Consider the following 113582-nt stretch of genomic DNA (forward strand, 5'->3'; position numbering starts at 1 on the left):
TGATCAACGACCGCTCTTTGCAACGCACCCGTCGATGGGGTGCCTTGCGCAGCGAAATAAAGGAGGAGGCCGCAGGCCGGGGGACATTCGCGGAGTAAGGTCCCCCGTCGGCGGGTGCGCGCCCCGAACAGCACCGCTCAACAAGAGGCAAAGAAAGACAACGCCTCATTCCTAGCCCTCCTTGTCCGACTTGGGCGAACGCTTGACCACGCCACGCGCAGCCTGCACTTCAGCCGCAAGCCGCTCCATGTCCTGCTTGATCGACCGGTCGAGCTCGAGCCGGCGTTCGGTGGCGGTTACCAGCGGCAGGATCAGTTCGCGGTAGGTCACGGCGATCTGCAGCATGGCGTCGGCCAGCCGCTGGCCTTCGTTCGGCCCTTCGGCTGGCGGCTTGGGCTTGAGTGCATCGACCGCGCGCGCCACGTCGAGCATGCTGCTGGCGATGCGCTGGCTGCCGTCGACATCGTCGCCGCCGAGCTTTTTCTTCCGAACGAACTCTTCGCAGATGGCGGCCCAGCGCGCGCTTTCTTCCAGGGTCGGGCTGCCCAGAAGTTGCGCGAGCCGGAGTAGGTTTTCTTCCGCGCCGGTGGTCAGGGTCTGTGCTTCGCCGCGGTAGTGGTCGCGCAGCAATGCATCAAGCTCGTCGTCGTGCATCAACGCCGTGATCTTGCCCGCGAGCTTGGTCATGTTGCGGTAGCTGCCCTGCAGCTTGAACGGCGGCGCGGTGCGGTAGGCCTCCTGTTGCGCGGCCGATTCGATGTACGCGAGGTTGACCTTGAGCAGCAGGTCGCGCGCACGGAACAAGCGCTGCAGCAGTGCCTTGATCTCTTCCAGCTCGACCGCGCTGTAGGCATGCGAGAGCGCGCTGCTCGGCACCTCGTGCCCCTGCGCCATCTTCACCAGCAGCTGCACGTCCTTGGGGTCCCGCGAGGCCAGCGGCATCAGCGTGGAGTTGGAAGTCAGGCTGTTCTCGATGTACGAAAGCGCAAATGCCGCCTCGCGTCCCGAGAGCACGTCGCCCAGGTTGTAGATGTCCGCCCGGTTGGCCAGCATGTCCGGAATCTTGAACACGTCGCCCGACTCGGTATACGGGTTGCCCGCCATCACGATTGCGAAGCGCTTGCCGCGCATGTCGTAGCTGCGCGGCTCGCCGTTCCACACACCCTCGATGCGGCGCGTGCCGTCGGCCAGTGCAATGAACTTCTGCAGAAACTCGGGGCTGGTGTGCTGGATGTCGTCCAGGTACAGCATCACGTTGCTGCCCATTGCGAGGCCGAGGTTGAGCTTTTCCAGCTCCTGCCGCGCCGCGCTGTTGGGCGCATTGGCCGGGTCGATGGCCGTCACGCCGTGGCCCAGCGCTGGGCAGTTGATGCGCACGAAGATCAGGCCGAGCCGGTCTGCCACGTACTCCATCAGCGTGGTCTTGCCGTAGCCGGGCGGGGAGATCAGCAGCAGCAAGCCCATGCGGTCGGTGCGGCTGCCCTCGCCCGCCGAGCCGATCTGCTTGGCCAGGTTGTCGCCGATGATGGGCAGGTAGAGCTCGTCGATCAGCTGGTTGCGCACGAAGGTCGAGAGCGGCTTGGCCTGGAACTGGCCCAGCTTGAGCCGCGCCTTCTCGCGTTCGAGCAGCTCGTGGCGCAGGCTGTGCAGCGCCTCGTAGCCCGGCACCGCGTGCGTGGCGTGGAACAGGAAGCGGCGCCAGAAGTCGTTCAGGTTCAGCGTCATGCGGCCGTCGGCCACGCGCGGATGTTCGCCGCGCAGCCCTTCGACCGTGCGGTCGAGCGCCACGTTGACACGCGTGCGCTGCATCGGCATGGCCAGCACGCTGGCCGCGTCGTCTACCCAATCGACCGATTGCGGCGCTTGATGGATGGCATAGGCACGCACCCAGTCGCGTGCGAGGCGCCAGCGCTCTGCCGGCGGTGCGGCGTCGAGATCGTGCTGCCACGCATCGCGCCGGCCGCCCCGTTCGAGTTCGCGCAGCAGCGCGGCCGCCAGGTCTTCGCCCGCGCCCGACACGGCCCAGGTTTCGCCGCCGTGCTCGCCGGCCAGTTCGCGCACCAGGTAGGCGGCCGCCTGGCCGCACAACGTAGCCACACGGCCCTGGTGGGCGTCGCGCTCTTCTTCGGTAGCGGCCTCGGCCAGCTGCAGCAGGTCGGGCAGCATGTCACGTGCAAAGTGGTTCAGCGCACGCGCCGTATCGGCTTCGAGCTGTTCCAGTGCATCACGCCGGCCGAACAGGGCCTGCATTTGCAGGGCGGCGCGCGCACGCCGCAGCAGCGATTCGCGGTGTGCAATGAGGTGGCCGTGCTGCCAGTAGAGCAAGGCCAATGCGCGTTCGGTCGGCCCCCACGCCAGCAAGCCAGCCTGGTCTTGCATGGCGACGAGCGCGCCAAGCAGGCGCAGCGCGTCGTCATCGTGAATGCCCTTCTGGTAGCCCTCCTGGTAGCGCGCGGCTGCGAAGCGGCGCACCATTTCGAGCAGCTGCGGGTGCAAAGGGTCTTCGGTGAGGAACGTGACCACCTCGGCCCAGGTGCGTTCGGCCTTGCCATCGCGCAACGACTCCAGCAGGCGCCCGGCCAGGTATTCGGCGCGCGACAACTCAGCCGTTTCAGACACCAACGCCTGATTCCAATAGCGTTGCAACGGGAGCAGCCGCGGCTCGTCCACAGGGCTCAGGTAGTCGGTGCCGGTGACCTGGTAGGCCATGCCGCTGTCGCGGGCCACCAACGTCAGGTCGACCGGCTGGCGGTGCACGGTGAAGGCATGGCGGCCCAGGCGCAGGGTGTCCCCGCCTTCGCTCACCAATTCGCGCTTGTCGCGGATCGAACGCAACGCCTGGTCGCGCGACGTCTTCAGCCGCGTGTCCAGCTCGTCGGCCGGCACCGCGGCGCCCAACGCGCGCAGGTCTGCGATGAGCGCATGCAGCTTGCCGATCATCGGATCGGCCGCGAAGTAGCTGTGAACCTGCTTCAGATCGCCGAACTGCGCAATGCGGCGCGGAATGCCGTCGAGGATGCGGCCCGCGGCATCGACCACGCCCTGCGCGCGGCGCTGGCGGGCTTCCACCAGGCTCTGGCGGCGCGCGGAAAGCGCTTCATACACGGTCTCGCGCTTCTCGGCGATGTCGGCCAGGAAGTCTTCCTGTTCGGCGAAGCGCCCTTCGACTTCTTCGAGCTGGGCCAAGAGCCGCGTCAATGCGTCGTCGCACTTCTCGGGCGTGTCGGCAAACTCCAGCGCGTTTTCCACCGCCTGGCTGAAGAGCTTGAACTGGGCGCCGAACTCGGCGCGCGCCTCGGTCGCGCCCAACGACTTGCGCCGCGCGCGCGCATCGGCGCGCATGCGGTTGATGTCGGCGTAGATCAGCGAGATGCGGTCGAGAATCGAGGTACGAACCACCGCGTCCCCGCCCGGCAGGCTGCCGAGCTGCTCGGTGAGCAGGTCGAGCCCGGCGGCCAGTTCGTCGAGCGTCGCGAGCATTTGCCCGAGGGCCGGAGAGGTCGACAGGTTGGGCAGCTCGAGGGCGAGCTTGTCGAGCGACTGGCGCTGGCCGTCGAAGGCGGTGTCGGCCGCCAGGAACTGCATCGCACGCTCACCGACGCGCTGTTGCTCGGTTTCGAGCGCGGCGTCCATGGCGGCAATGCGCGGCAGGTCGGCGTAGCGCAGCTCCTTGAGCATCTGCAAGGCGCCGCGCCGTTCGCGCAACCGCCCCAACGCCTTCACGAAATCGTCGGGCGCGCGCCAGAGGGTGCTGGCAATGTCGACCAGCAGCGCGTGCTGTTCGTCTTCGGCGCGGGCCAGCGCACGCGCGGTTTCGCGGCGGATGGTGTCGACCTTTTCGAACTCGGCCAGCGTGCTGCGCGCCACATCGGCAATGCTGCGCAGCTCGGCCATGAGGCCGGTCGCCTCGGACGCGTCGAGCCAGAAATAGGCGTCGCTCACGCGGTTGCACTGGCGGATCAGGTCTTCGTAGGCGGCACGCGTGGGCGCCTGCTCGCGCACCGCGCGGGCGATGCCCATCAGGTCGGACACCCCGCGCACCAGCTCAGCATTGCCGATCTTGCCGAAGAAGCCGGTGGCGGGCGGCTGGGCGCTCACATGCTCGTCGCTGGCAAACGGTGTCTGCCAGAGCTGCATCTGGTGCACGCGCGAGGGCTCGCCCTCTTCGCCCTGGAACACCAGCATGCGGCCGTCGGAAAAGCGCGCGTACCCGTTGGCGATGATCGGCGTGGCGAGCTTCTTGTCGATCAGGTTGTAGTTGAAGAACGCATAGCGACCCGGCTTCGGGTCGTAGAAGACATAGGCCACGTCTTCGCCGTTGGGCGAGCGCAGCATGCGCTTGAAGCGCAGGCTCTCCACCACCTCACCCGGCAAGTCGAAGCGCTTGTATTCGCCCGACTGCAGGTAGTAGCCGCCGGGAAAAATGATGCCGTGGTCTTCGGGCAGCTGAACGCAGGAGCCGCCGATGGCGTCGATGCGCTCGACCTGCTGCGTGCGGATATTGAACACCAGATAGCGCGTGACCTGCTCGCGGTAAGGCTTTACGCGCAGCAGGATCAGCATGCCGAGCTTGGCCCAGGCCACCTCGGCATCGGTGAGCGACTGGTTCCTGTCTTCCACGGGCTCGCTGTAGATGCCGAGCCCGGTTTCGGTGTTGTTCTCAATCTTGACGGTCAGGTCGCCGCCCACGGTTTCGACGAACACCGTGTCGAGCACGTTCACATGGGGATGCTTGCCGCCCACATGGTCTTCGCGCGTGGCCACTGTCCATTCGAAGTCATGGCTCGCGGGCAGTGCGATGTCGCGCTCGCCGCGGTTGTCGATGTAGTGAATGCCGCCGTTGCGCTCGATGGCCCAACGGAACACGCGCACGTCACCCAGCTGCTGGCCGATCTGGAAAGACGCCAGCAGCTTGTCCTGCGTGACACGCAGCTGCAGCATCGTGGCCTGCTTGTAATAGGCGTACAGCTCGCGAAAATCGGAGACGAAGCGCGTGTCTTCGAGAAAGGTGCCGGCCAAGGGCACTGGCTGCAGCTCGTCGTTCTCGGTGGCGGCCTCTCCGGGCACGGCCAGCCGATAGAGGCCGAACACGTCGCTCACCGCCGTTTCCTTGCGCAGGCCGATGAAGACGTTGTAGCCAAACAGAAGCAGATCGCCAATGCGCACGATGTCGCGCGCCACGGCATTGTTCTCAGTGCGCGCGCGCGTGCGCAGCACCAGGGCTTGCTCGGAGCGGCCGAACTCGGCGAGGCGCCGCTCGTTGAGCGCCTGCGTTTTCTTGAGCAGGCCTTCGCCCTGTGTTTCGAGCCGCTTCTTCAGCAGGTCGTAGCTGCCGCTGCCGGACACGAGAGCTTCGGTCTGATCAGACGGCGCCTGGGCGCCGGCTGGCGCCCCCGATTCTTCCGTGGGTTGCATAGATCGGCGCGGTCAGTCCGCGCGCAGCAATGCGAGCAATTCGTCGCGGTGGGGCTGGGTGTCGAGCCAGGCGCGAATGCGGTCCAGCTCGTCGATGCAGTCGTTGCCGTAGCGGCGGCGCAGCGCGGCAAGCCGCACCTCGCGCACCTCTTCGGTCTGAAGCCGGCGCTGCCATCCGTCCGACAGCAGTTCGTCGAGCCGGCCGGCCAGGCCGCGGCTCACCAGGGCGCGCCATTCGCCCTGGTCGAACCAGAGGTTCTGGCACGCAATGCAGCGGTCGATGCGGAAGTCGGGGCCGGCGCTCACGCGCAGCCGTTGCATGAGCCGGTCGCATTCGGGGCAATGCCGGACGGAGGCGGCGTCGAACACCTCGATGACCTCGTCATCGATGGCATGGGGCTCCCGCGCGGGGTCGGCGGCCTTCCAGGCGCGCCAGTCGTCCATGGCCATGACCATGCCGCCGCAGTCGGTGCAATTCACCGCCAGCAATGCCTCGGCCAAGGCAACGGGCTGCATCGACGCGTGCGCGGAGCAACTGCATTTCAGGTTCGGGTTCATCGCGCGCCCACTCTCAGTTGCGGAAGGTGGAGATCAGGTTGCTCAGCGCGGTCTTCTGGCTGTCGCTGCCGTCGCTGGTGATACGGCTCATCAGCGCCGCGACGCTGAGGTTCTGCATCTCGCCGGACGAATTACCGAGCGCACCGACGATGTCGCGCAGGTCTTTCACCACGTCGCGGTCGCCGGACAGCTGGTCCTTGAAGGCAACTTGCAGCGCGTTGCTCTTGGAGATGACGCCGTCGATGCCCTTGCCCACGGAAAGCGAGCGCACGAAGCTGTCGAAATAGTCGCCCTGCCCGCCCACGATGTCGATCTTGGCGTTGGCCAGCGCGGTACCCAGCACCTCGGCCTGTTCCTTGGCGATGGAGGTCTGCGCATCGATGCCCTTCATGGTTTCGATGTGCGACTTTTCCAGGCGCATGCGGAACTCCTCGTGGTCGCGGGTGTCCGGGCTCATCGCCTTCATGGCCTCGAACTTTTCAGCCAGGCCCTTGGCCTCGGCGCTGAAGCGGGCTTCGATCACCTGCGCATCGGCCTGGCCGGACTTCAGGGTGGCTTCGGCATCGGCGGTGCGCACATTCACTTCGGCCAAGCCGAGCTTTTCCTTGCCCGAGGCTTCGGCGTCGAACTTGGCGCGCATGCCGGCGGCTTCGGCCTGCGAGCGCGCTTCGATCACCTGTGCATCGGCCTGACCGGCCTTGAGGATGGCGTCCGCATCGGCCTGCCGCACATGCACGTCGGCCAGGCCCAGCTTTTCCTTGCCTGAGGCTTCGGCCTCGAAGGTAGCGAGCCGGGCTTGCGCGGTCGCGATCTCGACCTTGGCGGCGGCCAGCCCCGGTGCGGCGGAGAGGGCTTCCATGCCTTCGGCTTCGCGCTTCTTCGATTCGGCGTCGCGCTCTGCAACCCTGAGCTTGGCATCGGCCAGGGTGAGTTCTTCGGCGGCCTTGTGGCGCGCGCGCTTTTCCTGCGTTTCGGCGGCCCTGACGTCGAGCACCATCTTTTCGTCGGCCTGGCCTTCGGCCATGATCACGACGGACTTCTTGGTGCGCTCGGCCTCGGCCACAACGCGCAGCTCCTTGATGGCTTCTTCCTGCTCGGCCACGGTGCGCTCGACCACGATGCGCTCGCGGATCACGTCGGCAATCGCCTTCTTCTGCACTTCGACGGCCTTGTCCTTCTCGATGCGCTGCAGCGTTACTTCCTTCTCGCGGTCGACGATCTCGAGGTCGCGTGCGCGCGTGACCTTTTCTTCTTCGATGGCCACCGCGCGCTTGCGGTTGTTCTCGGCCACTTCCTTCTCGCGCTGCACGTTTTCCTGCTGCACCGAAATGGACTGTTCGGCGATGAGGCGCGCGGTTTCGGACTTGGTGCGCTCTTCGGCCTGGATCTTGGCGGTCTCGGCCTCCTCGCGGGCACGCACGCTGGCAATTTCGCGCTGCTGGCGCGCGGTGGCGTCGGCCTGCTGGCGTTCGAGCTCGAGCAGGGCTTCCTGCGTCTCGACGTTCTTCTTCTTGATCTGCATTTCCTCGTTGCGGCGCAGTTCGTTGGTGCGCACATGCTCGACCGCCGTCAACTCGGTGATCTTCTTGATGCCCTGCGCATCGAGGATGTTGTTGGTGTCGAGCTCCGACAGCGGCGTTTGCTCGAGGTAGTCGATGGCGGCGTCTTCGAGCACGTAGCCCGAAAGGTCGTTGCCGATCTGGCTGATGATCTGGTCGCGGAACCCGTCGCGCGCCTGGTACAGGTCGACAAAATCCATCGACTTGCCAACGGTCTTGAGCGCTTCGGAGAACTTGGCCGAGAACAATTCTTCGAGCGTCTCGTGGTTCGAAGCGCGCGCACAGCCGATGCCTTGCGCCACCTTGAGCACGTCGTCGGCGGTCTTGTTGACGCGCACGAAGAACTTCACCTTGATGTCCGCGCGGATGTTGTCACGGCAGATGAGGCCCTCGTTGCCGGAGCGGTCGATCTCGATCGTCTTGACCGAGATGTCCATCAACTCGGCCTTGTGAATGATCGGGTAGACCATTCGCCCGGTGAAGGTCACCTCGGGCTCGGCGCGCAGCGTGTTCACGATGAGCGCGTGGCCTTGTTCGATCTTTCGATAGAACTTGGCGAACATCGCGAACAGGCCGAGGATGACCACGGCCAGAATGGCCACGGCAAAGAGGATGGGCTCCATTTTTTCTCCAGATTTGCTTTAAGAGCGAACGAACAGTAAGTGGGTGCGCGCGGTCAGACGATGTCTTCGTGCGCCGCGATGAGGTAGCGCCCGGCCACCTCGTCGTATTCAAGAATGAGCGCTTGCGATCCGCGCTTGAGCGTGTTGGGCGCGGGCGCCCAGACGCGAATGTTCAGGCTGGCGCCGCGGCGGGCCACTTCGGCGCGGCCGTCTTTCTCGTTCACCACGCCGGTGACGACGCGGCAGGCTTGCCCGACCAGTGCCGCATTGCTCACGGCCGTATGGCTCACGAACAAGCCGCGCAGGGGGCGGATGGCCACGGCGGTGACGGGTATGGCGATGGCGGCGCTCGCCACCAGCAGCACCGTGCCAGCCAGGAGCTTGAGCGGCAACGTGGGCACCAGCGGCAGCAGCCACTCCCCGCCAAGGCAGGACAGCGTCCACGACACCAGCACCAGCAGGCTCACCGCCACCGAGAACGGCACGCCGTTCAGGCCGAACGCCACCACATAGCTCGCGAGTTGCCCCACGTCGCTGGTGTCACCGTCGGCGTGGGTCTGCAGGTCGACGTCGATGCCGCTGTGCTCGATGTCGACCATGCCGGCCACCGCAAGCACCCAATAGATCACCACGACGCCCAGCAGCACCGTGTAGATCGCGGTGGGGTACCCCGTCACCGCATCCATGAAATTTCCCATTGACCCTCCCGCGTGCGGGTTGTGTTTTTATCTTCGGCCCGGCTTCGCTGCGCCAGTGCCCTTTTTCTTTCCACCACTTGCAAAAGCAATCAGATCGCGCGTGGCCCTCTCCTTGATGGCCAGGCGGTCGTCCGGGGCGAGCCCATATCTCGCCGCTAGAAACTCGTAGTCTGCCGCATTCAGCGACACGGTCAGCCGCGGCCGCTTGGGTTTGGCCGTTGTCGCAAGCCCCAGCACCTGCCGGATCTGGTCGGAGGTGGACACGTGCTGCTCGAAAGCCGCGGTGCGCACCGCCTCCAGCACGGCCTCTTCCACGTCGAACGCCACCTGGACGGCGCGTATCGCCTCGTCCGAGCCTTGCCAGCGAACCGGCTTGACCCGCACGGTCATTGGGCGCCGGGCTCCGTCGGCTTGGCCTGGCGGGCGCGGATGCGCTCCATCACCTGGCCGGTGCGGTCGACGTCGCCGCCGATGCCCGCGGCCGCCAGCTTCTTCTCGAGCGCGCTGTGGCCGAGCTCGTTTTCGAGCGTCTGGCTCGCGGCCATCCGGTCGGCCAGGTCTTCGTGGCGCTGGCGGATGCGCTCGAGCGATTCACGCGCATTGGACAGGCGCGAACCGCCCGCGCCAATGTTTTCGGAAATCGATTGCGTGGCGCGGTAGACGCTCTCGGTGGTCTTGGCGATGCCGATTTCGCGCTCGTGCTCGCGAATGCGCGCTTCGGCCGTCTTGATCAGGTCCTTGAGCTTGGACACCTGCAGCGCGTAGGAGGCATGCGCCTTGGCCTGCTCCTCGAGTTCTTTTTCGAGCGTGCCGACCTTGGCCGCTACGTCGAGCGCCAGGCCTTCCTGCGTCTTGTTGAGCGCCTCGAGGGCAAGGCCCTCGTAGCGCGTGACCTCGTTCTTCAGGCGTTCGATTTCGCGGGCCGATTGCATCTCCTTGGCCATGACGCCGGTGAGATCGCCCTTGGCTTTTTCGATGCTGTGCTTGGCATCGACGATTTCCTGCTCGTAGATGCGCGTGGCATTGCTGTCGACCACGCTCTCGCCGATTTCGCGGGCACTGCCGCGCAGCAAGGTGACCAGCTTCTTGATGACTGTCATGATGATCTCCGCTTCTTAGTTCAGGAATTCGGACAGGGCGTCCAGCGCATCGAGCGCGTTGTCGCTGAGCACTGCCACTTCGCGCGCGACGTCTTCCACGCTCGCATTGCGCCCGAGCGCACCGGTAAGCACGTAGCGGCCGTCGACGCGCCCGAAGGACGACAGCGGCACCGAGGGGTTGAGGTCGAGCAGCGATTCGAGCAGCTCGGTACGGCGCTCGGCCTTCACTTCTTCTTCGGTCCAGAGATAGCAGATGCAAATGACCTGCATGTCCGAACTCGTGATGAAGATGGGCAACTCGTCGCGCCCTTCGATGCTCACCTGGATCACGGGCGTATGGCCCGGAATCGGCTGCAACTGCACCGTCAGGCCGCCCATCGCGGTGCCGGCCAGGACATCGAGTCCCTTCAGTTGATCGAGCAGTGATTGCATACCTCTCCTTGTGGCCTTGTGGTTGAGTACCGACGGAAGCGAACGGTGCTTCGATGAACTCACTATAGATGGCCCGACATAACATGTCAAAGAATCTTTTGGCCTATGCCCATGCCTTTCGGCACTGGCGCGCTCTCTAGAATCCCGCGATGGCCAGCCCCATCAACCCTGCCCGTGTCGATTTCGTGACGCTGCGCCTGTTCTGCGCCGTGGCCCAGTCGGGCAGCATCACCAAGGGTGCGGAGGCGTGCCACCTGGCACTCTCGGCCGCCAGCCGGCGGCTTTCGGATTTCGAGGCGGCCACGGGCTCGAAGCTGCTGGAGCGCAGCTCGCAAGGCATTGCGCTGACGCCCGCCGGCCACGTCGCCATGCAGCATGCGATGCGGCTCTTTCAGGGTTTCGAGCAGTTCAGCAACGAGCTCGCCGACTACTCGAGCGGGGTGCGCGGCCATGTGCGGCTGTGGGCCAACATGTCGGCGCTCACCGAGTTCCTGCCGGCCACGCTGGCCACCTTTCTCGGCCAGCATCCGGACATCCGCGTCGAAGTCGAGGAACAACTGAGCGGCGACATCGTGCGCGCGCTGGTCGACGGCCTGGCCGACGTCGGCGTGTTCGCGGAGAACACGCCGGCCTACGGGCTCGATGTCGCGCAGTTCCAGACCGACGAACTGGTGGTGCTCTGCGCCCGGCAGCATTCGCTTGCACGCACCCGGAGAACGGACTTCAAGACCTGCCTCGCCCACGAGTTCGTCGGGCTGAACCGCAGCAGCTCTCTGCTCGAGCTGACCTCTCGCGCCGCCGAGCAGGCGGGCATTCCGATGCGGCTGCGCGTGCAGGTGCGCAGCTTCGATGCCATGTGCCACATGATCGCGGCCAACCTCGGCATCGGCGTGGTGCCGCTCGCGGCCTGCAAGGCGCAGGTGAGCGCGCTCGGACTCAAGGTGGTGCGGCTCAAGGATGCCTGGGCCGTTCGCCGGCTGCTGATGGCCACGAAGACGGGCGAGACCTTGTCGCCGGCGGCGCAGTTGCTGGTTCGGCAATTGCTTGCCTCGTCCACCTGAGACGAGGCCCAACAACAACCGGCCGGAACGTCACGCCTGGGGCAGCTTGAATCCGACCTTGAGGGTTTCGCGCAGGTGGCTCACGAACAGGCTCACCGCGCGCGGTATGTGCAGCGAATACGGCCGTATGGCGTAGATCTGGTCCGCGAAAGCGCCGGTGGGCTGCCAGTCGGGCAGCACCTCGATCAGCTTGCCCGTTTGCAAGGCCGACTGCGCGCTGAAGTCGGGCAGCAGTGCGATGCCCAGGCCCGCCTGCGCGGCGTCGCGAAGCGCTTCGCTGTTGTTGGCTGCGAGCGGGCCGGCGATGGGCACGGTCACCCGCTCGGCCTGGCGCGCCCGGCCGCTGCGCCGCTCGAATGACCACACATTGGTTTCCTGCCCGCGCGGATAGTGCAGGCAATCGTGCTCGGCCAGCATGGGCGGCGCGAGCGGGGTTCCCTTGCGGCGCAGATAGGCTCGGCTCGCGACCAGTACCGACCTCGTGTCGCACAGGCGCCAGGCCACGTGCGTGTCGGGCGGCGAGGCTGCGTGCCGCACGGCCAGGTCGAAGCCCTCCGTCGCCAGCGAGCTGAGGCGGTCGGAAAGCTCCATCTCGATGCGGATCGACGGATGCGCCAGAAGAAAGTCGGTGAGCCTTGGCAGCAGCTGCTGCCGCCCGAGCGCCACCGGCGCGGTCACGCGGATCAGCCCGCGCGGCTCGTCCGCATGGTCGCGTGCCTTCAGAAAGCTGTGGGCGATCTGTTCGAAGGGTTCGCGGGTCTGGTCGACCAGCCGCTGCCCCGCCTCGGTCAGCCGCATGCTGCGGGTGGTCCGGCGCACGAGGGTCACGCCCACGGCCCGTTCCAGCTCGGCGATGCGCTGGCTCATGGCAGCCTTGCTCACGCCCAGGCGTGCCGCGGCGGCGGTGTAGCTGCCCTGTTGGCCAAGCACGATCAGCCAGTGCAGGTGCGCCCAAAGAGACTCGGCTTTTTGCAGATCCATATTCGCATTGTTCACCATAGTGAACAAACAGTTCAACGTTCGAGTATAGGCAGGCGCCCTTCCCGTTCCTAAACTCCGGCAATCACTTCACCCTTGGCGGTACCCCCATGACCCAACAGATTGCCCATTTCATCGGCGGCCAGCACACCGCCGGCGGTTCCACCCGTACGCAGGATGTCACCAACCCCGCTTCCGGCAAGGTCACGGGCAAGGTGGTGCTTGCGGCCCAGGCCGACGTCGATGCCGCGGTGGCCGCCGCGCAGGCTGCGTTTCCCAAGTGGTCCGACACGCCCCCTATCCGCCGCGCCCGCGTGATGTTCAAGTTTCTGGAGCTGCTCAACCTGCACAAGGACGAGCTGGCGCACATGATCACCGCCGAGCACGGCAAGGTGTTTACCGACGCGCAGGGCGAGGTGTCGCGCGGCATCGACATCGTCGAGTTCGCCTGCGGCATTCCGCAGCTGCTCAAGGGCGACTTCACCGACCAGGTTTCCACCGGCATCGACAACTGGACGCTGCGCCAACCGCTCGGCGTGGTGGCGGGCATCACGCCCTTCAACTTTCCGGTGATGGTGCCGATGTGGATGTTCCCGGTGGCCATTGCCGCAGGCAACACCTTCATTCTCAAGCCCAGCCCGACCGACCCGACCCCGTCGCTGCGCATGGCCGAACTGCTCAAGGAAGCCGGCCTGCCCGACGGCGTGTTCAACGTGGTGCAGGGCGACAAGGCCGCGGTCGATGCGCTGCTCGAGCACCCCGACGTCAAGGCCGTCAGCTTCGTGGGCTCCACGCCCATTGCCAACTACATCTACGAAACCGGCGCCCGCAACGGCAAGCGCGTGCAGGCGCTCGGCGGCGCGAAGAACCACATGGTGGTGATGCCCGACGCCGACATCGACCAGACGGTGGATGCACTGATCGGCGCGGGCTACGGCTCGGCCGGCGAACGCTGCATGGCGATCAGCGTGGCGGTGCTGGTGGGCGACGTGGCGGACAAGATCATTCCCAAGCTCGTCGAGCGCACGAAGACGCTCCAGGTGCTCGACGGCGAGAACCTCGCGGCCGAGATGGGCCCGATCGTCACGCGCGCGGCGCACGAGCGCATCACGGGCTACATCGCCCAGGGTGAAAAAGAAGGCGCGAAGCTACTGGTCGACGGCCGCCAGTTCGACGGCAACAAGGCCGGCGCCGGCTGCGGCGACGGCTTCTGGATGGGCGGCACGCTGTTCGACCACGTCACGCCCGAGATGCGCATCTACAAGGAAGAGATCTTCGGCCCCGTGCTCTCGTGCGTGCGCGTGGCCAACTTCAAGGACGCGGTCGACCTTGTCAACGACCACGAGTTCGGCAACGGCGTGAGCTGCTTCACGCGCGACGGCAACGTGGCGCGCGAGTTCAGCCGCCGCATCCAGGTGGGCATGGTCGGCATCAACGTGCCGATTCCGGTGCCGATGGCATGGCACGGCTTCGGCGGCTGGAAGCGTTCGCTCTTCGGCGACATGCATGCCTACGGCGAGGAAGGCGTGCGCTTCTACACCAAGCAGAAGTCGGTCATGCAGCGCTGGCCGGAGAGCATCGGCAAGGGCGCCGAGTTCGTGATGCCGACCGCGAAGTGATTGAAGAAGCAATCGAGCAATAACGTAATAGCCGCCGGCGCAGCGGCGACCGGCCGGGCTAACCAAAGGCTGACTTGCCCCGCTGTGCGGTAGGCGCCAGACTTCGGGCATGACCCCTGGTCCAGCGCCCATGACAACAAGCCAAGCCGCACGGGGCCTGTCGGCCGTGCCTTCCACCTTGCGTATTTCGCTCGCCGCGCGCGCTTCCGGCGATGCAATGTTTCCGCAACTCGCCGTGCGGGACGCCTACGCCGCATCGGTGCTGGAGCAGATACGCGACGACGGGCACGCCCTGCCGGAAGACAGGGCGACCATCTACGGCATCCTGAACCGCACGCGCAGGTTTCGCAGCCTCGCGCAGGAATTCCTCAAGCAGCATCCGGGCGGCCGCGTGGTGAACATGGGCTGCGGCCTGAGCCATTACTTCCAGTGGCTGGACGACGGGCAGTGTCGCCTGACTGATGCCGACCTGCCCGAGGTGCTCGAACTGCGCCGCGAGTTGATTCCCGAAACCGATCCGCGGCATGACGTGTGCCCGCTCGACCTCACGTCCGACAGATGGTGGGAACAGCTGGCACTGCCGCGCAATCGCAAGGGGAGACCCGTGTTTCTCTTCACGGAGGGCGTGCTGATGTACCTCGAGCCGCAACAGGTACGGGCCGTGTTCGCGACCTTCGGCGAGCGTGCACCGGCGGGCTCGGTGCTGGCGTTCGACGCCATGTGCTGGCTTGCCGTCGGGCGAGCCGCGCAGCACCCTTCGGTGCGCGCCACCGGAGCGGAGTTTCGGTGGGGGCTGCGCCGGACCTCTGAGCTGACCGAAGCCCATCCGCGCTTGCGGCTCGATTCCGCCTATCGCGTGCTGGAAGGCTTCGGCCTGCCATATACCTTGTTTGCGCCGCTGGTGCTGATGATGCTCGGCGTGTCGCTCTATGCCGTCTATGCGTTGAGCGCCACAGACCCCGCCGATACATAAACGCACAATTTTTCCAATCTCCGGCCTTGTCCGGCCTGGATTGCGCGAGTTGGCTGACGCGGGGAGCCTCTTCGCCAAGGCATGCTCGCCGCTCCTCCTGTCGCGGAAAATCCAGATGCGTGCTGCATTAGGATGGTTCTTCCGAAGCCCGACCGATACAGCCGATGGCGGCGTCGTTTCCGTGCATCGTTCCTTCCGTACCTCCAAGACTCGCAACCCTCAAGAAACACATGCTTGATCGCCGATCCTTCCTTGCCGCTGGTGGTGCCGCCGCCGCACTCGCCGCCCTTGGACTGCCCGAAGAGGCACTGGCCGCCAACGGCCTGAAACTGAGCCAGCCCGCGCCTTTCTCGTTCGACCGCCTTGTCGCGCAAGCCAAGCGCCTGGCCGCGCAACCGTACGCCGCCGCCGCGCCGCTCGCACCCGACGTGCTCGAGAAGATCGACTACGACGCCCACGGCAAGATCAAGTTCGACCCCGCCAACGCCCTCTTCCGCGACGGGCCTGGCGCCTTTCCCGTCACCTTCTTTCACCTCGGCCGCTTCTTCCAGACGCCGGTGCGCATGCACGTGCTCGAGAACTCGGACGGCGATGCGTTCGCACGCGAGGTGCTCTACAGCCCCACGTATTTTTCGATGCCGCCCGACAGCCCGGCCCGCGCACTGCCGGCCGGTGCGGGCTTTGCGGGCTTCCGCCTGCAGGAAAGCCGCCTGGGCGACCAGAGCAAGCTCGACTGGCAGAAGAACGACTGGGTGGCGTTCCTTGGCGCTTCCTACTTCCGCGCCATCGGCGAGCTGTACCAGTACGGCCTGTCGGCACGTGGCATCGCACTCGACGTGGCCGTGCCCGACAAGCCGGAAGAGTTTCCGACCTTCACGCGCTACTACTTCGAAACGCCGGCCGCGAACAACACCACCTCGATGACGGTCTACGCGCTGCTCGAGGGGCCGAGCGTCACGGGCGTGTTCAAGTTCGTGATGCAGCGGGGCAAGGCCGTCATCATGGACATCGATTCGCGCCTCTTCCTGCGCCGCGACGTGTCGCGCCTCGGGCTGGTGCCGCTCACCTCGATGTACTGGTACTCGGAAACCATCAAGCCCACCGCCATCGACTGGCGGCCCGAGGTGCACGACTCCGACGGCCTGGCCATCTGGAACGGCGCGGGCGAACGCATCTGGCGCCCGCTCAACAACCCGACGCAAACGCGTGCCTCGGCCTTCGCCGACACGAAGCCGCGCGGCTTCGGCCTGCTGCAGCGCGACCGATCGTTCGACCACTACCAGGACGGCGTCAACTACGAAAAACGCCCGAGCCTCTGGATCGAGCCTTTGAGCGACTGGGGCGAAGGCTCGGTGCAGCTGATCGAGATTCCCACCGACGACGAGATCCACGACAACATCGTCGCCTTCTGGGTGCCCAAGGCCGACGCCAAGGCCGGTGCGAGCTACAGCCTGCAATACCGCCTGCACTGGACCGACCAGGAGCCCTTTCCCTCGCCGCTCGCGCGCTGCGTGGCCACGCGCATCGGGCGCGGCGGTCAGCCGGGCCAGCCGCGCCCGCCGGGCGTGCGCAAGTTCATGGTCGAGTTCGTCGGGCAGCCGCTCACTACCGTGCCTTTCGGCGTGAAGCCCGAGCTGGTGCTGACCGCACCGCGCGGCAAGTTCTCCTACGTGTTCGCCGAGGCCGTGCCCAACGGCGTGCCCGGCCACTGGCGCGCCCAGTTCGACTTCACACCCGAAGGCAACGAGCCCGTCGACATGCGGCTCTACCTGAAGACCGGCGACAAGACGCTCACGGAAACCTGGCTGTACCAGTACCAGCCGGGTTGAGCTTCTTCTTCACGAAGAAGCCCCGGCGCGATCAGCGCTTCTTGACCGACACCAGCTCGACTTCGAAGTTGAGCGTGGCGTTCGGCGGAATCACGCCGCCCGCGCCGCGCGAGCCGTAGGCAATGGCCGGTGGGCAGGTGAGCTTGGCCTTGCCGCCCGGCTTCATCTTCTGCACGCCTTCGGTCCAGCAAGGGATCACGCCGTTGAGCGGAAACTCCGTGGGCTCGCCGCGGCTGTAGGAGCTGTCGAATTCCTTGCCGCTGTCGGGAAAGGTGCCGCGGTAGTGCACCTTGACCACATCCGTTGCGGCCGGCGATGCGCCGGTGCCTTCCTTCAGCGATTGGTAGACCAGGCCGCTCGGCGTGGTAACGGGAGCGGATTGCGCCCAGGCGGTGGACACCGCACACAGGGACAAGAAAGCAGCACAGAAGAGCGACGAAGAAGAAGACTTCACTGAATACCTCGCAAGGATGGGGAAAAGCATGATTATGGCCAGCGGTGGAACAGCCCTTGCTTTGCTGCATGTGCACTGTCAACATCCGCCAAAAGAGAGGAAGCCCCATGCAGTCCATCGAAGCGACACCGGCCGCCATCGCTGCTCCGACCGGCACCGGCCACCTGAAGAAGGTGCTCGGCCCCGTCCAGCTCTGGGGCATTGCGGTGGGCCTGGTCATATCGGGTGAGTACTTTGGTTGGAGCTACGGCTGGAACACGGCCGGCACGCTCGGCTTCTTGGTCGCCACGGTGCTGGTGGCCACGATGTACACCACCTTCATCTTCAGCTTCACCGAACTCTCGACCGCCATTCCGCATGCGGGCGGCCCCTTTGCCTATGCACGGCGCGCCTTCGGGCCGACCGGCGGCTTCGTGGCGGGCTTTGCCACGCTGGTCGAATTCGTGTTCGCCCCGCCCGCCATCGCGCTGGCCATCGGCGCTTACCTCAACGTGCAGTTCCCGGGCATCAACCCGAAGTGGTTCGCGCTGGGTGCGTATGTGATCTTCATCGGGCTCAACTGGATCGGCATCGGCATTGCGGCGGCCTTCGAGCTGTTCGTGACGGTGCTGGCGATCTTCGAGTTGTTCGTGTTCATGGGCGTGGTCACTCCGGGCTGGTCGATGGCCAACTTCGTTGCCAACGGCTGGGCTGGCGGCAACGTGCTCAACGGCGCGGCCGTCTCGGGCATCTTTGCATCGATACCCTTCGCGATCTGGTTCTTCCTGGCCATCGAGGGCGCGGCCATGGCGGCCGAGGAAGCGCGCGACCCGCACCGCACCATTCCCATCGCCTACACCACCGGCATCGTCACGCTGGTGGTGCTGGCCTTCGGCGTGATGATCTTCGCGGGCGGCGTGGGCGACTGGCGCAAGCTCGCCAACATCAACGACCCGTTGCCGCAAGCCATGAAGGCGGTGGTGGGCGACAACAGCGGCTGGCTGCACATGCTGGTGTGGATCGGCCTCTTCGGGCTGATTGCCTCGTTCCACGGCATCATCATGGGCTACTCGCGCCAGATCTTCGCACTGGCGCGCGCAGGCTATCTGCCGCGCTACTTCGCCGGCCTGAGCCCGCGCTTCGACACACCGCACCGCGCCTTGCTGGCCGGCGGCGTGATCGGCGTGGTGGCCATCTTCAGCGACGAGTGGGTGCAGTTCGGCGGCCAGACGCTCACCGCCAACATCGTGACCATGGCCGTGCTCGGCGCCATCGTGATGTATCTGATCTCGATGGCGGCGCTCTTCAAGCTGCGCAGGAGCGAGCCGAACCTGCTGCGCACCTACCGCGCCCCCTTCTATCCGGTGTTTCCGGCCATTGCGCTCGGGCTCGGCGTGGTCTGCCTCGGCGCCATGGTGTGGTTCAACGCCATGCTCACGCTGCTGTTCCTGGTGCTGATGGCGGCCGCCTACGGCTACTTCCTGCTGACTTCGGCACAACGCAAGGCGGCGGCGCCCGACGAGATGCTTTCTTCGAGCACCAGCGCGTGACAGAAAGATGCGCTATCGCACCACCATCGCCGGCCAGGTCTTCGCCTTCGACGACCTGAAGCAGGTCATGGCCGTGGCCAGCCCGGCACGCTCGGGCGACTATCTCGCGGAGATCGGTGCGGCCACGGCGCAGCAGCGCATGGCGGCGCGCCACGTGCTGGCCGAGACGCCGCTCAAGCAGTTCCTGACGGAAGCGCTGATTCCCTACGAGAGCGACAACATCACGCGCCTCATCATCGACAGCCACGACGCACAGGCTTTTGCGCCGGTGTCGCACCTCACGGTGGGCGACTTCCGCAACTGGCTGCTGTCAGAGCAGGCCACCACTGAAGTGCTGACGGCGTTGGCACCGGGACTCACGCCCGAAATGGTGGCGGCCGTGTCCAAGCTCATGCGTAACCAGGACCTTGTCTCGGTCGCCAAAAAATGCAGCGTGGTCACGCGGTTCCGCGACACCATCGGCCTGCCCGGCCACCTGGCCGTGCGGCTGCAACCCAACCATCCGACCGATGACCTGCGCGGCGTGGCCGCCTCCACGCTCGACGGGCTGCTCTACGGCGCGGGCGACGCGGTGATCGGGCTCAACCCGGTCTCCGACAGCATGCAGGTGCTCGGCCGGCTGCTGCACATGCTCGACGAAGTGATCCAGCGCTTCGAGATTCCCACGCAAAGCTGCGTGCTCACGCATGTGACCAACACGCTCAAGCTTGCGGAAGCGGGCGCGCCGGTGGACCTGGTATTCCAGTCGATTGCGGGCACCGAGAAGGCGAACCTGTCTTTCGGCATCACGCCCGAGCTGCTCGACGAGGCTTATGCAGCGGCTCTGGCACTGAACCGGGGCACGGTCGGCAACAACGTGATGTACTTCGAGACCGGCCAGGGCAGCGCGCTCTCGGCCAATGCCAACTTCGGTGTCGACCAACAGACCTGCGAAGTGCGCGCCTATGCCTTGGCGCGCCGCTACAAGCCGCTGCTCATCAACACCGTGGTCGGCTTCATCGGCCCCGAATATCTTTTCGACGGCAAGCAGATCATCCGCGCCGGGCTCGAAGACCACTGCTGCGGCAAGCTGCTGGGCCTGCCCATCGGCTGCGACATCTGCTACACCAACCATGCCGAGGCCGACCAGGACGACATGGACAACCTGCTCGTGCTGCTGGGCACTGCGGGCATCAACTTCATCATGGGCATTCCGGGCGCCGACGACGTGATGCTCAACTACCAGAGCACCTCGTTCCACGACGCGCTGTTTCTGCGCCAGACGCTGGGCCTGAAGCGCGCACCCGAATTCGAGGCCTGGCTGCAACGCATGCAGATCACCGATGCGGCGGGACAGCTCGCGCCGCCCTCGGCCAACCGCCTGCTGGCGGACATGAGCGGGCTGGCCGCGCTGGCACCATGAGCGACGACCCCGTCACGCCCAACCCTTGGGCGCAGTGGCGCTCGGCCACTCCCGCGCGCCTGGCGCTCGGCCGCGCCGGCGCCGGCATGCCGACCGACGAGACGCTGCGCTTCGGCTGGGCCCATGCCATGGCGCGCGACGCCATTCACGCGGCGCTCGATGTCGATGCGCTCGAAGCCACATTGAACGCACAGCACTGGGAAACGATGCGCGCCCGCAGCCGTGCAGAAGACCGCACCACCTACCTGCGCCGCCCCGACCTCGGCCGGCAGCTCGACCCCGCGGACGTGGAGCGCCTGAGTACCGCCGCAAAGCGCGACTGCGATGTCTGCCTGGTCATCGGCGACGGCCTTTCCTCGCTCGCAGTGGCACGCCATGCCGCCCCGCTGCTGGCCGCGTTGCGCTCGCACTTGCCGGCAGAAACGCGCTTCTCCCCCGTGGTCATCGCCACGCAGGCGCGCGTGGCGCTGGCCGACGAGGTGGGCGAGCTGTTCGGCGCCGCGCTCTCGGTCATGCTGATCGGCGAGCGCCCGGGGCTCAGCTCGCCCGACAGCCTCGGCATCTACCTGACCCATTCGCCGAAGCGCGGCCGGCACGACGCCGAGCGCAACTGCATCTCGAACGTGCGCCCCGAAGGCCTGCCCTGCGAAGCCGCCGCGTTCAAGCTGGCATGGCTGATGCGGGAGGCGCGGCACAGGGGGCTGACCGGTGTGGGGCTGAAGGACGAGAGCGATCTTGCGGTGCTTCAGCAACACGAGGCGCCAAGACCTGGACTGCCCGGATAAGGCGCCCTTCCCATATGCAGAAATACGCAATAAAATGACTCTTAAGCCGTTTAATAGTCATTTTATTGATGTCAAAAAGCAGCCACAGCCTCTCGGCCCTGCCCTCGCAAACTGCCCTCCCCCTTGAAAGGCTCGGCCAGCGCCTTCGCGCGCACAGGGTCCATCGCGAATGGACGGTCGCCGAAATGGCCGAGCGGCTGCTGTGCTCACCCAACACCCTGCGCGCACTCGAATCCGGCAAACCGGGCACCAGCATCGGCCTGCTGGCCCATGCGCTGTGGCTCTTCGGCGAGATCGATTCGATCGACAGCGTAGCCCCGGCCCCCGCGGGGCTGGCCGCGAAGCGCCGCGTACGCAGGTCGGCCACGCAAGGCGCCGCGGGCGTGATCGCGGAGGGCGAACGTGACTTCTGACGCCGCCGACGACGAGCGAAGCATCTACGTCGGCCTTGCTCACCACACCGGCGAACGGGTGCAACCGGCCGGCCTGATGAAGATCGTTCGCCGCGGCGTGGTGGAGTCCGGCGAGTTCGCCTACGGGCGGCGCTATCTCGAAGACCCGGCGGCCGCACCGCTCAACCCCGGGCATCTTCCGCTGCGCGATGCGGCCTTTGTGCTGCCCGAGCGCCGCATCCGCGAGGGTGGTGCCATGCCGCTCACGCTGCGGGATGCGCTACCCGACAGCTGGGGCCGCAAGGTGCTCGAAATACGCCAGGGCAAGCCTTTGTCCGATATCGATGCATTGCTGCTGACCAACGAGGACCGCATCGGCGCGATGGTGTTCGCCGAATCGCTGCCCATCGAGAGCGAGGAACCGCCTTCGGCACTTCTTTTGCTGGAGGAACTCGCCGAAGCGTCCCGCCGTGTCGAAGCCGGCATGGAAATCGGCCCCGACATGCACAGGCTGCTGCGCGGCGGCAGCCTGGGCGGCGCACGCCCCAAGGCGGCCTTTGTGCACGAGGGCCGGCGCTGCATCGCCAAGTTCGCATCGCGCGGTGACGACCATGACGTGGAAGTGATCGAGGCGGCCACCCTCTGGCTGGCCGATGCCTGCGGCATCGACGTCCCGCCCTTCCTGCTGCAACCCCTCGCGTCGGGGCACGCCTTGCTGGTCGAGCGCTTCGACCGGGCGGGTCCGGTGACCGGCGAACGGCGTTTTCACTACCTCTCGGCCTCGGCACTGCTTGATGTGCCCTATGAATCCAGCCGGGGCAGCTACGTCGAGCTGGCGCAGCTGCTGCGGCGCATCTCGAGGCAACCGCAAGAAGACCTGACCGAGTTGTTCCGCCGCCTGGTGTTCAACCTGGCGGTGGGCAACAGCGACGATCACGTCAAGAACCATGGCGCGTTGCGAGGCGAAGGCGGCCTTTGGCGACTGGCCCCGGCCTTCGACCTCGTCATGCAGTTGGGCGGGCACACGGGCTATCAGGAGCTGGCCATCCTTCCGGGGCAGCACGCATCGAGCCTCGAACTGGCACGCGCCGCGTCCTCCCATTTCGGATTGTCGGTAGCGCAGGCGGACGAAATCATCCGCACCACCGAAGAAACCGTTGCCGTGCAGGCCGCGGCGAGCGTCGAGGCGGCCGGAGGAAACCGCGAGCTCGTGCGCCGGGTGGCGGCGTTCATCGAACAGCAGCACGCACACATCGGCGCGTAGCTGGCATGAGTGATGCGTAGGTCGACGCGGAGGTGTCACGGGCGCTGCATACGCTCGGCGCTTCCCATCAACCACCGCACAACAACAGGGAACGCATGCAACGCCGCCTCGTCCTCCTCACCCCGCTCGCCACCGCGCTCGTCGCCACTGGTTGCGCCAGCCTCTCGCCCGCCAAGGGCCTTTCACCCGCCCACTGGGACACCTTCAACCGATCGCAGATCGAAGGCCTGATTGCCAGCCTCGGCAAGGAAAGCCCGGGCTACAACGCCGCCAGGCCGCCCTATGTGGTCTTCGACTGGGACAACACCAGCGTGTTCCTCGACATCGAGGAAGCCTCGCTGATCTACCAGCTCGAAAACCTCGTGTTCGGCGCCACGCCCGCGCAGCTGGAAGTGGCGCTGCGCAAGAACATCCCGAAGAAAGACTTTCTTCCCGCGCACAACAACGCGGCCGGCCAGCCGGTCAACATCGACCTCCTGGTGCCCGACATCGTGGCCAGCTACACCTGGCTCTACCAGAACTACAGCGGCCTCAAGGGCAACCAGCCGCTGGCCGCTGTGAAGCTGAGCCCGCACTACATCGCCTTCACCACCAAGGTGCGCTATCTCTACGAGGCCATCGGCGACACCTTCGACCACGACACGGCCTACCCTTGGGTGACCTACCTCTTCGCCGGCATGACCGAAGCGCAGGTGCGCAAGCTCACGGCCGACACGGTGGCCTGGCAACTGAAGGAGCCCGTGGCCAAGGTGAAATGGACTTCGCCCACGGCACTGCCGGGCCAGGCGGGCGTGGTTTCAGTCAGCTGGAAGAACGGGCTTCGGCTGCAGCCCGAGATGCAGGAGCTGTATGCCGCCTTCCGCAATGCGGGCTTCGATGTGTGGGTGTGCTCCGCGTCCTTCGTCGACGTGATCAAGGAGATTTCGTCGAACCCTGCCTTCGGCTACAACAACCCGCCCGAGCGCGTGCTTGCAATGGAGCTGGAACGCGATGCCAACGGCGTCATTCAGCCGGAGTTTCGCCGTGGCTACGACCAGACCCAAGGCAAGGGCAAGACAAAGAACATCCAGCGCTTTCTGGTCAGCAAGTATGGCTACGGCCCGTGCTTCATTGCCGGCGACAGCGAAGGCGACCAGAACATGATGGCCGACTTCGCCGACACGAGGAAGGTGCTCATCGTGAACCGCCTGCGCGACCCGAAGACCGACATCGGCAAGTTCTCGGCCATGGCCGTACGGAACTACGGCAAGCCGGACACCCGCTACCTGCTGCAAGGCCGTGACGACAACACGGGCCAGTGGGTGGCTTCGCAGTTGCACACGCCGCTGGGTGCCACGCAAGGCAAGGCGCTGAAGTAGCGCGCGGGGCGGCGGGCGGTAGCTGCTCATGAGGGACTTGCCTATGATCCTGGCATTGCCCCCAGGAGACAAGACATGGCCGACCGCTACCCTCTCGCCGAGCTGAAAGACCTGCCGGAAGACATCCGCACCGCGATTCTTGCGGTGCAGGAAAAGGCCGGCTTCGTGCCCAACGTTTTCCTCGCACTGGCGCGCCGGCCGGCCGAGTGGCGCGCCTTCTTCGCGTACCACGACGCGCTGATGCTGAAGGAAGAAGGTTCGCTCACCAAGGGCGACCGCGAGATGATCGTCACGACCACCAGCGCGGCCAACCAGTGCCTCTACTGCGTAGTGGCGCATGGCGCGCTGCTTCGCATCTACGAGAAGAAGCCGCTGGTGGCCGACCAGGTGGCGGTGAACTACCGCAAGGCCGACATCACGCCGCGTCAGCGCGCCATGCTCGACTTTGCAATGAAGGTCTGCGAGCGCTCGCACGAAATCGACGATACCGACTTCACCGCGTTGCATGCCCATGGCTTCGACGATGAAGACATCTGGGACATCGCCTCCATTACCGCCTTCTTCGGCCTGAGCAACCGGCTTGCGAGCTTCAGCGGCATGCAGCCCAACCCCGAGTTCTTCCTGATGGGGCGGCTGCCGCGCGAGAAGAAATAGCGCGATCCTTCAAGCCTTGTTTCGGCAGGACGCGAGCGCGTCCAAGGCGGGCTTGTAGGTGGCGTTGCTCACGTCCAGCAACCCGAGCACGGTGTGATAGAGGTTGTCGTGGGTCAGCGGCGTATCGAGCCCCGCTTCCATGCACGGGCGCGAGAGCCTGCGGCGCTCGCTCATGCCCTCGCTGAACCAGGTGACCATGGGCACGTGCTTCTGCGCCTCCGGCGCAAAGCTGTACGGCACGCCGTGCAGGAACAGGCCGTACTCGCCGAGCGATTCGCCGTGGTCGCTTACGTAGAGCAACGCCGGGTCGTACCGCCCCGATTGCGCCTTGAGCCAGTCGATGGTCTGGCCCAAAAAGTGGTCGGTCTGGGCAATCGAGTTGTCGTAAACATTCTCCAGCTCCGCATGGCCGCACTCGGCGAGCGCGTTGGTCTTGCACTCGGGCAGGAAGCGCTTCACTTCCGGTGCCGAACGCTTGTAGTAGGCAGGCCCGTGGCTGCCCATCTGGTGCATGACAAGCACCACGCCCTTTGCACGGCGCTCGGCCGGCAGCGCGGCGATGCGTGCGTCGAGCCCCTTGAGCATCACGTCGTCCAGGCACTCCTCTCCGTCGCACAGCGCGGTTTTCTGTGCCGGTGAAAGGCTGTCGAAGGCGGAGGCGTTCGGAATGCGCGTGCAGACGTCCTTGCAGCCGGCCTGGTTGTCGAGCCACAGCACGGCCAGGCCGGCGGCTTGCAGCACGTCGACCAGGTTCTCGTAGTCGTCCTTGCGCGATTCGTAGCCCTGCTTGCCCAATGGCGAGAACATGCACGGCACCGAAGCCAGCGTGTTGGTACCGCACGAATGCACATCGTGGTAGCTCAGCACGCCCCGCGCGGCCAGTTCGGGCGTGGTGTCGCGCGCATAGCCGTTCAGGCCGAAGTGGTCGGCCCGGGCCGTCTCGCCGACCACCAGCACGAACATCGGCGGCCGGGCTTGCCCCGCATAGCTCGCGCCCAATGCCGTACCGGCAGTGATGGGAATCAGCTTGCGGCTGCGCTTGAACATCGGCTTGATGACCACCGAGCCGGCCGAATAGAGGCTCGCCACCGGATTCATCATGTAGCGCAGGTGAACGTTGTTGCGCATGAGCGGCGCAAGCTGCCGGTTCATCGACACGGCCGCCACCAATGCCACCGCCACCGCCAGCACAAGCAGCGCCGCGTTGCGCCAGAGCTTGGCAACGAAGCGCATCGGCACGATGCGCGCGCGCCAGAGCGCCAGCGCGGGAAGCAGCACAACCAGCAGCACATGGAAGGCCATGCGCCAGCTCATCAGGTCGCGCGCCTCGTTCGGGTCGGTCTGCAGCACGTTGGCGATCATGGTCGGGTCCATCACCACGCGGTACTCGAGCATGTAGTGCTGAACGAATGCGGCCAGCAGCACCACCGCGAACCACAGCGGCTTCATCCAGCGCGACCATGCGGTGAAGGACAGTAGCGCCACCGTGGCGCACACCACGAGCACCGCCATGGCCGCGGTCGTGGGCAGGTAGGCGCTGGGTGCGCCGCCGATGCGCGTCAGCTCGTCCCACAGCGGCCAGTTGGCGGCCGCGGCGAGGTAGATGGCGAGCCACACGACCACCTGCTGCACCGAGCGCGGCCGCGTGAGCCACAGGTCGACGCGCGCCCACAGCGCGTGCGCAAACGCCAGGTACGGCGCACCGGTTTCTGGCAACCCCATGCCCCGCACGGGCGCGGGCTCGATTCGCGAAAAAGACATGCACCGACTGTAGGAAGCGCAACTGAAGCCAGCCTGAATTGCGCGTTCAGCCGACGTTCAGAATCGGACTCAGGCTCAGGCTCAGGCTCAGGCTCAGGCTCAGGCTCGGGCTCGTCTCGCTCTCAGCCTGGGCCGCATGTAGGCCCTGAGCGCCAGGTTCAGCGGCCGGCTGACGCGGCGCTCCACCACGATCGACACCAGAGCGGCCAGCATCGCACCGACGATCACGTCGAGCGGAAAGTGCAGGCCCAGGAACACGCGGCTCCATCCGACCACGGCAGCCACCGCCAGCGCCGCGAGCATGGGCGCGCGCCACGGCAGGCACCACAGGGCAAACGCCGCAGCGAAAGTGCCCGCGGCATGCAGGCTCGGAAAACCCGGCCGCGCGCCCTGCGGGGCCCACTGGATTCCCAGCCCGTAGAACGCGGGGCGCTGAAACGGCAGGGCCGAGCGGAACAGGTTCACGAGAAGCCAGACCGCCAGCACGCTGACCAGCGCGGTGAAGAAGGCATAGCGCAGGCGCCGGTCGAGCGCTGCGCCGCCCATGATCGCGACGGCCAGCAAGGTCGGCAGCACATCGGAGGCAAAGCGCGCGAAATGAATGCACCACGCCGGCGCCGCAGCGCCCGCATTCATCAGCTCGAACAGGGCGACATCAAGGGCCTGCATGCAAAACGGCAGGTTCGGCTGCGGACAATCGGGAGACGCGGGGCGCGGCAATCAGTTCGATGGCGAAGCCGACCACCCAGCAGATCCACGCCGTCCACAGCGTGTGGCTCATGTAGTGCGCGCCCCGCAGTTGCTGCGACACGCCCAGCAGCAAGCCGGCGACCAGCGACACCGCCAGCCAGATGGCTGCCGCGCGCGGCGACACCCGGCGCAGCACGAAATAGCCGCCCGCGTAGGCAAAGGCGGCGGAGGCGTGGCCGGCCGGAAAACATCCGCCCGGGCCGCCGTCGTACACCTTCCACGCCCAGTGCGACACGTGGTTTGCCGCGCCGCCGAATTCTTTCAGATCCCACGGGCAGCTGGTGTGGCTCGCATGCTTGAGAAGGCTGATCGCGATGACCGAGAGCAGTACCGTAAAGGCCAATTGCGCGCGGGCGCGAACGGGCAGCCGCCGCAGAACGCCCAGCGGCCAGCGGATGCCGGTGAACAGCGCAATCACGAACACCCAGCTCAGGTTCTTCGCGCTTTCATGCATCACGCGAACAAGAAAAGCGTTGTCGCGCCACGGAAATCCCATGGGCGTTCCTGCGAGGCGCGCCAGCGCGATGTCGCCGCCGGTGGCGTCCCATGCCAGCAGCAAGGCCAGTGCAAGGAGGGTCAGCCCTCCCAGGCGAAGATTCGAGGGATTCGGAAGATTCGGAACACGCGTCATGAGCAGAGAAACCAGCAAGCCTTGAAACCCTTCCAGCCTACGTTCGTGGCCTGAACCGATCCTGAAGCGGCCTGAACGGGAACTGACATCGCCCGGCCACGCCACGGTCGGCGCTAGACTTCGTTTTTTTGAAAGATGACCCTCGCGTGCGCATATTGCTCGTCGAAGATGACAGTGCGTTGGCAGACGCCGTCTGCAGCTACCTGCGTGCGAAAGCGTTCGTGGTCGACGTGGCGCCCAGCCTCGCCGAAGCGCGCGGCGCACTGCTTTCGGTGCAATACGCCGCCGTGCTGCTCGACCTGCACCTGGGCGACGGCGACGGCCTTTCGCTGTTGCCGCAGGTGCGCGCGCTGCGCGAGCCGCCCATCGTCATCGTGCTGACCGCGCGCGACCAGGTAACCGACCGCATCCGCGGGCTCGATGCCGGCGCGGACGACTACCTCATCAAGCCCTACGACCCGGCCGAGCTGCTGGCGCGGCTGCGCGCGGTCGAGCGGAGGCGCAGCGCCGGCAGTTCACCGGTGCTGCATCTGGGCACGCTGGAAATAGATTTGGCGCAAGACCGGGTCCGCAAGGACGGGAACCCGGTCGTGCTGACCCAGAAAGAATGGGCCCTGCTGCGCGTGATGGCCACGCGGCCCGAACGCATTCACACCCGCGAGAACCTTGCCGATGCACTCTACGGCTTCGGCGACGAAGCCGACAGCAACACGCTCGAGGTGTTCATCAGCCGGCTGCGGCGCAAGCTGGGCAAGAGCCACATCCAGACACTGCGCGGCCTCGGCTATCGCCTGTCGACCTCGGCAGACGACGACGAATGAACGCGGGACTTTCCAAAAACGGCCGCGACACGCTGGCCGGCCGACTGACTCGCACCTTGATTGTCTGGGTCGGCGGCGTGTGGATGCTTTGCGTGCTGGCCGTGGTCTGGTATGTGGACCGCGAGATCAACCACAACTTCGACAACGAACTGGTCGAGGTGTCGCACCGCATGTTCGACATGGCGGTGCAGGAGCTCGACAAACTGCAGCAGGCGGGCACTCCCGCGGAAACGCCGATGATCGCGCCGAAGCAATTGTTTTCGGAAGACGCCGTGAAATACCAGGTCGTGGACATCCACGAGCACGTGTTGCTGCGGTCGGCCGAGGCGCCCACCGGCGCCTTCGATGTTCCGCTTGCCTCCGGCTTTGCAAACAACCAGACCTGGCGCATCTATACCGTGCGGCATCCCACGCGCGGACTCTATTTCCAGGTGGCCGACCCGCTCGATGAGCGGCGCACCGCGCTGAACCGCACGCTTTTCGGCCTGATCATTCCGCTCGGCGCCGTGCTGCCGCTGCTGGCGCTGGTGCTGCGCAACGTGGCACGCACCGAGTTGCGCGTGCTGCAGCAGCTTGCGGGCGAAATCGAGAAGCGCAGCGGCTCCGACCTGCGGCCCATTACCTTGCCCGGCCTGCCGCGGGAACTGCGCTCGGTGGGCGACCACGTCAACAGCCTTCTGGAGCGCCTGTCGCATTCGCTCGATGTCGAGCGCGCCCTCGCCGCCAACGCGGCCCACGAGTTGCGAACACCCTTGGCCGCTGCACGGCTGCGCCTGCAGACCGCGCTCGAGCACGATCTGCAGCGCAACGATGTGCAGGCCGCGCTCGACGCGCTGCAGATGCTCAGCCACCGCACCGAAAAGCTGCTGCAGCTGTCGCGGGCCGAGTCGGGCGCATCGCTCGCGCGTTCGCGGGTCGACCTGGTCCAGCTCGCCGGCGCGGTGGTGCAGGAGTTCTGGAACGATCCGCAAATGGACGAGCGGCTGGCGCTCAAGCTGCCCGACAGCGCGGCCCCCGTGGCCGTCGGCGATGTCGATGCGCTGGCAATCGCGCTGCGCAACCTGGTGGAGAACGCCCTGCGCTACAGCGGCAATGGCCGCGTGGTGGTGGAGGTGATGGCGCCCTGCACGCTCGCGGTGCGCGACTCCGGCCCCGGCGTGAGCCCGATGCAGCTCGCCACGCTGCAGCAGCGCCATGTGCGGCACAGCTCCGACCGTGCGGGCTACGGGCTGGGCCTGTCGATCGTGGGCACCATTGTCGAGAAGCACAACGCGAAGCTCGAACTGGCATCGCCGCCGGCAGGCGCCGCCAGCGGTTTCGAGGCCCGCATCGTCCTGCAGCCGGCCTAGCGGGCCCGCGCCTTCTTCGGCATGAAGCCATTGGAGTTGTCGAAGCCGAACTGGCCGGCGCTGTACATGGCGGCCATCTTCCTGACCAGGTGCTGGCGCACGGGCTTGGGCAGGGCAAAGAAGTCCGCGTTGGCCCTTGTGCTGCGCTGGCCGTCCAGGATACCGGTGATGGCGTGTACCACCACCTTCCGGCCCTGGTGGAATGCGATGATCTTGATACCGCCCGAAAAGTCGTCGCTGTCGAAACCGTCCTTGTCGTCCGGGGCGAAGAAGCGGTAGACCAGGATGGGCTCGATCAGCCCGTCCGCATCGAGATCGGCGAACTCGAAGAGCTTCGACCTGAAGTTGATGCCGGCATCTTCTTTGCCGGCGAAGTCGCGAATCGACCATTGGCGCGTCAGCACGTTGTCGCCCCCCACCCTGAAAAGCGTGGCCTGGATGACGGAGGACAGCGTCTCGTCGGCGAACGGCAAGTCCTGCTTCTCGGAAAGCACCAACGCGTAGCTGCCGGACTTGTCGGTGTAGCAGTAGCGCTTGAACACCGGGAGCTCCACACCGGCTTTCTTCACCGCATCGGCGTTCAGGAACGGCGCATTGGCCGGGCATGCGTGCTTCTCGGCCTTTGTCTGGGCATGGCTCGCGACGGTGAACAGCGCGAATGCGGTAAAGGCGGCAAAGCCGGCAGGCACCGGCATCTTTCGCTTCATCGCGCCCTACTCGCTCACCACCGCGCGCAGCCAGTCGGGCAAGGGCAGCGCCTTCTGCTTCGGAAAGTCGACCCAGATCGTGGTCGCCCCGCCCGCGGCGCAGATCACGTCGGGCGCCTCGGCGCGCGCCATGGTGGCCCAGCTCTCGAAAGTGGTGCGGGCCGGGTCGCTCACGTACATCTTCAGCAGCACGTCGCCGGGATATTCGATCTGGCGGTAGAAATTGCAGAATGCATTGACGATCACCATGCCTTCGCCGCCCGGCCCGGGCTCGATGCCGAGCGAACGTATCCAGTCGATGCGCGCGGTTTCCAGGTAGCGAAAGTAGGTGCCATTGTTCAGGTGCCCCATGGCGTCCATGTCGCCCCAGCGGATAGGAATCGACATCTCGAACACGAACTTTTTCTTTTCGGGGATTTCGATTCTCATCGGTGAGCCTTGATGGATGCGAGGATGCCAAGAACGAACAACAGCGCAGCCACCAACTCGGTGGCCTGCGGCCAGCGGCCGTCCCAAAGAAAGGAATAGAACAAGGCGAACAAGGTCTCGCTCACGATCAGCTGGCCGCAAAGGCTGGCCGAAAGGCGCTGGCTCGCAATGTTCCAGAGAATGGTGGCGAGCCAGGAAGAACCGAAGCCGCCCGCCAACGCGATCCAGATGAAGAGCATGCCGTCAGGCTGCGCGCGAAGCGTGGCGACGTCGTTGCCGGCCACCACCCACAGCAGCAAGGCACCTACGCCGGTCGCAATGCCGAGCCAGTTGGCCCAGTCGGTGGCGTTGAGCTCGGTATGGCGCTGCAACCACGCGGCGTTGAGAAGGCCGTACACCGTCCAGCTCGCCATTGCGCACAGCGCCAATGCAATGCCCCAGCCGAAGCGAGCGCCGTCGCCGGCCGTGTCGTGCTGCGCCGACCAGGCGCCGTAGACCATGAGCGCAATGCCGGCGCCCGTGAGCACCAGGCCCGGCAACAACGCCCGCGTGCGCAGCCCCGCGGGCCGGCCGAGCAGCATCATCCAGACCGGAATGGTGCCGATGATGAGGCTGGGCACCTCGGTGCCCGCCGCCTCGATGCCGAAAGCCAGCAGCAAGTAGTAGCCGCTGAACCCCAGCACGCTGAGCCCCAGTGCCGCCAGCGCCTGCCGCTTGTCGGGCCAGCGCAGCGCGGCGGGCCGCGTGAACACTGCCAACCCCGAGATGGCGCCGAACACCGCGAAGCGCGCGGCCGTGATGTCGACCATGCCGAAGTGGCCGACCATGCGCGGCGCGACGAACACCAGGCCCCAGAGCGCGCCCGCGCCCAACCCGGCAGCAATGCCGACCCACGCCCGCGGAGTCAGAGCGCGAACCCGTCGTCGGCGGCAATGACCGCGCCGTTCACGAAATGGCTCTGGCCGCTGGCCAGCAGCACGATCAGGCCGTCCAGGTCTTCGGGCTTGCCCACGCGCTTGCGCGGCAACATGTTCATCAGCTTGGCACCGACTTCGGAGGCCCAGTGGTCTTCGTTGAGCTCGGTCGCGATGTAGCCGGGGCACAGCGCGTTCACGTTGATGCCGAAGCGGCCCCACTCGAGCGCCATGGCCTTGGTCATCTGCACCACCGCGGCCTTGCTCATGCAGTAGGCGCCGATCTGCGGCAGCACCTTGAGCGCCGCCACCGAGGCGATGTTGATGATGCGCCCGCCGATGTAGGTGCCCGGCGCCGAACCATCGGCGCGCGCCAGCATGCGCTTGCCCACTTCCTGCGCGACGAAGAAGGAGCCCTTCACATTGGTGTCGAAGATGTAGTCGTAGTCGTCGGGCGTCACGTCCGAAAGGCGCTGCGTGGTGCTGACGCCCGAGTTGTTGACCAGGATGTCGATGGCGCCCACCTCGGTTTCGGCGCGCGCCACGGCGGCCTTGATGCTGCCGATGTCGGTCACGTCGAGCTCGACCACATGGGCGTCGCCGCCCTCGCCCTCGATGCGCGCCCGCAGCTCCTTCAATTTCTCGACCCGGCGGCCCGCGAGCACCACCGCGGCGCCGGCGCGCGCCAGTGTCTTGGCAAACTGCGCGCCCAGCCCGCTGGAAGCGCCGGTGACGAAGGCCACGCGGCCCGAAAGATCGATGCTGTAAGCCATGGAAGAGGGTCCTGTTGAATCGTTGCCGAGTCTCCGAGGTGACGCCCCGCACTCCACATAAAATGTTTCGCGCCCCCGAAGCGTCCGAGCCTCAAATCATTATCGACGAGACCCCACATGACCCACGACGAAATCCTCGCCCAGTTCGGCCCCCGCGAATCCATGGAATACGACGTGGTCGTCGTCGGCGGCGGACCGGCCGGCCTCTCGACCGCCATCCGGCTCAAGCAGCTGGCCGCCCAGCATGAGAAGGAAATCTCGGTCGTGGTGCTCGAAAAAGGCTCCGAGCCCGGCGCGCACATCCTCTCGGGCGCCATCATGGACCCGCGCGCCCTCAACGAGCTGCTGCCCGACTGGGAAGAGTCGGGCGCACCGCTGAACCAGCCCGTGACGGACGACGCCATGGTGTTCCTGGGCGAAAAGTCGGGCCTGCGCACGCCCAGCATGTTCCTGCCGGCCTGCTTCCAGAACCACGGCAACTACATCATCAGCCTGGGGGCCTTCACCAAATGGCTGGCGCAGCAGGCCGAAAACCTGGGCGTGGAGATCTTCCCGGGCTTCCCGGCGGCCGAAGTGCTCTACAACGAGAACGGCTCGGTACGCGGCGTGGCCACCGGCAACCTGGGCGTGGGCAAGGACGGCGAACCCACCGAGAACTTCCAGCTGGGCATGGAGCTGCTGGGCAAATACACGGTGTTTGCCGAAGGCGCGCGCGGCCACCTCGGCCGCCAGCTCATCGCCAGGTTCAAGCTCGACGAGGGCAAGGACCCGCAGACCTACGGCCTGGGCGTGAAGGAAGTGTGGGAAATCGACCCCAAGCGCCACCAGCCCGGCTTCGTGCTGCACACCGCCGGCTGGCCGATGAAGAGCGACACCTACGGCGGCGCTTTCCTCTATCACATGGAGGACAACAAGGTTACCTTGGGCTTCATCACGGGCCTGGACTACAGCAACCCCTACCTGAGCCCGTTCGAGGAAATGCAGCGCTGGAAGCTGCACCCCAACATCCGCTGGTATCTCGAAGGCGACGAGGCCAAGGGCATCAAGCCCGCCAAGCGCATCGGCTACGGCGCGCGCGCCATCACGGCTGGCGGCCTGATGTCTTTGCCCAAGACGGTGTTTCCCGGCGGCGCGCTGGTCGGCTGCGAGGCCGGCTACCTCAACGTGAGCCGCATCAAGGGCAGCCACGCGGCCATCAAGACCGGCATGCTGGCCGCCGAAGCCGCCTTCGACGCCGTGCAGGCCGGCCGCCAGCACGACGAACTCACGGCCTACCCGGCCGCGTTCGAGAAGAGCTGGCTCTACACCGAGCTGAAGAAGGCGCGCAACTTCAAGGCCTGGTTCAAGAAGGGCCTGGGCATTGCCACCTTCATGAACGGTATCGAGCAATGGCTGCTCAAGGGCAACATCCCCTGGACCCTGCACCGTAACAAGCCCGACCACCTGTATCTGAAGCCGGCGGCAGAGTGCAAGCCCATCGTCTACCCGAAGCCGGACGGCAAGCTCACCTTCGACCGGCTCTCGAGCGTGTTCATCAGCAACACCAACCACGAGGAGCAGCAGCCGGCCCACCTGACGCTCAAGGATGCGTCGGTGCCGGTGAACATCAACCTCTCGAAGTTCGCGGGCCCCGAAAGCCGCTACTGCCCGGCCGGCGTGTACGAGTTCGTGCCCGATGAAGCCAACTCCGGCAAGGAGCGCCTGCAGATCAATGCGCAGAACTGCGTGCACTGCAAGACCTGCGACATCAAGGACCCGACGCAGAACATCGTGTGGGTCACGCCTGAAGGGGGCGGCGGACCTAATTACGTGGGGATGTAACTGCTCGGCTGTCGTTGTATTCGGCGCTCTTGTTCAGGGCGCGTGCAAAGGCCACCGGGTACTCCCCTCCGCGAATGTCCCCCGCCTTCGGCTCCTCCTTTATTTCGCTGCGGGGAGCACCCGATGCCCTGTGCACTGGGGCACGCTGCTATTGATCCTGCGATCAACTACCGCTTTCGCCCCAACCGCCCCCGCCAGGCGTCTCGACCACGAAAACGTCCCCTGGCGCCATCTCCACTTGGCCGATGTGGTCAAGCGTCTCGACTGTCCCATCGGCCCGTTCGACGCGGTTGATACCAAGCGCGCCGGCCTCGCCACCCGCCCCGCCGAACGCTCCGTGGAGTCGGCCGTTGCTGAGGATCGACGCCGTCATCGGCGCCAGGAAGCGCACGCGCCGCACGCCGCCGTCGCCGCCGCGCCAGCGCCCTGCCCCGCCTGAGCCGGTGCGCAGGCGGTAGCTGTCGAGCCGCACCGGGTAGCGGAACTCCAGCACCTCGGGGTCGGTGAGCCGCGAGTTGGTCATGTGGGTCTGCACCACGCTCGTGCCGTCGAAACCCGGGCCCGCGCCCGAGCCGCCCGAAATGGTTTCGTAGTACTGGTGCTCGCCGTCGCCGAAGGTGAAGTTGTTCATGGTGCACTGGCTCGCGGCCATGACGTCGAGCGCACCGTAGAGCGCATTGGTCACGCAGCTCGATGTTTCGACGTTGCCCGCCACCACCGCCGCCGGCGGCAGCGGATTCAACATGCAGCCGTCCGGCACGATCACCTCGATGGGCTTCAGGCAGCCCGCGTTGAGCGGAATGTCGTCGTCCACCAGCGTGCGGAACACGTACAGCACGGCCGCCATGGTGATGGCGCGCGGCGCGTTGAAGTTGTTGGCCAGTTGCGCGCTGGTGCCGGTGAAGTCCACCGTGGCCGAGCGCGCGACGGCATCGACCTTCACTCGCACGCAAACCTGCGCGCCATTGTCCAGCGGCAGCGTGAACTCGCCGTTCTTCAACGCCGTGATGACGCGGCGCACCGACTCCTCGGCGTTGTCCTGCACGTGGCCCATGTAGGCCGCCACGGTCTCGCGGCCGAACTGCGCCACCATGGCCTGCAGCTCCTGCACGCCCTTCTCGTTGGCGGCAATCTGTGCGTGCAGGTCGGCCAGGTTCTGCTCGATGTTGCGCGACGGATGGGCTCCGCCGCCCAGCAGGGCGCGCAGTTCGGCCTCGCGCAGGCGGCCGCCCTCCACCAGCTTGAAGTTGTCGATCAGCACGCCCTCGTCGCCGATGGTGGTCGAGAACGGCGGCATCGAGCCCGGCGTGATGCCACCCACGTCGGCATGATGCCCGCGCGAAGCCACATAGAACGAAGGCCGCGCATCGCCCGTCTCCAGGTACACCGGCGTGACCACCGTGATGTCGGGCAAGTGGGTGCCGCCGTGGTACGGGTCGTTCAGCACGAAGACATCGCCGGGTTTCATGCCCGGGTTGCCGTCGATCACGGTCTTGATCGATTCGCTCATCGAGCCCAGGTGCACCGGCATGTGCGGCGCATTGGCGATCAGACTGCCCTGCACGTCGAACAGCGCGCAAGAAAAGTCGAGCCGCTCCTTGATGTTGACCGAGTAGGCCGTGTTCTGCAGCCGCAGGCCCATCTGCTCGGCAATGTTCATGAAGAGGTTGTTGAACACCTCGAGCATCACCGGGTCGGCGCTGGTGCCCATGGCCCGCGTGGCCACGCGCGGCCGCACGCGGTGCAGCTCGATGCCGGCGGCGGTGGCGCACGCCTGCCAGCCCGGCTCGATCACCGTGGTGGCGTTGCGGCCCGCGAGGATGGCGGGGCCGTCGATGGCCGCGCCGGGCTTCAGGGCCGCCTCGTCGAACAGCGCGGCGTCGCGCCAGCCGGCAGCTTTCTCGTCGGCCTCGCAGTACATCCGCACGGCGGCCAGCGGCTCGGGTGCATGGGAGGCAACGTCAGTCTGCGCGGCCAGCGGCGCGGCGCGCTCACCGGCACCCACGGCTTCGACCGTCACAGCCTCGATCACCAGCGCCCGCTCCGCCATCAGGAAGGCGAAGCGGCGGCGATAGCCGGCTTCGAACTCCTCGCGCATCGCGGCGATGGCTTCGTCGGCCGAACCCGCCATGGGCAGCGCGCAGGCCAGCGCGGTGTCGGTACCTTCGTAGCGCAGCTGCACGCGGTGCACCGCGGCAATGGCCGCATCCGCCACGCCCTGCTCGCGCAGCTCTCCTTTCGCCTGGGCCGCCAGAGCGCCTGCCGCATCGCGCGCCGCTGCCAGCCCCTGTGCATCGAGCTGGCGCTCCAGTGCCAGCTCGCGCATGGCCAGCTGGTCAGCCAGCCCCATGCCGAAGGCCGAGAGCACGCCCGCCAGCGGATGCAGGTAGACGCTGCGCATGCCCAATGCATCGGCCACCAGGCACGCATGCTGCCCGCCGGCACCGCCGAAGCACTGCAGCGTGTACTGCGTGACGTCGTAGCCGCGCGCCACCGAAATGCGCTTGATGGCATTGGCCATGCTGGCCACGGCGATGCGCAGTGCGCCGCTCGCCACCTCTTCCGCGCTCACGGCGCGGCCCGTGGCCTCCGACATGCGGCGCGCCATCGCGTCGAAGCCGCTCCTTGCCGCTGCCAGGTCGAGCGGCTCATCGGCGCTGGACCCGAACACATGCGGGAAGTGCGAAGGCTGGATCTTGCCGAGCAGCACGTTCGCGTCGGTGGTGGTGAGCGGTCCGCCGCGCCGGTAGCTGGCTGGCCCGGGGTTGGCGCCGGCCGACTCCGGCCCTACGCGCAGCCGCGCGCCGTCGAAGGCGATGACCGAGCCGCCGCCCGCTGCCACCGTGTGAATGCTCATCATCGGCGCGCGCATGCGCACGCCGGCTACCTGGGTTTCGAAGGAGCGCTCGAACTCGCCGGCATAGTGCGATACGTCCGTGGAAGTGCCGCCCATGTCGAAACCGATCACGCGCGCATGGCCGGCGTCGAGCGCGGTGCGCACCATGCCGACAATGCCGCCCGCCGGGCCGGAAAGAATCGCGTCCTTGCCCTGGAAGCGGTCGGCCTGCGTGAGCCCGCCCGAACTCTGCATGAAGAAGAGCGGCACGCCCGGCATCTGCCGCGACACCTGCTCCACGTAGCGCCGAAGGATCGGGCTCAGGTAGGCATCGACCACCGTGGTGTCGCCGCGCGGCACCAGCTTCATGAGCGGGCTGGTCTTGTGCGACACCGATACCTGCGTGAAACCGATGGCCCGCGCGATGCGCTCGGCCGCGAGCTCGTGCGCGGTATAGCGCCAGCCGTGCATGAAGACGATGGCGCAGGCGCGCAGCCCGGCATCGAAGGCCTCTTGCAGTGCGGCGCATAGCGCTTCTTCGTCCAGCAGTTGCACGACACCGCCCTGTGCGTCCATGCGTTCGTCCGCCTCGATCACGCGCTGGTAGAGCAGTTCGGGCAGCACGATGCGACGATCGAACAACCGCGGCCGCGCCTGCGTGGCGATGCGCAGCGCATCGCGAAAACCCGCCGTGGTCACCAGCACCGTGGGCTCGCCCTTGCGCTCCAGCAGTGCATTGGTAGCCACCGTGGTGCCCATCTTCACGCACTCGACGCGCTCCGGGGTGACGGCCTCGCCGGGCTTGAGCTTCAGCAGCCGGCGGATGCCTTCGACGGCGGCATCCTTGTATTGCTCGGGGTTCTCGGACAGCAGCTTGAGCGTGTGCAGGCCGCCCTCGGGGTCGCGGCCGACCAGGTCGGTGAATGTGCCGCCGCGGTCGATCCAGAACTGCCAGCGGGACGGGAGAAAGGAATGCGTGGTCATGAAAAAAGAGTCTTCGCGAGAAAGAGAAAGAGAAAGAGGTTCGGATCAGTTCTGGCGCAGATCGCGTCCGCGCGTCTCTGGAAGACAGAGGGCCACCACGACCACCATGGCGTAAGCCACCGCGGCACATACGCCGATGGAGGTGCCCAGCGAAAAATGCATGCGGTCGCTCAGCACGCCGACCAGCGCTGGAAAAGTGGCACCGATACCGCGCCCGAAGTTGTAGCAAAAGCCCTGCCCGGAGCCGCGCAGTTCATTGGGAAAAAGCTCCGACAAAAAGGCGCCCGCGCCGCTGAAGATGCCCGACATGAAGAAACCGAGCGGAAAGCCGAGCAGCAGCATCAGGCCGTCGGTAATCGGCAGCAGCGTGTAGGCGTAGACCAGCGAGCCCGCTCCAATCGCAAACAGGATGAACGCGCGGCGGCGGCCAAGCCGGTCAGACAGATAGGCCCCGCACAGGTAGCCGACGAAGGCCCCGACGATGAACATGAACTGGTAGCCACCCGAGCCCAGCACCGTGAGATGGCGTTCGTTCTTCAAAAAGGTGGGCAGCCAGACGCCGATGGCGTAGTAGCCACCCTGCATGCCCGTGAACAGCAGGCTCGCGAGCACCGTGGTGCGCAGCATGCCGGGCTTGAAGATCGCAAGGAAGTTACCGCTGCGCTCGCCGCGTTCCACGGCAGCGCGGCTTTGCACATAGATCTCCGGGTCGCGAATCGAACGGCGGATGAACACGATCAGCACCGCCGGCAGCAGGCCGAGCATGAACATCACGCGCCACGAATACTCCGGCGGCAAGAACGAAAACAGCGCCATCGACACCAGCACCGCCGCCCCCCATCCAACAGCCCAGCTGCTTTGCACCAGCCCCACCGCCTTGCCCCGGTAGGCGGGTCGGATCATCTCTGCGATGAGCACCGAGCCCACGGCCCATTCGCCACCGAAGCCCAGGCCCTGCAGCGTGCGGGCGATCAGCAGTTGCTCGGGCGTTTGCGCCAGGCCGCAGGCAAACGTGAAGATCGCGAACACCAGGATGGTGAGCTGCAAAATGCGCACGCGGCCGTACCTGTCGGCCAGGATGCCGGCACCCCAACCACCGATGGCCGAAGCCACCAGCGTGGCGGTGCCGATCAGCCCCACTTCGGTCTTGCTCATGCCCCACAGCGACAGCAGGATGGGCGTGACCAGCGGCAGCGTGTAGTAGTCGAACGCATCGACCGCATAGCCGCTGAACGATGCGGTGAGCGTGCGTTTCTCGTTCGGGTTGAGTGTGCGCAGCCAGCTGCCTTTGGCCTGCGCGTCGTCGCCCGCTTGCGCGGCATCGAGGGTGGTTTTCATGGTTTGTCTCCTGGTTTAAGAATGGTGCGGAAGGCGGCGGCTAGAACGCGGCCAGGCGGTGATGCAGCAGGTCGGTCACGAGCATCGAGCCCGGCGCATGGGTGATGGCGAACGGCAGCCTGGCGGCGGCCAGCGCGGCCTGGGGCGTGACGCCGCAGGCCCAGAACACGGGCAGCTCGTCGGGCATGACCTCGACCGCGTCGCCGTAGTCCGGGTCGGCAATCGACCGGATGCCGATCAGCGCCGGATCGCCGATGTGCACCGGCGCGCCGTGCACGGCCGGAAAGCGCGAGGTGATCTGCACCGCGCGAATCGCATCGGCCGCGCGCAACGGACGCATCGACACCACCATCGGGCCATGGAAAGGGCCGGCCGGCACGGTGGCCACCGAGGTGCGGTACATCGCCACGTTGCGGCCTTGCTCCACGTGGCGCAGCACGATGCCCTCGGCCATCAGCGCGTGTTCGAAAGTGAAGGAGCAGCCGATGACGAAGCTCACCATGTCGTCGCTCCACAGGGCGCGAACATCGGTGGGCTCGTCCACCAGCTCGCCGTTTCGCCACACGCGGTAGCGCGGCAGGTCGGTGCGGATGTCGATGTCTTCGCCGAGCGCCGGCAACGCCGGGTCACCGGCTTCCGACACGCCGAGCAACGGACACGGCTTGGGGTTGGCCTGGCAAAAGCGCAGGAAGTCGGCGGCGTGCGCCTTGGGCAGGATGACCAGGTTGCCCTGCACATGAGCACTGGCCAGTCCGCTGGTGTGGGCGGCCAGCGAGCCGCTGCGGCAGGCCTGACGCACGGCCGGCGCGCTGCTCGCCGCGCCGGGTTGTTCTACGAAGGATTGGCGGTTCGACATTTGGCGTTTTCGATGCCCGATGCATCGCTGTGGTGTGATGCGACGGATTGTGGGAATCCGCGCTCACGAACGCCAACGCAAAGTTTCTCGCTCAGCTCATCGATTTTTTCGATGACCCCATGCGGTGCGAAGCGTGCACCACGGCGGAGCCCAGCGCGGCCTCCGGCAGCGGCGACGACGGATCGTCGCGGTAGCTCGCGTAGATGGGCAACGGCTCCAGCGTGTCGTCGCAGGGCAGCACGCGCAGCGGCAGGCGCCGCGCCAGCGGCTCGACTACGGCGCGGGGCAAGGTGGCCACGCCGAAGCCCGCCTCCACCAGCTGCGCCATCGCCGAGATCGACGAGATCGCATGCACGCGCGGCGGCGGACTGCCGGCGTCGCGAAACAGCTCGAGCAGCGCCACGTGCGGCTGCGAACCGCGCTGAAAGGTCAGCAGGTCGAGCGAGAGCAGGTCCGGCAGGCGATAGCGCCGCTTCAGGTGCAGCTCGCGGTGGCCGACGAAGCACATGGGCATCGGCGGCACGGCGCGGGTGCGCACGCCGTCGCCGGCCGCCGGCAGTGCGGCAAACACCAGGTCCTGCTTGCCGCGCTGCAGCTGGTCGACCAGCACCGGTGTGGTTTCGACGGTGAGCTCCAGTTCGAAGTCCGGATGCGTCGCCTGCATGTGCTTGAGCCAGCCGGTGAGCCAGCTGTGCACCACCGACTCGATGGCGCCAACGCGCAGCACGGCCTCGCGCACAGCGCCCGAGCCCATCTCGGCCTTGATGTGCATCTGCATTTCGAGCAGCTTCTGCGCGAAGGCGTGAAAGCGCTGCCCCGCCACCGTGAGGCGGAACTGCTTGTCGCGCCGGTCGAGCAGCAGCACGCCCAGCTCGCGCTCGAGCGCCGCGATGCGGCTGGAAAGCGCCGATTGCGTAAGGTGCAGCTTCTCGGCCGCACGGGTGACGCTCTTGAGCGCCACGGCCCAGTGAAAGGCTTCAACGAATCGCAGGTTCATCGTTTTCCGATCGTCCGGTTTCTTTCTTGATTGCGCGAGCCGCGAGTGTCGCTTGTGCCGGCGATGTGGACCATGAGGCTGCGCAATGCGCCAGTGTCGAAAGTCACTTGGCCGGCAAGCCGCGCCTCAAGCCGTGAAACATCTCACAGGACCGAGGAGAGTCCGCAGCGAGCGCGAATCCCGGCGCCCCTGCGCTCGCGTTCGACGTACCCTTGAGAAGGGCGACTCGGTGAAGAGCATCGCTGGCAACGGGAAAAATACGGAGGATCAAATGAGGAAAAGCATAGTGCGGGCACTGGCCCTCGTCGGGCTGGGCATGCTCGGGCTGGGCGAAACCGCGTGGGCGCAATGCGCGAGTGGATATTTCTGGGACATTCCCAGCCAGCGCTGCGTTTTCGACGCCATCGCCGAATCCCATCGCGCCGCGACCGCAGCGGCGGCAGGCAGCGCGCCGGTCGCGGGAGTCGATTGCCTGGGGCGCGATCGCAATCGATGCGAACCACACGGTAACTGGCGAATCCGTGCGGCGAGGCAGCAAGCAGGCGGCCGAGGCTGACGCGCTCGAAGATTGTGGCCGCGCCGATTGCGCGATCGTGACCAGCTTCGAAGATCAGTGCGCGTCGGTCGCGCTGGCATCCGACCGCCAGATCGGGATCGGCCTTGCCAATTCAGCCGAAGACGCGGCGCGCAAGGCAATGGCGGAATGCAACGCGAAATCTTCCCAAATGTGCGCGCTCTCGAACTTGCCGAGCTGCACCGGCTTCGATCAACCAGCCACGCCGAACTACATCCCCGTCACGCGCATGGCGGAGGCGTGGAAGCTGGCAGCGCGCGTCGATACCCGCCAATACTGGGGTGCGCAGGCGAGCAACGGCAAAGTCTTCAAGAGCGCGATCGATCACAAGAACCAGGCCAGCGCGGAGCAGGCCGCGATCACGGCCTGCGGGGCTGCGGACTGCAAGGTTCTGGTTGCCTTCGAGAATAGCTGCGCAGCCACGGCGACCTATAAGATTCCCGATGGCCACGTGATCGTCGCAATGGCAACCGACCGCCACCCGTATACCGTGCAGGGCAAGGCATTGAAGGAGTGCAGCAAGACCGGAAAACCCTGCGGCATCGCTGAACTGAGTTGCACCGGGCGGGAATATCGCGAGCCAAAGGAGAAGGCGGGGAAGTAACTGCTCGACAACGCATCGATAGAAGGAGACAACCATGCAAATCGTCATTACCGGCGGTGCCGGCTTCCTGGGCGCACGTCTTGCCCGCACGCTGCTGAAGCAAGGGCAGCTTTCGCTTGGCGGTGCGCCGGCCCGTGACATTTCCCGCATCACGCTGGTCGACCGTGCCGCGCCGCCGGCCGATCTGGCGGCCGACGCGCGCATTGCCACGGCACTCGGCGACCTGAACGAGCAACTGGCCTCGCCTGGCGCAGCGCTCTGGCGCGAAGCGGATGCCATCTTTCACCTGGCCGCCGCGGTCAGCGGCGAATGCGAGGCCGATTTCGATCTTGGCATGCGCAGCAACTTCGCCGCCACGCACGCGCTGCTCGAGAAGGCGCGTGCCGTCGGCACCCGGCCGATGGTGGTGTTTGCCAGCTCGCTCGCGGTGTTCGGCGATTCGCCCGAGCAGCCGCTGCCGCCGGTGATCGAAGACCACACGCTGCCCACGCCGCAAACCAGCTACGGCATCCAAAAATTCATCGGCGAACAACTGGTGGCCGACTACACGCGCAAGGGCTTCATCCGCGGGCGCAGCGTGCGCCTGATGACGGTGAGCGTGCGCCCCGGCCGGCCCAACGGCGCGGCATCGGGGTTTTTCAGCGGCATGATCCGCGAACCGCTCGCGGGCCTTCGCGCCGCCTGCCCGGTGCCGGATGAAACACCCGTCGCCATTGCATCGCCGGCGCGCACGGTCGAAGGCATCATCCGCGCGGCGGAAGCAAGCGACGCCGAATGGGGCCCGCGCACGGCCCTGAACCTGCCCTCTCTTTCCACCACGGTGGGCGAAATGGCCGCCGCGCTCGAACGCGTGGCCGGCAAGGCAGCCACCGATCTGCTTGACCGCACACCCGACCCGGCCATCCAGCGCATCGTAAAAACCTGGCCCGGCCGCATCGAAACCGCCCGCGCCAAACGCCTGGGGCTTTCGGCGGACGCCGATTTCGAAGTCGTTATTCGTGATTACGTCCGTGAAAATCCCGACGCGGTGAAGCTTCCCGTTACGGCATAGTCAGCGGCTGCCCGCGGAGTTTTGTTTCTTTCCCCCTCTTCTTCGCGACTTCTTTTCTCTGGAGACAACACAATGAAATTGACCCGACTGGCCGCCGGCCTGGTTCTGGGCATGGGCATGGCTTGCGCCGCCTTCGCGCAAACCACCATGAAAATCAGCATTTCGACCGCGCAGAACTCCCACCAGGGCGTCGCGATCGACGTCTTTGCAAAGGAAGTCGAGAAGCGCACCGGGGGCCGCTACAAGGTCCAGACCTTCTACAGCGGTGCGCTGGGCGGCGAGCGCGAGTCGATCGAGGCCGTGCAGCTCGGCACCCAGGAACTGGCGCTCTCCTCGACCGGGCCAGTGCCCAACTTCGTGCCTGAGACCAAAATTCTCGACGTGCCCTTCCTGTTCCGCGACAAGGCCCACGCGCGCGCCGTGCTCGACGGCCCCATCGGCCAGGACCTGCTGACCAAGTTCGATGCCAAGGGTTTCAAGGCACTGGCCTGGGCCGAGAACGGCTTCCGCCACATGACCAATAGCAAGCGCGACGTGAAGGCGCCGGAAGACCTCAAGGGGCTGAAGATGCGCACCATGGAAAACCCGGTGCACATCGCGGCTTACAAGACCTTCGGCATCGTCACCACGCCGATGGCCTTCCCTGAAGTGTTCACCGCCTTGCAGCAGGGCACGGTCGACGGCCAGGAAAACCCGCTGTCGGTCATCATCGCGGCCAAGTTCGACCAGGTGCAAAAGCACCTGTCGCTCACGGGCCACGTCTATTCGCCGTGCATCTTCCTGATGAACAAGGCGACGTTCGACAAGCTGAGCGCGGCCGACAAGCAGGCCTTCCTCGAGGCCGCGAAAGAAGGCACCAAAGCCAACCGCGCGCGGGTGGACGAAGACGATGCCAAGGGCGTGGCCGACCTGCGCGCCAAGGGCATGACGGTGATCGACAACGTCGACAAGACCAAGTTCGTTGCCGCGCTGGCGCCAGTGAACGCCCAGTTCGAAAAGGACTTCGGCAAGGCCAACCTCGACAAGATCCGCGACTTCAAGTGATTTCCGGGATGCTATCTTCCCGATAGCATCGAGCGCCCGCTCAGCTCCGTCTGGCGGGCTTTTTTGTTTTTCAACATCACGACTGCAGATGAAAGAAAAATTTCTTGGCATCGAGCGCTGGACCACCGGCTTTTCGATGATCGCCGCCTGCGTGATGCTGGTCATCGCCTCCGGGTTGGGCGTGTTCCAGATCGTCACGCGTTTCGTGCTCGAGCAACCCGCCGAATGGAGCGAGATCCTGATCCGCATGAGCCTGATCTGGATGGTGTTCCTCGGCATTCCAATGGCCTTTCGCCAAGGCGCGATGGTGAGCGTGGATGTGCTCTACCGCTGGAGTCCGCCGCGCATCAAGCGCGTGCTCGACGCCGTGGTCAGCATTGCGGCCCTGGCGTTGATGCTGGTCATTCTCTGGTGGGGCTGGGACTACGCGATGCGCGGCCGCGTGCAGTCGATGGCCGGGCTCGAAAGCCTGTCGATGATGTGGTCGTACCTGGCGCTGCCGGTCGGTTCCGTTTTCTGCCTTTTTGGCATTGTTGGTAATTTTCTCGATCCCAAGCGGCTCGAACTGGAGACCGCGCAATGACGCCCGTGATGGTTGCAACGATGGTGCTGTGTTTTGCACTGTCGGTTTCGGTGGCGGTGTCCATCGGGCTCGCGTCGATCCTGGGTATCCAGGTGGCCAACGTCAACATGTTGATCTCCGTGAAGGAGATGTTCAATTCGATCAACAAGTTTCCGCTGGCGGCGATTCCGTTCTTCATCCTGGCCGGCAATTTGATGGAAACCGGCGGCATTTCGCGCCGGCTGGTCGAATTTGCCAAGAGCATCGTGGGCGGCGTGCAAGGCGGCCTGCCCATGACCTGCGTGCTCACCTGCATGATCTTCGCGGCGGTGTCGGGCTCGTCGGTGGCCACCACCTTTGCCATCGGCGCCATCCTGATTCCGGCGCTCATCAAGCACGGCTACCCCACCGCGTACGCGGCGGCGCTGCAGGCCACGAGCGCCGAGTTGGGCGTGATCATCCCGCCCTCCATTCCGATGATTCTGTACGGCGTGAGCGCCGAGGTGTCCATCGGCGAGCTCTTCATTGCGGGCTTCGGCCCCGGCATTCTCATCAGCCTGGCGCTGATGCTGTTCGTCTGGGTCTACTGCAAGTGGAGGGGCTGGGGCAAGAACGACGGCGACGGCCGCATGTCTTTCGGCAAGGCGACCTGGCAGGCCGGTTGGGCGCTGCTGATGCCCGTCATCATCCTGGGCGGCATCTACGGCGGCATCTTCACGCCCACCGAGGCTTCGGCGGTGGCGGTGTTCTATGCGCTGGTGGTCGGCATGGTGATCTACCGCGAGATCAAGCCGAAGGACCTGTTCCTCATCCTGCGAAAGTCGGTGCTGTCGTCGGCGGTGATCATGTTCATCATCGCCAACGCGGGCCTCTTCGCGTTCCTGATCACGCGCGCGGGCGTGCCCGACGCGATCGGCCACTGGCTGCAAGAGGTGCTGAAGTCGCCGGCCATGTTCCTTTTGGGCGTGAACGCGGCGCTCTTCATCATCGGCATGTTCATCGAGACCAGCGCGGCCATCATCGTGCTCGCGCCCATCCTGGCGCCGGTGGCGGTGCACTTCGGCATCGACCCGGTGCATTTCGGGCTGATCATGGTGGTGAACCTCGCGCTCGGCATGATCACCCCACCCTTCGGCGTGAACCTGTTCGCGGCCTGCACGGTGGCGCGCATTTCGCTCGACCGGATCGTGACGTACCTGGTGCCTTTCGTGCTCGTGATCCTGGCCTGCCTGATGGTGATTACCTACGTGCCGTGGGTATCGCTCGCGCTGCGCGACCTGGTGTACGCCAAGTAGACAGGGCACGGGAAAGAAAAAAGCAGCCTTCGCGGGCTGCTTTTTTTTGCGTGGCGACCCGTGTAAGACAAACGTTTCACGAAGATGTCACCGCTTGCAACGATGCTGCAGCCCTCGATTCCCGAAAGCTGTGGCGCCATGTTTCCCACCAAGACCGACAAGGCACGCGACGAACTCCAGGCCGGCCAGCGCACGCTGAGCCAGCGCGAACGCGCACTGCTGCTGATGGCCGACGGCCGGCGTTCGCTGACCGACTTCAGCCCGCTGTTCGCGAGCCGCGATGAAGCCGAACAGACGCTGCGGGCGCTGATGAACCGCGGCTATCTGCACGACGCGCAAGCAGCCGCGCCGGGTGCCGTCGTACCGGGCCCCTCTTACTCGACGCCCCCGATGCAGCCCGCGGCCGAGCCCATTCGCGTAACGACCTCGACCGACAACTTCGACGGCAAGCGCTCCCTCGCCACCACGCGCATGTTCCTGTTCGACATCTGCGAGCGCATGTTCGTGCGGCGTGACCCCAAGTTCGCAGTGCAGATGCGCGATGCGCTGCGGGAAGCCCGCGACCGCGACGCCATGCTGACGATTGCCGCGCTGATGCTCACCGAAGTCGAAAAAGCCGCAGGCGCCGAGCGGGCCGAATCGCTGCGCGAGCGTATCGAAAGGTTGCTGCCGCCCGCTTCGGAAACCGTGCACTGAGGCCTTCCGCGATCCACTACACTTCGAAGGGTCAGGAGAGAGCTTCGCCACGCGAGGCCGCCGAAGGCGCAGGGGTTCCCCGAACGCTCAGGCAAAAGGACTGACAAGGCGCTGGCGCATGCCGGCGTTTCCTTGCTGGAGAGAGGCCGTTGCATCATCAACCATGCGGCGGCCCACCGAAGGAGCAAACCCCGATCGTGGGGCGAATCTCTCAGGTAAAGCGGACAGCAGGGGTGGCCCATGGCTTGCGCCATGGAATTCGACTGCCCCTTTGGAGTGCCCCGTGGCCGCTTCCGCTTCATCCGACGCCCAACTTCTCAAGACGCCGCTCCACGACCTGCATGTGGAACTGGGCGCCCGCATGGTGCCTTTTGCCGGCTACTCCATGCCGGTGCAGTACCCCGCCGGGCTCATGGCCGAGCACAAGCACACGCGCGATGCGGCCGGCCTGTTCGACATTTCCCACATGGGCCAACTGCGCCTGGTGGGGCCCGACGCCGCCGCAGCCTTCGAAACCCTGATGCCGGTCGACGTGATCGACCTGGCGCCGGGCAAGCAGCGCTACGGCCTGTTGTTGAACGACGAAGGCGGCATCCTCGACGACCTGATGTTCTTCAACGAAGGCCGCGGTTCGATCTTCGTGATCGTGAACGGCGCCTGCAAGGTGGCCGACCTTGCCCATGTCCAGCAGAAGATCGGTGCGCGATGCGACGTGCAGCCCATGCCCGAGCACGCACTGCTCGCGCTGCAGGGGCCACAGGCGGTTGCCGCGCTGGCGCGCCTGTCGCCCGGCATCGAGCGCTTTGTGTTCATGACCGGTGGCGCGGTGCAGATCGGCGGCATTCCGGCCTTCGTCACGCGCAGCGGCTACACGGGCGAAGACGGCTTCGAGATTTCGGTCGCCGGCAAGGATGCCGAGGCCCTCGCCCGCCTGCTGCTGGCCCAACCCGAGGTCAAGCCCATCGGCCTGGGCGCGCGCAATTCGCTGCGGCTTGAAGCCGGGCTCTGCCTTTACGGCAACGACATCGACACCACGACCACGCCGGTCGAGGCTTCGCTCAACTGGGCGATCCAGAAAGTGCGCCGCGCCGGCGGTGCGCGCGAAGGCGGTTTTCCGGGTGCGGCCAAGGTGCTGGCGCAACTGGCCGCCGCCACGGCGGGCGCCGCGGGCCGTACCGACCACGACACGCTGAAGCGCAAGCGCGTTGGCCTCGTGGCGCTGGAACGCATTCCGGTACGCGACGGCACCGTGCTGCAGTCTTTCGAAGGCCAGGATATCGGCATCGTGACCAGCGGCCTGCTCGGCCCGACGGCCGACCGCCCCATTGCCATGGGCTACGTGGCCACCGCATTCTCGGAGCCCGGCACGCGCGTGCAGGCCATCGTGCGCGGCAAGCCCGTAGCGATGGAAGTCTCGACCCTGCCTTTCGTGCCCACCCGCTACTACCGCGGCTGACCCCGCCCGAGGCGGCTAGGCTCTGCACCCTGATCCATTTTTTCCACGAGGAGTTTTTTCACCATGAGCATCAAGTACACCAAGGACCACGAATGGGTCTCGGCCGAAGGCAATGCGGCCACCGTCGGCATTACCGTGCACGCGCAGGACGCGCTGGGCGACGTGGTCTTTGTCGACCTGCCCGAAGTCGGCAAGACCTTTGCCCAGGGTGAAGTGGCCGGTGTTGTCGAATCGGTCAAGGCCGCGGCCGATGTGTTCATGCCCGTGTCGGGCGAGATCACCGAAGTGAACGAAGCACTGCGCGCCGACCCGTCGCTCGCCAACACCGATCCGCTGGCCGCGGGCTGGTTCTTCAAGGTCAAGCTCAGCGAGCCGGCGCAGCTCGACGCCCTGCTCGACGCCGCCACCTACGACAAGTTCGCCGCCGAATCCTGATCCGCTGAGCCTTCCGTCAGCCGCCTTCCTCATCTCCGAGCCTTTACCGCCATGCCGATTCCCGCCCAGCCTTCCCTGCAACAACTAGAGAACGCCGAAGAATTCCTCGCCCGCCACATCGGCATCGATGCGGCGGACGAGGCGTGCATGCTGCCGGTGATCGGCTCGGAAACGCGCGCGGAGCTCATCGACGGCATCGTGCCCGCGGCCATCCGCCGCGCGAAGCCGATGCGGCTGCCGGCCCCCATCACAGAGGCCGATGCGCTGGCCGAACTGAAGGCCATTGCGGCAAAGAACAAGGTCTTCAAGAGCTTCATCGGCCAGGGCTACTACGGCACGCACACGCCGGGCGTCATCTTGCGCAACGTGCTCGAGAACCCCGCCTGGTACACCGCCTACACGCCCTACCAGGCCGAGATTTCGCAGGGCCGCATGGAAGCCTTGCTCAACTTCCAGACCATGGTGTGCGACCTGACGGGCATGGCCATCGCCAACGCCTCGATGCTCGACGAAGCCACGGCCGCCGCCGAGGCGATGACGCTCGCCAAGCGCAGCGTGAAAAGCAAGAGCAACGTGTTCCTCGTGTCGGGCGACTGCCATCCGCAGACCATCGAGGTCATCAAGACGCGCGCGGCGCCGCTGGGCATCGAGGTGAAGGTGAGCACCGTTTCCGAGACGCTGCCGCACCTGATGGTGAGCGGCGAATTCTTCGGCGTGCTCGCGCAGTACCCCGCCACCACCGGCCACGTGCACGACCTGCGCCCGCTCGCGGGCCATGCGCACCAGTGCGACGCCGCCTTTTGCGTGGCCGCCGACCTGCTGGCGCTCACCCTGCTCGCGCCTCCGGGCGAATGGGACGCCGACATCGTCTGCGGCACCACGCAGCGCTTCGGCATGCCGCTGTGCAACGGCGGCCCGCACGCGGCCTACCTGGCTTGCCGCGACGAGTTCAAGCGCTCGCTGCCGGGCCGGCTGGTCGGCGTGAGCGTCGACACGCACGGCCAGCCCGCCTACCGCCTCGCGCTGCAGACGCGCGAGCAGCACATCCGCCGCGAGAAGGCCACGTCGAACATCTGTACCGCGCAGGTGTTGCCCGCCGTGGTGGCCAGCATGTATGCCGTGTATCACGGGCCCGACGGGCTGACGCGCATCGCACAGCGCGTGGCAGCGCTCACGGCCATCCTCGCGCAAGGCCTGGCACAAATGGGCCGCGAGCCGGTCAACGCCACGGCTTTCGATTCGCTGACGATTCGCACCGGCGACGACACGCCGAAGATCATCGAGCGTGCACAGGCCGCAGGCGTCAACCTGCGCCAGCGGCTGCAGCAGCACCTGGGCATTTCGCTCGACGAAACCACCACACGCGCCGACATCGAAACGCTGTGGGCCCTGTTCGTGCCCGCGGGCACGCCGATGCCGCACTTCGACGACCTGGCGAACACCGCACCGCGCCTGCCCGAAGACCTGCGCCGCACCAGCGCCTTTCTCACGCACCCGGTGTTCAACACGCACAAGAGCGAAACCGCAATGCTGCGCTATATCCGCAGCCTGTCGGACAAGGACCTGGCCCTCGACCGCAGCATGATTCCGCTGGGCAGCTGCACGATGAAGCTCAACGCGACCAGCGAGATGATCCCGATCACCTGGCCCGAGTTCGCGAACATCCACCCCTTTGCACCGGCCGAGCAGCTGGTGGGCTACGCCCAGCTCGATGCGCAGCTGCGCGCCTGGCTGTGCGAAGCCACTGGCTACGCGGGCATCAGCCTGCAGCCCAACGCGGGTTCGCAGGGTGAGTACGCGGGCCTGCTGGCCATCAAGTCCTTCCACGAAGCCAAGGGCCAGGGCCACCGCAACATCTGCCTCATTCCTTCGTCGGCGCACGGCACCAACCCCGCGAGCGCGCAGATGGTGGGCCTGCAGGTGGTGGTGACGGCGTGCGACGCGCAGGGCAACGTCGACATGGACGACCTGAAGCGTGCCTGCGAGAAGCACAGCGACAAGCTGGCCGCGGTGATGATCACCTACCCCAGCACGCACGGCGTGTTCGAAACCCGCGTGAAGGAACTCTGCGAGCTCGTGCATGAGCACGGCGGCCGCGTGTATGTCGATGGCGCCAACATGAACGCGCTGGTGGGCGTGGCCGCGCCGGGCGAGTTCGGCGGCGACGTGAGCCACCTGAACCTGCACAAGACCTTCTGCATTCCGCACGGCGGCGGCGGCCCGGGCGTGGGCCCGGTGTGCGTGGTGGAAGACCTGGTGCCGTACCTGCCGGGCCATGCAACGGCCGGCATGCCGTCGAACGGCGTGGGCGCCGTCTCGGCCGCGCCGCTGGGCAATGCGGCCGTGCTGCCGATCAGCTGGATGTACTGCCGCATGATGGGCGCCAAGGGCCTGCAGGCCGCGACCGAAATCGCTATCTTGAGCGCCAACTACATCAGCGCACGCCTGAAGGACCACTACCCCACGCTGTACGCAAGCCCCAACGGCCACGTCGCGCACGAGTGCATCCTGGACCTGCGCCCGCTCAAGGACACCAGCGGCGTCACCGCAGAAGACGTGGCCAAGCGCCTGATCGACTACGGCTTTCATGCGCCCACGCTGAGCTTCCCGGTGCCGGGCACGCTGATGGTGGAGCCGACCGAGAGCGAGCCGCTGGCCGAGCTCGACCGCTTCATCGACGCGATGATTGCGATTCGCGGCGAAATCCGCCGTGTCGAAGAAGGCGTCTGGCCGAAGGACGACAACCCGCTGAAGCACGCGCCGCACACCGCGGCCAGCCTGCTCGGCACGGAATGGCCGCATCCGTATTCACGTGAACTCGGTGCGTTTCCGCTGGCCGAACTCAAGCTGGCCAAGTACTGGCCGCCCATCGGCCGTGTCGACAACGTGTATGGCGACCGCAACCTGTTCTGCAGCTGCGTGCCGGTGGGCGAATACCAGGAAACCGAAGAGGCTTGAAGACGCAAGCGCGACGGCCCGGTGCCGTCGCGCCGGTCAGCCCTCGCGCCGATACATCGCCCACTTCACCGTCAGAATGTCCGCGGCGATCTTGGCGGCATTGACCCCGGCGTAGGTTTCGGACGGATCGAATTCGAAGGCCTCCCGGTACCGCTTGACCTGTGCGTAGTCCCGGTCGAAGGTCATCGGACCCATGAGCTCGGCGGGATTGACGCCCGCGGGAAGCGCCAGGAATTTCTCCGGATCGGTGGCACTCTGGTAGAGGTCGACGCTCATCTGGTTCATACGGTGGTCCTCGCAATCTTGAGAACGAATCATCTGCGTCATGCGCGCCGTGCGCAATCGGCCCGCGCCTACACGGCGCACCGGGTCAACGCTGCTTCGTTTTTGTCATCTCGCCCGTGGCGATCTGCTCCCGGAAGCCACGCAGGCTGGCCTTCAGCTTGCGCTCGTTCTCCGGCCCCACACGCACCATGATCTTCTGGCCGGACGAGAGCGATTCGAGCTTGGGGTCGACATACTCGTAGCGCACCCACGGCCGCTGCGACGATACGTTGCCCTTCACCTCGACGAGTCGAACCTGCACCGGGCCGGCGGGTTCAGGCGCCTGCAGCAGATGATCGATCACGGCGATGAGTCGGTCGTTGAAATAGCGCCCGGGATAGCCGAGCTCTTCGTAGGCATTCTGAAAGAGCGGATAGAGCCGGGCGTAGGTCTTGGCCGCCTTGGCCGGATCGATCGACCCGGCAAGCAGAACGATGGGCTGGTAGCGCGCGGCATTGTTGGCCGAAATGGTCTGCGCCTCGCCCTTCCCTTCGGTGATGAAGCGCTGCTTCGTCGGCTGCACCGGCCATTTGCTCGCGGGCGTCTGCTCGCGTGCGAGGTTGTCGACCGTGGCCACGAAGCGGCGCACGATGCCTTCGAACTGCAGAAATTCCGCAACGTTCTTGCTGCCCAGCAGATCGACGAGCGCAGTCATCACGCGCGTATCGGAATCCGCGACGGTGGGCAGCCCCGTGTCGGGCAGCGCAATCGCATCGATGGGGTTCTTCGGCTCCAGGGATTCGGGAACAGGCGTGGGCGCCGGTGCGGGCGCAGGCCCGTCGTTGGGCGCTGCGGCCACCGGCGGTTCGACCGGCTGAGGCTGTTGCTGCTGGTACCAGCGCCAGCCCAGGAATGCGGCCGCAAGCGCCAGCAGGCCGATGACGATGATGGTGCCGGCCGATGTTTCGCGGCGCGGCCTGAACTCGGAGGTGTCGCGCGGATCGTTCGGATCACGCATTTCGCGGATGTCGGAGGGGTCGCTGTCAGGCATGTCTGCGGTTTCCTTTTGCGAGGATTGCAATGGGAGAATTGCAATGGGAGACGAGAGGCTATGGTGCACCAGTTCGGCGGCCCGCCGCGGTGTCATCCTCCTTCATCCCGTAACGCCCTGTGACGCGCCGACCGCGCGAAAGTTCTGCTTCTTGCCGCCCCTAAGGCGCGTCCGCCGCAGCGCTGAGCGCCTGCAGCCACGCGACAGTGCCCTGCAGCTCGGCCGGGCGAATCTCGTGCCCACCCGGAAAATCGGCACCCGACAGCGCCAGCGGCAGGCCGCGCGCCAGCTCGCGGGTGGCCTGCGCGGCGCTGGGTGGAATCACGTTGTCGGCGCTGCCATGGCTCACCCACAGCGCCTTGCCCTCGAAAGCCTCCGGCTGCGCAATGTGCTGCGCCACCTGCGGCAACAGGCGGCTGTGCCACACCATGGCGGCGCATACTTTCCCGGGCTGCGTCAGCAACAGCGACAGCGCCATGATGCCGCCCTGGCTGAAGCCGCCGACCACCACGCGCTCCGGCGGCACGCCGAGCTGCTGCGCTGCGGAGGAGATCATCTCGCCGACCAGGAAGCGGCTTTCGCGCTCCTGCTCTTCGTTGATGCGCCGCTCGCCGCCGGGCAGCACCTGGAATTCGAACCACGCATACGCATCCGGCGACAGCACATAGGGCGCGCGCAGGCTCAGCACGTGAAACTGCGGCGGCATGAGGCGCGCGAGGCCGAACAGATCTTGCTCGTTGCTGCCGACGCCATGCATCAGCACCAGCAGCCACGGCTCACGCACATTGGGGTTCGAAGGCTGTTCCAGAAACTTGAAGGGCAAATGAAGTTGCGGCATGGTTCAGGTCGGAGTTCGGGGGTTCAGGCTGCTGGATGAAAACCTTGCGCCAGTGCGCGCGTGATTTCGGCGGCCGGGAGTTCGCGGCAACCTGTTACGTTCTGCCCCGACCAGAGCGGAGAAAAATCGCCGCTGCCCTGCGCCTCGGCCTTGGCGCGCAGCGGCGCAATGCCTGAAGTGGCAAGCGGAAACTCCGGCGCCACTGCGCCGATGGGCCCCAGGTCGCGCATCACGCGGTTCACGATGCCGCGCGCGGGCCGTCCGGTGAAAAGGTTGGTCAACGCGGTATGGCGCGCGGCATCGCTCTTCAGCGCAGCGCGGTGAAGTGCGGTTGTCGTGGCTTCCGGCGCCAGCATGTAGGCGGTGCCCACCTGCACGCCCGCAGCCCCCAGCGCCATGGCCGCGGCCACGCCGCTTGCATCCGCAATGCCGCCGGCCGCGATCACCGGCACCTTCACGGCACGCACCAGCTGCGGCAGCAGCACGAACGTGCCAAGCTGTTTCGTCAGGTCGAGCGAAAGAAAGTGACCGCGATGGCCACCCGCCTCCAGCCCCTGTGCAATGACCGCATCGGCGCCATGCGCCTCGAGCCACAAGGCCTCATCCACCGTGGTGGCCGACACCAGCACCTTGGCGCCCCAGCCGCGCACCTGCGCCAGCAGCGCTTCGGACGGCAGACCGAAATGAAAGCTCACCACTGGCGGCTTGAACTCGGCCAGCAGATTGGCGACATCCGCGCTGAAGGGGTTGCGCCCCGGACCTGTGGGAATGCTGGCCGCATCGATGCCGAATTCAGCGTAGTACGGCGCCAGCGCGGCACGCCATATGGCCTCGCGTTCTGCACTCGGCTCCGGCGGCGTGTGGCAGAAGAAATTGACGTTGAAGGGCTTGTCCGTTCCGGCGCGGATTGCCGCGAGCTCCCTGCGCATGGCATCGGGGGCCAGCATGGCGCAAGGCAACGAGCCGAGGCCACCTGCGTTGCTGACCGCGATGGCCATCGCGCTGCCCTGGATGCCGGCCATCGGTGCCTGAATCAGCGGGAGCTCGGTGCCGAGAAGCTGCTGCAGTGTGGTCATTCGAATGCGCTCCTTGTTCGTGTTCGTGTGTCGTCGGATACCGGCCATTCTCCTGCCAAGACCGAGGTCGCGGCGGCGGCGGGGTCATCGCCACACGGGCTCGGCACAATCACGCGCATGCCCATCCTGAACCCGACGCGGCCCGCCCTCCCGCAGCCGCCGCTGCTGCGTGCCATTGTTGCAGCCATCGCCATCGCCACCGCGAGCCTCGTGCTGCTCGGCGGCTGTCCGCAGAAGGAAGCCCCCGTCTCCACCGCCGACGCGCTAGCGTCCGACGCGCCGGTGTCCGAAGCGGCAGTGGCCGTAGCGACCGCGGTGGCCGTTGCCCCCGCGTCACCGACACCGCGCCCCACGGCATCGGCCACGCTCAAGCGCGCGGAACTCATGGCACTGGTGTTCCCCGATTCCCAAGGCCCGAACGCCGCCCCCCAACAGCCCGACATCGTCCTGCTGCCCGAGAGAAGCAACGGCGGCAAGACAGTGCCTGGCAGCGAAGCCGAGCACAAAGCGCAGGTGTCGCCGCGCGAAGTGGTGCGGCTCGACAGCACGCATGCCGTCATGCTGACCGAGACCGTGCCGCTCGACGACCAGGGCCGGCCGATGACCGGCCATGTCAACGGCGCATGGCTCGGCGCCTACTTCTTCGAGCAGGGCGCGGACGGCTGGAAACTCGCGAGCCGCACCGACGCCGTCGACTACCTCGGCTTCATGGGCAACCTCGGCACCACCAAGGTCGAGCGCATCGCGCCCCAGCGCTTTGCGCTGACCATCACCCACGGCAGTTGCTGGCAGGGCTACTGCGGGCAGTGGCTGTCGGTGTATGGGCTCGAAACAGGCAAGGTGCGCGCCCTCGTAACGGGTATCCCGCTGTCGGCCACCAACGAAGGCACCAGCGAGTCCTGCCAGAAAGGGCTCGAGCCTGCGAAGCCGGATGAGCTGCCACGCGGTGCGTGCTTCGACGTCGACGGCACGCCGAGCTTTGCGCTCGGCACCGACGACGAACCGGGCGAGATGCGCATCGCGTTCAAGGGGCAGCGCACGGCCGGCACCAGGAACCACCGCGTGATCGACCTCGACGGCACGCTGGTCTATGCCTGGCGCAAGGGCGCCTACGTGCGCACCGAAGGGCGCAACCCCGTGCCGTCGTTCTGATGACGGACGGGCCTTGCTGCGAGGCGCGCCGGCATGCATCGAGGACCAACCCTGATCGTTACGGCGGTGACCCGGCGGGGCACTCTAAGGGTTTGCGTTGACAAGATGAGGGTCAAACCCAGTTCCGGAACACGGTAAGAATTACGTAAGATTCGCGCCCACACTCAAACCAAAGTACTCATGTTCGACGTCGACTTGCCAGCGCCCGCTGCGGCCGTTCGCAGCCTTCTTGCCAGCCGCGGGATCGTTCCGGCGCTGGCCTTGCTCAACGACAGGACGTCCTATCGGTTCACGGCGATCTACAAATTGAACGGCGAGGTGATGCGTGCGGCGCATGCCTTCGACCGCGACTCTGAATACCGCACTTGGCTGAAGGTGGTGCCTCTGGGCAAGAGCTTCTGCCAGTACGCGCTCGAGCACGGCGAGTTCGTGACCAGCCATGCCTCCGAGGATCAGCGCCTGACGAACCGACCTTATGCCGGCATGGTCGAGTCGTACTATGGCCGGCTGCTGACGCGAGGATGCGGCACGCCCTATGGCACCTTCATCCATTTCGACTTGGAGTCGCGCAGCATTCCCACAGAGGAAATCCGCTTCCTGCGCGAGGTGATCCCGCAGTTCATCGACTACCTGGAATGAGCAGGCGGCGACAAGGGCCCACCAGATCCTCTACTTACGCGCGTTCGATTTCCTGGCAAAAAGCCGCTCGCACAAGCCGCGCAACCAGCGATTCGCCGGGTCCTGGTTGTAGCGCGCATGCCAGTGCTGCTTGACGGTGAAGGGTGGCACAGGCACTGGGCAATCGAAGACAGCGAGCCCGTTGGTGCGGGCCAGTGTCTCGCCGATCTGGCGGGGCACCGTGGCCACGAGGTCGGTGGTCGACACGATGGCGGCCAGTCCCAGGAAGCCGGGCAACTCCAGCAAGATGTGCCGTTCGACGCAGTGCCGCAACAGCGCCGCCTCCAACAGCTGAACGCCCGTACCGCCGACGATGCCGATGTGTGCTTCGGCCTTGAAATCGCGCAAGCCCATGCCTTTTGCGGTGATCCGCGGGTGTCGGGCATTGACCAGGCACACCCAGTCTTGCGGATACAGCACCTGTTGATAGAAGCCTGACTCGAGCCATGGCACCAGTCCGATTGCAAGGTCGGCCTGGCCGGACTGCAGCGCCTGCCCGGTTTCCTCATCGATGCGCGCAGCCTCCAGTCGGATGCCGGGGCCCACGGCGCGGATGTGCGCGAGCAGTTGCGGCAGCAGCGTGATGTGGCTGGCATCCGTCATGCAGATACGGAAGCGCCGCCTTGAGCTCGACGGGTCGAACGCTTCCGGTGGCGCGGCCACACGGCGCAGCGCCGCCAGTGCCTCGCGCGCCGGAACAATCAGTTCTTCCGCGCGCGGCGTCGGCTGCATGCCAGCCGCGGTGCGCACGAACAGCTCGTCGCCCAGATGCCTGCGCAGCCGGCCCAGCCAGTTGCTCACCGTCGGCTGGCTTTGGCCGAGCTGGTCGGCCGCGCGCGTCACGCTCTGCGTGGTGTAGATCAGGTCGAACAGGCGCAGCAGCTTCAGGCTGAGCAAGCCCGCGCTCGCATCGAGGTTGTCGTCGTCTGCATTCATTTCAAAACGGAATGTAGACCATTCGCTCCATGTCATGGACGAAATGTTCATCGAAACCTATCTTCAAGGCATTCCTTCGAAAAACCCCTTCGAGACATCCTTCGAGAGACAGGCATGAAAATCTACTTCCTCGGCGCCGGCGCCCTCGGCTGTGCCATCGGCGGCACGCTTGCGGCCGGCGGGTCGGACGTCACGCTCATCGATCCGTTCCAGGCGCACGTCGACGCCATCCATCGCGATGGCCTCCTCATGAAGGACGGCGACTCGGAACGCCGCGTCAAGGTGCGCGCATCGACGAGCGTCGAGGGCCTGGCGCCAGCCGACCTGGTGATCGTGCTGGTCAAGTCCTTCCACACGCGCTCCGCCATCGAAGGCGCGTTGTCGATCATCGGGCCCGACACCGCGCTGATGTCGCTGCAGAACGGCATGGGCCACGAGGAGATCCTGGCCGACGTAGCCGGCCGCGCGCATGTGCTGGCCGGCAAGACCTACGTCGGCGGCGTTCTGCTCGGCCCGGGCCACATCATTGCCGGCACGCGTGGCAAGCGCACGGTGATCGGCGAGCTCGACGGCAACGTGAGCGAACGCGCCAGGGCCATCGCCGCCGAGTTCGAGCGCGCCGGGCTGCCTTGCGAGGTCAGCGACAACATCATGGGCGTGATGTGGGACAAGCTGCTCATCAACGTCTCCACCGGCGCACTGAGCGGCATCACAGGCCAGGTGTACGGCAGCCTCTACGCGGTGCCCGAGATCGAGGCCACGGCCATTGCGGCCGTGACCGAGGCGATGGCCGTCGCACAGGCGATGGGCGTGAAGCTGTCGATCAAGGCCCCGCGCGATGCATGGGTGATGGCCGCTGAAGGCCTGCCTTACGAGTTCAAGACCTCCATGCTGCAGAGCCTGGAGAAAGGCTCCATCACCGAGATCGACTTCATCAACGGCTCGGTGGTGAGCGCCGGGCTCAAGCACAACGTGCCGACGCCGGTGAACCAGACGCTGGTTGCCGCCATCAAGGGCATCGAACGCCGGCTGGAGGCGAAATGAGCACGCCGCGCGCCTATGTGGAACACGTCGCCATCTGGGTGAAGGACATCCACTGGCACATCAAGTTCTTCCACGACGTCTGCGGCATGACGATGCGCGAGGTACAGGGCACGCTCGAAGAGCCGGTGCAGTACTGGGCCCTCGGCGGCATGCAGTTCATGGCCAAGCCGGACTACGCGGGGCCTGAAGGCCGCCTCGGCCATCTCGGCGTGATGTGCGAAGACCTCGAAGTCGCACTCGCCGCCGCGCAGGCCTTCGGCGTGACCGAAATGCCGCAGGGCCGCAACTGGCTGCGCCTGCCGGACGGCCTGGCCGTTGAATTCATCCAGGCCAGTGCTGGCGCCGTGGCGCGCGCGCTCGCCATCGATCCCCGCGCCTGAAGAACCGTCACCCAATGAATAGAGAGACACACACCATGACCGCCTTGACCATTGAAGACAAGTACTGGGACGATGCCGTCGTCGGCCACGAGTGCATCAGCCCGCCCTACGAAGTGACGGAGGCTCGCGTGATGGCATATGCAGACCTCACCGGCGACCACACTCCTGTTCACACCGACGAAGCCTATGCGCGCACCACGCCGTTCGGCACCCGCGTGGCGCATGGCCTGTTCGGCCTGTCGGTGGCCGACGGGCTCAAGACGAAGAGCGACATGCGCTTCATGCCGGGCATGTCCCTCGGCTGGGAATGGCGCTTTGTCGGCCCCATCAAGCTTGGCGATACGGTGCGCGTGAAATTCCACGTCGGCAGCAAACGTGAATCGAAGAGCAAGCCGGGCTGGGGCATCCTCGTGCTGCCGTCCGAACTCATCAACCAGCGCGACGAAGTCGTGCAAAAGGGCGAGCACCGCGTGATGGTTCCGAGGAAGCCGGCATGAGCGCATCGCCGCAACAAGCTTTGCCGCTGGCCGGCTTTCGCGTCATCGACTACAGCCACTTCCTGGCCGGGCCCTATGTCGGCCGCTGCCTCGCCGCGCTCGGCGCGGAAGTCATCAAGGTCGAGCGCCCCGGCACGGGCGATGCCGGGCGTCAGCATGCCTGGTTCGTCGGCGACCACAGCGGCTACTTCCTGCAGCAGAACATGGGCAAGAAAGGGCTCAGCGTGAACACGAAAGATCCGCGCGGCCGCGCGTTGATGAAGAAGCTGATCGACAGTGCCGACGTGTTCGTCGAGAACTACCGCCCCGGTGCGCTCGACAAGCTCGGCCTGGGCTATGCCGAACTCGCAGAAACCAACCCCGGCCTCGTGTACTGCTCGATCTCGGCCTACGGCCACACCGGCCCCGACTCGCACCGGGCCGGCTTCGGCCTTATCGCCGAGGCCAAGAGCGGCATCATGCAGATGGTCGGCAACCCTGGCGAGGCGCCGCCGCTGTTGCGCATCTCGCTTGGCGACATGTACACCGGCATCCATGCGGTCGCCGCGATCAATGCCGCGCTGCTGGGGCGCGTGAAGTCCGGCCGCGGGCAGCACATCGACATGGCGCTGTACGACACGCTGGTGTCGATGCACGAGTACGCGGTGCAGTGCTACACGCTTTCCAACGGACAGGAAGTGCCGGTGCAGACCGGGCACGACATGCCCAATTCCACGCTCTACGGCGTGTTCCGCGCGCAGGATGGTGACCTCGTGATCGCCGCACAGGTGGACGACGCGTGGAAGCGCTTCGCCATGTTGGTCGAAAAGAATGGTGGCCCTGCGGGTTTCGGCAACGACACGCGGCTGCACGCTTCAGCCGGGCGCAATGCCCATCGCGCGGAGATCCTCGAAGTGGTGAAGCCGTGGGTTGCGGCGCAGCCGGTCGCCCAGGTGCTGAAGATGCTGGACGGCATTGACGTGCCTGCGGCCAAGGTTCAACGCATTGACGAAGTGCTGGCTGATCCGCAGATTCGTGCGCGCGGCATGGTGGTCGAGCAGGACCACCCGGTGCTCGGAAAGATCCGCCTGCCGAACCTCCCCTTCCGCATGTCGGGTTGCGACACCTCGATCACGCAGGTTGCGCCCGAACTGGGTGAGCACAACGCGGAAATTGCAGCCAGCCTCGGTTTCGACGCGACGCAAATCGCCGACATGCAGGCCGATGGCGTGCTCTACAGCAAGTAAGGAGACAGCAATGACCGACAAGTACGCCGTGATCGGCAATCCGATAGGACACACCAAGTCGCCGATGATCCACGGCAGCTTCGCCGAAGCGACCGGCCAGGACATCGACTACCGGGCGATCGAGGGCTCGCTCGACCGCTTCGCTGACGACGTGCACGCATTTCGGAAGGCAGGCGGGCGAGGAATGAACGTCACGGCCCCCTTCAAGCTGCAGGCCTACGCGCTGGCCACCGAACGGCTCGAATGCGCCGAGCTCGCCGGCGCCACCAATGCGCTCAAGTTCGAGGATGACCGCATCATTGCCGACAACTTCGACGGTGTGGGCCTGACCAACGACATCCAGCGCAACCTGGGCTTCTCGCTCAAGGGTGCGCGCATGCTGGTGATCGGCGCTGGCGGTGCGGTGCGTGGCGCACTGCTGCCCTTTCTCGCGCAACAACCGAACGTCGTCGTATTGGCGAACCGCACAGAGACAAAGGCCGCCGATCTTGCAAAGCAGTTCGCCGGGCACGGCCACGTGCAATGCTGCGGCTACGACGATCTGGCAGGAGAGCGATTCGACATCGTCATCAACGGCACCTCGGCCAGCCTCAAGGGTGAACTGCCGCCCCTGCCCGCCGAGACGCTTCAGGGTGCGAAGCTGGCCTATGAGCTCGCCTATGGCAAGGGGCTTACGCCCTTCCTGCGCCTGGCGCAGCACGCCGGCGTGCCGAAGCTGGCCGACGGCGTCGGCATGCTCGTGGAGCAGGCTGCGGAAGCCTTCTTGTGGTGGCGCGGCGTGCGGCCGGACACGCGCGGCGTCATCGACCGCATGGCCATCCCTTTGGTCTGACGCAACGAGACGCAGACAACCCCATGAAAATCCTCATGCTGCACGGCATCAACCACAACATGTTCGGCAAGCGCGACCCGAAGCAATACGGCACGACGACGCTGGCCGAGATCGACGCGCAATTGCAAGCATTGGGCAAGGAACTCGGCGCCGAGGTCGAGAGCTTCCAGACCAACAGCGAAGGCGCCATGTGCGAACGCATCCACCGCGGCTTCGCCGAGGGCGTGGACGCGGTGCTCATCAACGCCGGCGCATGGACGCACTACAGCTATGGCATCCGCGACGCGCTGGCGATCCTTACGGTTCCGGTCGTCGAACTGCACATGTCGAACATCCATGCGCGCGAGGAATTCCGCCACCACTCGGTATTCGCGGAGATCGTGAAAGGACAGATTTGCGGATTTGGCGTCGACAGCTACCTGCTCGGTCTGCGTGCCGCGGTATCGGCCGCCGCGCATGCGCAATGATGTTCATTGCGCCTGAAACAGACATAAGGCCGTAGCGACATGAATGACCGATCACGGCCGACTGTAGCCGGTCGATGAATCGGAGCTTCGGGCCCAGTGCTGAATTACAAAGAGAGCCAACGACCGACCGCTTACGCTGTAAAAGCGGCCGCCCGCCGCGACCGTGAACGAGCAGCCGGACCAGTCGAAGTCAGTGCATCTCTGCCAAGGCTTCCTTGACGCCTTGTTCCTGCAGCGGCGTGTCACCGCCCTCCAGATGCAGCGCGGCATGCGACGGTACAGGCGTGGCGCAGTCCTTGTGGATCATGCCGTCCTTCATGACCAGTTGCACCTTGGCAGGGTCCGTCAGCAACGACAGGTCTTGCAGCGGGTCGCCGTCGATGAGGACGATGTCGGCAAGAAAGCCCGCCTTCAACTGGCCCAGTTCGTCGGGTCGCAACATGATCTGCCCGCCCAGGCGTGTCGCCGCCATCAACGCCTCCTTCGGCGTCATGCCGATGTAGTCGACGAAGTATTGAAGGTCGTTGGCATTGGTGCCGTGCGGCATCCATGCAAAGCCGTAGTCGCCACCCGGCAGGATGCGAATGCCGCGCTTGTGCATCTCGCGCAATGAGGCCGACGCAATCTCCAGCTCGCGCTTGTAGCCCATCTGCGTCGCCACGGCCTCGGTGATGCCGTACTCGGCCGCGTTGTAGGTCGTGCGAATCAGCCAGCCGATGCCGGGCGCGACAAAGTGCCGGTCCTTGGCCGCTTCCAGCATGTCGAGCGCCTCCGCATCGGCAAAGCTGGCGTGGTAGACCATCTCGATGCCGTGGCGCACGCACTGCTTGACCGATTCGCTCGACCGCGCGTGGGCGGCCATGCGTTTGCCGTAGCGCTTGGCCTCCTGGGCGAGCATGGCGACTTCGTCTTCAGCAAAGGGCGACATCTCGGCCGGCAAGCCCGCGATGTACTCGCCCGACAGGTTGATCTTCAGGTGGTCGACGCCGTACTTGATGAAGGTGCGCGCCGACCTGCGGATTTCTTCGGGCCCGCTGCACACGCTGCCGAAGCTCAGCTCCTCGAACTTCATGTGCGGCAGCGTGTTGTCGCCCAGCGCGCCGATGGTCGTGATCTCCTGGCTGCCCGCCAGGTAGCGCGGGCCGGGGAACTCGCCCGCATCGATGGCATTGCGCAGCACCACGTCCAGCCGCGGCTTGGCCGCGGCCGCGCCGATGGCCGATGTCCACCCCATGTCGAGGTAGCGCTTGGCAACGCGCACGCACCAGAGCATGTGTTCCTCGGGCGGCATGAACTGGATGGCCGCGAGCGACGGCTGGTCGTTCCACGAGAAATGCGTGTGGGCTTCGGTCATGCCCGGCATGAGAAAGCGGCCCTTGCCATCGATCACGCGCGCGTCGTCGGTGCTCACGCGCTGTGGAAAGCGCGCCACCTCGACGATGCGTTTTCCCTCGACGAGAAGGTCGCCGGCGTAGGGCTCTTCGCCCGAGCCGTCGAAGATGCGGACGTTGGTGAATGCAATACGGGTCATCGTTGTCTCCTCCGGCGCGTGGTGCCGGTAATGGGTTGTCGAAATCGGGCTGGGCGATGTCTCAGCGAAGCGCCGCGTAGAAGGCTTCGAGGGCCTGCATGCAGCGCTGCGGTTGCTCGAAGGTTGTCCAGTGGCCGCATCCATCGAGCACGACGAGGCGGCTGCCGGCAATGCGTGCCTGCATGGCCTGGACGTTGGCCACTGGGGCCACGCCGTCCTGGTCGCCGGTGACCAGGAGCGTCGGCATATTGAGACGCTCGAGCGCAGCCGACTGCGCATCGGCGAGCGCCGCGCAACTTTGTGCATACCCCTCGGGCGACTGGCGCATCACGCTCTCGCGCACGAGGGCGAGCACTGCCGGCTGCTGTTCCTTCGTCTGCGTGCTTGTCGCGGCCTTCACGATGGCATCGGCGATCTCTTGCATGGCAGCGGCGCCGCCGCGCGCGGCGTTTGCACGCGCCGCGATGTTGGGGCGCGCCGCGTCCGGTGGCGCCGCCAGCGGACCGAACAGCGCCAACGATTTTACGGTGCCGGGGCTGCGCACCGCCAAGTGCTGTGCAACGATGGTTCCCATCGAATGCGCAGTCACATGCACGGATGCGATGTCGAGCGACGAAAGCAGCCGCAGCATGGCATCCACGTAGCTGTCGATGGACAAGGCCCTGCCGTCCGCCGGCAGCGGAGACCTCGCGCTGCCCGGCAGGTCGGGCCTGATGCGCCGAAAACCGCCGAGTGCCGGCAGGATAGGCGTCCAGTTGTTCGACGATCCGCCCAGCCCGTGGATGCACAACAGTGCCTCGCCGTCGTCGTCGCCATCGACCTCGACGGCGAGGCCGTTCAATACTTGAGTCGTCATGCGCAGCCCTTCAGACGAACTTGTTCTCGATGGCGCCGAGCCGGTCGATCTCGACACGCACCACGTCGCCGGCGCGCAGGTAACGCGGCGGGTTCATACCCATGCCCACGCCGGCGGGCGTGCCCGTGGCGATGACGTCGCCGGGGTAGAGCGTGATGCCGCGCGAGATCGTCTCGATGAGCGTGGGAATGTCGAAAATCATGTTCTCGGTCGGCCCGTCCTGGCGCAGTTCGCCGTTGACCCAGCAACGCACGCGCGTCCTGGTGCCGTCGAACTCGTCGGCTGTCACGATCCACGGGCCCATTGGGCAGAAGGTGTCGAAAGACTTGCCCAGGTCCCATTGCCCATGGCGCATCTGCACGTCGCGCGCCGTCACGTCGTTGACGACCGTGTAGCCGAACACATGCGACATCGCCTCGGCGCGCGTGATGTTCTTGCCGCCCTTGCCGATAACCACGGCCAGTTCAGCTTCGTAGTCGATCTGCATCGACACATCTGAGGGAACCAGCACGTCGTCGTGCGGGCCCACGACGCACTCGGGCACCTTGGTGAAGACGATGGGCCACTCGTCGGTCTTGGCGGCGTTGTCCTTGAACACCGAGGCCGAAAGTTCCTTGGCGTGCGCGTGATAGTTGCGGCCGACGCACCAGAGATTGCGCCGCGGCTTGGGCAGCGGTGCGTCGAGCACGACCTCGCACAAGTCGGTTGCAGGCCCCGATGCCTCCGGAAGCGACCTACCCGTGGCGAGGGATTCGATCAGCGTCAGCACGCCGCTTTCTGCCTGCTCTGGCGTGAGCTGCAACGGAGTGACGGTCTTGCCGTCGGCGGATACGAGGCCCACCTTGCGGTGGCCTTCGCTCGTGTATGTAGCGATTCGCATGAAGGGTTGCTCCTGTGTTTTAGCGATGCGCCAACTTTAGAAACCGCTGGCCGGCAGCGCTTATCGGCCGATCCGGCGGCGTATCGAATCGTCTGGTGTGCTTCTAAGGACTTACCCGATGCGCTGCGCGGGCCGAGTCCTCGCGGGAGAACAATCGCCCGAAACCAACTTGATGAAGCGCGACAGATGCAGGAAGCCTATGCACTCCACGAAGGCGCGTTCGGCACCGCGATCGTCCTGGAGGCGGGCGCCAACCTGGTGGCGCACGCCCACTCCGAAACACAGCTCGCCCTCTGGCTGGGCGGCGCGCGGGCCCGCGCGCACGTCGGCACGGAAGTTGTCGACTACAGCGAAAGCGTAGCGCTTGGCGTGAACGCTTTCGAGGCGCACGACATGGTTCGCCTGGAAGACAATGGATCGAGCCTGTTCATCGTCTTCATGATCAAGAAGGATTGGCTTGACGAACTCGGCCAGGCGAAGGATCGAAGCTTCCGGTTCCCCTCACCGCGAGTGCCCATCGGCGATGCGCTGCGGCGTTCGTGCTGGCGGGTGCTGGACCTGATGATCTCCGCTGGCGCGGAACGCGACCATGTCGACAAGGAGGTCGAGCGGTTGCTCGAGGCGGCCATTGCCGCCTCTGCGACGGGCGGCGACGCTGCGCCGGTGGCCGGCGGCATCGGCGTCACGCTCGATCACCGGCTGCGTGCCGCCATCGCTCACATGCGTGCGCATGTTTCCGAGAAAACGACGATCGACGAAATCGCCGCCAGGGTCGGCCTGTCGCGCGCGCATTTCTTCGCGCTGTTCCGCGACCAGTTGCACACGACGCCGCAGGTGTTTTGGAGCGGGGTGAGGGTCGAGGAGGCGATGCGCAGGGTCAGCGATGGCGGGAAGCTGACCGATGTCGCACTCGACCTGGGCTTCTCGGCCCCGGGAAACTTCTCGCGCTTCTTCAAGGAGCACACCGGGATTTCGCCGTCGATCTTCAAACGGGCCACACGCTCACCTTCGCCCGTCACTGTCACGGGAATACCGCGGGAAGGTCAGTCGTCTTAGGCACTCAGAAGAGCAGCGGAATTGTCTGGAGCTCGTCAACATCGAAAGGCATGAACGCTCCTTACTGAAGTTGTCTGGTGAATGTAATGACCGCCGCGGCCGCCCAATAACTCACAAGGGAGACAGCACCCAAGGGCTCTTTTCGTCAGTCATAAGATCTTCAGCAATACCGATAATTCCGCCTAGCATCATATTCTGACCTGCCCAACTGGCCCGGCCGATGATGTAGCTCTTTGCGAACTGTGGCCAAGACGAAAAATTCGAACGCAATTCCCCATCAACATGCGCAAGAATGCGGTTGAATTCATCCTGCCCAATGTATTTGCAGTCCAGCGACATTCTTGCAACAGTGACGAGGCGACCGAGATCCCAGGCAAGTATTCCAGCACTGTAATCCTTGGGGAGATACGAGCCATTCACTTTGTCTTCGAGAAGGCGAAAAACGGAGCGCAGATTTTCCAGCATCTCCATAGCCTTCTCCAAAGCCGAGAAAACGAGGTCTTTTTCCTCGCTCTCCCCCTGTGCGGCAATCTGCTTACGCACTGTTTCCGGGGAGCCGTATCGACCACTGGCTATCAACGCATCGAGAACCTCTTGGCGCCCCTCTCCTGAAGCACCATCGCTGTAAACCCGAAAAACAATGTCGTAAAAAAAGCGATGGCCGTAGCGACTGAGTGACTCCAGAGTTTCAGAAGCCTCCTGAGGCGAGTTGATATCCCAGTGTGAGCCAAGCCCCTCGGCGAGAGCATCATCAGACAGCCCGGTTGTGTAGCTGTCGCAATACGCCATGATCTGCTCGGAGTTGATGAGCCCAGCTTGAAGTGCTCGCTGCGCCACCGGATCCACCGCAGCCCCGTCGGGGCAATTTTTGTATTTTTTTCCAGAAACTATCTGGAATAATTTCTTCAGAAAACCCATGGATTATATTTGCTTGAAAGCGGCATTAACGGCGCGATGCTTCAGTGCATTCACGAGAACCTCGAAGTCCGAATCTTTCGCCATGTGAATGGCATCGAACTCATATTTTTTAGACGCCATGGACGGCGCACTGATTTCCACTGTTTTCTCTGCGCTCGATGTCGAGGTTTCCGGGATATCTGTGACAGTGACCTTATCGATTGCGTCATAGCCCACGGTAGTCAGTACGCCAGCGAATTTCTTAACGGTCGTGAAGGACATGCTTTTCTCGTCAAGAACAATGCTGGCGCCTTGACTATTGGCAGCGCGCTTGTTGAAAAGTGTTCCAACCGTAAGGTACGTAACATAAGCCCCAAGCAACATGAGGGCGCCATTCGCCACACCCGTCGGCAAGTGAAGCCGCAAGGTTCCAATTTTCAGATCGGCGATTGGATAAAAAATAGCGGCAATAATAATTGCTGGGCCGATAAGGCCGAAAACGTACTCGAGAATCGAGTATTCCATTTTATAATTAATGGTCTGCATGTTATATTTCCTTATGGTTTTACTTGAATGGGTGGGTCGCCCGGTAGGAAGTCGATCCTGCAAAATTCATCCAACTCCGCAGACTAATGTAACAAATCGCGTCCCATGGTCGAGTTCTTCACGTCTCCCCTGCTGATCAATGACAAGAAAAGAGTCCGTGCGCAATACGTGCACCGCGATGGCGGTGAGCTTCACTCTGGCTGCTTGCGGTTCACACAATCCCCAGTCGCCTGAGCGAGTGCCGCCCGCGCCTGCTGCTTACAGCACCGTGATGCTGCCGCCAGTCGTGTACGGGAATTACCGGGGCCGCCAGATGTCTGAATCCGATGACGCGTGCGGCGTGCCGGAGCCGTTGCATCAGGCGGTGCAAGATCAATTGAAGGCGCGGTATGAAGTGGTGCGCCCCGTGTCGGGTACCGGCAGGGAAGCCGCCCTTTTGCTGAAGATCGAAATCATGGACATCGTGACCGTCAGCGCGGGCGGTCCCACGATCGTGGTCATTCATGCCCTGCTCGAACGACCGGGACTGCCCACTGCGCAATTCAAAGGCCTGCGCCAGATGAACACCCGATACTCTGATATCACGGCGGAGACCACCGAATGCAGCTCAATGGATGCAGTGATTCACGGGTTGGGCGCGGACGTTGCGCAATGGATGCTCAAGCCGGTAGACGGGGTGTCTCTAGCGAACGGAGAGTGAGTCTCGCGTATTCCGACTGCAAGCCGCGACAGGTAGCTTTGATACTCTAGATCAATGTCCGCAGCCGGCGCTGGGCGCGGTCGAGCCCGACGACCAGGCGGTTCTCGATACTTTCCGCCTCGGTGATTCGCTCGTCGAGCCATGCGGCATCCGTGCATCCGACCAGGGACATTCTCTGCATCATGACGCCGATGAGGGCGTTTTGATCCGTGATCAATCCATCCCAGAGGTCGACATCCGCCTGGGCGCCTTGTATATCCACGTAGCTGGCCGTCATCGTTGTCTCCTGCGCCTGTATGCGGCGCTCAATTGCGTTAGGCCGTGCGCGGACAACGGGACAAGAACACTCAGGCCGGCACCACGGCGTTGGATGCGATGGCGTCGCTGCGAACCCTTGCTCGCAGCGACGACCGATCAGAGCCACATCGAATGAATCGGCAACCGCGAAGATTGCCTAGGCGATGTCGAACCGCCCAAGGTTCATCACCTTGGTCCACACAGCGACGAAGTCCTTCACGAACTTCTCTTGCGCGTCCGAACTGCCGTAGACCTCGGCCAGGGCGCGCAGCACTGAATTGGAGCCGATGGCCAGGTCCACGCGCGTCGCGCTGCCCTTGCGCTCGCCCGACGTGCGATCGACTCCCTCGTACAGGTTGTTCTCGCCGGGCACAGCCTTCCAGGTCGTGTTCAGGTCGAGCAGGCGCACGAAGAACTCGTTGGTCAGCGCGTGTTCCTTCTGGCTGAAGATGCCGTGCTTGGTGGCACCGACGTTGGCGCCCAGCGCGCGCATGCCGCCCAGCAGCACCGTCATCTCGGGCGCTGTCAGCGTCAGCAGTTGGGCCTTGTCGATCAGCAGCGCGTCGGCGGGAATCGCATAGTCCTTCTTCAGGTAGTTGCGGAAGCCGTCGGCCACGGGCTCGAGCACCTTCATGGCCTCCACGTCGGTCTGCGCCTGCGACGCATCCATGCGGCCGGGGGTGAAGGGCACCGTCGCGCTGTGACCTGCGTTCCTGGCGCCCTGCTCGACGGCGGCGCAGCCGGCCAGCACGATCAGGTCGGCCATCGAGATCTTCTTGCCGCCCGATTGCGCCTTGTTGAACTCGCCCTGGATGCCTTCCAGCGTCTGGAGCACCTTGGCCAGCCTGGCCGGCTCGTTGACTTCCCAGTCCTTCTGCGGCGCCAGGCGAATGCGGGCGCCGTCGGCGCCGCCGCGCATGTCGGAGCCGCGGTAGGTGGAGGCCGACGCCCAGGCCGCCAGCACCAGGTCGGTAACCGACAGGCCCGAGGCCAGGACCTTGGCCTTGAGAGCCGCGGCGTCCTTGTCGTCGACGAGGGGATGGTCGACCTTCGGGATCGGGTCCTGCCAGATCAGCTCTTCCTTCGGCACTTCCGGGCCAAGGTAGCGCGCGCGCGGACCCATGTCGCGATGCGTCAGCTTGAACCAGGCGCGCGAGAAGGCGTCGGCGAACTGCTCGGGGTGCTCGAGGAAGCGGCGGGAGATCTTTTCGTAGGCCGGGTCGAAGCGCAGCGAGAGGTCGGTGGTCAGCATGGTCGGCAGGCGCGTCTTCGATTTGTCGTGCGCATCCGGAATGTCAGCCGACGCGCCCTTGGCCTGCCACTGTCCAGCGCCGGCCGGGCTCTTGACCGGCTCCCATTCGAACTTGAACAGGTTCTCGAAAAAGAGGTTGGTCCACTTCGTCGGCTGCTGGGTCCAGGTGACTTCCAGGCCGCTGCCGATGGCGTCGCCGGCGATGCCGCTGGCATGGGTGCTCTTCCAGCCCATGCCCATTTCTTCCAGATCATTCGCTTCAGGCGCCGAGCCGACGAGCTCCGCCGGACCGGCGCCGTGGGTCTTGCCGAAGGTGTGGCCGCCGGCGATCAGGGCAACGGTTTCCTCGTCGTTCATCGCCATGCGGGCGAAAGTCTCGCGGATGTCCCGCGCCGCCGAAACCGGGTCGCCGTTGGCGTTCGGGCCTTCGGGGTTGACGTAGATCAGACCCATCTGCACGGCCGCAAGAGGGTTCTCCAGTTCGCGGTCGCCGGTGTACCGCTTGTCTTCGAGCCAGGTGGTCTCGTTGCCCCAGTAGACGTCCTGATCGGGTTCCCACGTGTCCGGTCGGCCGCCGGCGAAACCGAAGGTCTTGAAGCCCATGGACTCGAGGGCCACGTTGCCCGTCAGGATCATCAGGTCGGCCCACGAGATCTTGCGGCCGTACTTCTGTTTGACCGGCCACAACAGGCGCCGGGCCTTGTCGAGGTTGACGTTGTCGGGCCAGCTGTTGAGGGGCGCAAAGCGTTGCTGGCCCCGGCCGCCGCCGCCCCGCCCGTCGCCGGTGCGGTAGGTGCCGGCGCTGTGCCAGGCCATGCGGATGAACAGAGGCCCGTAGTGGCCGAAGTCCGCCGGCCACCAGTCCTGCGAGTCCGTCATCAGCGCACGCAGGTCGTTCTTCAGCGCCTCGTAGTCGAGGCTCTTGAACTCCTTGGCGTAGTTGAAGTCCTTGCCCATCGGGTCGGACTTGGAAGAATGCTGGTGAAGCAGGTCGACCCGCAGCTGGTTGGGCCACCAGTGTTGATTGACGGTGCCGCGGCCCACCGCATGGTGGACGGGGCACTTGGCTTCGGGATTCTGGGTCATGGGGGTCTCCAGTTTTGGTTGAGCGTCACATTCTGGATCCGCACGAACGAATAGGGCAAACGCTTTGCCTATGACGGTGATAGCTCGTTGCCACGAGCCCCAAGGGGCGCCAACCGGCGTGACCTTGCCGGATGGGGCCTGAAAACGCGTCAGCGATTCACGCGGTAGCCACGGCGCTGGGCTGCGCACCGGCAATCTGCCGCAACGCTCGCTCGAACACCTCGACCGGCTGGCCGCCGGAGATCAGGTGCTGGTCGTTGATGATGATCGCGGGCACCGAATGGATGCCGGCGTCGGTGTACATGCGTTCGCGCTCGCGGGTTTCCCTGGCGAACTCGTCGCTGGCCAAAATTTCGCGGGCCCGTGCCGCATCGAGCCCGGCCTCGGCGGCCGCGCGAACCAGCACCTCGGGGTCCGACGGGTTCTGCCTGTCGGTGAAGTAGGCCTTCAGCAGCAGCTTCTTGAGCGCCGCCTGCTTGGCGGGGCTTTCGAGTTCGGCCCAGTGCAGCAAGCGGTGCGCGTTGAAGGTGTTGTAGACACGCGGACGGCCTTCGGGGCTGAACTCGAAGCCCACCTCGGCCCCGCGCTGGCGGATCATCTCGCGCGATTGCGCTTGCTGTTCACGCGTGGAGCCGTATTTCTGGTTCAGGTGCTCGAAGGTGTCTTGTCCCTCGGGCGGCATCTGCGGATTCAGCTCGAAGGGCTGGAAATGCAGCTCCGCCGTGACGTCGGGCGCCACGCGTCGGAGCGCCGCTTCGAGCGAACCCAGGCCAACGGCGCACCAGGGGCAAGAGACATCGGAAACGAAATCGATCTTGAGATGGGAAGTCATGGGCGCCATTCTTCATGGCGCCCGACGCCCTTGGTGCGCGCAAGGTCTTCAGGCGGCGGCCTTGGCCATGCGTGCATCCACCAGCGTCTGTTCGCGCAGCCGGTCGTACTCGGTCTTCTCGACCGGAACCGCATCGGGCTTGCCCAGGTCGTTCATGTGCACGCGGTAGGTTTCGCGGGCGCTCCAGGCCGAGATCGCGGCAATGGCGCAGATCGCCAGCGTGATGGCACCGACGATCAGCGGGATGTTGGCAGCACCGGGGGGCGCGACCGCCACGAACAGCGCCGGCAGCAGCGCAGTGATCGCGGTGCCGATGTTCTGCGAAATCGCCATGCCCGAGACGCGGGTGCGCGTGGGGAACATCTCCGGATAGAAGCTCGGGAACACGGCGTTGTAGCCCTGGTAGACCACGCCCCACATCAGCAGCGACATCACGATGGCCAGCGGCACGTTGTGGATGCTGATGGCGTACAGGTAGCCGAACGACAAGAGGCCCGAACCAAGGGCGCCGACGACGATCGGCAGACGGCGGCCGACCTTGTCCGACAGGTTGCCGACGAACGGGATCACGATCACGGCCAGGATGTTGCCCATCACCGGAATCCAGAGGTAGATGTCTTTCTCGAAGTTGATGCCGTAGCCCGGCTGCACCGCATAAGCCGCGCCGAAGATGGTGGCAACCACCGGAATCACGTTCATCAGCGAGCACAGCAGCACGCGCAGCATGTCGCCCCAGCTTTCGGTCACGGCCTGGATGACCGGCGCCTTGGGCACCGTTGCGCTCTTCTCCACTTCGGTGAAGGCGGGCGTCTCGTCCACTTCCTTGCGGATGATGTAGCCGGCCACGATGACGATGAAGCTCAGCAGGAAGGGAATGCGCCAGCCCCAGGAGTTGAAGGCGTCCTTGTCCATGTAGTGCGCGAGCGGCAGGAACACGGCGGCCGCCATGATCTGGCCGGCCTGCACGCCCTGCAGCGTGAAGCTCGCGAAGAAGCCGCGGCGCCCGAACGGCGCGTGTTCCAGGATCATCGAGCTCGCCCCGGAAATTTCGCCGGCCACCGCAAAGCCCTGGATCAGCCGCAGCACCACCAGCATCGCGGGTGCCCAAAGGCCGACCTGGTCATACGTCGGCAGCAGGCCGACGGCGATGGTCGAAAAGCCCATCAGGAACATGCAGAGGATGAGCACGGTCTTGCGGCCGTGCGTGTCACCCCAGTGGCCCAGCAGCAGTGCGCCGATAGGCCGTGCCACGTAGCCCACGCCGTACGTAGCGAGCGACGCGATGATCGCGATCTGCGGGTCGCCCTTGGGAAAGAAGATCTGCGGAAAGATCAGCGCCGCGGCGGTAGCGTAGATGAAGAAGTCGTAGTACTCCAGCGCCGAGCCGATCCAGCCGCTGGCGGTGGCTTTCTTCGACTGGTGCTTGCCTTTCGGCTCGTGGGCCGTGATGGTTGCCATGGTTTGTCTCCGGGTTGACGAAAAAAATCTATGCCTGTGCCTGCGATGCCATGCGCGCGGGTGCGTTGAGGGCGCCGTAGGCGTCGTAGGCCCCGGTGCGCTGTGCCAGTTCGAAGAAGAGCCCGCCTTCGATGCTCTCGGTGTAGATGTGCAGGTAGTCGCCCGCCGCCGAGCGGTCGAACAGCACACCCGCCGCGCGCAGGCGTGCGACAAGCGCCGGGTCGAGGTCGATGCGCGTCGCCAGGTCGTCGTAGTAGTTGTCCGAAATGGGCACGAAGCGCGTGCCGGCGGCGCGCAGCCGCGCCACGCTTTCGAAGATGTCCGCGCAACGCAAGGCGATGTGGTGCACCGCGCCGCCGCCGGTCACGCTCAGCGTGCGCGCGGTGCGGGTGCGCTGGCTCAGCGACACGTTGAGCACCAGCCGCACGCTTCGCGCCGCGTCGGCCACGCCGCGGCTGCGAATCAAACCGAAGGGATCGGCCAGCTCCAGGCTCTCGCCCGGCTCCAGCCCCAGCACCGCGCGGGTGAACAGCACCCAGGTGTCGAGCTGGTCCAGCGCCAGGCCCAGCGCCACGTGGTCGATCTGCGTGAGGCCGACACCGCCGGCATCGGCTGCCGCGTCTTCTTCGAGAATGAAGTCGGCCTCGTACAGTCCGTTGGTGCCCAGGGCCTCGGACACGAAGTGGATCAGGTTGCCGCCGGGCGCCACGATGGCCGGCACGCGCAATTCATTGGGGCCGACCGGGCTGTCGTGGCGTAGCGAACGCATGGCGGTCGCACGTTCAACCGCTGCCAGAGGGGCGGCGCAGCGCACGCCCAGTGCGCACACCGAGGTGCCGTGCGCTTCGAAACGGCTGCGCGCGAACGAGCCCGGCTGCGCATTGACGATCAGGTTGATCTCGCCCTGCCGGTACAGCACCACGGCCTTGGAGCGGTGCCGGCCGACGCGGCGGAAACCGAGTTGCCCGAGCAAGGTACCGAGCGTTGCCGCCGAGCTTTCGTCGGCCGCGAACTCGATGAACGACAGGCCCGAAAGCGCCGGCACGGGCGGCGGAGTGAAAAGCTCGACGCATTGCGGCCGCGCAGGCACCGCGGCGGCCGATGCCAGGCGCCGCTGCGCCTCGCTTTCGAGATACAGCAGCGAGCGCATCGCGTCCACGGCAGTGCGCCGGTTCGGCGTTTCGCGAAATATGTCGTTGAAAATTTCCAGCGACAGCGGCCCCGTGTAGCCCGCGCGCAGCACCTGCTCGAAGAACCCGATCACGTCGAGGTCCCCCTGCCCCGGGAACGAGCGGTGGTGGCGCGCCCACTGCAACACATCCATCGAAAGCAGCGGCGCATCGGCCATCTGCAGAAAAAAGATCTTGTCGCCCGGAATGGCGGCGATGCCCGCGGGATCGTCCTTCAGGGACAGCGTGTGAAAGCTGTCGAGAATCAGCCCCAGGTTCGGATGCCCGGCCTCGCGCACGATGTTCCAGGCCTGGCCATAGAGCGACGTGAAGCGGCCCCAGGCCAGCGCCTCGAAGCCCACGCGGAGGTTGCGGCGGGCGGCACGCTCCGCGAGCTCGTGCAGTTGGGCCGCGGCAAGCGCCGGGTCATTGATGGCGAGCGGCGATGTGTTCGAGCAGCACAGCATCATCGGTGCGCCCATGGCCTCCATCAGGTCGAACTTGCGCTCGGCGCGCTCCAGGCTGCGACGGAACTGCGGCTCGGGCATGCCCTCGAAATCGCGGAACGGCTGGTACAGGTCGATCGAGAGGCCGAGGTCGGCTGCAATGCGGCGGAGGTCGCCGGCGCTGCCCTTGAAGTTGACGAAGTCGCTTTCGAACAGCTCGATGCCGTCGAACCCCGCGGCCGAAACGGCTTCGAGCTTCTGGTGAAGCGTGCCGCTGAGAGAGACGGTGGCAATGGAGCGATGCATGGGGTGACTGTAGAAACACCCGGTGCTCACCACAACGCTTCACGCTCATTCAGTGTTCGATAATCGAACGCCTACGTGCAGTGTTCGCACGAAATAGGGGTTAGACCTAGGCCATGCCCTGCCGCCTGCAAGCGGTTTTTTCAGAGACTGCGCCAGTAATCGATCAGCAACTGGGCAAACTCGACCGGCCGTTCCACCGCGCTGAGGTGCGCCGCATCGATGGTGGCCAGGCGCGCGCCGGGAATGGCGGCCACCATGGCCTCGGACATGACGAGCGGCGTGGCTTCGTCCTGCAGGCCCGCAATGACCAGCGTGGGCACGGCGATGCGGCGGTTGCTCTCGCGAAAATCGATGGCGGCCACGGCATTGCAGCTTTCGATGTAGCCCTGCGCGTCGGTGCGCACCAGCACGTCGTTCAGCGCCTGCGCCGCCGCCTTGCCCTCTTGCGTGGTGACATAGCCGTGCGTGAGCCAGCGCGACACCGCACCCGGCGCAATGGCCGCCACGCCTTTGGCAGCCACCGTTTCGACGCGCGCGCGCCACGGCGACTGGTCGGGATAGTGGGCCGACGAATTCGCGATCACCACGCTGCGCAGCAACTCCGGATGCCGGACCGCCAGCGCCTGCGCGGTCATGCCGCCCATCGAAAGGCCGACGAAGTGCACCGGCTCTCCGCCCGTCTCGCGCTGGATGAGTTCGGCGACATCCTGCGCCAGCATTTCGACGCGCAGCGTGCCCGGCACCAGCTCCGAGCCGCCATGGTTGCGGTGGTCATAGCGGATGACGGTGTGGCCGCGCGCAAGCTGCTCGGCCACGCCGTCCCACATGTGCAGGTCGCAGCCGAGCGCGTGGCTCAGCACGACGAAGGGGCCGCTGCCTTCGCGAACGACGTTCAAACGGGTCATGTCGATTCCTTTTTTATCGGATGTTGCAGACGCGGCAGCCAGCGGAGCGCGATGGCCGGCAGCACGCAGCCCGGTCACTGCGGGGTTGCTGCCAGCAGGCCCTTCTCGCGCAGGATGCCGGTTGCGATGCCGAAGGCGTGGTTGGCCACGGGCACGCCGCAATAGATGGCCGCCATCATGATGACTTCCTTGATGTCTTCGGGGGTCAGGCGAGACTCGGGCGGGCCGTCGAGCGCGGCGCGCACGTGCATCGCGAACTCTTCATAGGCGTGAATGCCCAGCATCATCGACAGCACCATGTAGCGGCGCGTCTTGTCGCCCAGCGCCGGGCGGCCCCAGATGTCGTTCCACGCGTGGCGCGTGATCAGCTCCTGGAACTCGGCGTTGAACTCGTTGCGGTTGGCCAGCGACTTGTCGACCCAGGCATCGCCGAGCACGCGCCGGCGATTGACGAGGCCCGCTTCGTAGTCGCCGGCGGAAGGTGTGCTTGCTGGGTCGGTCATCGGGTTGTGTCTTTCGCAGTCAATTGGTCGCGCAAGGCCGCCACCTGGCGCAGCGCGGTTTCGCCGGCAGGACCGGCCAGGGCCGGGCTGAACCATTCGTCCGCCGCTTCGCGCGGCAGCTCCGAGCGCAGGGCGTCGATGTTGGCACGCATGCGCGCCGCGTCGATCTGCAGGCCCGGCAGCGCACCGGCCAGCGCGCGTGCGCTGCCATGCGCGGACATCAGCAATTGCGGCCATTCGGCCAGCTCGGCTTGCCAGCCGCCGAGGGCGCGCTCGTGTTCCTGCGGCATGGCGGCCAGCAGCGCAGCCACGCGCTGCGGGGCACGCTGCGCAGCGGCCAGTGCAACCATCGAGGCCACGGGGTTGCGCTTGTGCGGCATCGCCGAGGAGCCGCCGCGGCCCGGCTCGGTGGGCTCAGCCACCTCGCCGACTTCGTACTGGCCCATGAGCGAAATGTCGCGCGCAATCTTTCCGAGGCTGCCCGTGAGCAGACCCAGTTCGCAGCCGAGCGCGATCCATTCGTCGCGCTGCGTGTGCCACGTGGCGCCCGCATTGCCAAGGCCGAGCTCGTCCGCCACGCGCTGCACCACGGCCGGGCCCTGCCCTTTCATTTGCGAAAGCGTGCCTACGGCCCCGCCGAGCTGCACGGCCAAGGCATTGCGCGCGGCCGTTCGCAGCCGCGTGCGGCTGCGAACCAGCGGCGCGGCCCAGCCCGCACACTTGAGGCCGAAGCTCGTGACCGAGGCCGGCTGCATCAGCGTGCGCGCGAGAATCGGGGTGCCCGCATGCTGCGTGGCGTGCTGCAGCAGCGCCTCGATGGCACGGTCGACATCGGTTTCGATGAGCGCAATGCCCTCGCGCGTGACCAGGGCCATGGCCGTATCGATCACGTCCTGGCTGGTGCTGCCGAAATGCACGAACGGCACGGCCTCGGGGTTGAACAGGCCCACGGCCTCTTTCAGCGCCTTGACCAGCGGAATTGCGACGCTGCCCGCGCGGCCGCTGTCGCGCACGATCTTCGCCACATCGAACAGCTCGACCTTGCAGCTGCCGACGATCGAATGCGCAGCCGATTCGGGCACCAGCCCAACGGCAGCCTGCGCGCGGGTCAGCGCCGCTTCGAAGCGAAGCATGGCGTCGACAAAATTGCGATCGCTGAAGGCTGAAAGCGTCTCGGAGGTGGAAAGAAAGCCTTCAAAAATACTCATGGTGAACGCCTCTTGCGTCAAAAAAATTGGGCGGGCGAAGCGGCATTACACCGCGTTTGCACCCCGCCCGTGGCCCGTAGGCGTTTGCGTTGGTTGCAACTCTCAGTAGCTGATCTTCGCCTCGGCGCGCAGCTCGTCGGCCGTGGCCGTGCCGAAGCCGAAGAACTCGAGATATGCGGGAATCATTTCGAACAGCATGTCGGTGCCGACCTGCACCGCGCAGCCCTTGTCCAGTGCGGCGCGCAGCAACGGCGTGTATTCGGACTTCATGACCACCTCGCCGACGAAAGTCGAGGGTGCAATGCGGGCCACGTCGAAAGGAATCGGATCGTCTTCCTTCATGCCCAGCGGCGTGGCATTGACGATCAGGTCGAAGCCGGCCGGATCGTTCGAGCCCGTGGACACGTCCAGCGCCGGATAGTGCGCGCGCAGCCGTCCCGCAAGCGCATCGGCCGACGGCGCGTGGGCATCGAAGAGCGCAATTTGCGCAACACCGGCGGCAGCCAGCGATGCCGCAATGGCCGAGCCGACACCGCCGCTTCCCGAGACCAGCACGCGCGCGCCCTCGAGCGCACAGCCCTTGCGCAGAACGCCGCGCACAAAACCCGCGCCATCGAACTGGTCGCCCACCAGCGTGCCGTCGGCGCGCTTGAGCACCGCGTTGCAGGCCCCGGCGATTTTCGCGGTCGGCGTGACCTCGTCGACCAAGGCCATGGTCGTGATCTTGTGCGGCATGGTCACCAGCGCCCCCCGGATGTTGGTGAGCCGGAACAGCGCGGCAAACGCCGCGGGGTAGTCCTCGGGCTTCACGCCCATCGGCACCACGACCGCATCGATGCCCTGCTTTTCGAACCAGGGGTTGTAGATCATCGGCGCCTTGAAGCTCTCGGTGGGAAAGCCCAGGTGCGCGACGAGGGTGGTCTTGCCGGTGATCATGCTGTCCTTCATTCGCCTGTCGTTGAACTTACTTGCGGACCTTTGCAATCTCGGCCATGAGTTCCTTCACGGTTGCCTCGCCCACGGTGGCCGTGTACTTGTCGATCACGGGCTTGACCTTGTCGCGCAATTTGGCCATTTCGGCGGGCGGAAGTTCGGTCACGGTCATGCCGGCCTTCTTGAGCGTGTCGAGCGCGGTGTCGGCCGCGGCGCGGGACGCCTCGCGCTGGAACTTGGTGGCTTCGGCAGCGGCGTCGCCGATGATCTTCTTCTCCTCGGCGCTCATGCTGTCCCAGGCCTTCTTGCTGATGAGCAGCGCCTGCGGGTTGAAGATATGGCGCGTTTGCGTGATGTGCTTCTGCACCTCGGCGAACTTCGAGGATGCGATCACGGTGTTGGGGTTCTCCTGGCCGTCGACCGCCTTCTGGTCCAGCGCCGAGTACAGCTCGGGGAAGGGCATCGGCGTGGCGTTGGCGCCCAGCGTGGTGAACAGGTCGATGTAGATCGGCGACTGGATCACGCGGATCTTCAGGCCTGCGATGTCGTCCGCCTTGGCGATCGGGCGCTTGCTGTTGGTCAGGTTGCGAAAGCCCAGGTCCCAGTAGCCGAGGCCGTGCAGGCTCTTCTCGTCCAGCTTGGCGAGCAGCTTCTGGCCGAAGGGGCCGTCGGTCACGGCGTCGGCTTCCTGCGCGTTGTTGAACAAGAAGGGGAAGTCGTAGGCGGCAAACTCCTTGACCTGCGCGGTCAGGATGCCGGCGTTGAGCACCGTCATCTCGATGGTGCCGCCCTGCATTGCCGAAACCGTCTGCAGGTCGCCGCCGAGCGTTCCGCCCGGGAACAGCTTGACGGTGATCTTCTTGCCCGACTTCTCGGCGACGAGGTCTGCGAATTTCTGCGCACCTTGGGCCTGCGGATGGCCGGTCTGGTTCTGGAACGCGAACTTGAGCGTGCGTTCCTTCACCTGGGCGGCGGCGCCGCCCATGGCAGCGACCGCGACCAGGGCGACCAGCGTCTTGCTGAAAAATTTGTTCATGGTGAAAGTCTCCTCGGGGTTGAAATAAGAAAGCGAATAGCGGGAAGGAAGGTCAGCCGCTCAGCAGCCGGGCCGGCCAGATGACGAGCTGCGGGAACATGACCATCAGGAACATCATTCCGAACTCCGCGAGCGCAAAGGGCCACACGCCGCGCGTGAGCTCATCCATCTTCATGCGCCCCACGCCGGCCACCACGTTGAGCACCGTGCCCACCGGCGGCGTGATGAGGCCTATCGAGTTGTTGATGATGAAAAGCACGCCGAAGTAGATCGGATCGATGCCCGCGGCCTTGATGACCGGCATCAGCACCGGCGTGAGGATCAGGATGGTGGGCGTCATGTCCATCGCGGTGCCCACCGCCATCACCAGCACCATGATCACGATCATCAGCAGCATCGGGCTCGCGATGAGCGGTTCGAGCAGCGCGACCAACTTGGCGGGCAGGTCGGCCACGGTGATGAGCCAGGCCGAGACCATGGCCGCCGCAACCAGGAACATCACGATCGCACTGGTCTTGGCGGCCGACACGAACATGGCGTAGAACTGCGAGGGCTTGAGCTCGCGGTAGACCACCGTGGCCACGAAGATCGCGTAGACCGCGGCCACCACGGCCGCCTCGGTGGGCGTGAAGATGCCGAAGCGCAAGCCTACGAGGATGATCAGCGGCAGCAGCAGCGCCCAGGTCGCTTCGCGCAGCGCGGTGAGCATCTCGCCTTTGGACTTGCGCGGCGGGGGCAGCACCTTTTCCTTGCGCACCAGCCACCACCACGTGAACCACAGCGAGGCGCCGATCAAAATGCCCGGGAAGATGCCCGCAAGAAACAGCTTGGAGATCGACACGTTGGCGGCCACACCGAAGATGACGAACCCGATCGAGGGCGGGATGATCGGGCCGATCACGCCGGAGGCCGCAATCAGGCCGCCCGAACGCGCCTTGTCGTGCCCGGCGGCCACCATCATCGGGATCAGCAGCGCCGACAGCGCGGCCGCATCGGCCACGGCGGAGCCCGACAGGGCCGACAGGATGCAGGCCGCCACGATCGCAACGTAGCCGAGCCCGCCGCGCACGTGGCCCACCACTGCCAGCGCGAGGTTCACGATGCGCCGCGACAGGCCGCCTTGGTTCATGGCCTCGCCGGCCAGCATGAAGAAGGGCACGGCCAAAAGCGGAAAGCTGTCGGCGCCGTTGATCACGTTCTGCGCCAGGATCTGCGCATCGAACAGGTCGAGGTGCCACATCAGCGCCACGCCGCACAGCAGCAGCGAATAGGCGATCGGCACGCCGATGGCCATGGCACCCAGCAGGGCACCGAGGAAGATGGCAATCGTCATGTCAGTTGCCTCGTGCGTTGTTGCCGCCGCGCTGGCGGGCGGAGGCCTCTTCGGCGTCGCGGCGCGCGAGTTCGGCGTTGATGCGGTCGATGTCGCCCTGCTCTTCCGACTCGTGCACCATGACCAGTTCGGCGTCGCTGAGCTTCCCGCTCAGTGCAAGCCAGAGGTCGTACAGCAGAAACACGATGGCCGAGACACCGAACACCACGCCGACGAAATAGAAGATGCCGACGGAGGCGCCGGTGGTGGGCGCGCTCACGTCCCAGTTGATCAGCGTCTGCTGCCAGCTGCCCGTGAGCAGCAGGTACGAGGCAAACAGCATCAATCCGTGCGACAGGTACAGGCACAGCTTCTTGCCCCAGGTGGGTAGCTTCGAGATCAGCATGTCGGTGCCCAGGTGGCCGTGCTCGCGCACCGCGACGATCGCACCGAGAAAGGTCATCCAGACGAAGAGCCAGCGCGACACCTCTTCCGACACGGTAATGCCCGAGTTGAAGCCGTAGCGCAGCACCACGTTGCCGAACACCATGAGCACCATGATGGCCAGCATCAGCGCCATGAGCCCTTCGAGCCCGCGGCAGTACCACGAGAAGATTCTTGTCATTGTTCTTTTGCCTCTTGCTGAAATTGTTCTGTTCGGCGCTGTTCCGCAAGCGCCTTTCAGGCGACGGTGTCGGAGCGATAGCGCAGGGGCGCGGCAATCTCTGCATGCATCGCGGGCGGATAGATGATCTCGCGCAGAAAATTCGCGTCCTTGCGCAGGCCCTGCGCCGCATCGGCATGGCCGAAGTACGCGAAGTAATGCGGCATCTGCTGGATCAGCATCTCGAAGCCGGCCTGCGCGTTGAGGCCGCGGGCACGCGCGGCGCGCACCAGCGGCGTCGGCTGGTTGCGCAGCAGAATGTCGAACAGCGCCGCATGGCGCTCCATGCGCGCAACGTCCACCGGCAGCGCGTCGGCCTCGTCCAGGCCCAGCGACGTGGCATTGATGACCAGGTCGTAGCCCTCGGGCGCATTGCTGTCGACTGCCACCACGTTGGCATCGAAGAACGCGTCGAGCTTGGCCGCCACGCCGGCCGCCTTGCCGGCCGAGGTGTCGTAGAGGGCAATGTGCTCCGCACCGTCGACCGTGCCGCCTTCGGCCAGCGCAACGCCGATGGCCGCCGCGCTCACGCCCGCGCCGAGAATCAGCACCCGCTTGCCGCGGAACGGAATATTGAAGTGATCCAGCGCACCCAGCAGGCCTTCACCATCGAACAGGTCGCCTTCCAGTTCGTTGTTCTCGATGCGGCGCACCACATTGACCGAGCCAGCCACCCGGCCGAACAGGCCGCAGCCGTCGAGCAGGTCGACCGCCAGCGGCTTGTGCGGCGGCGCAATCACCATGCCGCGCACGTTGCGCGCCAGGAAGGCCGACTTGAGGAACACCGCGAAGTCGCGCAACGGCACCTGCATGGGCACCAGTACCGCGTCGATGCCGAAACGCTCGAACACGGCGTTGAACATCCTCGGCAGGCGCACGTTGCGCACGGGGTCGCCGGGGATCAGGTACGCCAGGGTGCTGCCAGTGATGGAGGTGGTCATGTCTTGCCTCTTTGTGCGGCAATCGCTCCAAAGCCACTGCCAGGGCGAACTTTATCCACCTTGCCCCCGAACCCGACTCCTCTCGATGCCCAAAATGAACGACTATCGACTTTAAACGTTCGTTCATCGCACAAAAACAGGGTAAATCCTGATGAGCGCGGTCCGTGATGGCGCCCGCCGCACGGCAAACTCCGGGGCATGAGCACCGATTCCGCCGATCTTTCTCCCGCGCCGCCCGGGCTGGACAAGCGCGACTGGATCGCGGGCCTGGAGCGCGGCGTGAGCATCATCGAAGCCTTCGACGACGCCCACCCGCGCCTGACCGCCAGCCAGGCCGGGGAACGCACCGGCATGACCCGCACGGCCGCGCGCCGCTACCTGCTGACGCTGCAGCACATGGGTTATGTGGCTAGCGACGGCAAGCTGTTCTGGCTCACGCCGCGCGTGCTGCGGCTGGGCCAGTCATACCTCGATTCGGCGCGGTTGCCGCGCATCGTCCAGCCGTTTCTGCAGCGCGTGGCCGCCGGCACCAACGAGATCGCCTACCTGAGCGTGATGGACGGCGACGAGGTGGTCTACATCGCGCGCAACGGCCCCAACCGCAGCATGAGCACCGGCTATGTGCTCGGCGCGCGCGTGCCGGCGCAGGTTACGGCGGCGGGCATGCTGATGCTGGCGCTGCGCGGCGACGCCGAGCTGGCTGAATGGCTCGCCACGCGCGAACTGCAGGTGTTCACCTCGCACACCATCGCGAGCAAGGAGCGCATGAAGCTCGAACTGGCGCGCATCCGCGCACAGGGCTGGGCGCTGTCGGAGCAGCAGCTCGACCTCAACTCGCGCGGCATTGCCGTGCCGCTGCGCGACCGGCACGGCATGCTGGTGGGCGCACTCAACATCACGATGCCCATGGGCCACGAAAGCTCCGAGGACGCGGTGGCACGCGTGCTGCCGGTGTTGCGCGAAACGGCGCAGGCCATGCGCAACCTGATTTGAACTGACAGCTTTCCGACAGCATCCCTCGGGCAGGATGCACGCTCACAAAAGCGATGGAGACAAATTCATGTCCGACAACTACTTCCTGAACGATCAACAGTCCACGCGCCGTCAATGGCTGCAGGGCGGCGGCGCGCTGGCCCTTGGCGGCCTGCTGCCTTCGATGGCCTCGGCCCAGGCCGGCTGGCCCAGCAAGTCGGTGCGCTTCGTCGTGCCCTTCGCGCCGGGCGGCAGTTCCGAAATCGTGGCGCGCTCCACAGCCGCCGAACTCTCGCGCACGCTGGGCCAGAGCGTCTTCGTCGACAACAAGCCGGGCGCGGCCGGCAACATCGCCATGAGCGAAGTGGCACGCAGCACCGACCAGCACACGCTGATCCTCGGCCACATCGGCACGCTGGCGGTCAACCCGTACATCTTCGCCAAGCTGCCCTACGACCCCAACAAGGACTTCAAGCCCGTGAGCCTGCTGGCCAAGGTGCCGAGCCTCTACGTGGTGCACCCGGATGTGCCGGCGCAGAACCTGAAGGAGTTCATCGCCTACGCCAAGTCGAAGCCCGGCAAGCTGAGCTACGGCTCCGCGGGCAACGGCAGCGCGGGCCACCTGGCCTTCGAGTACCTGAAGATGACCGCCAACGTCTTCATGCTGCACGTGCCCTACCGCGGCACGGGCCCCATGGTGACCGACCTGCTCTCGGGCCGGCTCGACGCTTCGGCCATCGGCGCCGCGGCGATCCTTCCCTTCATCAAGACCGGCAAGGTGCGCTGCATCGCGACCGGCTCGGCCAAACGCCTCGCACAGTTGCCCGACGTGCCGACCGTCGCGGAGCAAGGCTTCCCCGGCTTCGAGATGACGCAGTGGTACGGCATGCTCGCGCCGGCCAACATCGAGCCCGCGCAACTGGCAAAGCTTTCGACCGAAACGATGAAAGCGGTGAAGTCGCCCGACTCGATGCAGCGGCTGACCGCCGACGCGGCGGAAGCCATCGGCGGCACGCCAGAGCAGTTCGCGCAATTCATCGCGGCCGAGCAGGCGCGCTGGCAGAAGGTGATCGCAAGGGCAAACATCAAGCCGGACTGAGCCTCGCAGGCCCTAGCATCGCGCCATGCGCATCCTGCTGGCTGAAGACGAACACACCCTGGGCACCTGGCTCTGCAAGGCGCTGGAACATGCGGGCATCCAGGTCGAATGGGTGGACGACGGCCGGCTTGCCGACCGCGCGCTGCAGCAGCGCGACCACGATGCGCTGGTGCTCGACCTGGGCCTGCCCGGCATGGACGGCCACACGGTGCTGCAGCGCCTGCGCGAACGCGACCAGCGGCTGCCGGCGCTGATCCTCACGGCGCGCGATTCGCTGAGCGAGCGCGTGGCCTCGCTCAATGAGGGTGCCGACGACTTCCTCGCCAAGCCCTTCGCGCTGGCCGAGCTCGAAGCGCGCTTGCATGCGCTGGTACGCCGCGCGCGCGGCGTCGAGCATCCGCGCCTGGCCTGCGGCCCGCTGGTGTACGACGGCGCACGCCGGCAGTTCGTGCTGAACGGCGAAGCGCTGGCGCTCTCGCCACGCGAGCATGCGGTGTTGCGCGTGCTGGTACAGCGCAGCGGCGAACCGTTGTCGAAGCAGCAGATTCTCGAACGGGTGTTTTCCGACGACGAAGAGGTACACCCCGAAGCGGTCGAGGTGCTCGTCTACCGGCTGCGCAAACGGCTCGACGGCACCGGCGTGCGCATCGTCACGCTGCGCGGGCTCGGCTATGTGCTGGAAGCGGACTGAGTGCGCGTGACATGCGCATGACGCTGGGCATCGCCAACCGCTTGCGGCGCGCGAGCCTGTGGCAGCGGCTTGCGCTGCTGCTGTTCCCTGCCCTGCTGGTGGTCACGGGCCTTGAGTTGTGGATGACGCGGCACGACGCGCTCGCCGCCGCCAACGCAGCCTACGACCGCTCGCTGCTGGGCGCCTTGAAGTCCATCGATGCCAATATCTCCACCGCCTCGGGTGGCCTCTCGGTCGAACTGCCCTACACGATGCTCGAGTTCTTCGAGCTGACGGCCAGCGGCCAGGTGTTCTTTCGCGTGGCGACTTCCGACGGGCTGGTCGAGCTCGGCAGCGCCGACCTGCCCGCGCCGCCCACCGAACTGACGATGGGCGTGCCGGCCTTCTACGACGCGACCTACTTCGGCGAGGCCGTGCGGCTCGCCGCCTACCGGCGCAACCTCGACCGCGCCCCCGCCGGCAGCACCGGCCGCAGCGTACTGATCCAGGTGGGCGAGAGCACGCGTTCGCGGCAGGAATTCAGCACGCGCTTCGTGCGCAGCGCCGCGTTGCGCGATGGGCTGGTGCTGGTAATGCTGCTGTGCGGCACCGCCTTTGCACTCGCGGCGGCACTGCGGCCGCTGTCGCGGCTCGCGCGCGAGGTGCAGGCCCGCACGCCCGACGACCTGACGCGCATCGCCGAAACCGACCTGCCCGCTGAAGTGCGCCCGCTGGTGCAGGCGGTCAACCAGCAGATGTCGCGCACGCAGGAGCTCGTGACGCAGCAGCGCCAGTTTCTCGACGATGCCTCGCACCAGTTGCGCACGCACCTGACCACGCTGCAGATGCAAGCCGACTACGCCAGGCGCGAAGAAGACCCGGCGCAGGTGCGGGCCGCGCTCGATGCGCTCGGCACCGAGATCGGCCGCGCGACGCGCAGTGCTCAGCAACTGCTTGCGCTCGGCCGCAGCGACACGGTGGCGGTGGAACCCGCCGAGTTCGACCTTGCGGCGCTGTTGCGCGAAGTGGCCGTCGACCTGCTGCCGCTGGCACGCGCCAAGCGCATCGACCTGGGCATTCATGCGCCGTCGCCGGAGTTCTTTGCGGTGGCGGACCGGGGCCTGTTGCGCGAGGCCTTGAGCAACCTCGTGGCGAACGCCATCACCTACACGCCAACCGAAGGAACCATCACCCTCTTCGCAGCGGGCGATGCCGCAGGCTGGAGTCTCAACGTCGAAGACGACGGCCCCGGCCTGGGCGACGAGGAGCGTGCCGCGCTGGGCCAGCGCTTTCGCCGCGGCGCGCGTGCGGGCAAGGGCGGCTTCGGCCTCGGGCTGGCCATTGCACGTTCGATCGCGCAGCGCCACCGCGGCGAGCTGCGGCTCGAGGCACGCGAGGCCGGCACGGGGCTGCATGCGATCATCTGGTGGCCGCGGCCGGCGGCCAGCTAGCGACCCGCACTCCCATGCAGATGCCCTTCTCCAACCGCCGCCATGCGCTGCGCGCGTTGTCCGCGCTGCTGATCCCCGGCATCGCCCGTCGGGCCGCTGCGCAATCCGGCGATCCGTCATTGGCCGCGGCCGACTGCGTGATCCCCGCCAAGGCCGGCGGCGGCTTCGAACTTACCTGCACCCTCGCGCGCGATGCGCTGCAGGCGGTGCGCCCTTCGCGCCCGCCACTGGCCCAGCGCTACCTGCCGGGCGGCATCGGCGCGGTCGCCTTCGACCGCATTGCCACCGGCCAGCTCGGCGGGCCGGGCACGCTGGTCGCGTTCTCCAGCGGCTCGCTGCTCAACCTTGCACAGGGCCGCTTCGGCCCGCATCCCCCTTCGGCCGTGCGCTGGATCGCCACGCTGGGCACCGACTACGGCGTGATCGCCGTGCACCGCGACTCACCCTACAAGCGCCTGCAAGATCTGGTCGCCGCTCTGCGGCAAGACCCCTCGCGCATGGCCTTCGGCGCGGGCGGCACCGTCGGCAGCCAGGACTGGGTGAAGGCGGCGCTGCTGGTGCGCGCCGCGGGCCGCGACCACAAGGCCATGCGCTTCGTCTCCTTCGAAGGCGGCGGCGATGCGCTGGGCGCGCTGCAGGGCAAGCACGTCGACGTGTTCCCGGGCGATGCGGCCGAGGCGCTGCAGGCCATCGCGGGCGGCGCGGCAGTGCGCCTGCTGGCCGTGCTGTCGGAGACGCGGCTCGGCGGTGCGCTCACCGGCGTGCCGACCGCACGCGAGCAAGGCGTGGACATCGTCTGGCCGACAGTGCGCGGCCTGTACCTCAGCGCGAACGTGCCCGAGGCGGCCGTGCGCGCATGGACCGCCGCGTTCGCGGAGGCCACTGCCGCGCCGGGCTACACCGCGCTGCGCGAACGGCACAGCCTTTATCCTTTCGCGCTCACCGGCGCCGCCCTCGACGCCTACGTGCAGGCTCGCATCAAGACCTACCAAGCACTCGCGGACGAGCTCGGCTTGCGCCGCTGGAAGCCCTGACCGCGCTCACGCCGATGGGCGTGACAGCGTTGCCAGCTTCTTCTTCGCGCTTTGCAAGAGGCTGACCTTCTCGACAGGCAGCTGGGCCTTCGTGTCCCCAAGCGCAATGATCTCGAGGGCACCAGGCGCCGCCAGCTTCGAAGCGAGCAGGTCGCGCGGCGCGAGGCCGTTGAACCTGGCGTTCGAGATGACGTGCATCTTCAGATGACGGTGGATGTTCTTCGACAGCTTCTGGCATGCGGCCTTCATGGCAGCCTCGTCGGGCATCAACTGGCCGTGCACGACGAGGAGTTCCACGGTACCGTCCTTGTCTTCTCCCAGGGCGAAGGCGCGCAAGACCGAATCCTTGAACTTGGCGCGCAGCATCGCGCGAACCGGTTCGGCGACGGCGAACGACTTCAGCGCGATGTTGCGCAGCTCGTCGTGAAAGAGGAACGCGCGGTCGACCGAGACGGTATCGGCCTGGTCTGCCTTCGGTTTTTGCCTCTTCAGGATGCCGCTGCCGACGAGGTGCTCCAGGGTGCGCGCCGCATCGGCGGGGTCGAGCTTCGAACGCTGGGCCAGCTCGCTGGAAGAAAACTGTTGGTCGGGAGCCGCGTAGGCGACCATCAAAAGCTTTTGCACCTCGGGGGCGAAAAGGAAATCTGCGGAGCTCATTTTTTTCCGGTTCTCGACAAGTGGATCGCATTATCGAGACACCTGGCCCACGGTGCGGTTTTATCCGCGGTGTTTTCGAGACGAATTCCGTAGGGGCACATGGCGCAGGCCTACAGCCGTGCTTGACGCCGCCGCCAAGAATGCCTGAACCTCAACAAGGAGCTTCAGCCATGAGCCTGGAACAGACGGTTGACAAGTTCAAGCGAGTGGACACCGCACGCTCCGGCTCCGAACGGTACTGGGTACCTTGCCTGGCCGTGGCACTGCTCGCTGTGTTTCTCTTCTATGTGACATTGAAAGACCTGGTGCACGAGAGCGCGGCGCGCGCGCCGGCCTTGCCACCCGCAGTCATGCCGGCCCACGTCGAGGCCACCGTGCCGGGTGCGGCAACACGGCCGTCCGAAGAACCAGCGTTGCCGACACCTCATCGCGCGCCGCTGGCGAACGCAACTTTCCAGGCCCCCGTGATCGCTCCCGCGGAGCCGCCCGCCTTCGTCGAGGTGCACAAGTGCGTCATGCCCGAGGGCACTGCCGGCTATTCCGATGGGCCTTGTCCCGAGGGCGCACACGCAAGCACGCTGCGGGTTCCGCGCAACCTGCACGCAGCGGCGAGGCTGTAGGCGGCTCAAGCCGGCCGGCGCGCCGCTCAGGCCGCCTTCAGGAACACATCGTGGTCCGGCGCAAAGTTGGCGTGCAGCGGCAGCATCGCACCGCCCAGCGCGCAGGCCTGCGCGCCCGCCCTTCCGCCATGCAGGCGCGGCTGCCACAAGCCTTCCCAGTTGCATCGGCCCAAGGCGGCACGCGTCTGGTCCAGCAGCGCCTGCAGCAGCGGGCGCGACATGGAGCCGTCCATCACCACGTCGGCCAGGTCGAGCACTGCGGTGCCGCTTGCAATCGCGTGGGCCAGCGCGAACGATGCCGATGCGAGCCAAGCCTGCGTTGCCGCCGCATAGGGCGGCTGCAAGGCACGGTCGTCGTAGGCCGCGGTGGCATCGAGGCCTTCGCTGCGCAGGCGCTGTTCCAGCTCCCAGAGCGAGGCCTCGGCAATCAGCTGCTGCGGGAGCGCCCCGCCTGCGCTTGCAGGCTGCATGGGCAGTGAAGCCAGCGCACCCGCGTTGCCATGCGCACCGGTATGCAGGTGCGAATTGATGACGAGCCCGCCGCCCACGAAGGTGTCGACGAACACATACAGGAAACTCTTCAGGTCGTGGCCCCGGCCCATGACCAGTTCAGCCACGCAGGCCGCCACGGTGTCGCGAGCAAAGCTCACGGGCATGTCGGTGCGCGCCCGCACTTCGGCGGCAAGGTCCATCTGGTTCCAGACGTCGGACTGCGCCTTCGACAGGCCGAGCGTGTGGTGCCAGCCGCCGAGCCGGAACGGCGCGGCCAGGCCCGTGCCCACCGTGCGGCCCGCGAGCGGCCCCAGCCCGCCCTGCAGCCGGTGGATGTGCTCGGCAATGGCAGGCAGCAGTTGCTCCGCATCGGGAAACTCGTAGCTGATGGCATGGCGCTCGCGCACCTGCGCGGCAAAGTCGATGAGCATCCATTCGGCACCGCGCCGGCCCACCTTGATGCCGATGGCAAAGGCCCCGTCGGGGTTGAGCGCCAGCGGCACCGAAGGCTGCCCGATGCGGCCGCGCACGCGGCCCTGCTTCACGATGAGCCCGTCTTCCTCGAGCCGCGCGGTGATGAGCCCGATGGTCTGGGCGCTCAGCCCGGTCAGCCGCGCGAGATCGGCCTTGGGCAGGCTGGTGTGAACGCGCAGGGCCTGCAGCACCACGCGTTCGTTGAACTGGCGCATGCCCACCTGGTTGGACCCGCGGGGTCGCAGCAGGTCGGGCGGGCGCGAACCAACGGCAGCAGAGGCTTCTGCATCAGGCATGTGCCTCCGCGGGCAGCTGGTCGGCCGTCATGGCGCCGGTCATCACGGCCACCGTATCGCTCATGCTGATGTTCTTCGGGTTGAGCACGGCCGCACGCTTGCCCAGGCGCGCCACGTGAATGCGATCGGCCACCTCGAACACATGCGGCATGTTGTGGCTGATGAGCACCACGGGCAGGCCGCGATCGCGCACGCGGCGGATCAGCTCGAGCACCATGTTGCCTTCCTTCACGCCGAGCGCGGCGGTCGGCTCGTCCATGATGACCACGTGCCGCGCGAAGGCCGCGCTGCGCGCCACGGCCACGCATTGGCGCTGTCCGCCCGAAAGCGTTTCGACCGCCTGCGTCATCGACTGGATGCCGACCTTCAGGTCTGCCATGCGGGCGGCGCTTTCCTGCCGCATCTTCTTCTTGTCGAGCATGCGCAGCACGTTGCCCATGAAGCCCGGGCGGCGCAGTTCGCGGCCGAGGAACAGGTTCTCGTAGATGGTCATGGCCGGCGCCACGGCCAGGTCCTGGTAGACCGTTTCGATGCCGGCGCGCCGCGCATCGAGTGGGTTGCGAAAGTGCACCGGTGCGCCGTCGAGCAGTATTTCGCCCTGGTCGGGCACGATGGCACCCGACAGCGCCTTGATGAGCGACGACTTGCCCGCGCCGTTGTCGCCGATCACCGCGAGGATTTCTCCTTCACGCAGTTCGAAGTCGACACCGTCGAGCGCTGTCACCTGTCCATAGCGCTTTACCAAGCCCTTGGCCTGCATGACGATCTTGGCGGATTTGGGATTGGCCATGGCATTCATCAGCGTGCTCCCCGGCGCGACAACTGGTCGGCAGCCACCGCAAGAATTACCAGCACGCCGGTCACCAGCACCTGGTAGATGGACGACACGCCCATCAGCGTAAGCCCGTTGCGGAACACGCCGACAATCAGCACGCCGATGAGCGAACCCAGCACGATGCCGCGGCCGCCGAACAGGCTGGTGCCGCCAAGCACCACGGCCGTGATGGCGTCGAGGTTCTCGGTCTGCCCCGAATTCGGGTCGCCCACGCCGGTGCGCGCCACCGACAGCAGCGAGGCAATGCCGTAGAGCACGCCCGCCGCCACGTACACGCCCAGCAGCACGCGCTGGGTGGGAATGCCGACCAGTCGCGTGGCCTCGGCGTTGTTGCCCACCGCATAGATGTGCCGCCCCGCGGCCGTCTCTCGCAGCACGAACCATGCGAACGCATACAGCACCAGCATGAGCACCGTGCCCCATGCCACTTCGGCGCTGCCCACAGTGAAGGTGGTGCCCAGCACCGTGAGGCCGGCGGGCAGATCGGTGATGGTCTGCGAGGACGAATACAGCTGCGTGATCGCGAACGCGATGTTCAGCGTGCCCAGCGTCACGATGAACGGCGGCAGCTTGATGCGCGTGACCAGCAAGCCGTTGAGCAAGCCGAACAGCGTCGTCACACCGATGCCGCACAGGATGGCCACCGGCACCGGCAACCCGAGTTCGGTGGCGAACTTGGTCATGATGATGCTGCCCAGCGCCATCACCATGCCGCACGACAGGTCGATGCCCGCCGTGAGAATGATCAGCGTCTGGCCGATGGCGATCACGCCGACCACCATCACCTGCTGCATGATCAGCGAGAGATTGCCGCCCGTCAGGAAGCGGTCGGACTGGGTCGCAAAGAAGATGCATGCGCCAAGCAGGGCCAGCCACGGCCCCAGGGCGCCCCACGGAATATGGTGCGTCGGAGATTTCGCCATCTAGTTGCTCCGGGCCTCGATTACTTCTTGCCCCAGCACAGCTCGGCGCCGGTCTTGGTGTCCTTGCTGTCGACGCCCGCCACGCTCTTGCCGGCGATGAGCGTCACCCCCGTGTCGACGTAGCCCGAGGCCTTCTTGCCCGTCTTGGCATATTCCACGCCCGCCGCCACGCCCATGGCCGCCATCTTGAGCGGGTACTGCTGCGACGTCGCCGCGATCACGCCGGCGTTGGTGTCCTTGATGCCCTGGCAGCCGCCGTCCACAGAGACGATCATCACGCCCTTCTCCTTGCCCGCACGCTTGAGCGCGTTGTAGGCACCGGCCGCGGCGGGCTCGTTGATGGTGTAGACCAGGTTCACGTCGGGCGCCCTTTGCAGGCAGTTTTCCATCGCCGTCTGCGCCTTGGCCTGGTCGCCGAAGCTGTCGGCCATACAGACGATTTCGGGCGCCTTCGAGAGCTCGTTCGACTTGGCATCGTTCGCCGCAAGCCCGAAGCCCTTCATGAAGCCGTTGTGCCGCTGCGCGCCCACCGGGTGGCCCGGCAGCAGGTCGAGCGCGACGATCTTCGCCGGCTTGCCGGCCATCGCGGCCTTGGCGTATTCGCCGATCAGCACGCCGGCCGTGTAGTTGTTGGTGGCAAAGAGCGCATCGGTCGCCTCCGGCGGATCGGCCGGGCTGTCGAGCGCAATCACCATGATGCCCTTGTCGCGCGCCTTCTTGATCGCCGGCACGATGGCCTTGGCGTCGCTCGGCGTAATGAGAATGGTCTTGGCACCCGCGGCAATCATGTTTTCCATGGCCGTGATCTGGCCCGCGTTGTCGCCGTCGGCCTTGCCCGCGCCCGAAAGCAGCTTGGCGCCGAGCTTCTTGGCTTCTTCCTGCGCGCCCTCCTTCATCTTCACGAAGAAGGGGTTGGTTTCGGTCTTGGTGACGAGGCCGATGACCGGCTGGTCGGCGGCAAAGGCGGCGGACGATGCAGCCAGGGACATGGCCGCCAGGGCCAGGATGGAGCGGGAGCTGAGCATGTGTATGTCTCCGTGGTCAGGCGGCAATGCGCCTGCGGTCTTGTGATCCGGTAGCGGGTCCGACGAGGGACGCGGCATCCGGGCGCAGGGAGACTATCGGACAGCAGAGCGACTAAATCAAGTGGATTTAGTTATCGAAAACCCGGGTGACGGTGAGGAGTGGTAACAGGCTGGCGGTAGCGTGAAACCCGCACGACGCGAAGTGTGGCGGTGACGATCGAACATCGGAACAAAGGCTCCTTCTGCTCGTACTCGTGGCGTGAACCGCATCTACTTGATTGACAGCGCCGTTCATCGGTGCCTACTTAACTCCGTTGGAAGAAGCCAAGAGATCAAGCGAAGAGGGTTTTACAAAAAACACCTGCGTATTGTATTTTCGGCCCCTTCATCAATGAATTTTTTCAACAAGAACTCCGCATATTCACAAGCCTCATCGCTCATGGCAAGCGTTAGTCTCGCGCCATTGATCTCCAGCCTCTCCTCGTCCTCTCTTTTTAATTCGATCTGAGCACCAACAAATTCTCTTCCAGAATATTCAAAACAATCGACAACCATTGACCGGCTTGCGTCTTTTGAAATATTCGAAATCTTTAATAGAAATTCGTTAGCCCCATCAACATCATATCTGATGATGAGTTCATTCTTACTGAGCGGGCCAAAATTAAAAACCATCATAAACACCCCAGCGGAACGTGAACATTCTTTGTGACCAGAAAATTCCCTGTGGGCGTACCATTGTTCATTTTCGAGGTCAGAAATTCAAATGCGCATGAGGTGTGTTCGGGACATCTGGTGATCCCATACTTGCTATCTGTTCTCAACCCTATATCGAGCAACACGCGCAACATTCCCATCAACATCTTGAAGCAGATGCTGAAGTATCTCGGGCGGGGTCTTTGCGTTAGCTGCGATTTTCTGCCGCACCAGAGAGTCTGAATCCCTAGATAAAACAAAAAACAGATCGGGCGGCAACTTTCGCTTCTCAGCAATCATTGAGCGCACAGTGGGATTTCCCTTTTCCACTAGCATTCTTTTGATTTCGTCGGGAATGGTACGGTTTTGCGCCACATCCAGATGTCTCGCAGCATCGCAGTTAATAATTTCCATCCAGACATCAAGAGAAGCCGAATCAAATAGGGATCTATTTACATCCATTTCATCTTGGCTGGAAGATAAAGCCTTAAAACGCTCTGCGGATTCAATCATGACTTGGCATTCTTGCATTTGAGACCTTTAAGGTCCACTGTTTTTCTCAAGCAGATGCGTGCGCACGTAAGTCAAAAGCTCCGCCGCCATGCGGGGATCGAATCGTTTGAGCAAAAAGAGGTAGAGCGGGATAGGCGTTGCGTCCTCTTCTTTATCGGGGTCCCAGCCGCCTTCTTCATAGAAGCAGCAGACGGCGCATCGAAGGAGGGCCGCAAGATCCGGTCGTTCGCTTTCAAGGCGACGGGAAAGCCGCACTAACTCGACTCTGCACGCACTTCGCACCTCGTCACTATTGGTAGTGCCGAAGCTGGCAATTGCCGTTTGAAGGTGTTGAACCAGCAAATCCAACTCAAGAGACGGACTGATTTCTTGTGCGCCCTGCCTCCGTCGGATGGATGCGAGTAAAAACTCGGCATACATCTTCATCATTCGGCCGTAAGTAACCTCGCCCTTCGTCAGTTCGTATTCGAGGGTTTCGAGTTCTTCTTCTTCAGCATCGCTGAATGGTCCATTCATTTTTTTGCTCCATCACATACGCCAAGCCGACGCATCACATGTCCGCAGGAACTACAGAACGGAAGAGCTACCCCATCATTTCTGACGGTAGTCGAAGTGGCGCCATGAACAACCTTGCGAAGCTCGGCAACATTCGACACATTGTGCTGGTTGGCAACTCCGCTAAGTGCGTCCGGTTCACCGCACCATGAATGCGTTGGGGATTGCAGTTCCTCCGGCACGGAGTCATAGAGTTCCTTGACCACAGGGTTGCTGGCACCACTTCCGCCGGCTCGTCCGCTGTAGCCCACCGCGGCCTCTGGAAGCGCCCCTCCTTCTATAGTCGTCCGAGTGCCCTTGTTATTTGGAGTAATTCCTTTTTGCCGTGCGAGACCTAGCGGATCAATCCATTCGACCGGGTTAGGAACGAACTGGTGCAAATTGAAGCCACCGAGTAGACCAACCGGATCTCGCGAGAGGAATCGTCCCGCATACGGATCGTAGTACCGATACCGGTTGTAATGCAGCCCCGTTTCCTCATCAAAATACTGCCCCTGGAACCGGATCGGGTTCCTGAACCCCGCCCTTCTCCCCGCCTCGCTGATCGTCTCCCGCGCCTCGCCCCAGGCCTTGTGCTGCGCCGACCATGCAATGCTTCCTTCATGGTCCGTCAGTTCTTGCGGCGTGCCCAGGTGGTCGCACTGGTAGAACGCCATCTCCTTCCTGTCGAAGGCGCTCGGCACGCTGCGCTGCTGGCCATTCCATAGCGGATCCTGCCCGATGTCGTACGCGCCGCCATTCGCTTCCATCAGCGCCTTCACATCCGTCGTTTCGCTCAGCGCCATGGCGCGCGGCTGCCTGATCTGCATCAGCGGCACGAAGGAGTCGCGCTCGTGGATGTAGTGCACGCTCCACCCTTGCCCTTGCCGCTCGTTCAGCGCAGCGGTGCTTTGGGTGCTTTCGAACGCGAGCACGTCGCCGTCCCATCCGAACGAGGTGGTCGCGTCGCCTGATCGCTTGGCGATGCGGCGGCCCAAGGGGTCGTAGCTGAAGGTGGTGGTGGTGGTGCCATCGTGGTCGATGGCCGCTGCCATGCGGTTAAAGCCGTCCCACACGAAGACGGTCTTGCGCCCGTTCTTCACACGTTCGATGAGATTGCCGCGCTCGTCATGGCGGTAGCTGGTGCCGGCGTATTCCTTCAGCAGGTTGTCGAGCAGCTTGTTGGAGGTGCGCTGCACCGGGCCTTCTGCCTGGGCGGGGTCGACGATGTTGCCCGCGGGATCGAAGGCGAACACCTCGCGGCCGAGCCGGCTGTTGGCTTCGAGCAGGCGGCCGACGGGGTCGTAGCGGTAGTCCAGCCGGCCACGGCGGCTGTCGCCGATGGCGGTGAGCTGGCCGGCCTTGTCGTAGGTGTAGCGGCGGCTGAGTTCCAGCGCATCGGCGGGGCCGCGCCCGGTTTGCGAAATGCGCTGCTCCAGCAGCCGGCCGGCGGGGTCGTACTTCTGGCGCTGGCTCAAGCCGTTGCCTTGCTCCCTGGCCACCTCGCGGTGCAGATCATCGCGTTCTAACCCGAGAATGTCTTGCCCATCGACAAGAAGGCCGTGCACGTGGCCAGAACCATAAGTGAGCCATTGGGTCACGTGGCCGTCAGGGCGAGTGGTGGCAATGCGCTCGTTGAGTTCGTCGTAGCGGTGCTGCCAGACCGCCGTGCGGGCACTCGCAAGGTAGTGGTGATGCTCGCGCGTCAGGTTGCCGGCCCGGTCATAGAACCACTGCAAGCGCGCATCGCGATTGGCGGCCTCCACCAGCCGGCCGTTGCGGTCGTAGGCAAAGTGCTCGAGCTGGCCTTCTCCAGCGTTCCGCTCCACAAGGCGGCCGAGCGCATCGAACTGCAGTTGGGTCGCGTGGCCGGCCTCGACCACTTCGGCGAGCGTACCGGTGGCTGCCTCGTGCCGGTAATGCGTGGTCTTGCGGTCGAAGCCGGTTTCTTCCAGCAGGCGCCCCACGGGGTCGTAGCGAAAGTTGTAGCGGCTGCCGTTCTCGTTGTGCAGCTCCGTGAGCCGGCCCAGCAAGTCCCAGTGGTATTTGAGCGAACGGCCTGCCGCGTCAGTGCGGCTAGCAATGAGGCCTGCACGTGTGTAGCTGTAGCGCGTGCGCCGGCCGAGCGCGTCGGCGTGCGCGAGCAGGCGCCCTTCGGCATCGTGCGTGAAGTGCTCGCTGGTTTCGTCGGGCAGCACGATCTCTTCGATCTGGCCGGCGGCGTAGCGGTAGCTGGTGGTGTTGCCTGCTGCATCCACGGCCTTGGTTACGCGGCCGCGTTCGTCGTACTCCCATCGGCCGGTCTTGGCGGAGCAATCGGTGTAGCTGAGCAATTGCCCTGACGGGGAATAGGCGAGCGCCTTCACGCCGCCCTTTGCGTCGGTTATGCGCACGGGCCGCCCGGCCTTGTCATAGGCGTACTCGGTCTTGTGGCCCAGCGGGTCGATCTCTTCCGCCAGGTGGCCCTGTGCGTCGTAGTCGCGCTTCCACACACCGCCCTCGGCGTCGCGGATGCCCGTGAGGCGGTGCTGGTTGTCGTACTCGAAATGCACCTGGCTGCCGTCCGCGCGGGTGTGCGTCTGCAGGTTGCCGTCTTCGTCGTAGGTGTAGTCGTCGGTGGTGCCGTCGGTATGCACATGGCGCGTGACGTTTTTTGCATCATCGCGAAAGAACCATTCCTCCAGCTTGTCGGGGTGGATGACGCGGTAGGTGTAGCCCTCGATGTCGTAGTAGTGCCAGGTCTCGCCGCCCAGCGCATCGGTGACGTAGGTGAGGCGGATGTTGGCATCCCACTCCAGCTGCAGCGCAAAACTGCCGTCGTCGGACCACTCGCGCACGGCCTTGGCGTCGGCGCCGGTGCCGTTGTATTCGAGGTTCATGCCGCGGCCGGTGCGGTCGGTGTAGCGGGTGGCCAGGTGGTGGCTGTAGGTGTAGCTCCAGCTGGCACCGTTCTCGTCCTGCGCGGCAGTCAGGTCATGTTCGGCATCGTGCGTGTAGGCGGCCAGTTGGCGCACGACCTGGCCGTCTTTCAGCTCCCACAGCGACCGGATGAGGCCGGTCTTTGCATTGGGCTGCGTGCCCACATGCGCCATCACCGCGTCGCCCTGCTTGCTGATGATGTCGCTGAGCACCTGCTCGCCGGTGGAAGCGATCACGTGGTCGTAGCGCAGGCCGATGGACATGCCGTCTTTGGCCTGTTGCGCCACCAGCCGAAAGTGCGGCTGCTTGCTGTCGACCAGTTCGTAGAGTTCGCGCCAATCGGCCTGCGCTCCCGCTGGGAGCGGCTTGCCGAAGTCCAGCGCCAGCAAGGTTTCGCTGAGGCGCGAGACGGTTATTTCTTCGATGGCATCGCGATGCGCCTGTCCGACGGCCAGCACCGGATACGTGTGGCTGCGCCCATCGGCTGCGTGATAGACCAGACTCGCGCGTCCCTTGCGAGCGCCGCGGGTGGGCGTCGCGATGTCCACGCGCATGCTGTAGGGCGTGATCCATCGTGCACCCAGGCTGCCTCGGTCGAAGGCGTCCAAATCGCTGGCGTAGGTGCGCGCCCATTCGATGGGCAGCGGTGCGGCAAGGACGAAATCGGTGTGCGTGAAGCTCTCATTGCCGGTCGCGAGGCTGATCGAAGCGCCTATGCGCGCTGGCGCAGAGCAGTTTTTGCAGCCTGGCGTCGGTCCTTGCACATCCGCCTGCTTGTTGATGTGGCCGAGCGCCGTACCCGGCTTGGCCTTCTCGGCCTTGGCGCCCGCCTGCGGCGACACGATGGCTGAACCCTTGCCCTTCTTGCGCAGCAACGCATCCCGCAGCTTGTGCAGCAGCCACATGATGCTGGCCTGCGCCTCCCGGTCGGCCAGCTTCGACAACTGCCCGCGCAACAGCCGCTTGAAGTCCAGCATCTGCGTGATGACGCCGTTGACCCGGCTCGCTACGCCCGCGGGCAGCTGGCTCGCCGCCGCCTTGGCCACGTAGTTGGCCGACTCCTTGGTGTAGCGCACCGCACTGCCCCACATGCGGCTCCAGGTGCTTTGCGTCTTCGGGTCGTGCACCTTCGTTTCCGCCGCGCCGGGCCTGGCCACGGTGAACAGGTCCTTCTGCCCGAGCACACGCCGAAGAATGTCCACGAGGTTGTCGATGATCTTGTCGGCCAGGTCCGCGCAGCTCTTCAGGATGCCGTCGAGCTTGTCTATGGCGCCGTCGATGAACTTGTCGAGCTCTCCCACGATGGTGGCGTTGAGGTGACCCACCAGCGTGGTGACGATCGCCTCGCCCAGGTTGGAGGTGGCGCTCTTGAGCTGCTGCTTCACCAGGTGCAGCGTGGGCCGCAGGCTCATGCGCGCGGCCGCCATGGTCGGCGGCAGCGGGATCAGCCCGATCAGGTTGATACCCAGGCTGACCCACGTGAGGAAGGCTTCGACGCCGTCCTTGGTCTTCTTCTCGACAATGGTGATGATGTCCAGGAACACATCCACCAGCGCCATGATGTTGCCGACGATGGGGATGCTGCCCAGCACCATGGTCAGCCGCTCCAGCGTGACGTAGCCGCCGCTGAAAGAGCGCAGCCAGTCGTCCACCGCCTTGCTGGCCGCCGCGACATCTTCCTTGACGATGGTGTTCAGCGGCGCCACGGCCGTCTGCGGTTCGCGCTGCGCTGGCGCCTTGGCTTCTCCCGTCCCTGCCATTTTTGTATATTTCCTCTCAGTTGATGTTCGCGCCCTGGAACTCCAGCTGCTCGAACGTGCTGCCCGTGAAGTCCACGCTGCGCCCTTGCAGGCCCTGTGCGTGCACCACCGTGCCGCCGCAGTTCAGCACGCCAACGTCATTCCAGCGGCCGCCCGCAAAGCTGATGTCGTCCCATTGGCACTGCGTGAAGGTGCTGGCGCCGATGCTGCCGCCGTCGAAGTTCGCGCGCGTGAAGCTGCAATTGACGAAGGTGCAGCCGGTAATCGATATGCCGCTGAAGTCGCACTGCGTGAAGTTGCAGCCCGTGAACTGGCAGGCGCTCCAGCCCGCCTGCTTGAAGCTGGTGGCGATGAAACTGGTGCCTGCGAAAGTCGAGCCGGCGAACTGCGCCAGGCCCAGGTCGAGCCCCGCGTAGGCGAAGCTGTCGGCCTGCCCGACCAGGCCGGCCGGCGCTCCGCCTGCGCCTTTGCGCCACATGTCGTGGGCCAGGATGATCAACTGCGAGCTCATGTCAGCGGGGTCCACCCGGAAACGACCTTCTCGGTTTCGATTTCGCTCAGCAGCCAACCGGCTTCGGCGTTGCCGTTCTTCTGCGACTCCGCTGCCCAGTAGGCAGCCTTTGCGAGGTCGGTGCCGCTCATGTACAGGTCGTAGGCAAGGTTGTGCTGCGCAATGCCATGTCCGCCCTTGGCTGCCATGGAAAGCCAGTGCATCGATTGATCGGGATCGGAGAAAGTGAAGGTGTAGTACAGCGAGAGACGGAAGGCAGAGTCTGCATTGCCGGCTTCCGCCTTTGCCGTCAGCGCAATGCGTTGCTCGTCAGTGAGCGCATAGCTCTGAGCCCCCGAAATGGGAGAGAGAGACGAGGCCGAAGCGGAAGCATCGTTTTCCATGAGCTGTTCTCCATTGCGTTAGGCGCTTTAGCGGCTCCCCGCTTTGCGCAAGATCTCGCCCGACGTTTTAAAGGCGATGTTCAGCACCGAACGGCCGAGGCGGTTTGCATTGCCAAGGCCCTTCTCGCCCGGTTCCAGCTTTGCGACAAAGGCGATTCCGACGGTGTTTTCACCGGCTCAATCGATGTCCTGATAGACGCTCCATCCCGAAATGTCGGCACCGGACTCGTCCTCGAAGTCCTCGCAAATCACCTCGATCGAGTTTCCAGACGGATCCAAGATCCTCGCGATGTAGAAGCCGGGGGTACGTGCGATCAGGTCGAATTCCACGCCCTTGCTCTTCAGGCGCTCGCAAAAGCTGGGGAAGTTCTTCTCCACGAAGAACTCGTAGAGGGCTGCGGTTTTCTTGGTGGCCGCGTCCGAATACTTGAAAGTGACCGCAAGGTTCGGATGGCCGGGAATCCTCAGCACGTCCATTTCCGGATCCGGCTCGTAGCCGAGCGCACCCTCGTAGAACGCAGTCATCCTTTCGGGCATCCCCTTCTTTCGAAGCATGGGGACATGAATGGTGAATGGCCTCATTTTCCGTACCTTCCTTTTGCCTTGGGCCGATTGCTTTCTTCCGTCCCGTCACGAGCCGCCCGGGTTGCGCACCGGTTGCCCGGATAGATCTTGGCACCGACCCTGCCCAATGCTTTCTTCTCGGCAGCATAGAACGGGCTGCGGTTGGTTGCACCGTCGATCCCGATGTCGATGAACTGATAGCCCTCCGCGGCACGCTGCCTGGCCCACGCGGCGTTGCCGCCAACGGCCTTCTGCTCCCACTCCTTGCTGCTGAACGCTTCGCGCGATGCCCCCGAGTCTTTGAGAATGCCCATCCAGTCCTTTTTGATGGTTCGGAATTCGTCGCACGGAAACTTGATCCGCATGGCCGCCGCATAGGCCTCCACGGCGGCTTGCCCTTCGCCGAGAATGATGTACTTTGTCAGTCCCAACGGGTCGATGAACTCGACCGAGTTGGGTGCGTACGCCATCGTATGGACGCCCCCGGCCAACCCGATGGGATCTTGCGACACAAACCTCCCGCTCGCCGGGTCGTAATACCGGTACCGGTTGTAGTGCAGGCCTGTCTCTTCATCGAAGTACTGCCCCTGGAATCGGATCGGGTTGCGGAACCCCGCCCTTCGCCCCGCTTCGCTGATCGCTTGCCGGGCCTCCCCCCACGCCTTGTACTGCGCCGACCATGCCACCCGCCCTTCGTGGTCGGTCAGCTCCTGCGGCGTTCCCAGGTGATCGCATTGATAGAACGCGATGTCGCGCCTGTCGAAGACCGGCGGCGTTCTGTGTTGCAGGCCGTTCCACAACGGATCCTGCTCGATGTCGTAAACACCGCCGTTGGCGTCCATCAACGCCTTCACGTCCGTCGTTTCGCTCAGCGCCAGCGCACGCGTCTGGCGCACCTGAACCAGCGGCACGAAGGACTCGCGCTCATGGATGTAATGCACGCTCCAGCCTTGCTCGCCGCCCTCCTCCAGCGCCGAGCGGCTTTGGGTGCTTTCGAACGCGAGCACGTCACCGTCCCAGCCGAACAGCGTGGTCGACTCGCCCGAGTGCTTGGCGATACGACGGCCCATCGGGTCGTAGCGGAATGTCGTGGTGACGCCGCTCTGGTCCGTCGCCGAGGCCATGCGGTTGAAGCCGTCCCATTCGAAGGCCGTCCGCCAGCCGTTCTTCACGCGTTCTATCAGGTTGCCGCGCTCGTCGTGGCGATAGGTGGTGCCGGCATACGACTTCAGCAAGTTGTCGAGCAGCCGTGGCACCGCCTGCGTTGCGAGGCCGCCGGCCGCAAGGGGTTCGGCGATATTGCCGGCCGGATCGAAGGCGAACACTTCGCGGCCAAGGCGGCTGTGGGCTTCGAGCAGACGGCCGACGGGGTCGTAGCGATAGTCCAGCCCGCCGCGGCGGGTGTCGCCGATGGCGGTGAGTTGGCCGGCCTTGTCGTAGGTGTAGCGGCGGCTGAGTTCCAGCGCCTCGACAGGCCCGCGCCCGACACTGGAGATGCGTTGCTCCAGCAGCCGGCCTGCGGGGTCGTACGTCTGGCGCTGACTCAGGCCGTTGCCTTGCTGCCGCGCAATCTCGCGGTGCAGGTCGTCGCGCTCGAAGCCGAGAATGTCTTCGCCATCGACCAGCAGGCCGTGCACATGGCCCGAGCCGTAGGTCAACCACTCGGTGACGTGGCCATCAGGACGCATCGTCGCGATGCGTTGGTTGAGTTCGTCGTAGCGGTGCTGCCAGACGGCGGTGCGCTTGCGCTCCAGGTAGTGCTGGTGCTCCCGCGTGAGGTTGCCCGCCGCATCGTAGAACCATTCGAGCCGCGCATCGCGGTTCGAGGCCGCGGTCATCCGACCGTTGCCGTCATAAGTGAAGCGCTCGACCTGCCCCTCGCCTGCGTCGCGCTCGAGCAGCCGGCCCAGCGCGTCGAATTGCAGCCCGGTCGTGCGGCCGGCCTCGATCACCTCGGCGAGCACGCCGGTAGAGGCTTCATGCACGTAGCGCGTGCTCTTGCAATCGAAGCCGGTTTCCTCGAGCAGCCGCCCCACGGGGTCGTAGCGGAAGTCGTGGTGACTGCCGTTCTCGTTATGCAGTTCGGTCAGGCGGCCTAGCAGATCCCAGTGGTATTTCAGCGTGCGTCCCGCCGCGTCGGTTCTTGCAGCGACCAGGCCGGCGCGCGTGTAGCTGTAGCGGGTGCGCCGGCCGAGCGCATCGGTGTGAGACAGCAGGCGGCCTTCAGCGTCGTGCACGAGGTGTTCGCGCGTGCCGTCCGGCGAGATCACTTCTTCGAGCTGGCCGGCGTGGTTGCCTTCGCGCTGCGCCGTCACGCCTTCGGCGCGGGGGGTGTAGCGGTAGCAGGTCGTCTGGCCCGCGGCGTCGGCGGTCTTCAGCAAGCGGCCGCGGCCGTCGTACTCCCAGCGGCTCGTCTTGTCCGAACAGTCGGTGTGGCTCGCGAGCAGTCCGGCGGACGTGTAGGTGAGTCGCTTGACGCCACCTTTGGCGTCGGTGATGCGCATCAGCTGCCCCGCCTTGTCGTAGGCGTACTCGGTCTTGTGGCCAAGCGGGTCGATCTCTTCCGTGAGGTGACCCTGCGCGTCGTAGCCGCGCTTCCACACGCCGCCCTCGGCGTCGCGAATGCCCGTGAGGCGGTGCTGCGCGTCGTACTCGAAATGCAGCCGGCTGCCATCCGCACGCGTGTGCGTCTGCAGGTTGCCGTCGACATCGTAGCGGAAGTCTTCAATGCTGCCGTCGACGTGCACGTGGCGCGTGATGTTCTTCGCCGCGTCACGGAAAAACCATTCTTCCAGGCGGTCCGGATGGATGATCCGGTAGGTGTAGCCCTCGATGTCGTAGTAGTGCCAGGTCTCTCCGCCAAGCGCATCGGTCACGTAGGTCAGGCGGATGTTGCGGTCCCACTCGAACTTGAGCGCGAAGCTGCCGTCGTCGCTCCACTCACGCACAGCCTTCGCGTCGGCGCCGATTCCGTCGTACTCGAGGTTCATGCCCCGCCCGGTGCGGTCGGTGTAGCGGGTGACGAGGTGATGCGAGTACGCGTAGGCCCATGCAGCACCGTTCTCGTCCCTCGCCTCGACCAGGTCGCGCTCGGCATCGTGCCTATAGGCAGCCAGTTGACGCACGACCTGCCCGTCCTTGATCTCCCAGAGCGACTCGATGAGGCCGGTCTTTGCGTCGGGTCGCGTGCCCACGTGGGCCATCACCACGTCGCCCCGCTTGCTCACGACGTCGCTGAGCACCTGTTCGCCGGTTGCAGCAATCACGTGGTCGTAGCGCAGGCCGACGGCCAAGCCATCTTTCGCCTGCTGCGCGACGAGGCGAAAGTGCGGGCGCGTGCCGGCCGCCCAGTCCGCCCACTCGAAGATCTCGCGCCAGTCCGGCTGCCCTCCCTCGGGCATCGGCTTGCCGAAGTCGAGCGCCAGCAACCGCTCGCTCAGCCGTGTGAACGTGACTTCCTCGATCGCGTCGCGGTGGCTTTGTCCGATTTCCAGCGGCGGGCAGGCATGGCTGCGTCCATCGGCCGCGCGATAGACAAAGCTTGGCTGGCCCTGGCGTGCACCGCGCGCGGGCGTCGCGACGTCCACGCGAATCGCATAGGGCGTGATCCAGCGCGCGCCCACGCTGCCGTGGTCATAGGCATCGAGATCGCTCGAATAGGTGCGCGTCCATTCGATGGGCAGCGGTGCGGCGAGCACGAAGTCGGTGTGGGTGAAGCTCTCGTTGCCTGTCGCCAGGCCGATGGAGCCCCCTTTGCGCGCCGGTGCTGGACAGTTCTTGCACCCGGGCGTTCCGCGGGCCGGTGCCTGCCTGCCGATGTGCTCCAGTTGATCGCCGGGCCTGTCCTTTTCCGCTTCCGCCCCCTTGGCCGGCGGCACGTTCGCCGTGCGCTTGCCGCGCTTGCGCAGCAGCGCCGCCTTGAGCTTGTGCAGCAGCCACATGATGCTGGCCTGCGCCTCCCGGTCGGCCAGCCGCGTGAGCTGGGCGCGAAACCGGCCTTTGAAGTCCAGCATTTGCGTAATGACCGCATTGACGCGAGATGCCACCCCATCCGGCAACTGGCTCGCGGCTTTCTTGGCGACGTAGTTCGCCGATTGCTTCGTATAGCGCACCGCGCTGCCCCACATCCGGCTCCACGTGCTCTGGGTCTTGGGGTCATACACCTTGCCCTCGGCCGCAACGGGCTTGGCCACCGTGAACAGGTCCTTCTGCCCCAGCACCCGCCGCAGGATGTCCACCAGGTTGTCCAGGATCTGGTCGGCGAGGTTCGCGCAGCGCTTGAGCATGTCTTCGAGCAGCGTGATCGCGCCGTCGACGAACTTGTCCAGCTCGCCCATGATCGTCGCGTTCAGGTGTCCCACCAGCGTGGTGACGATCGCCTCGCCCAGGTTGGAGGTGGCGCTCTTGAGCTGCTGCTTCACCAGGTGCAGCGTGGGCCGCAGGCTCATGCGCGCGGCCGCCATGGTCGGCGGCAGCGGGATCAGCCCGATCAGGTTGATGCCCAGACTGACCCACGTGAGGAAGGCTTCGACGCCGTCCTTGGTCTTCTTCTCGACAATGGTGATGATGTCCAGGAACACATCCACCAGCGCCATGATGTTGCCGACGATGGGAATGCTGCCCAGCACCATGGTCAGCCGCTCCAGCGTGACGTAGCCGCCGCTGAAAGAGCGCAGCCAGTCGTCCACCGCCTTGCTGGCCGCCGCGATGTCTTCGGTCCCGATGGTGTTCAGCGGCGCGACCGCGGTCTGGGGCTCCCGCTGGGGCGCCTTCTGCTGTTGCGATCCTTCCGGCATTGTCTTGTTTTTCCTCTTGCCTGAGACGTCTTGTTATTCGAAGGACAGGTGGTACCGTCGTCAGCCCATGAAGCCGGGGGTGCGCCCCGCAAGCGCGGGATTAGTGGCTGCGGTGGCAATACCTGCTGTCTTGAGGCCGCTCGGCACGCCGCCGCCTGCGACGCTGCCCGCCACATTGGCGATGCCCGCGACAGGCGCTCCCATCGATCCAAGCCGCGCGCCGGCGGCCTGCATCGCCATGCCCGTGGCGGCCTGGCTTGCCTGGCCGAGCAGCGCCTTGGCGCCCCCCTGCTGGATGGCCTGCGCGGCGCCCACGGCTTGCTGGGCCATGCCCGCCGCCTCGGTCACCTGGCCCAGCATGCCCGCGGCCTTGCTGTTCATGCCGGCGACGCCCGCCAGCGCGCCCGCGGCGCCGCCGGCCGAACCGGCCATGCCGGCAAGATTGCCCGCGCTGCCCAGCAGGCCCGAGAACCCCGAAGCAGCGCCCGCCGCATCGGCGCCGCCGCCGGCAGGTTCCTTCGCCTTCCAGTCCTTGGGCGTGCCGAAATAGCTGCCCTCTTCCCACGGGTCGCGCGGGTCCTTGCCGAAGGTGACCTTCGCGGTACCGATCGGCAGGCCCGACACGGTCGCGAAGCCGTTGCGGTCGAACGTGCCGGCGTGCGTGCCGCCCTCCGAATCGACCACGGTGAAGTCGCCCTGCGCAACGCCCTGGTGCTTTTCGCCAGTGGGCTTGATGTACTGGTGATACAGGTCGAGTTGGCCCTTGGGCAGTTGCGGCGGGCTGGGCAGCGCGGGCTTGCCCTGGCTGGCCGGCCCCACGAGGCTGTGCACCGCCGCGTGTTCGCGCCAGGTGCCCGAGGTGCCGTGCTCAATGCCGCCCGAGCTCCATCGGCTGTAGCTGGAGCCGCCGTTGATCACCACCTCTTCCTTCGCGTGGATGGTGATCTTGTTGGCCGTTTGCGTGATATTGAGCTTGGCGAGCACGTTGACGCTGTCCTTCAGCGCCTTGATGTCGATGTCGGCACTGGCTGCCACCAGCCGCATGCCGGCCTTGGAGGCGAACATGCGGATGGCGCTCTGCACGCTCACCAGAAAGCTCTTGCCTGCGCTCACGCTGGTGTGGCCGCCGCTGGTGAGCGCCGTGTGCTCGTTGCTCACCACGTGCGTGGAGCCCTGCGCCACGGTTTGCAGGCCCTTGGCACTGGCAAGCGTGAGGTGCGGCTCCTGGAACTCGGGGAAATCGCCCTGCTCGCGGTTGCCGCCCTGGCCCTTGATGGCGTCGTTCTGCTCCTTCAGGCCCTTGGCGACTTCGTCCTGGTCGCCGGCATCGTGCGCCTGCGCGGCCTGTGCGGCTTCGCTCAGGCCCTCATGCAGGTCGCGCGCCTGCGTAAGCCGGCCGACGGTCTCGCCCATGTCGGTGGTGTGCGCCTGCGCGTTGGGCCGCGGCTCGGTGGTCACCAGCAGACCCTTGGCCGCGCGTGTTACGCCATGCCCGTCAGTGCGCAATTCAAAGCCCTGCCCACGCGGCTCCTTGCGCCCGGCGGTGTCTTCGATGCGCCCGATGTGGCCCACGCTCAGCTGGCTCGCCTGATGGTCGCTGCGCAGCTGCGCCTGGATTTTTCCGTGGGTGTCGTCCAGCACCAGGTGATTGCCGCGCCCGCCGCCGAGTTCGCGGCTGCGAATGCCCGACAGGTGCTTTTGCTCCGGCAACTGCCAGGCCGCCATGGTGTCGGCGTTGTAGACGCAGCCCGTCACGATCGGGTAGTCGGGGTCGCCGTTGAGAAAGTCGACGATCACCTCCATGCCGATGCGCGGCACCGACACCGCGCCGAAGGTTGCGCCCGCCCAGGCGGTGGACACGCGCACCCAGCAACTGGAGTTCTCGTCGTCCTTGCCGATGCGGTCCCAATGGAACTGCACCTTGATGCGGCCGTACTGGTCGGTCCAGATTTCTTCGCCGGCCGGGCCCACCACCATGGCGGTCTGCGGGCCGCGGGTGCGCGGCTTGGGCGTGGTGCGTTGCGGGCGCCATGCAAGGCTGGTGGGCTGCGCATCGAAGGCGAAGCGCTGCACCGAGCCTTCGGTGGCATCCGCGCCTTCGCTGGCCTGCAGGTTCTCTTGCAGGTGGTAGCTCACGCTCATCAGCAGGTACTGCTGGTTCTGGTCGGCCCGGGGGTGGCCGGCAAGACGCAGCGTGTGGCCGGTGGCCAGCTCGCGCAGGTTGGAGCGGCCGGTGGCGCGGCTGCGCTGGCTCAGCTGTTCTTCGTTGCGGATGCGTGCATAGGTTTCGCCATCGGCGTGCTGCACGAAGCCGCCGGGCCACTCGTAGTTCTCGTAGCCGTCGTGGTCATGCCCGGGCGGCATCTGCCGCAGGTGCGAGAGGTCGGCCTTGGGCTTTTCGAAGTCGTAGTCGTCGTTGTAGTGATGGCCCGCGCGCACCTCTTCCGCGGTTTCCCAGGCATAGATGCGCTCGCGCTGGCCCATGCCGGATTTTTCGAGCGGGTGAAAGCGCACGGTCTCGCCGCCAGGCAAGGGGGCGTGCGAACTCGCGATGTCGTCCACGAATACGAGAACGTGCTGCGACGCCTCATGCCGGAAGTAGTAGTAGATGCCTTCGAGCTCGCACAGCCGCGAGATGAAGTTGAAGTCGCTCTCGTGGTACTGCACGCAGTAGTCCCAGCGGCGGTAGTCGCCCCGGCTGAGCTTTTTCTCGATGGGATAGCCGTAGCTGCCCAGCACTTCCGTCAATATGTCGGGAACGCTCTTGCCCTGGAAGATGCGGAAATCGCTGCGCCGCGTGGCAAGCCAGAGCCAGGGCCGCAGTTGCAGCCGATAGAAGGAATGGCGCGCGTCTTCCTGTTGCAGCCCGAACCGGGTCGCAATGCCGCCGAGGTAGCGCACGCCGCCGCTTTCGGTTTCCACCGCCACGGTCGACGCCTTGCCGAGCAGGGCTTTCGAGTCGATCGCGTTGCTGCTGCCCAGCAGGTCGATGTCGAAGGTGTAGAGCTGGCTTAGCGCCTCACGGCCCACCAGTTGGTGAAATTGCAACGAATCGCCCAAGGGCGTTTGGATGGTGACGCGGCGGCTCATTGCTGTATCGCATTCAGTCGATAAGCCGAATTAACTAATAGCAATTCATCCAATAAGAATATTGTTTTCAAAATGAGCTTCAAACTCACCTCCCCTTGCACGTGTTCACAATTATTTTAAATGTTCATTTGTCGTAAGAGCCAATGCTAAAAATTGACAATTGCCGCTTTGAACAAAAAGTTCACGGGCCGATTCGCACCAGCGATCAAAGTCGGGGAAATGGGTGGCGCATGAATTGCCGGTCTGCAATTCGGCGGCGCTCCACCAGGAATACTTAATATTTAAAGGTCACGCGGAATAGCGCTTTTCCGGGCGATCTCATCGGCTACCGGGGCGGGAAGAGTGCCCCCCGCCCCTGCTTCGTCAGCCCGCCTTGCGCGCCGTGAGCCATTGGGCCGGCGCCAGGGCGGAGGCCACCACCCGCACTTCACCGATGTGGCCGAAGAACCCATCGGCGCGGGCACCGTCCCACGAGCCGCCGCCCACCACCCATGGCGAGGTGGCCGACAGCGTGGCAAGGCCGGGCGCATTGCTGATGTTGCGCAGCACCGGCGCGCCTTCGACGTACATCGTGGTGTCGTGCGACACCGGATCGTTGACGATGGCGATGTGCACCCAGCGGTCGGCAATCACCTCGCCGGACCAGTTGGTCTTGGGCGAGCGAGCGCCGGCCGCGCTCGGCACCACTTCCCACTGCACTTCGCGCAGGCTCGAGATCGCGAACAGCATCGGCGGCGCTTCAGGGTCGCCGCCCTGGTAGCCGGCCAGGTCGCCACGACGGCCGTCACGCGTCATGATGTTCATCCACGCCTGCTTGCTGCTGGTCCAGCTCTTGTCGATCTTCACGAACGCCTCGACGGTGTAGCCGTTGTCCAGCGTCTGGCCGTTGATCGGCGCCGCAGCCTCGGTGAGGAAGTAGCTCAGGCGCGGCACGTTCTTGTCGGTGTTCAGGAAACGCACGGAGCCCGGCGCGGCCGAAAGATGGTGGCGGTCGTCGCTCCAGACGATGTCGGCGTCGGCCGCACCCGCGATGCCGCCCTGGTTCAGGGTGTCGCGGTGCAGCGGGTTGTTGCCCGTGACGTCCGCGATGACGGTGCCCGGGAGCACCGGCTGGTTGACCGTGCCGCCGAAGAAGCGCCAGTGCGCCAGCGTGTTCCCGACCTGGGGGTAGTCGTCCGAATTCGCGGCCGGCCGCTGCACGGTGACGTCGGGCTCCTTGTAGTTCGCAAGGATCATGGCCTTGGCCCGGTCGACCAGCGAGCCCTCGATGACGGCTTCGCCCGTGCCGAAAGTCTTGTTGAAGCCTGCAAAGCGCTGCGCAAAATCCATCTCGATGACGAAGGACTCGTTGGGCGTGGTGAGCACGGCCTGGTCGAAGCTGTTCAGCGTGTCAGCCGGCTTCTGCGGCACCCACGGCGAGAACGACAGCACCTTGATCTGCTTGTGGCTCAGGTCGAATTCATAGAGGCGCATCAGGCCGTTGCCGCCTTGGTAGGCCATCTGGTAGTCGACCACCATCTCCTCGACCTTGTGGCCGAAGTCGTTGGTCTTCGTGAGGTGCGCGGCGCCGTGGTGGTGGCCGTTGAGCGTCATGAAGATCTGGTCGTTGTCGCGGATCAGCTTCTCCCACAGCATCTTGCCGTAGTCGGTCTCGAGCGGGCTGGTGCCGTCGGCGTCGATGTTCAGCAACTGGTGGTTCACCAGGATCACGGGCAGCGTCGGGTTCTTTGCGATCACCTGGCGCGCCCAGGCAATGCCGGCGTCCGAAATGCGCCACGACAGCGACAGCACCATGAACTTCTGGCCCTGCGCCTCGAACACGTGGTACTCGTGAAAGCCGCTGCTGTCGCGCGCGCCGAAGGTGGCCTGGCGCTTGGCGCGCTCGGTGCCGAACCACTGGAGATAGGGCTCGTTGGCGAGCGTGCGAGTCGCGTCGGTGCCGCCGTTCGGGTCGATGCCGTAGTCCACATCGTTCAACACGTCGTGGTTGCCGGCAAGCACGCTGTAAGGCAGCTTGGCGTCTTCGAGCACCTTCATCGCGGCATCGGCCACCTTCCACTGGTCGGGCTTGCCGACCTGGTCGACCACATCGCCCAGGTGAATGGTGAACGGGATGTTCAGCGCCGCGGCATTGGCGGCGATCCATTTCGTCTGCGCGGCGAAAGGTGCGCTGCCGAAGCGCTTGTCGTACTGGTCGCTCTCGGCGGCTGTGGCGTAGCGCGCATAGAACTGCGTGTCCGGCATGACCGCGAGTGCGAAGCTCGAGATCTTCGCGGCAACCGGCGGCGGGGCTGGTGTGGGTGCCGGGGCCGGCGCTGGGGCTGGCGACGGGGCAGGCGCCGGCAACGGACTGAAGCCGGGCGCTCCGCCTCCCCCACCGCCGCAGGCCGCCAGCAACGCGCTGCTGCCGCCGACAGTCAGCAGGGACGCACCGAGCTTGAGAACCTGGCGGCGTGGCGGTTGGGCAGGATGGGCGGGAGATGGTTCGGCCGGAGAAGGGGTGTGCGGCGCGCGGGTGCCGCGCGAGTCGTCAGGAGCAGACATGTCGATGGGGAGCGTTGAAAAGCGCGCAAGCGTAGGCACGCGCGGTGACGCAGGCATTTAAGGCCCGTGACACTTTGGCGCGCGCAATGCCGCCGCGCCCTGCTTTTTCAGCGCGGGGTCAGACCCTGGCCCTACGTTCCAGCTGTTCCAGCTGTTCGAGCTTTATCACCCGCCAGGCGCACAGGCTGCCCACCACCGCCAGCAAGGCCGCCATCGCAAACATGATGCGGTAGCCGAGTTCCTGCGCCACCGCGCCGCCGAGCAGCACGCCCAGCACACCGCCAAAGCCGTAGCCGATCACCGTGAACAGCGCCTGCCCTCTCCCGCGCAGCCGCCCGGGGAAGCGGCGCGACACCACAGCAATGCAAGTGGTGTGGTGCGCCGCAAAGCTCAGCGCGTGCAGCCACTGTGCAATGACGAGCGCCGCAATCGAGCCGCCCAGCCCGGCGGTAAGGCCCAGCCGCGCCACGGCGGCGATGCCGCACACGAGCATCCAGCGCGACATCGGCAAGAGGCCGATGAGACGGCCCTGCAGGAAGAACCAGACGATCTCCGCCACCACCGAGAGCGCCCACAGCAGGCCGATGACGCTCTTGCCGTAGCCGAGCGAATCGAGGTACAGCGAGAAAAAAGCGTAGACCGAGAAATGCGACATCACCTGGAAGAACAGCGCCGCAAAGAACCACCGCACCGCCGGAATGCGCAGCACCGGCCCCACGGGCTCCTTGACCGCGTCGTGCGCCGCGACGGGCTCGCGGATGTCGGGCAGCTTCATCGTCGCAATCAGCACCACGGCCAGCGTGCCGGCCGCCCAGGCCGGAAAGTGCTTCATGCCGAAGCGCTCGAACCACTCGCCCGCAAAGAACACCGTCACCAAAAAGCCGGCCGAGCCGCACAGGCGAATGCGCCCGTAACGCCCCCAGTCGCCGGCCACGAGCTGCGCCATGGCGGCCTCGGTGAGCGACATCATCGAGCTGGTGTGGGTGAACATCACCAGCAGCACCAGCGCCAGCCACCAGGCGCCGCCATGCCACCAGAGCCCGAACGAGCTGACCAGCGCCACCGCGGCACTGAAGCGCAGCAGCATCACGCGGTGGCCGGTGTGGTCGCTGAGCGCGCCCCATGCGTAGGGGGCGAACACCCGGGT

At 65.5% G+C, this 113582-nt stretch carries 98 protein-coding genes and 2 riboswitches (1 of these 100 running past the window's edge); of the genes, 39 read left to right on the forward strand and 59 right to left on the reverse strand.

From position 1 onward, the window contains the following. Window positions 1-171 precede the first annotated feature (171 nt). The 7 genes from ABIC94_RS24335 to ABIC94_RS24365 all read right to left on the reverse strand — a co-directional run bounded on the left by ABIC94_RS24335 (window position 172) and on the right by ABIC94_RS24365 (window position 10385). Window positions 172-5346 carry a DNA repair ATPase gene (locus ABIC94_RS24335; RefSeq protein WP_354375564.1) on the reverse strand — a complete coding sequence of 1725 codons (5175 nt, stop codon included), beginning with the start codon at window positions 5344-5346 and terminating at the stop codon, window positions 172-174. Window positions 5347-5427: 81 nt separating this feature from the next. Further along, entirely contained in the window at window positions 5428-5973 is a 546-nt protein-coding gene (locus tag ABIC94_RS24340) for a zf-TFIIB domain-containing protein (RefSeq protein WP_354375565.1), read from the reverse strand. Window positions 5974-5986: 13 nt separating this feature from the next. Continuing rightward, window positions 5987-8155, reverse strand: coding sequence for a hypothetical protein (locus ABIC94_RS24345; RefSeq protein ID WP_354375566.1), 2169 nt, complete (start codon window positions 8153-8155; stop codon window positions 5987-5989). A 53-nt stretch (window positions 8156-8208) separates the two neighbouring features. Beyond that, window positions 8209-8853 carry a ubiquinone biosynthesis protein gene (locus ABIC94_RS24350; RefSeq protein ID WP_354375567.1) on the reverse strand — a complete coding sequence of 215 codons (645 nt, stop codon included), beginning with the start codon at window positions 8851-8853 and terminating at the stop codon, window positions 8209-8211. Between the two features lie 27 nt (window positions 8854-8880). Next, entirely contained in the window at window positions 8881-9243 is a 363-nt protein-coding gene (locus ABIC94_RS24355) for a hypothetical protein (protein WP_093017785.1), read from the reverse strand. Then, window positions 9240-9953 carry a PspA/IM30 family protein gene (locus tag ABIC94_RS24360; RefSeq protein WP_354375568.1) on the reverse strand — a complete coding sequence of 238 codons (714 nt, stop codon included), beginning with the start codon at window positions 9951-9953 and terminating at the stop codon, window positions 9240-9242. The genes ABIC94_RS24355 and ABIC94_RS24360 overlap by 4 nt, the downstream gene beginning before the upstream one ends. Window positions 9954-9968: 15 nt before the next feature. After that, window positions 9969-10385, reverse strand: coding sequence for a YjfI family protein (locus tag ABIC94_RS24365; protein ID WP_354375569.1), 417 nt, complete (start codon window positions 10383-10385; stop codon window positions 9969-9971). 149 nt (window positions 10386-10534) lie between these two features. On the opposite strand from ABIC94_RS24365, the gene ABIC94_RS24370 reads away from it, so the two are divergent. After that, window positions 10535-11446 carry a LysR family transcriptional regulator gene (locus ABIC94_RS24370; protein WP_354375570.1) on the forward strand — a complete coding sequence of 304 codons (912 nt, stop codon included), beginning with the start codon at window positions 10535-10537 and terminating at the stop codon, window positions 11444-11446. A 30-nt stretch (window positions 11447-11476) separates the two neighbouring features. Here ABIC94_RS24370 and ABIC94_RS24375 read toward each other — a convergent pair whose 3' ends face one another. Further along, entirely contained in the window at window positions 11477-12427 is a 951-nt protein-coding gene (locus tag ABIC94_RS24375) for a LysR family transcriptional regulator (protein WP_354375571.1), read from the reverse strand. A 107-nt stretch (window positions 12428-12534) separates the two neighbouring features. Here ABIC94_RS24375 and ABIC94_RS24380 point away from each other — a divergent pair, with 107 nt between their 5' ends. The 3 genes from ABIC94_RS24380 (at window position 12535) to ABIC94_RS24390 (ending at window position 16845) form a co-directional block, all read left to right on the forward strand. Continuing rightward, on the forward strand, window positions 12535-14043 hold the full coding sequence (locus ABIC94_RS24380; protein WP_354375572.1) for a CoA-acylating methylmalonate-semialdehyde dehydrogenase: 1509 nt from the start codon (window positions 12535-12537) through the stop codon (window positions 14041-14043). A gap of 130 nt (window positions 14044-14173) precedes the next feature. Then, complete coding sequence (locus ABIC94_RS24385) at window positions 14174-15016, forward strand: class I SAM-dependent methyltransferase (protein WP_354375573.1); 843 nt, start codon at window positions 14174-14176, stop codon at window positions 15014-15016. Window positions 15017-15246: 230 nt separating this feature from the next. After that, window positions 15247-16845 carry a glucan biosynthesis protein gene (locus tag ABIC94_RS24390; protein WP_354375574.1) on the forward strand — a complete coding sequence of 533 codons (1599 nt, stop codon included), beginning with the start codon at window positions 15247-15249 and terminating at the stop codon, window positions 16843-16845. Window positions 16846-16876: 31 nt separating this feature from the next. Here the strand turns inward: ABIC94_RS24390 and ABIC94_RS24395 are convergent, their stop codons facing one another. Then, on the reverse strand, window positions 16877-17329 hold the full coding sequence (locus tag ABIC94_RS24395) for an FKBP-type peptidyl-prolyl cis-trans isomerase (protein WP_354375575.1): 453 nt from the start codon (window positions 17327-17329) through the stop codon (window positions 16877-16879). Between the two features lie 77 nt (window positions 17330-17406). Here ABIC94_RS24395 and eat point away from each other — a divergent pair, with 77 nt between their 5' ends. The 7 genes from eat (at window position 17407) to ABIC94_RS24430 (ending at window position 24683) form a co-directional block, all read left to right on the forward strand. Beyond that, window positions 17407-18828, forward strand: a complete 1422-nt coding sequence (gene eat, locus ABIC94_RS24400; protein WP_354375576.1) for an ethanolamine permease — start codon at window positions 17407-17409, stop codon at window positions 18826-18828. A gap of 7 nt (window positions 18829-18835) precedes the next feature. Then, window positions 18836-20230 carry an ethanolamine ammonia-lyase subunit EutB gene (locus ABIC94_RS24405; protein ID WP_354375578.1) on the forward strand — a complete coding sequence of 465 codons (1395 nt, stop codon included), beginning with the start codon at window positions 18836-18838 and terminating at the stop codon, window positions 20228-20230. After that, the gene (gene eutC, locus ABIC94_RS24410; protein WP_354375579.1) at window positions 20227-21015 is read left to right on the forward strand and encodes an ethanolamine ammonia-lyase subunit EutC; all 789 of its coding nucleotides are present in this window, start codon (window positions 20227-20229) and stop codon (window positions 21013-21015) included. The genes ABIC94_RS24405 and eutC overlap by 4 nt, the downstream gene beginning before the upstream one ends. A gap of 68 nt (window positions 21016-21083) precedes the next feature. Continuing rightward, a complete protein-coding gene (locus tag ABIC94_RS24415) occupies window positions 21084-21428 on the forward strand; it encodes a helix-turn-helix domain-containing protein (protein ID WP_354375580.1) in 345 nt (114 codons plus the stop codon). After that, complete coding sequence (locus ABIC94_RS24420; protein WP_354375581.1) at window positions 21418-22671, forward strand: type II toxin-antitoxin system HipA family toxin; 1254 nt, start codon at window positions 21418-21420, stop codon at window positions 22669-22671. The genes ABIC94_RS24415 and ABIC94_RS24420 overlap by 11 nt, the downstream gene beginning before the upstream one ends. 95 nt (window positions 22672-22766) lie before the next feature. Further along, window positions 22767-24029, forward strand: coding sequence for an HAD family hydrolase (locus ABIC94_RS24425; RefSeq protein WP_354375582.1), 1263 nt, complete (start codon window positions 22767-22769; stop codon window positions 24027-24029). 75 nt (window positions 24030-24104) lie between these two features. Then, complete coding sequence (locus tag ABIC94_RS24430) at window positions 24105-24683, forward strand: peroxidase-related enzyme (RefSeq protein ID WP_307639356.1); 579 nt, start codon at window positions 24105-24107, stop codon at window positions 24681-24683. Between the two features lie 9 nt (window positions 24684-24692). Here ABIC94_RS24430 and ABIC94_RS24435 read toward each other — a convergent pair whose 3' ends face one another. From ABIC94_RS24435 to ABIC94_RS24445, 3 genes are all read right to left on the reverse strand, one after another. Then, window positions 24693-26444, reverse strand: coding sequence for a phosphoethanolamine transferase (locus ABIC94_RS24435; RefSeq protein WP_354375583.1), 1752 nt, complete (start codon window positions 26442-26444; stop codon window positions 24693-24695). Between the two features lie 99 nt (window positions 26445-26543). Next, on the reverse strand, window positions 26544-27113 hold the full coding sequence (locus ABIC94_RS24440; protein ID WP_354375584.1) for a phosphatase PAP2 family protein: 570 nt from the start codon (window positions 27111-27113) through the stop codon (window positions 26544-26546). Continuing rightward, complete coding sequence (locus tag ABIC94_RS24445; protein WP_354375585.1) at window positions 27100-27825, reverse strand: phosphatase PAP2 family protein; 726 nt, start codon at window positions 27823-27825, stop codon at window positions 27100-27102. The genes ABIC94_RS24440 and ABIC94_RS24445 overlap by 14 nt, the downstream gene beginning before the upstream one ends. Window positions 27826-27971: 146 nt before the next feature. On the opposite strand from ABIC94_RS24445, the gene ABIC94_RS24450 reads away from it, so the two are divergent. Further along, a complete protein-coding gene (locus ABIC94_RS24450; RefSeq protein ID WP_354375586.1) occupies window positions 27972-28646 on the forward strand; it encodes a response regulator transcription factor in 675 nt (224 codons plus the stop codon). Next, on the forward strand, window positions 28643-29995 hold the full coding sequence (locus ABIC94_RS24455) for a sensor histidine kinase (protein WP_354375587.1): 1353 nt from the start codon (window positions 28643-28645) through the stop codon (window positions 29993-29995). The genes ABIC94_RS24450 and ABIC94_RS24455 overlap by 4 nt, the downstream gene beginning before the upstream one ends. On the opposite strand, the gene ABIC94_RS24460 is transcribed toward ABIC94_RS24455, so the two are convergent. Genes ABIC94_RS24460 through ABIC94_RS24475 form a run of 4 tightly spaced genes read right to left on the reverse strand, consistent with a single transcriptional unit; the run spans window position 29992 to window position 32818 of the window. After that, entirely contained in the window at window positions 29992-30702 is a 711-nt protein-coding gene (locus ABIC94_RS24460) for a M949_RS01915 family surface polysaccharide biosynthesis protein (RefSeq protein WP_354375588.1), read from the reverse strand. The genes ABIC94_RS24455 and ABIC94_RS24460 overlap by 4 nt on opposite strands. A gap of 6 nt (window positions 30703-30708) precedes the next feature. Then, a complete protein-coding gene (locus ABIC94_RS24465) occupies window positions 30709-31131 on the reverse strand; it encodes an acyl-CoA thioesterase (RefSeq protein ID WP_354375589.1) in 423 nt (140 codons plus the stop codon). After that, window positions 31128-32015, reverse strand: a complete 888-nt coding sequence (locus ABIC94_RS24470) for a DMT family transporter (protein ID WP_354375687.1) — start codon at window positions 32013-32015, stop codon at window positions 31128-31130. Before ABIC94_RS24470 ends, ABIC94_RS24465 begins: the two co-directional genes overlap by 4 nt. Before the next feature lie 20 nt (window positions 32016-32035). Next, window positions 32036-32818: an SDR family oxidoreductase gene (locus tag ABIC94_RS24475; protein ID WP_354375590.1), complete on the reverse strand. Its 783-nt coding sequence runs from the start codon at window positions 32816-32818 to the stop codon at window positions 32036-32038. 117 nt (window positions 32819-32935) lie between these two features. Here ABIC94_RS24475 and ABIC94_RS24480 point away from each other — a divergent pair, with 117 nt between their 5' ends. Continuing rightward, window positions 32936-34639, forward strand: coding sequence for an electron transfer flavoprotein-ubiquinone oxidoreductase (locus tag ABIC94_RS24480; protein WP_354375591.1), 1704 nt, complete (start codon window positions 32936-32938; stop codon window positions 34637-34639). A gap of 163 nt (window positions 34640-34802) precedes the next feature. Here ABIC94_RS24480 and ABIC94_RS24485 read toward each other — a convergent pair whose 3' ends face one another. The 4 genes from ABIC94_RS24485 to ABIC94_RS24500 form a co-directional block, all read right to left on the reverse strand. Continuing rightward, window positions 34803-38459, reverse strand: coding sequence for a hydantoinase B/oxoprolinase family protein (locus ABIC94_RS24485; protein ID WP_354375592.1), 3657 nt, complete (start codon window positions 38457-38459; stop codon window positions 34803-34805). A 45-nt stretch (window positions 38460-38504) separates the two neighbouring features. Continuing rightward, window positions 38505-39797 (reverse strand): MFS transporter, encoded by a 1293-nt coding sequence (locus ABIC94_RS24490; RefSeq protein ID WP_354375593.1) that lies wholly within the window; start codon window positions 39795-39797, stop codon window positions 38505-38507. 40 nt (window positions 39798-39837) lie between these two features. Continuing rightward, window positions 39838-40653 (reverse strand): putative hydro-lyase, encoded by an 816-nt coding sequence (locus ABIC94_RS24495; protein WP_354375594.1) that lies wholly within the window; start codon window positions 40651-40653, stop codon window positions 39838-39840. Between the two features lie 91 nt (window positions 40654-40744). Continuing rightward, window positions 40745-41650: a LysR family transcriptional regulator gene (locus ABIC94_RS24500; RefSeq protein ID WP_309952126.1), complete on the reverse strand. Its 906-nt coding sequence runs from the start codon at window positions 41648-41650 to the stop codon at window positions 40745-40747. Between the two features lie 356 nt (window positions 41651-42006). Here ABIC94_RS24500 and ABIC94_RS24505 point away from each other — a divergent pair, with 356 nt between their 5' ends. From ABIC94_RS24505 to gcvP, 9 genes are all read left to right on the forward strand, one after another. Then, the gene (locus ABIC94_RS24505; protein ID WP_354375595.1) at window positions 42007-42828 is read left to right on the forward strand and encodes a DUF4189 domain-containing protein; all 822 of its coding nucleotides are present in this window, start codon (window positions 42007-42009) and stop codon (window positions 42826-42828) included. Between the two features lie 34 nt (window positions 42829-42862). Further along, window positions 42863-43879 (forward strand): D-erythronate dehydrogenase, encoded by a 1017-nt coding sequence (gene denD, locus ABIC94_RS24510; RefSeq protein WP_354375596.1) that lies wholly within the window; start codon window positions 42863-42865, stop codon window positions 43877-43879. Between the two features lie 72 nt (window positions 43880-43951). After that, the gene (locus ABIC94_RS24515; RefSeq protein ID WP_354375597.1) at window positions 43952-44923 is read left to right on the forward strand and encodes a TRAP transporter substrate-binding protein; all 972 of its coding nucleotides are present in this window, start codon (window positions 43952-43954) and stop codon (window positions 44921-44923) included. 88 nt (window positions 44924-45011) lie between these two features. Next, the gene (locus ABIC94_RS24520) at window positions 45012-45506 is read left to right on the forward strand and encodes a TRAP transporter small permease (RefSeq protein WP_021007960.1); all 495 of its coding nucleotides are present in this window, start codon (window positions 45012-45014) and stop codon (window positions 45504-45506) included. Continuing rightward, window positions 45503-46780, forward strand: a complete 1278-nt coding sequence (locus ABIC94_RS24525; protein ID WP_354375598.1) for a TRAP transporter large permease — start codon at window positions 45503-45505, stop codon at window positions 46778-46780. The genes ABIC94_RS24520 and ABIC94_RS24525 overlap by 4 nt, the downstream gene beginning before the upstream one ends. Window positions 46781-46918: 138 nt before the next feature. After that, the gene (locus ABIC94_RS24530) at window positions 46919-47476 is read left to right on the forward strand and encodes a hypothetical protein (protein ID WP_354375599.1); all 558 of its coding nucleotides are present in this window, start codon (window positions 46919-46921) and stop codon (window positions 47474-47476) included. 22 nt (window positions 47477-47498) lie between these two features. Continuing rightward, a riboswitch (glycine riboswitch) is annotated at window positions 47499-47589 on the forward strand. Between the two features lie 12 nt (window positions 47590-47601). Continuing rightward, window positions 47602-47714: riboswitch (glycine riboswitch) on the forward strand. A gap of 45 nt (window positions 47715-47759) precedes the next feature. Beyond that, entirely contained in the window at window positions 47760-48932 is a 1173-nt protein-coding gene (gene gcvT / locus ABIC94_RS24535) for a glycine cleavage system aminomethyltransferase GcvT (RefSeq protein ID WP_354375600.1), read from the forward strand. Window positions 48933-48995: 63 nt separating this feature from the next. Then, window positions 48996-49367 carry a glycine cleavage system protein GcvH gene (gene gcvH / locus ABIC94_RS24540; RefSeq protein ID WP_354375601.1) on the forward strand — a complete coding sequence of 124 codons (372 nt, stop codon included), beginning with the start codon at window positions 48996-48998 and terminating at the stop codon, window positions 49365-49367. 51 nt (window positions 49368-49418) lie between these two features. Further along, a complete protein-coding gene (gene gcvP / locus ABIC94_RS24545) occupies window positions 49419-52325 on the forward strand; it encodes an aminomethyl-transferring glycine dehydrogenase (protein ID WP_354375602.1) in 2907 nt (968 codons plus the stop codon). A gap of 36 nt (window positions 52326-52361) precedes the next feature. Here the strand turns inward: gcvP and ABIC94_RS24550 are convergent, their stop codons facing one another. The 4 genes from ABIC94_RS24550 to ABIC94_RS24565 all read right to left on the reverse strand — a co-directional run bounded on the left by ABIC94_RS24550 (window position 52362) and on the right by ABIC94_RS24565 (window position 55554). After that, complete coding sequence (locus ABIC94_RS24550; RefSeq protein WP_354375603.1) at window positions 52362-52610, reverse strand: hypothetical protein; 249 nt, start codon at window positions 52608-52610, stop codon at window positions 52362-52364. A gap of 85 nt (window positions 52611-52695) precedes the next feature. Beyond that, on the reverse strand, window positions 52696-53640 hold the full coding sequence (locus ABIC94_RS24555) for a DUF3014 domain-containing protein (RefSeq protein ID WP_354375604.1): 945 nt from the start codon (window positions 53638-53640) through the stop codon (window positions 52696-52698). Between the two features lie 160 nt (window positions 53641-53800). After that, window positions 53801-54478, reverse strand: coding sequence for an alpha/beta hydrolase (locus ABIC94_RS24560; protein WP_354375605.1), 678 nt, complete (start codon window positions 54476-54478; stop codon window positions 53801-53803). 23 nt (window positions 54479-54501) lie between these two features. Beyond that, window positions 54502-55554, reverse strand: a complete 1053-nt coding sequence (locus tag ABIC94_RS24565; protein WP_354375606.1) for an NAD(P)H-dependent flavin oxidoreductase — start codon at window positions 55552-55554, stop codon at window positions 54502-54504. 117 nt (window positions 55555-55671) lie between these two features. On the opposite strand from ABIC94_RS24565, the gene ABIC94_RS24570 reads away from it, so the two are divergent. Further along, window positions 55672-56706 (forward strand): hypothetical protein, encoded by a 1035-nt coding sequence (locus tag ABIC94_RS24570; protein WP_354375607.1) that lies wholly within the window; start codon window positions 55672-55674, stop codon window positions 56704-56706. 180 nt (window positions 56707-56886) lie between these two features. Beyond that, entirely contained in the window at window positions 56887-57345 is a 459-nt protein-coding gene (locus ABIC94_RS24575; protein WP_354375608.1) for a hypothetical protein, read from the forward strand. A 30-nt stretch (window positions 57346-57375) separates the two neighbouring features. Here ABIC94_RS24575 and ABIC94_RS24580 read toward each other — a convergent pair whose 3' ends face one another. After that, the gene (locus ABIC94_RS24580) at window positions 57376-58320 is read right to left on the reverse strand and encodes a LysR family transcriptional regulator (RefSeq protein ID WP_354375688.1); all 945 of its coding nucleotides are present in this window, start codon (window positions 58318-58320) and stop codon (window positions 57376-57378) included. 114 nt (window positions 58321-58434) lie between these two features. Here ABIC94_RS24580 and ABIC94_RS24585 point away from each other — a divergent pair, with 114 nt between their 5' ends. From ABIC94_RS24585 to aroQ, 6 genes are read left to right on the forward strand one after another with little or no spacing between them, the layout of a single operon-like run. After that, entirely contained in the window at window positions 58435-59364 is a 930-nt protein-coding gene (locus tag ABIC94_RS24585) for a ketopantoate reductase family protein (RefSeq protein ID WP_354375609.1), read from the forward strand. Beyond that, complete coding sequence (locus ABIC94_RS24590; RefSeq protein ID WP_354375610.1) at window positions 59361-59744, forward strand: VOC family protein; 384 nt, start codon at window positions 59361-59363, stop codon at window positions 59742-59744. The genes ABIC94_RS24585 and ABIC94_RS24590 overlap by 4 nt, the downstream gene beginning before the upstream one ends. A gap of 44 nt (window positions 59745-59788) precedes the next feature. Beyond that, a complete protein-coding gene (locus tag ABIC94_RS24595) occupies window positions 59789-60241 on the forward strand; it encodes a MaoC family dehydratase (protein ID WP_354375689.1) in 453 nt (150 codons plus the stop codon). Further along, window positions 60238-61467, forward strand: coding sequence for a CaiB/BaiF CoA transferase family protein (locus ABIC94_RS24600; RefSeq protein ID WP_354375611.1), 1230 nt, complete (start codon window positions 60238-60240; stop codon window positions 61465-61467). Before ABIC94_RS24595 ends, ABIC94_RS24600 begins: the two co-directional genes overlap by 4 nt. 10 nt (window positions 61468-61477) lie before the next feature. Then, a complete protein-coding gene (gene aroE, locus ABIC94_RS24605) occupies window positions 61478-62299 on the forward strand; it encodes a shikimate dehydrogenase (protein WP_354375612.1) in 822 nt (273 codons plus the stop codon). 23 nt (window positions 62300-62322) lie between these two features. Then, window positions 62323-62766 carry a type II 3-dehydroquinate dehydratase gene (aroQ, locus tag ABIC94_RS24610; protein WP_354375613.1) on the forward strand — a complete coding sequence of 148 codons (444 nt, stop codon included), beginning with the start codon at window positions 62323-62325 and terminating at the stop codon, window positions 62764-62766. A gap of 190 nt (window positions 62767-62956) precedes the next feature. On the opposite strand, the gene ABIC94_RS24615 is transcribed toward aroQ, so the two are convergent. From ABIC94_RS24615 to ABIC94_RS24625, 3 genes are all read right to left on the reverse strand, one after another. Continuing rightward, window positions 62957-64297, reverse strand: a complete 1341-nt coding sequence (locus ABIC94_RS24615) for a metal-dependent hydrolase family protein (protein ID WP_354375614.1) — start codon at window positions 64295-64297, stop codon at window positions 62957-62959. Window positions 64298-64358: 61 nt separating this feature from the next. Further along, entirely contained in the window at window positions 64359-65153 is a 795-nt protein-coding gene (locus ABIC94_RS24620) for an alpha/beta fold hydrolase (protein WP_354375615.1), read from the reverse strand. 10 nt (window positions 65154-65163) lie between these two features. Continuing rightward, window positions 65164-66033: a fumarylacetoacetate hydrolase family protein gene (locus ABIC94_RS24625; RefSeq protein WP_354375616.1), complete on the reverse strand. Its 870-nt coding sequence runs from the start codon at window positions 66031-66033 to the stop codon at window positions 65164-65166. 186 nt (window positions 66034-66219) lie between these two features. Here ABIC94_RS24625 and ABIC94_RS24630 point away from each other — a divergent pair, with 186 nt between their 5' ends. Beyond that, entirely contained in the window at window positions 66220-67089 is an 870-nt protein-coding gene (locus ABIC94_RS24630; RefSeq protein ID WP_354375617.1) for an AraC family transcriptional regulator, read from the forward strand. Window positions 67090-67200: 111 nt separating this feature from the next. Here ABIC94_RS24630 and ABIC94_RS24635 read toward each other — a convergent pair whose 3' ends face one another. Further along, window positions 67201-68007 (reverse strand): DUF1266 domain-containing protein, encoded by an 807-nt coding sequence (locus tag ABIC94_RS24635; protein ID WP_354375618.1) that lies wholly within the window; start codon window positions 68005-68007, stop codon window positions 67201-67203. A gap of 3 nt (window positions 68008-68010) precedes the next feature. Further along, window positions 68011-68532 carry a hypothetical protein gene (locus tag ABIC94_RS24640; RefSeq protein ID WP_354375619.1) on the reverse strand — a complete coding sequence of 174 codons (522 nt, stop codon included), beginning with the start codon at window positions 68530-68532 and terminating at the stop codon, window positions 68011-68013. 139 nt (window positions 68533-68671) lie between these two features. On the opposite strand from ABIC94_RS24640, the gene ABIC94_RS24645 reads away from it, so the two are divergent. Further along, a complete protein-coding gene (locus ABIC94_RS24645) occupies window positions 68672-69232 on the forward strand; it encodes a hypothetical protein (protein WP_354375620.1) in 561 nt (186 codons plus the stop codon). 46 nt (window positions 69233-69278) lie between these two features. Here ABIC94_RS24645 and ABIC94_RS24650 read toward each other — a convergent pair whose 3' ends face one another. The 13 genes from ABIC94_RS24650 to ABIC94_RS24710 form a co-directional block, all read right to left on the reverse strand. Then, entirely contained in the window at window positions 69279-69509 is a 231-nt protein-coding gene (locus tag ABIC94_RS24650) for a hypothetical protein (protein ID WP_354375621.1), read from the reverse strand. Between the two features lie 177 nt (window positions 69510-69686). Next, window positions 69687-71867, reverse strand: a complete 2181-nt coding sequence (gene katG, locus ABIC94_RS24655) for a catalase/peroxidase HPI (protein ID WP_354375622.1) — start codon at window positions 71865-71867, stop codon at window positions 69687-69689. 157 nt (window positions 71868-72024) lie between these two features. After that, window positions 72025-72708 (reverse strand): DsbA family oxidoreductase, encoded by a 684-nt coding sequence (locus ABIC94_RS24660; protein ID WP_354375623.1) that lies wholly within the window; start codon window positions 72706-72708, stop codon window positions 72025-72027. A 39-nt stretch (window positions 72709-72747) separates the two neighbouring features. Then, window positions 72748-74157: an MFS transporter gene (locus ABIC94_RS24665; protein ID WP_354375624.1), complete on the reverse strand. Its 1410-nt coding sequence runs from the start codon at window positions 74155-74157 to the stop codon at window positions 72748-72750. A 28-nt stretch (window positions 74158-74185) separates the two neighbouring features. After that, entirely contained in the window at window positions 74186-76078 is a 1893-nt protein-coding gene (locus ABIC94_RS24670) for a bifunctional sugar phosphate isomerase/epimerase/4-hydroxyphenylpyruvate dioxygenase family protein (protein ID WP_354375625.1), read from the reverse strand. 140 nt (window positions 76079-76218) lie between these two features. Further along, entirely contained in the window at window positions 76219-76983 is a 765-nt protein-coding gene (locus ABIC94_RS24675; protein ID WP_354375626.1) for an alpha/beta fold hydrolase, read from the reverse strand. A 74-nt stretch (window positions 76984-77057) separates the two neighbouring features. Further along, window positions 77058-77486, reverse strand: a complete 429-nt coding sequence (locus tag ABIC94_RS24680) for a carboxymuconolactone decarboxylase family protein (RefSeq protein WP_354375627.1) — start codon at window positions 77484-77486, stop codon at window positions 77058-77060. Continuing rightward, complete coding sequence (gene pcaB, locus ABIC94_RS24685; protein ID WP_354375628.1) at window positions 77483-78694, reverse strand: 3-carboxy-cis,cis-muconate cycloisomerase; 1212 nt, start codon at window positions 78692-78694, stop codon at window positions 77483-77485. The genes ABIC94_RS24680 and pcaB overlap by 4 nt, the downstream gene beginning before the upstream one ends. Window positions 78695-78796: 102 nt before the next feature. Next, entirely contained in the window at window positions 78797-79630 is an 834-nt protein-coding gene (locus tag ABIC94_RS24690; RefSeq protein WP_354375690.1) for a shikimate dehydrogenase family protein, read from the reverse strand. Between the two features lie 28 nt (window positions 79631-79658). After that, window positions 79659-80663, reverse strand: coding sequence for a TRAP transporter substrate-binding protein (locus ABIC94_RS24695; protein WP_354375629.1), 1005 nt, complete (start codon window positions 80661-80663; stop codon window positions 79659-79661). A 52-nt stretch (window positions 80664-80715) separates the two neighbouring features. Then, window positions 80716-81996, reverse strand: a complete 1281-nt coding sequence (locus tag ABIC94_RS24700) for a TRAP transporter large permease subunit (RefSeq protein WP_354375630.1) — start codon at window positions 81994-81996, stop codon at window positions 80716-80718. 1 nt (window position 81997) lies between these two features. Further along, window positions 81998-82600, reverse strand: coding sequence for a TRAP transporter small permease (locus ABIC94_RS24705; protein ID WP_354375631.1), 603 nt, complete (start codon window positions 82598-82600; stop codon window positions 81998-82000). 56 nt (window positions 82601-82656) lie between these two features. Beyond that, on the reverse strand, window positions 82657-83580 hold the full coding sequence (locus ABIC94_RS24710; protein WP_354375632.1) for a shikimate dehydrogenase family protein: 924 nt from the start codon (window positions 83578-83580) through the stop codon (window positions 82657-82659). 198 nt (window positions 83581-83778) lie between these two features. Here ABIC94_RS24710 and ABIC94_RS24715 point away from each other — a divergent pair, with 198 nt between their 5' ends. The 5 genes from ABIC94_RS24715 (at window position 83779) to ABIC94_RS24735 (ending at window position 88806) form a co-directional block, all read left to right on the forward strand. Next, on the forward strand, window positions 83779-84573 hold the full coding sequence (locus ABIC94_RS24715; protein WP_354375634.1) for an IclR family transcriptional regulator domain-containing protein: 795 nt from the start codon (window positions 83779-83781) through the stop codon (window positions 84571-84573). A 67-nt stretch (window positions 84574-84640) separates the two neighbouring features. Then, entirely contained in the window at window positions 84641-85651 is a 1011-nt protein-coding gene (locus ABIC94_RS24720) for a Bug family tripartite tricarboxylate transporter substrate binding protein (protein WP_354375635.1), read from the forward strand. Window positions 85652-85676: 25 nt separating this feature from the next. After that, window positions 85677-86342 carry a response regulator gene (locus tag ABIC94_RS24725; protein WP_055805513.1) on the forward strand — a complete coding sequence of 222 codons (666 nt, stop codon included), beginning with the start codon at window positions 85677-85679 and terminating at the stop codon, window positions 86340-86342. An 11-nt stretch (window positions 86343-86353) separates the two neighbouring features. Then, complete coding sequence (locus ABIC94_RS24730) at window positions 86354-87772, forward strand: sensor histidine kinase (protein ID WP_354375636.1); 1419 nt, start codon at window positions 86354-86356, stop codon at window positions 87770-87772. 14 nt (window positions 87773-87786) lie between these two features. Continuing rightward, the gene (locus ABIC94_RS24735; RefSeq protein ID WP_354375637.1) at window positions 87787-88806 is read left to right on the forward strand and encodes a Bug family tripartite tricarboxylate transporter substrate binding protein; all 1020 of its coding nucleotides are present in this window, start codon (window positions 87787-87789) and stop codon (window positions 88804-88806) included. A 6-nt stretch (window positions 88807-88812) separates the two neighbouring features. On the opposite strand, the gene ABIC94_RS24740 is transcribed toward ABIC94_RS24735, so the two are convergent. Beyond that, entirely contained in the window at window positions 88813-89463 is a 651-nt protein-coding gene (locus ABIC94_RS24740; RefSeq protein ID WP_354375638.1) for a hypothetical protein, read from the reverse strand. Between the two features lie 170 nt (window positions 89464-89633). Here ABIC94_RS24740 and ABIC94_RS24745 point away from each other — a divergent pair, with 170 nt between their 5' ends. After that, window positions 89634-90083 carry a hypothetical protein gene (locus tag ABIC94_RS24745; RefSeq protein ID WP_354375639.1) on the forward strand — a complete coding sequence of 150 codons (450 nt, stop codon included), beginning with the start codon at window positions 89634-89636 and terminating at the stop codon, window positions 90081-90083. Between the two features lie 26 nt (window positions 90084-90109). Here ABIC94_RS24745 and ABIC94_RS24750 read toward each other — a convergent pair whose 3' ends face one another. The 15 genes from ABIC94_RS24750 to ABIC94_RS24820 all read right to left on the reverse strand — a co-directional run. Further along, window positions 90110-91345 (reverse strand): ROK family transcriptional regulator, encoded by a 1236-nt coding sequence (locus tag ABIC94_RS24750; RefSeq protein ID WP_354375640.1) that lies wholly within the window; start codon window positions 91343-91345, stop codon window positions 90110-90112. Continuing rightward, window positions 91338-92144, reverse strand: coding sequence for an ATP-binding cassette domain-containing protein (locus ABIC94_RS24755; RefSeq protein WP_354375641.1), 807 nt, complete (start codon window positions 92142-92144; stop codon window positions 91338-91340). The genes ABIC94_RS24750 and ABIC94_RS24755 overlap by 8 nt, the downstream gene beginning before the upstream one ends. Further along, on the reverse strand, window positions 92144-93103 hold the full coding sequence (locus tag ABIC94_RS24760) for an ABC transporter permease (protein WP_354375642.1): 960 nt from the start codon (window positions 93101-93103) through the stop codon (window positions 92144-92146). Before ABIC94_RS24760 ends, ABIC94_RS24755 begins: the two co-directional genes overlap by 1 nt. Before the next feature lie 20 nt (window positions 93104-93123). Beyond that, the gene (locus ABIC94_RS24765) at window positions 93124-94128 is read right to left on the reverse strand and encodes a sugar ABC transporter substrate-binding protein (RefSeq protein ID WP_354375643.1); all 1005 of its coding nucleotides are present in this window, start codon (window positions 94126-94128) and stop codon (window positions 93124-93126) included. 348 nt (window positions 94129-94476) lie between these two features. Further along, entirely contained in the window at window positions 94477-94803 is a 327-nt protein-coding gene (locus tag ABIC94_RS24770; RefSeq protein ID WP_354375644.1) for a hypothetical protein, read from the reverse strand. 132 nt (window positions 94804-94935) lie between these two features. Next, entirely contained in the window at window positions 94936-95334 is a 399-nt protein-coding gene (locus ABIC94_RS24775; RefSeq protein WP_354375645.1) for a hypothetical protein, read from the reverse strand. A 27-nt stretch (window positions 95335-95361) separates the two neighbouring features. Further along, window positions 95362-95850, reverse strand: a complete 489-nt coding sequence (locus ABIC94_RS24780) for a hypothetical protein (RefSeq protein WP_354375646.1) — start codon at window positions 95848-95850, stop codon at window positions 95362-95364. Then, window positions 95847-100547, reverse strand: a complete 4701-nt coding sequence (locus tag ABIC94_RS24785) for an RHS repeat-associated core domain-containing protein (RefSeq protein ID WP_354375647.1) — start codon at window positions 100545-100547, stop codon at window positions 95847-95849. The genes ABIC94_RS24780 and ABIC94_RS24785 overlap by 4 nt, the downstream gene beginning before the upstream one ends. Window positions 100548-100563: 16 nt before the next feature. Further along, window positions 100564-101058 carry a pentapeptide repeat-containing protein gene (locus ABIC94_RS24790; protein WP_354375648.1) on the reverse strand — a complete coding sequence of 165 codons (495 nt, stop codon included), beginning with the start codon at window positions 101056-101058 and terminating at the stop codon, window positions 100564-100566. Beyond that, window positions 101055-101441: a hypothetical protein gene (locus tag ABIC94_RS24795; protein WP_354375649.1), complete on the reverse strand. Its 387-nt coding sequence runs from the start codon at window positions 101439-101441 to the stop codon at window positions 101055-101057. The genes ABIC94_RS24790 and ABIC94_RS24795 overlap by 4 nt, the downstream gene beginning before the upstream one ends. A 177-nt stretch (window positions 101442-101618) precedes the next feature. Then, entirely contained in the window at window positions 101619-102023 is a 405-nt protein-coding gene (locus tag ABIC94_RS24800) for a VOC family protein (RefSeq protein ID WP_354375650.1), read from the reverse strand. Then, the gene (locus tag ABIC94_RS24805) at window positions 102020-106801 is read right to left on the reverse strand and encodes an RHS repeat-associated core domain-containing protein (protein ID WP_354375651.1); all 4782 of its coding nucleotides are present in this window, start codon (window positions 106799-106801) and stop codon (window positions 102020-102022) included. Before ABIC94_RS24805 ends, ABIC94_RS24800 begins: the two co-directional genes overlap by 4 nt. Before the next feature lie 60 nt (window positions 106802-106861). Continuing rightward, window positions 106862-109891 (reverse strand): type VI secretion system Vgr family protein, encoded by a 3030-nt coding sequence (locus ABIC94_RS24810; protein ID WP_354375652.1) that lies wholly within the window; start codon window positions 109889-109891, stop codon window positions 106862-106864. Window positions 109892-110254: 363 nt separating this feature from the next. Next, a complete protein-coding gene (locus ABIC94_RS24815) occupies window positions 110255-112435 on the reverse strand; it encodes a LamG-like jellyroll fold domain-containing protein (RefSeq protein WP_354375653.1) in 2181 nt (726 codons plus the stop codon). 118 nt (window positions 112436-112553) lie between these two features. Then, window positions 112554-113582 carry the 3' portion of an MFS transporter gene (locus tag ABIC94_RS24820; RefSeq protein WP_354375654.1) on the reverse strand. 174 nt of this gene lie beyond the right edge of the window, so 1029 of the gene's 1203 nt are visible here — the last part of the coding sequence; its start codon lies off the right edge, out of view; it ends in the stop codon at window positions 112554-112556.

It is taken from the genome of Variovorax paradoxus (assembly GCF_040544635.1).
In the GTDB taxonomy this organism is placed as follows: domain Bacteria; phylum Pseudomonadota; class Gammaproteobacteria; order Burkholderiales; family Burkholderiaceae_C; genus Variovorax; species Variovorax paradoxus_R.

Excerpts from the sequence above, each read along its gene's own strand:
- ABIC94_RS24415 (WP_354375580.1), top strand. The coding sequence starts at position 21,084 with ATGTCAAAAAGCAGCCACAGCCTCTCGGCCCTGCCCTCGCAAACTGCC.
- ABIC94_RS24665 (WP_354375624.1), bottom strand. The coding sequence starts at position 74,157 with ATGGCAACCATCACGGCCCACGAGCCGAAAGGCAAGCACCAGTCGAAG.
- ABIC94_RS24720 (WP_354375635.1), top strand. The coding sequence starts at position 84,641 with ATGTCCGACAACTACTTCCTGAACGATCAACAGTCCACGCGCCGTCAA.
- aroQ (WP_354375613.1), top strand. The coding sequence starts at position 62,323 with ATGAAAATCCTCATGCTGCACGGCATCAACCACAACATGTTCGGCAAG.
- aroE (WP_354375612.1), top strand. The coding sequence starts at position 61,478 with ATGACCGACAAGTACGCCGTGATCGGCAATCCGATAGGACACACCAAG.
- ABIC94_RS24350 (WP_354375567.1), bottom strand. The coding sequence starts at position 8,853 with ATGGGAAATTTCATGGATGCGGTGACGGGGTACCCCACCGCGATCTAC.
- ABIC94_RS24700 (WP_354375630.1), bottom strand. The coding sequence starts at position 81,996 with ATGACGATTGCCATCTTCCTCGGTGCCCTGCTGGGTGCCATGGCCATC.
- ABIC94_RS24430 (WP_307639356.1), top strand. The coding sequence starts at position 24,105 with ATGGCCGACCGCTACCCTCTCGCCGAGCTGAAAGACCTGCCGGAAGAC.
- ABIC94_RS24580 (WP_354375688.1), bottom strand. The coding sequence starts at position 58,320 with ATGAATGCAGACGACGACAACCTCGATGCGAGCGCGGGCTTGCTCAGC.
- ABIC94_RS24690 (WP_354375690.1), bottom strand. The coding sequence starts at position 79,630 with ATGATCACCGGCAAGACCACCCTCGTCGCGCACCTGGGCTTTCCCACC.
- ABIC94_RS24695 (WP_354375629.1), bottom strand. The coding sequence starts at position 80,663 with ATGAACAAATTTTTCAGCAAGACGCTGGTCGCCCTGGTCGCGGTCGCT.
- ABIC94_RS24805 (WP_354375651.1), bottom strand. The coding sequence starts at position 106,801 with ATGCCGGAAGGATCGCAACAGCAGAAGGCGCCCCAGCGGGAGCCCCAG.
- ABIC94_RS24705 (WP_354375631.1), bottom strand. The coding sequence starts at position 82,600 with ATGACAAGAATCTTCTCGTGGTACTGCCGCGGGCTCGAAGGGCTCATG.
- ABIC94_RS24445 (WP_354375585.1), bottom strand. The coding sequence starts at position 27,825 with ATGACGCGTGTTCCGAATCTTCCGAATCCCTCGAATCTTCGCCTGGGA.
- ABIC94_RS24785 (WP_354375647.1), bottom strand. The coding sequence starts at position 100,547 with ATGGCAGGGACGGGAGAAGCCAAGGCGCCAGCGCAGCGCGAACCGCAG.
- denD (WP_354375596.1), top strand. The coding sequence starts at position 42,863 with ATGCAAATCGTCATTACCGGCGGTGCCGGCTTCCTGGGCGCACGTCTT.
- ABIC94_RS24755 (WP_354375641.1), bottom strand. The coding sequence starts at position 92,144 with ATGAATGCCATGGCCAATCCCAAATCCGCCAAGATCGTCATGCAGGCC.
- ABIC94_RS24710 (WP_354375632.1), bottom strand. The coding sequence starts at position 83,580 with ATGACCACCTCCATCACTGGCAGCACCCTGGCGTACCTGATCCCCGGC.
- ABIC94_RS24775 (WP_354375645.1), bottom strand. The coding sequence starts at position 95,334 with ATGATTGAATCCGCAGAGCGTTTTAAGGCTTTATCTTCCAGCCAAGAT.
- ABIC94_RS24530 (WP_354375599.1), top strand. The coding sequence starts at position 46,919 with ATGTTTCCCACCAAGACCGACAAGGCACGCGACGAACTCCAGGCCGGC.
- gcvH (WP_354375601.1), top strand. The coding sequence starts at position 48,996 with ATGAGCATCAAGTACACCAAGGACCACGAATGGGTCTCGGCCGAAGGC.
- eat (WP_354375576.1), top strand. The coding sequence starts at position 17,407 with ATGCAGTCCATCGAAGCGACACCGGCCGCCATCGCTGCTCCGACCGGC.
- ABIC94_RS24550 (WP_354375603.1), bottom strand. The coding sequence starts at position 52,610 with ATGAACCAGATGAGCGTCGACCTCTACCAGAGTGCCACCGATCCGGAG.
- ABIC94_RS24525 (WP_354375598.1), top strand. The coding sequence starts at position 45,503 with ATGACGCCCGTGATGGTTGCAACGATGGTGCTGTGTTTTGCACTGTCG.
- ABIC94_RS24730 (WP_354375636.1), top strand. The coding sequence starts at position 86,354 with ATGCGCATGACGCTGGGCATCGCCAACCGCTTGCGGCGCGCGAGCCTG.
- ABIC94_RS24660 (WP_354375623.1), bottom strand. The coding sequence starts at position 72,708 with ATGGCGCCCATGACTTCCCATCTCAAGATCGATTTCGTTTCCGATGTC.
- ABIC94_RS24395 (WP_354375575.1), bottom strand. The coding sequence starts at position 17,329 with ATGCTTTTCCCCATCCTTGCGAGGTATTCAGTGAAGTCTTCTTCTTCG.
- ABIC94_RS24725 (WP_055805513.1), top strand. The coding sequence starts at position 85,677 with ATGCGCATCCTGCTGGCTGAAGACGAACACACCCTGGGCACCTGGCTC.
- ABIC94_RS24815 (WP_354375653.1), bottom strand. The coding sequence starts at position 112,435 with ATGTCTGCTCCTGACGACTCGCGCGGCACCCGCGCGCCGCACACCCCT.
- ABIC94_RS24625 (WP_354375616.1), bottom strand. The coding sequence starts at position 66,033 with ATGCGAATCGCTACATACACGAGCGAAGGCCACCGCAAGGTGGGCCTC.
- ABIC94_RS24670 (WP_354375625.1), bottom strand. The coding sequence starts at position 76,078 with ATGCATCGCTCCATTGCCACCGTCTCTCTCAGCGGCACGCTTCACCAG.
- ABIC94_RS24560 (WP_354375605.1), bottom strand. The coding sequence starts at position 54,478 with ATGCCGCAACTTCATTTGCCCTTCAAGTTTCTGGAACAGCCTTCGAAC.
- ABIC94_RS24370 (WP_354375570.1), top strand. The coding sequence starts at position 10,535 with ATGGCCAGCCCCATCAACCCTGCCCGTGTCGATTTCGTGACGCTGCGC.
- ABIC94_RS24590 (WP_354375610.1), top strand. The coding sequence starts at position 59,361 with ATGAGCACGCCGCGCGCCTATGTGGAACACGTCGCCATCTGGGTGAAG.
- ABIC94_RS24760 (WP_354375642.1), bottom strand. The coding sequence starts at position 93,103 with ATGGCGAAATCTCCGACGCACCATATTCCGTGGGGCGCCCTGGGGCCG.
- ABIC94_RS24435 (WP_354375583.1), bottom strand. The coding sequence starts at position 26,444 with ATGTCTTTTTCGCGAATCGAGCCCGCGCCCGTGCGGGGCATGGGGTTG.
- ABIC94_RS24795 (WP_354375649.1), bottom strand. The coding sequence starts at position 101,441 with ATGGAAAACGATGCTTCCGCTTCGGCCTCGTCTCTCTCTCCCATTTCG.
- ABIC94_RS24405 (WP_354375578.1), top strand. The coding sequence starts at position 18,836 with ATGCGCTATCGCACCACCATCGCCGGCCAGGTCTTCGCCTTCGACGAC.
- ABIC94_RS24340 (WP_354375565.1), bottom strand. The coding sequence starts at position 5,973 with ATGAACCCGAACCTGAAATGCAGTTGCTCCGCGCACGCGTCGATGCAG.
- ABIC94_RS24810 (WP_354375652.1), bottom strand. The coding sequence starts at position 109,891 with ATGAGCCGCCGCGTCACCATCCAAACGCCCTTGGGCGATTCGTTGCAA.
- gcvP (WP_354375602.1), top strand. The coding sequence starts at position 49,419 with ATGCCGATTCCCGCCCAGCCTTCCCTGCAACAACTAGAGAACGCCGAA.
- ABIC94_RS24765 (WP_354375643.1), bottom strand. The coding sequence starts at position 94,128 with ATGCTCAGCTCCCGCTCCATCCTGGCCCTGGCGGCCATGTCCCTGGCT.
- ABIC94_RS24675 (WP_354375626.1), bottom strand. The coding sequence starts at position 76,983 with ATGACCCGTTTGAACGTCGTTCGCGAAGGCAGCGGCCCCTTCGTCGTG.
- ABIC94_RS24520 (WP_021007960.1), top strand. The coding sequence starts at position 45,012 with ATGAAAGAAAAATTTCTTGGCATCGAGCGCTGGACCACCGGCTTTTCG.
- ABIC94_RS24735 (WP_354375637.1), top strand. The coding sequence starts at position 87,787 with ATGCAGATGCCCTTCTCCAACCGCCGCCATGCGCTGCGCGCGTTGTCC.
- ABIC94_RS24615 (WP_354375614.1), bottom strand. The coding sequence starts at position 64,297 with ATGACCCGTATTGCATTCACCAACGTCCGCATCTTCGACGGCTCGGGC.
- ABIC94_RS24600 (WP_354375611.1), top strand. The coding sequence starts at position 60,238 with ATGAGCGCATCGCCGCAACAAGCTTTGCCGCTGGCCGGCTTTCGCGTC.
- ABIC94_RS24515 (WP_354375597.1), top strand. The coding sequence starts at position 43,952 with ATGAAATTGACCCGACTGGCCGCCGGCCTGGTTCTGGGCATGGGCATG.
- ABIC94_RS24745 (WP_354375639.1), top strand. The coding sequence starts at position 89,634 with ATGAGCCTGGAACAGACGGTTGACAAGTTCAAGCGAGTGGACACCGCA.
- ABIC94_RS24780 (WP_354375646.1), bottom strand. The coding sequence starts at position 95,850 with ATGAATGGACCATTCAGCGATGCTGAAGAAGAAGAACTCGAAACCCTC.
- ABIC94_RS24490 (WP_354375593.1), bottom strand. The coding sequence starts at position 39,797 with ATGAAAACCACCCTCGATGCCGCGCAAGCGGGCGACGACGCGCAGGCC.
- ABIC94_RS24440 (WP_354375584.1), bottom strand. The coding sequence starts at position 27,113 with ATGCAGGCCCTTGATGTCGCCCTGTTCGAGCTGATGAATGCGGGCGCT.
- ABIC94_RS24365 (WP_354375569.1), bottom strand. The coding sequence starts at position 10,385 with ATGCAATCACTGCTCGATCAACTGAAGGGACTCGATGTCCTGGCCGGC.
- ABIC94_RS24355 (WP_093017785.1), bottom strand. The coding sequence starts at position 9,243 with ATGACCGTGCGGGTCAAGCCGGTTCGCTGGCAAGGCTCGGACGAGGCG.
- ABIC94_RS24715 (WP_354375634.1), top strand. The coding sequence starts at position 83,779 with ATGAGCACCGATTCCGCCGATCTTTCTCCCGCGCCGCCCGGGCTGGAC.
- ABIC94_RS24500 (WP_309952126.1), bottom strand. The coding sequence starts at position 41,650 with ATGAACCTGCGATTCGTTGAAGCCTTTCACTGGGCCGTGGCGCTCAAG.
- ABIC94_RS24645 (WP_354375620.1), top strand. The coding sequence starts at position 68,672 with ATGACAAGAAAAGAGTCCGTGCGCAATACGTGCACCGCGATGGCGGTG.
- ABIC94_RS24475 (WP_354375590.1), bottom strand. The coding sequence starts at position 32,818 with ATGGCTTACAGCATCGATCTTTCGGGCCGCGTGGCCTTCGTCACCGGC.
- ABIC94_RS24640 (WP_354375619.1), bottom strand. The coding sequence starts at position 68,532 with ATGCAGACCATTAATTATAAAATGGAATACTCGATTCTCGAGTACGTT.
- ABIC94_RS24790 (WP_354375648.1), bottom strand. The coding sequence starts at position 101,058 with ATGAGCTCGCAGTTGATCATCCTGGCCCACGACATGTGGCGCAAAGGC.
- ABIC94_RS24495 (WP_354375594.1), bottom strand. The coding sequence starts at position 40,653 with ATGTCGAACCGCCAATCCTTCGTAGAACAACCCGGCGCGGCGAGCAGC.
- ABIC94_RS24750 (WP_354375640.1), bottom strand. The coding sequence starts at position 91,345 with ATGCCTGATGCAGAAGCCTCTGCTGCCGTTGGTTCGCGCCCGCCCGAC.
- ABIC94_RS24455 (WP_354375587.1), top strand. The coding sequence starts at position 28,643 with ATGAACGCGGGACTTTCCAAAAACGGCCGCGACACGCTGGCCGGCCGA.
- eutC (WP_354375579.1), top strand. The coding sequence starts at position 20,227 with ATGAGCGACGACCCCGTCACGCCCAACCCTTGGGCGCAGTGGCGCTCG.
- ABIC94_RS24770 (WP_354375644.1), bottom strand. The coding sequence starts at position 94,803 with ATGATGGTTTTTAATTTTGGCCCGCTCAGTAAGAATGAACTCATCATC.
- ABIC94_RS24565 (WP_354375606.1), bottom strand. The coding sequence starts at position 55,554 with ATGACCACACTGCAGCAGCTTCTCGGCACCGAGCTCCCGCTGATTCAG.
- ABIC94_RS24385 (WP_354375573.1), top strand. The coding sequence starts at position 14,174 with ATGACAACAAGCCAAGCCGCACGGGGCCTGTCGGCCGTGCCTTCCACC.
- ABIC94_RS24635 (WP_354375618.1), bottom strand. The coding sequence starts at position 68,007 with ATGGGTTTTCTGAAGAAATTATTCCAGATAGTTTCTGGAAAAAAATAC.
- ABIC94_RS24650 (WP_354375621.1), bottom strand. The coding sequence starts at position 69,509 with ATGACGGCCAGCTACGTGGATATACAAGGCGCCCAGGCGGATGTCGAC.
- ABIC94_RS24485 (WP_354375592.1), bottom strand. The coding sequence starts at position 38,459 with ATGACCACGCATTCCTTTCTCCCGTCCCGCTGGCAGTTCTGGATCGAC.
- ABIC94_RS24630 (WP_354375617.1), top strand. The coding sequence starts at position 66,220 with ATGCAGGAAGCCTATGCACTCCACGAAGGCGCGTTCGGCACCGCGATC.
- katG (WP_354375622.1), bottom strand. The coding sequence starts at position 71,867 with ATGACCCAGAATCCCGAAGCCAAGTGCCCCGTCCACCATGCGGTGGGC.
- ABIC94_RS24380 (WP_354375572.1), top strand. The coding sequence starts at position 12,535 with ATGACCCAACAGATTGCCCATTTCATCGGCGGCCAGCACACCGCCGGC.
- ABIC94_RS24375 (WP_354375571.1), bottom strand. The coding sequence starts at position 12,427 with ATGGATCTGCAAAAAGCCGAGTCTCTTTGGGCGCACCTGCACTGGCTG.
- ABIC94_RS24480 (WP_354375591.1), top strand. The coding sequence starts at position 32,936 with ATGACCCACGACGAAATCCTCGCCCAGTTCGGCCCCCGCGAATCCATG.
- ABIC94_RS24575 (WP_354375608.1), top strand. The coding sequence starts at position 56,887 with ATGTTCGACGTCGACTTGCCAGCGCCCGCTGCGGCCGTTCGCAGCCTT.
- ABIC94_RS24460 (WP_354375588.1), bottom strand. The coding sequence starts at position 30,702 with ATGAAGCGAAAGATGCCGGTGCCTGCCGGCTTTGCCGCCTTTACCGCA.
- ABIC94_RS24345 (WP_354375566.1), bottom strand. The coding sequence starts at position 8,155 with ATGGAGCCCATCCTCTTTGCCGTGGCCATTCTGGCCGTGGTCATCCTC.
- ABIC94_RS24555 (WP_354375604.1), bottom strand. The coding sequence starts at position 53,640 with ATGCCTGACAGCGACCCCTCCGACATCCGCGAAATGCGTGATCCGAAC.
- pcaB (WP_354375628.1), bottom strand. The coding sequence starts at position 78,694 with ATGAGTATTTTTGAAGGCTTTCTTTCCACCTCCGAGACGCTTTCAGCC.
- ABIC94_RS24425 (WP_354375582.1), top strand. The coding sequence starts at position 22,767 with ATGCAACGCCGCCTCGTCCTCCTCACCCCGCTCGCCACCGCGCTCGTC.
- ABIC94_RS24740 (WP_354375638.1), bottom strand. The coding sequence starts at position 89,463 with ATGAGCTCCGCAGATTTCCTTTTCGCCCCCGAGGTGCAAAAGCTTTTG.
- ABIC94_RS24390 (WP_354375574.1), top strand. The coding sequence starts at position 15,247 with ATGCTTGATCGCCGATCCTTCCTTGCCGCTGGTGGTGCCGCCGCCGCA.
- ABIC94_RS24585 (WP_354375609.1), top strand. The coding sequence starts at position 58,435 with ATGAAAATCTACTTCCTCGGCGCCGGCGCCCTCGGCTGTGCCATCGGC.
- ABIC94_RS24620 (WP_354375615.1), bottom strand. The coding sequence starts at position 65,153 with ATGACGACTCAAGTATTGAACGGCCTCGCCGTCGAGGTCGATGGCGAC.
- ABIC94_RS24800 (WP_354375650.1), bottom strand. The coding sequence starts at position 102,023 with ATGAGGCCATTCACCATTCATGTCCCCATGCTTCGAAAGAAGGGGATG.
- ABIC94_RS24680 (WP_354375627.1), bottom strand. The coding sequence starts at position 77,486 with ATGACCGACCCAGCAAGCACACCTTCCGCCGGCGACTACGAAGCGGGC.
- ABIC94_RS24360 (WP_354375568.1), bottom strand. The coding sequence starts at position 9,953 with ATGACAGTCATCAAGAAGCTGGTCACCTTGCTGCGCGGCAGTGCCCGC.
- ABIC94_RS24570 (WP_354375607.1), top strand. The coding sequence starts at position 55,672 with ATGCCCATCCTGAACCCGACGCGGCCCGCCCTCCCGCAGCCGCCGCTG.
- ABIC94_RS24465 (WP_354375589.1), bottom strand. The coding sequence starts at position 31,131 with ATGAGAATCGAAATCCCCGAAAAGAAAAAGTTCGTGTTCGAGATGTCG.